The sequence below is a fragment of the Brevibacillus sp. HB2.2 genome, assembly GCF_013284275.1.
GTDB lineage: Bacteria > Bacillota > Bacilli > Brevibacillales > Brevibacillaceae > Brevibacillus > Brevibacillus brevis_D.
This window is the reverse complement of sequence record NZ_JABSUV010000001.1, coordinates 230686-327465: the sequence shown is the minus strand read 5'-3', so window position 1 is coordinate 327465 and position 96780 is coordinate 230686. Positions and strand designations below refer to the sequence as shown.

General features: G+C 47.6%; 75 protein-coding genes and 2 pseudogenes (1 of these 77 only partly in view). 60 read left to right on the top strand and 17 right to left on the bottom strand.

Annotation, left to right across the window (positions count from 1 at the left end; genetic code table 11):
* Positions 1–36: 36 nt before the first annotated feature.
* Positions 37–1653, bottom strand: coding sequence for a multicopper oxidase family protein (locus tag HP401_RS01215; RefSeq protein ID WP_173603794.1), 1617 nt, complete (start codon positions 1651–1653; stop codon positions 37–39).
* A 190-nt stretch (positions 1654–1843) separates the two neighbouring features.
* Here HP401_RS01215 and HP401_RS01210 point away from each other — a divergent pair, with 190 nt between their 5' ends.
* From HP401_RS01210 to HP401_RS01200, 4 genes and pseudogenes are all read left to right on the top strand, one after another.
* A complete protein-coding gene (locus HP401_RS01210) occupies positions 1844–2044 on the top strand; it encodes a hypothetical protein (protein WP_173603793.1) in 201 nt (66 codons plus the stop codon).
* 223 nt (positions 2045–2267) lie between these two features.
* Positions 2268–2363 (top strand): annotated as a pseudogene (locus tag HP401_RS29765) (DUF1697 domain-containing protein); the annotation flags it as partial.
* 656 nt (positions 2364–3019) lie between these two features.
* Positions 3020–5089 carry an acyltransferase family protein gene (locus HP401_RS01205; protein ID WP_173603792.1) on the top strand — a complete coding sequence of 690 codons (2070 nt, stop codon included), beginning with the start codon at positions 3020–3022 and terminating at the stop codon, positions 5087–5089.
* Between the two features lie 173 nt (positions 5090–5262).
* Complete coding sequence (locus tag HP401_RS01200) at positions 5263–6150, top strand: DMT family transporter (protein WP_172138260.1); 888 nt, start codon at positions 5263–5265, stop codon at positions 6148–6150.
* Between the two features lie 73 nt (positions 6151–6223).
* Here the strand turns inward: HP401_RS01200 and HP401_RS01195 are convergent, their stop codons facing one another.
* The 3 genes from HP401_RS01195 to HP401_RS01185 all read right to left on the bottom strand — a co-directional run bounded on the left by HP401_RS01195 (position 6224) and on the right by HP401_RS01185 (position 9170).
* A complete protein-coding gene (locus tag HP401_RS01195; protein ID WP_173603791.1) occupies positions 6224–6751 on the bottom strand; it encodes a GNAT family N-acetyltransferase in 528 nt (175 codons plus the stop codon).
* Positions 6752–6805: 54 nt separating this feature from the next.
* On the bottom strand, positions 6806–7744 hold the full coding sequence (locus tag HP401_RS01190) for an alpha/beta hydrolase (protein ID WP_173603790.1): 939 nt from the start codon (positions 7742–7744) through the stop codon (positions 6806–6808).
* Positions 7745–7859: 115 nt separating this feature from the next.
* Positions 7860–9170: a helix-turn-helix domain-containing protein gene (locus tag HP401_RS01185; RefSeq protein WP_173603789.1), complete on the bottom strand. Its 1311-nt coding sequence runs from the start codon at positions 9168–9170 to the stop codon at positions 7860–7862.
* 564 nt (positions 9171–9734) lie between these two features.
* Between HP401_RS01185 and HP401_RS01180 the strand changes: the two genes are divergently transcribed.
* The 20 genes from HP401_RS01180 to HP401_RS01085 all read left to right on the top strand — a co-directional run bounded on the left by HP401_RS01180 (position 9735) and on the right by HP401_RS01085 (position 35522).
* Entirely contained in the window at positions 9735–10667 is a 933-nt protein-coding gene (locus tag HP401_RS01180) for an ABC transporter permease (protein ID WP_016740472.1), read from the top strand.
* A gap of 3 nt (positions 10668–10670) precedes the next feature.
* Positions 10671–11615: an ABC transporter permease gene (locus HP401_RS01175; RefSeq protein ID WP_173603788.1), complete on the top strand. Its 945-nt coding sequence runs from the start codon at positions 10671–10673 to the stop codon at positions 11613–11615.
* Between the two features lie 28 nt (positions 11616–11643).
* A complete protein-coding gene (locus HP401_RS01170; RefSeq protein WP_064199613.1) occupies positions 11644–12663 on the top strand; it encodes an ABC transporter ATP-binding protein in 1020 nt (339 codons plus the stop codon).
* Positions 12664–13611, top strand: coding sequence for an ABC transporter ATP-binding protein (locus HP401_RS01165; RefSeq protein WP_173603787.1), 948 nt, complete (start codon positions 12664–12666; stop codon positions 13609–13611).
* A 36-nt stretch (positions 13612–13647) separates the two neighbouring features.
* Positions 13648–15276 carry a peptide ABC transporter substrate-binding protein gene (locus tag HP401_RS01160; protein ID WP_173603786.1) on the top strand — a complete coding sequence of 543 codons (1629 nt, stop codon included), beginning with the start codon at positions 13648–13650 and terminating at the stop codon, positions 15274–15276.
* An 81-nt stretch (positions 15277–15357) separates the two neighbouring features.
* Positions 15358–17160, top strand: coding sequence for a S9 family peptidase (locus HP401_RS01155; protein WP_173603785.1), 1803 nt, complete (start codon positions 15358–15360; stop codon positions 17158–17160).
* A 5-nt stretch (positions 17161–17165) separates the two neighbouring features.
* Positions 17166–19187 carry a S9 family peptidase gene (locus tag HP401_RS01150; RefSeq protein ID WP_173603784.1) on the top strand — a complete coding sequence of 674 codons (2022 nt, stop codon included), beginning with the start codon at positions 17166–17168 and terminating at the stop codon, positions 19185–19187.
* Positions 19188–19211: 24 nt separating this feature from the next.
* Positions 19212–20591 (top strand): M20/M25/M40 family metallo-hydrolase, encoded by a 1380-nt coding sequence (locus HP401_RS01145; protein WP_173603783.1) that lies wholly within the window; start codon positions 19212–19214, stop codon positions 20589–20591.
* Positions 20592–20741: 150 nt separating this feature from the next.
* Positions 20742–21713, top strand: a complete 972-nt coding sequence (gene msrA / locus HP401_RS01140) for a peptide-methionine (S)-S-oxide reductase MsrA (protein ID WP_173603782.1) — start codon at positions 20742–20744, stop codon at positions 21711–21713.
* Positions 21714–21809: 96 nt separating this feature from the next.
* Positions 21810–23387, top strand: a complete 1578-nt coding sequence (locus tag HP401_RS01135) for a glutathione ABC transporter substrate-binding protein (RefSeq protein WP_173603781.1) — start codon at positions 21810–21812, stop codon at positions 23385–23387.
* Between the two features lie 95 nt (positions 23388–23482).
* Positions 23483–24385 (top strand): M15 family metallopeptidase, encoded by a 903-nt coding sequence (locus HP401_RS01130; RefSeq protein WP_173603780.1) that lies wholly within the window; start codon positions 23483–23485, stop codon positions 24383–24385.
* An 80-nt stretch (positions 24386–24465) separates the two neighbouring features.
* The gene (locus HP401_RS01125) at positions 24466–25110 is read left to right on the top strand and encodes a TetR/AcrR family transcriptional regulator (RefSeq protein WP_173603779.1); all 645 of its coding nucleotides are present in this window, start codon (positions 24466–24468) and stop codon (positions 25108–25110) included.
* 233 nt (positions 25111–25343) lie between these two features.
* Complete coding sequence (gene accB, locus HP401_RS01120) at positions 25344–25859, top strand: acetyl-CoA carboxylase biotin carboxyl carrier protein (RefSeq protein WP_173603778.1); 516 nt, start codon at positions 25344–25346, stop codon at positions 25857–25859.
* A gap of 31 nt (positions 25860–25890) precedes the next feature.
* Entirely contained in the window at positions 25891–28014 is a 2124-nt protein-coding gene (locus HP401_RS01115; RefSeq protein ID WP_173603777.1) for a methylmalonyl-CoA mutase family protein, read from the top strand.
* On the top strand, positions 28014–30185 hold the full coding sequence (gene scpA / locus HP401_RS01110; protein ID WP_064199730.1) for a methylmalonyl-CoA mutase: 2172 nt from the start codon (positions 28014–28016) through the stop codon (positions 30183–30185). The genes HP401_RS01115 and scpA overlap by 1 nt, the downstream gene beginning before the upstream one ends.
* Positions 30182–31234 (top strand): methylmalonyl Co-A mutase-associated GTPase MeaB, encoded by a 1053-nt coding sequence (gene meaB / locus HP401_RS01105; protein WP_173603776.1) that lies wholly within the window; start codon positions 30182–30184, stop codon positions 31232–31234. Before scpA ends, meaB begins: the two co-directional genes overlap by 4 nt.
* Before the next feature lie 4 nt (positions 31235–31238).
* Positions 31239–32804 (top strand): acyl-CoA carboxylase subunit beta, encoded by a 1566-nt coding sequence (locus HP401_RS01100; RefSeq protein ID WP_173603775.1) that lies wholly within the window; start codon positions 31239–31241, stop codon positions 32802–32804.
* Positions 32805–32824: 20 nt separating this feature from the next.
* Complete coding sequence (locus tag HP401_RS01095) at positions 32825–33280, top strand: acetyl-CoA carboxylase biotin carboxyl carrier protein (protein WP_173603774.1); 456 nt, start codon at positions 32825–32827, stop codon at positions 33278–33280.
* 14 nt (positions 33281–33294) lie between these two features.
* Positions 33295–34641, top strand: coding sequence for an acetyl-CoA carboxylase biotin carboxylase subunit (accC, locus tag HP401_RS01090; protein ID WP_142496039.1), 1347 nt, complete (start codon positions 33295–33297; stop codon positions 34639–34641).
* A gap of 101 nt (positions 34642–34742) precedes the next feature.
* Positions 34743–35522 carry a TrmB family transcriptional regulator gene (locus tag HP401_RS01085; RefSeq protein ID WP_173603773.1) on the top strand — a complete coding sequence of 260 codons (780 nt, stop codon included), beginning with the start codon at positions 34743–34745 and terminating at the stop codon, positions 35520–35522.
* 168 nt (positions 35523–35690) lie between these two features.
* On the opposite strand, the gene HP401_RS01080 is transcribed toward HP401_RS01085, so the two are convergent.
* A complete protein-coding gene (locus HP401_RS01080) occupies positions 35691–36509 on the bottom strand; it encodes an alpha/beta fold hydrolase (protein ID WP_173603772.1) in 819 nt (272 codons plus the stop codon).
* Positions 36510–36623: 114 nt separating this feature from the next.
* On the opposite strand from HP401_RS01080, the gene HP401_RS01075 reads away from it, so the two are divergent.
* The 5 genes and pseudogenes from HP401_RS01075 (at position 36624) to HP401_RS01055 (ending at position 39834) form a co-directional block, all read left to right on the top strand.
* A complete protein-coding gene (locus HP401_RS01075; protein ID WP_173603771.1) occupies positions 36624–37568 on the top strand; it encodes a helix-turn-helix transcriptional regulator in 945 nt (314 codons plus the stop codon).
* Positions 37569–37578: 10 nt separating this feature from the next.
* Positions 37579–37914 carry a hypothetical protein gene (locus HP401_RS01070; protein ID WP_173603770.1) on the top strand — a complete coding sequence of 112 codons (336 nt, stop codon included), beginning with the start codon at positions 37579–37581 and terminating at the stop codon, positions 37912–37914.
* 48 nt (positions 37915–37962) lie between these two features.
* A complete protein-coding gene (locus HP401_RS29760) occupies positions 37963–38199 on the top strand; it encodes a hypothetical protein (protein ID WP_253901653.1) in 237 nt (78 codons plus the stop codon).
* Between the two features lie 40 nt (positions 38200–38239).
* A pseudogene (locus HP401_RS01060) lies at positions 38240–38613 on the top strand (hypothetical protein).
* Between the two features lie 24 nt (positions 38614–38637).
* A complete protein-coding gene (locus HP401_RS01055) occupies positions 38638–39834 on the top strand; it encodes an MFS transporter (RefSeq protein ID WP_173603769.1) in 1197 nt (398 codons plus the stop codon).
* Positions 39835–39848: 14 nt separating this feature from the next.
* On the opposite strand, the gene HP401_RS01050 is transcribed toward HP401_RS01055, so the two are convergent.
* Positions 39849–40448: a TetR/AcrR family transcriptional regulator gene (locus HP401_RS01050; RefSeq protein ID WP_173603768.1), complete on the bottom strand. Its 600-nt coding sequence runs from the start codon at positions 40446–40448 to the stop codon at positions 39849–39851.
* A gap of 183 nt (positions 40449–40631) precedes the next feature.
* On the opposite strand from HP401_RS01050, the gene cyoE reads away from it, so the two are divergent.
* From cyoE to HP401_RS01025, 5 genes are all read left to right on the top strand, one after another.
* Positions 40632–41549: a heme o synthase gene (cyoE, locus tag HP401_RS01045; RefSeq protein WP_173603767.1), complete on the top strand. Its 918-nt coding sequence runs from the start codon at positions 40632–40634 to the stop codon at positions 41547–41549.
* Between the two features lie 179 nt (positions 41550–41728).
* Entirely contained in the window at positions 41729–42004 is a 276-nt protein-coding gene (locus HP401_RS35670; RefSeq protein ID WP_173603766.1) for a heterocycloanthracin/sonorensin family bacteriocin, read from the top strand.
* 150 nt (positions 42005–42154) lie between these two features.
* On the top strand, positions 42155–44104 hold the full coding sequence (locus HP401_RS01035; protein ID WP_173603765.1) for a putative thiazole-containing bacteriocin maturation protein: 1950 nt from the start codon (positions 42155–42157) through the stop codon (positions 44102–44104).
* Positions 44094–46034, top strand: coding sequence for a TOMM precursor leader peptide-binding protein (locus tag HP401_RS01030; RefSeq protein WP_173603764.1), 1941 nt, complete (start codon positions 44094–44096; stop codon positions 46032–46034). Before HP401_RS01035 ends, HP401_RS01030 begins: the two co-directional genes overlap by 11 nt.
* A 22-nt stretch (positions 46035–46056) precedes the next feature.
* Positions 46057–47670, top strand: coding sequence for a SagB family peptide dehydrogenase (locus tag HP401_RS01025; protein ID WP_173603763.1), 1614 nt, complete (start codon positions 46057–46059; stop codon positions 47668–47670).
* Between the two features lie 152 nt (positions 47671–47822).
* On the opposite strand, the gene HP401_RS01020 is transcribed toward HP401_RS01025, so the two are convergent.
* Positions 47823–48386, bottom strand: a complete 564-nt coding sequence (locus tag HP401_RS01020) for a GNAT family N-acetyltransferase (protein WP_173603762.1) — start codon at positions 48384–48386, stop codon at positions 47823–47825.
* Positions 48387–48575: 189 nt separating this feature from the next.
* Here HP401_RS01020 and HP401_RS01015 point away from each other — a divergent pair, with 189 nt between their 5' ends.
* On the top strand, positions 48576–49088 hold the full coding sequence (locus HP401_RS01015) for a GNAT family N-acetyltransferase (protein WP_173603761.1): 513 nt from the start codon (positions 48576–48578) through the stop codon (positions 49086–49088).
* Between the two features lie 90 nt (positions 49089–49178).
* Here HP401_RS01015 and HP401_RS01010 read toward each other — a convergent pair whose 3' ends face one another.
* On the bottom strand, positions 49179–49805 hold the full coding sequence (locus HP401_RS01010) for a hypothetical protein (protein WP_254456966.1): 627 nt from the start codon (positions 49803–49805) through the stop codon (positions 49179–49181).
* 254 nt (positions 49806–50059) lie between these two features.
* Between HP401_RS01010 and HP401_RS01005 the strand changes: the two genes are divergently transcribed.
* From HP401_RS01005 to ybaK, 14 genes are all read left to right on the top strand, one after another.
* Positions 50060–50671: a DedA family protein gene (locus HP401_RS01005; RefSeq protein ID WP_173603760.1), complete on the top strand. Its 612-nt coding sequence runs from the start codon at positions 50060–50062 to the stop codon at positions 50669–50671.
* A gap of 184 nt (positions 50672–50855) precedes the next feature.
* Positions 50856–52343: an amidohydrolase family protein gene (locus HP401_RS01000; RefSeq protein WP_173603759.1), complete on the top strand. Its 1488-nt coding sequence runs from the start codon at positions 50856–50858 to the stop codon at positions 52341–52343.
* Between the two features lie 547 nt (positions 52344–52890).
* Positions 52891–53733, top strand: a complete 843-nt coding sequence (locus HP401_RS00995; protein ID WP_173603758.1) for an ABC transporter ATP-binding protein — start codon at positions 52891–52893, stop codon at positions 53731–53733.
* A complete protein-coding gene (locus HP401_RS00990; protein ID WP_020372021.1) occupies positions 53666–54421 on the top strand; it encodes an ABC transporter permease in 756 nt (251 codons plus the stop codon). The genes HP401_RS00995 and HP401_RS00990 overlap by 68 nt, the downstream gene beginning before the upstream one ends.
* Before the next feature lie 30 nt (positions 54422–54451).
* Entirely contained in the window at positions 54452–55447 is a 996-nt protein-coding gene (locus HP401_RS00985) for an aliphatic sulfonate ABC transporter substrate-binding protein (RefSeq protein ID WP_173603757.1), read from the top strand.
* A gap of 79 nt (positions 55448–55526) precedes the next feature.
* A complete protein-coding gene (gene kynA / locus HP401_RS00980; RefSeq protein ID WP_015891010.1) occupies positions 55527–56387 on the top strand; it encodes a tryptophan 2,3-dioxygenase in 861 nt (286 codons plus the stop codon).
* A 200-nt stretch (positions 56388–56587) separates the two neighbouring features.
* Complete coding sequence (locus HP401_RS00975; RefSeq protein WP_172801856.1) at positions 56588–57688, top strand: ATP-binding protein; 1101 nt, start codon at positions 56588–56590, stop codon at positions 57686–57688.
* Positions 57649–60051, top strand: a complete 2403-nt coding sequence (locus HP401_RS00970; protein ID WP_173603756.1) for a DUF5682 family protein — start codon at positions 57649–57651, stop codon at positions 60049–60051. The genes HP401_RS00975 and HP401_RS00970 overlap by 40 nt, the downstream gene beginning before the upstream one ends.
* Positions 60036–61175: a VWA domain-containing protein gene (locus HP401_RS00965; protein ID WP_016740514.1), complete on the top strand. Its 1140-nt coding sequence runs from the start codon at positions 60036–60038 to the stop codon at positions 61173–61175. The genes HP401_RS00970 and HP401_RS00965 overlap by 16 nt, the downstream gene beginning before the upstream one ends.
* A 19-nt stretch (positions 61176–61194) precedes the next feature.
* Entirely contained in the window at positions 61195–64662 is a 3468-nt protein-coding gene (locus HP401_RS00960; RefSeq protein ID WP_173603755.1) for a DUF4132 domain-containing protein, read from the top strand.
* Between the two features lie 2 nt (positions 64663–64664).
* Positions 64665–66323 (top strand): hypothetical protein, encoded by a 1659-nt coding sequence (locus HP401_RS00955; protein ID WP_173603754.1) that lies wholly within the window; start codon positions 64665–64667, stop codon positions 66321–66323.
* Positions 66324–66347: 24 nt separating this feature from the next.
* Positions 66348–66638: a hypothetical protein gene (locus tag HP401_RS00950; RefSeq protein WP_015891016.1), complete on the top strand. Its 291-nt coding sequence runs from the start codon at positions 66348–66350 to the stop codon at positions 66636–66638.
* A gap of 178 nt (positions 66639–66816) precedes the next feature.
* Entirely contained in the window at positions 66817–68394 is a 1578-nt protein-coding gene (locus tag HP401_RS00945; RefSeq protein WP_173603753.1) for a glutathione ABC transporter substrate-binding protein, read from the top strand.
* A 115-nt stretch (positions 68395–68509) separates the two neighbouring features.
* Positions 68510–68989, top strand: coding sequence for a Cys-tRNA(Pro) deacylase (gene ybaK, locus HP401_RS00940; protein WP_173603752.1), 480 nt, complete (start codon positions 68510–68512; stop codon positions 68987–68989).
* Positions 68990–69029: 40 nt separating this feature from the next.
* Here ybaK and HP401_RS00935 read toward each other — a convergent pair whose 3' ends face one another.
* Entirely contained in the window at positions 69030–69854 is an 825-nt protein-coding gene (locus HP401_RS00935; RefSeq protein ID WP_173603751.1) for a hypothetical protein, read from the bottom strand.
* 181 nt (positions 69855–70035) lie between these two features.
* On the opposite strand from HP401_RS00935, the gene HP401_RS00930 reads away from it, so the two are divergent.
* A complete protein-coding gene (locus HP401_RS00930) occupies positions 70036–71061 on the top strand; it encodes a helix-turn-helix transcriptional regulator (protein ID WP_173603750.1) in 1026 nt (341 codons plus the stop codon).
* Positions 71062–71249: 188 nt separating this feature from the next.
* Positions 71250–72041: an SDR family NAD(P)-dependent oxidoreductase gene (locus HP401_RS00925; protein ID WP_173603749.1), complete on the top strand. Its 792-nt coding sequence runs from the start codon at positions 71250–71252 to the stop codon at positions 72039–72041.
* A gap of 112 nt (positions 72042–72153) precedes the next feature.
* Here HP401_RS00925 and gltC read toward each other — a convergent pair whose 3' ends face one another.
* A complete protein-coding gene (gene gltC / locus HP401_RS00920) occupies positions 72154–73056 on the bottom strand; it encodes a glutamate biosynthesis transcriptional regulator GltC (RefSeq protein WP_015891022.1) in 903 nt (300 codons plus the stop codon).
* Positions 73057–73179: 123 nt separating this feature from the next.
* Between gltC and gltB the strand changes: the two genes are divergently transcribed.
* From gltB to HP401_RS00905, 3 genes are all read left to right on the top strand, one after another.
* A complete protein-coding gene (gene gltB / locus HP401_RS00915) occupies positions 73180–77793 on the top strand; it encodes a glutamate synthase large subunit (protein ID WP_173603748.1) in 4614 nt (1537 codons plus the stop codon).
* A 135-nt stretch (positions 77794–77928) separates the two neighbouring features.
* Positions 77929–79863 (top strand): hypothetical protein, encoded by a 1935-nt coding sequence (locus tag HP401_RS00910; RefSeq protein ID WP_173603747.1) that lies wholly within the window; start codon positions 77929–77931, stop codon positions 79861–79863.
* Positions 79864–79877: 14 nt separating this feature from the next.
* Positions 79878–80354 (top strand): YfbM family protein, encoded by a 477-nt coding sequence (locus HP401_RS00905; RefSeq protein WP_173603746.1) that lies wholly within the window; start codon positions 79878–79880, stop codon positions 80352–80354.
* 60 nt (positions 80355–80414) lie between these two features.
* On the opposite strand, the gene HP401_RS00900 is transcribed toward HP401_RS00905, so the two are convergent.
* Positions 80415–80627 carry a glycine zipper domain-containing protein gene (locus HP401_RS00900; RefSeq protein WP_142496388.1) on the bottom strand — a complete coding sequence of 71 codons (213 nt, stop codon included), beginning with the start codon at positions 80625–80627 and terminating at the stop codon, positions 80415–80417.
* Positions 80628–80811: 184 nt separating this feature from the next.
* On the opposite strand from HP401_RS00900, the gene HP401_RS00895 reads away from it, so the two are divergent.
* A complete protein-coding gene (locus HP401_RS00895) occupies positions 80812–81234 on the top strand; it encodes a VOC family protein (RefSeq protein ID WP_173603745.1) in 423 nt (140 codons plus the stop codon).
* A 75-nt stretch (positions 81235–81309) separates the two neighbouring features.
* On the opposite strand, the gene HP401_RS00890 is transcribed toward HP401_RS00895, so the two are convergent.
* The 3 genes from HP401_RS00890 to HP401_RS00880 form a co-directional block, all read right to left on the bottom strand.
* Positions 81310–82638 (bottom strand): GntP family permease, encoded by a 1329-nt coding sequence (locus HP401_RS00890; RefSeq protein ID WP_173603744.1) that lies wholly within the window; start codon positions 82636–82638, stop codon positions 81310–81312.
* A gap of 25 nt (positions 82639–82663) precedes the next feature.
* The gene (gene gntK / locus HP401_RS00885; RefSeq protein ID WP_173603743.1) at positions 82664–84205 is read right to left on the bottom strand and encodes a gluconokinase; all 1542 of its coding nucleotides are present in this window, start codon (positions 84203–84205) and stop codon (positions 82664–82666) included.
* Between the two features lie 195 nt (positions 84206–84400).
* Entirely contained in the window at positions 84401–85267 is an 867-nt protein-coding gene (locus HP401_RS00880) for a MurR/RpiR family transcriptional regulator (protein WP_173603742.1), read from the bottom strand.
* 171 nt (positions 85268–85438) lie between these two features.
* On the opposite strand from HP401_RS00880, the gene gnd reads away from it, so the two are divergent.
* Together gnd and HP401_RS00870 are read left to right on the top strand one after the other, a co-directional pair.
* Positions 85439–86335 carry a phosphogluconate dehydrogenase (NAD(+)-dependent, decarboxylating) gene (gene gnd / locus HP401_RS00875; protein WP_173603741.1) on the top strand — a complete coding sequence of 299 codons (897 nt, stop codon included), beginning with the start codon at positions 85439–85441 and terminating at the stop codon, positions 86333–86335.
* Between the two features lie 182 nt (positions 86336–86517).
* Entirely contained in the window at positions 86518–87303 is a 786-nt protein-coding gene (locus HP401_RS00870) for an enoyl-CoA hydratase/isomerase family protein (RefSeq protein ID WP_173603740.1), read from the top strand.
* Here HP401_RS00870 and HP401_RS00865 read toward each other — a convergent pair whose 3' ends face one another.
* The gene (locus HP401_RS00865; protein WP_173603739.1) at positions 87304–88008 is read right to left on the bottom strand and encodes a TioE family transcriptional regulator; all 705 of its coding nucleotides are present in this window, start codon (positions 88006–88008) and stop codon (positions 87304–87306) included. It abuts the gene before it with no gap.
* Between the two features lie 138 nt (positions 88009–88146).
* On the opposite strand from HP401_RS00865, the gene HP401_RS00860 reads away from it, so the two are divergent.
* The 3 genes from HP401_RS00860 to HP401_RS00850 all read left to right on the top strand — a co-directional run bounded on the left by HP401_RS00860 (position 88147) and on the right by HP401_RS00850 (position 95171).
* Complete coding sequence (locus tag HP401_RS00860) at positions 88147–91167, top strand: Ig-like domain-containing protein (RefSeq protein WP_173603738.1); 3021 nt, start codon at positions 88147–88149, stop codon at positions 91165–91167.
* 150 nt (positions 91168–91317) lie between these two features.
* Entirely contained in the window at positions 91318–92583 is a 1266-nt protein-coding gene (locus tag HP401_RS00855) for a class I SAM-dependent methyltransferase (protein ID WP_173603737.1), read from the top strand.
* 2 nt (positions 92584–92585) lie between these two features.
* Entirely contained in the window at positions 92586–95171 is a 2586-nt protein-coding gene (locus tag HP401_RS00850) for a metallophosphoesterase (RefSeq protein WP_173603736.1), read from the top strand.
* A 54-nt stretch (positions 95172–95225) separates the two neighbouring features.
* On the opposite strand, the gene HP401_RS00845 is transcribed toward HP401_RS00850, so the two are convergent.
* Positions 95226–96638 (bottom strand): alanine/glycine:cation symporter family protein, encoded by a 1413-nt coding sequence (locus HP401_RS00845; RefSeq protein ID WP_015891035.1) that lies wholly within the window; start codon positions 96636–96638, stop codon positions 95226–95228.
* Between the two features lie 43 nt (positions 96639–96681).
* Positions 96682–96780, bottom strand: partial view of a glutaminase gene (locus HP401_RS00840; protein ID WP_015891036.1) — the 3' portion only. 879 nt of this gene lie beyond the right edge of the window; only the last 99 of its 978 coding nucleotides appear in the window; its start codon lies off the right edge, out of view — the gene reads right to left on this strand; the stop codon is at positions 96682–96684.

Below are 96780 nucleotides of genomic sequence, written 5' to 3'. Positions count from 1 at the left end.
GCAGGAAGCCATGTAGGCTCCTGCTTTTTTCTGTGGTTATTCTGGCATGTTGCCGACAGTAGGATCGACGACGAAATCTGGCTTGAAGCCTTCATATTTTACTTCGGATACCATTCCTTGCGCAGCATGGCCCAAATCGTGGCAGTGGAACATCCAGTCTCCTGGATTGTCAGCTTCAAAAGCAACTACGTAAGATTCACCCGGCAAAATGTTCAGCGTATCTTTAACCAGAGGAGAGCCTGAGATAGGCTGACCGTTTTTGCTTAATACTTGGAAGAAATGTCCATGCAAATGCATCGGGTGGATATCTTTTGGGGATTTGTTCACCAGTGTGACTTTGACCAGATTTCCTTTTTTGACGTTGAGCGGAGGGACATTTGGGAACGTTTTACCATTGATGGTAAAGGCCATTTTTCCATCTGCCGTTTCCGTGTTCAGATCCATTTGATACGTGATGTCATATTTCTGCTCTAGTGTAAAGCTGCTTTTTGCCGCCTCACCGTATTTGGTAATGTCTATCGTCGGCATATCGCCAGCTTCGGATTTGGCTGCTTTTGATTCCGAGCCTTCGTAGACGATGGGCACGACAAGGGACTTGGCGCCTGGATTTGTGCTGCGCTCCTCTAGTAACCATTTGCCTGGATTGTTTGCGACAAATTCGAGATCATATCGTTCTCCTGGTCCGATGTTGAGGAGCTGGCCGCCTACTAGTGGCGGGTTATTGATAGGTTGCCCGTCTGTTGCTACGATTTTAAATTCATGACCTTGCAGGTTCAGCTTGTGGTTCAAGTATCCGGCATTGACCAGGCGGATTCTGACCTTCTCACCTTCTTTAACAGATAGCGGCTGGATGGCCGGGCCTGTTTTTCCGTTCACGGAAAAGATCGTATACATCAGCGGCATCATCTCAGCGTCACTCATGGGCATCTCCATACTGGCCATGTTGTGACCACCAGTGGACGAGCTATCGGAAGAAGGGGCAGTGGTGCCATGGCTCATGCCACTTCCGTGCATTTCCGCCATGCTATCGTCCTGCATCCATTCATCCAAAACGAGGGTAAAGTCCTTATCAACAGGCTCTGGCGTAGCCGGTTCCACCACAAGTGAACCGTACAACCCTTTGTCTACCTGCTTAGCACTGTTTTGATGCGAGTGGTACCAGTATGTCCCGGCAACGTCCACTTTGAATTTGTAGGTGAAGCTTTCGTTTGGTCTTACGGCATTTTGGGTAACCCCAGGGATTCCATCCATATTATTTGGGACGGGTAAGCCATGCCAGTGAATGGTGACCGGCTCGGGCAATTCGTTTTTCAACGTCACGCTGATGGTTTCCCCTTGTTTGACACGAAGCTGTGGACCTGGAACGGTTCCATTGTACGTCCATGCGTTTTTCATGGTCTTGTCATCGAGGTGGAGCATATTTTCTTTTGCCGTGAGGGTAAACGTAGTGCCTGTAAGCACCTCCATAGACGAGTCGCTGGATGTAGACATCTGTTGTGGTTGAGCTTGTGCGGATATTTCGGGTGAAGAATTCATGTTGTGTCCATTATGATCCATCGTGGTATTGTCAGTGGCAGTTGAGCATGCCGATAACAGCAAAACGCCACCTAGAACCAGTAGATAAGCCCATGGGCGTATTGTCCGTTTGTTCATGTGCACTTTTTCCTCCTTTTCGCTGTTGGTGAAAGCGTACCAAACGATTGTGTAGAAAACATGAAGACAGGATGTATGACACTTCTGTTACGCATTGAACAAAAATGGGAAAGTAAGCGTGAACAAATGCTATAATGGAGTATCGTACATAGAAGTAATCAGTAGAATCGGACAGGGATGGTGTTCACGTGTGGGTAACGTAGATTTTGCGAGCTTGCCTTGGAATGTTTTTTGGGTTGGAGTCGCTTATTTTTTGGTCACAGGAGTCTTTTTCTGTCTTGGATTTATGCGGTTGCTCTCCGAACGGGTGAAAAGTGGCGTCGCATGCATGGTGATTGCGGTTGTCAGCGGTGGTCTTTTCTTGAATTATTTGTTTACTCATCATATTTAAATTGGGATAATCAAGCGAAAATCCTCGTCGGTGCTGGTAATCGATGGGGATTTTATTTTTGTCTTGTGTTTCCTGTTTCGATTGGCGAAAATGGTAGTGATAGGGGAATGACCGTGGTTGATGTCGCTTTCCTTCGGGGGATACCGATTCCAAAGCAACCATTCCTCACCAATTGGAAGAGATGATACATACAAGCTTTTGGATTTGACATGACATCAAGCAGAAACTTATTGGCTCAAAGGTTTATCAACAAATGACAATCAGGAATGTCAATACAACTCGCAAAATTTACGAACGAATGCAGGCTGTTGATCCGTAAATCTTTTGTGACAAGTAAACACGTTGCATTTTGCATCTGACAGTGGTGGTCTGCGATGATCAACAATCGTGAAGCTGATGGGGGAAACTATACCAGCAGCTTCTTTTTTTGTTCCGCGTTTTTACCGGGAAAAAATAGGGTCAGAATGTAAACAGTTTGTAACGAGTTATCCCCCGAAACCGTCATATAATCAGGTTACACACAACTACTCAGCAAGAGTCTAACGTAAGACAAGGACCGGGTAATTTCCTTGTGAGACCATCCACTATAAGGAAGGTGTGAGGCATATATAAGGGAGTAAGCGAACCAAAAACAACGAGATAGTGAGTAGTTCATCACATCCTGAATACGGGCAACGATGATGGGAAGAATTCATTTTCCATAAAGATAATGAACGAGACCAACCCCCGCTTTCGCACGATTCCAGAAACAGGGGTTTTTGCATTCATAGAGCACGCAATTCCCGATGTGTAATGACTGCCCCCAACAACAAAGGACACTAACAGAACGGAAGGTAAAAGGGGAGAATGAAATGTTTTGCATGGCGAGCACGAAGAATCACCATAAAAATATGAAAAGGACGATGGGTACGAAAAGAAACAATAATCAGAACGAATTAATCACTCGCCAACATGCAACGATGGGAGGCCACCAGCATGCCTGAACCGATCAAAGGCTCCAGCAGTCGATACATGGCTGGGATCGACGGGCTTCGTGCGCTGGCGGTACTCGCAGTCATTATTTATCACTTGAATTACGACTGGGCACCCGGGGGATTGCTGGGTGTCGGTATTTTCTTCGTTTTATCGGGATATTTAATTACAGACTTATTAATTGCAGAATGGAATCGAAATGGCAGACTCGACATGAAAAACTTTTGGTTGCGCCGTGCCAAAAGACTGCTCCCAGCGCTGTTCCTCATGTTGTTTGTGGTGGTGGCAGGGGTAGCCATCTTGTCCCCAGCCCAGTTGGAAACCATTCGAGGAGATGTAGGAGCAGCCGTTCTGTACATGAGCAACTGGTGGCTGGTCTTTCATGACGTATCTTATTTTGAAAAATTCGGTCCGCCCTCACCGTTAGGCCATCTGTGGTCATTGGCGGTCGAAGAACAGTTCTATGTCATTTGGCCGCTGGTACTCGCGCTGGGACTACGCTTCCTGAAGCGCAGGGGGCCAATCATGATCATTACTTTGGTGCTGGCTGCACTATCTGCCATCCTCATGGCTGTATGGTATGAGCCAGGTCTTGATCCGAGTCGTGTCTATTACGGAACGGACACACGAGTATTCGGATTGTTGATCGGTGCCGCACTCGCCATGATGTGGCCGAGTCGGTTGCTTACGACGAACATTTCACAGAAAGCGCGAATTACGCTTGATCTCAGCGGTCTCTTGAGCTTAGGGATTCTTTTGTACAGCATTTGGAACACGAATCAATATGATGACTATTTGTACGAAGGCGGGCTCGTCCTTCTGTCTGTCGTCAGTGCCGTGCTGGTCGCCGTACTCGCACATCCGGCAAGCAGCTTGGCGAAATGGATGGGCTGCAAGCCACTGCGCTGGATTGGCGTTCGATCTTACGGTATTTATTTGTGGCATTACCCTGTTATCGTTTGGACGAATCCGTTTTTGGCGGAAAGGGAGTGGATGGCGATACCTGGAGCGGTTTTGCAGCTCCTCGCAAGCATTTTGCTGGCATCGTTGTCATGGAAATATCTCGAAGAGCCTATTCGGTATGGTGCATTAGGGAAAATCTGGAATTCCTCCAATAAGGCAGGGCAGAAAACAAAACGGTTAAACCGTGTTTTGGCCACTGGTTGCGCGATTGCTCTTTGTGTTACGTATTATGGGATCGCTTCGCTCACGTCAGATGCGACCGCTGGAAATGTGACGCAGCCAACTCAAACGGTCGCCGAGACAAAGGTTCCCGACAAGCCCCACGGTCCTGAGGTGCCAATCGTAGAGAAGAAGCCGGAAACGGTTCAAAAACCAGCTACTCCACCTACAAAACCGAAAAATGAGCAGAAGCCAACTAACAACGGACAAAAGCAGAAGCCTGCCGAGAAGCAGAAAGATTCGAATGCTTCCAAACAGCCTGACCAAAAACAGGAACCGATCAAAGCGATAGGCTCTGGTAAAGGGATCACTGTGATCGGTGACTCTGTCATGATTGATGTGGCTCCTTACATGGAGAAACTATTGCCAGGGATCGTCGTGGATGCCAAAATCGGAAGGCAAATGGCGCAAGCTCCTGACGTAATTGCGCAGCTCAAGGCAAAAGGCCAATTGGGAAATCGCGTGGTGATTGAATTAGGCTCGAACGGCGCATTTAGTAAAGGGCAGCTCGACAAGCTGCTGCAATCACTGGATGGCGTAGAGCAGATCATTCTCATCAATTCTCGCGTACCTAAACCGTGGGAAAGCGTCGTGAATAAGATGCTGGCGGAAACGGCTGCTGCCCATCCACATGTCGTTCTTGTAGATTGGTATACGGCAAGTGAAGGGCAAAGCTCTTACTTTTACAAAGACGGTGTTCACCCGAATAAGGAAGGCTCGCAAAAATACGCGGCACTCGTGGCGAGTGCAATCGCGCCGACGCAGCCAGAGAAGAAGCCGGAAGTGAAAGAGGAAGAGAAAGAGAAAGAGTCGGAAGTAGAAGAGACAGGGCAGATGGAAGGGGCACTGGAAGCAACCGAGGAGACCCCTATGGTAGAAATGGTACAATAAAACAAGAGAAGACCAGTGAACCAACTCGTTCACTGGTCTTTTTTATGTGAAAGGGCGTACAACCAAATATCATTTCCATCAAACAATAGCAGATCAGCTCATGGACTTTTTTCTCACTCTCCTGTACGATAGCTAACGGAAGAATAATGAATCGGGTGAAAGAAGGAACAATCATGATTCGGTCGTACTTGCTATTGCTTTTTTGTGTGACGTTGTGGGGCAGTAATTTTGTGTTCGGAAGCATGCTGGTTAAAGAGTTTCCTCCGCTGTTTTTGGCAGATGTACGCTTGCTTTTCACATCAATGTTTCTCATCATCTACGCGTGGCTGGCCAAAAAATTCGTAAAAATCACAGCGCGTGAGCTAGGACTTCTTGTATTGCTAGGCTTGATCGGGACGCTGGCGAATCAAACGGCGTATTTCAACGGACTCTTGACGACAGACGCGACAACGGCATCGTTGATTCTTTCCTTGTCACCGATCGTCACCGCAGTGCTGGCCTCTTTGTTTTTGAAGGAGCAGTTTACCTTGCGTATGAAGATTGGGTCTGGCCTGGCGCTCATGGGAACATTCTTCGTTGTCGGTATTGGTGCTGGACTCTCCGTTACCAAGGGAGTCTTACTCATTGTGATTGCCATGGTCGCATTCTCGTCTTCCATGATCATCATTCGCAAACTGACGCAAACCATCCAGCCGTTTATTGCCACGGTTTACTCGACGACGGTTGGCACGTTGTTTTTGACTCCTGCCGCGCTGTTGACAATCGAGCCCGGGACGCAGATCAGCCATGAAGTGTGGGCATGGGCGATGCTCATTTTGACCGCGATCCTCATGCAAGGAATATGTGGAATTGTCTGGAATCAGCAATTAAAGGTGGTAGGGACGGGCAAAGCAGCTATTTTTCTTAACTTGCAGCCCTTTGTAGCGATGCTGGTCGGGTTTTTACTGCTTGGCTCGCAGGTGACGTCGATTCAAGTCGGAGGCTCCTTGTTGATCGTCGTGGGTGTGATTGTTGCCAGTGTTCAAAAGAAACAAGCTGTTCAGCCATCGAAATCGGTATAGAGCTTACTTGCTCATAAAGAAAAGGACCTGATGGGAAGGTCCTTTTTTTGCATGGAAGGGAAACGAATGGACGCTATACGAATTTGTACATCAGGATATCATCTGCGTATTCATTGTTAGCCAGCTTGAATTCTTTCACTTTTCGTCCTTCTTCCACAAATCCAAGGCTTTTGTATAAAGCGATCGCTCTCAGATTGTTGGAGAACACCCCTAAGCTTACTTTTTCAATGAGCGGATGTTGCTCTGCCCAAGCTAACAACTCCTTCAATAAAACCTTGCCAATGCCCTTATTTCTGTGAGCTTTCTGGATCATCATTGTGATCAAACCTGTATGAGACAAACGCTTGCGAGCCGGAGATACGAACACGACCATGCCAGCCAATTCCCCGTTTATTTCCGCTACGAACATGGTGTCCCTGTCATTGTCGATGATGCTTTGTATCCACTCAAGCTGCTGCTCCATGGTTTTGTTGAACTCTTCGGAAACAGCAATGAAAAATTCACCTTCGCAAAACACATCACGTTGCATAGATAAAATGGCTGCCGCATCCTCGATGCGAACGAAGCGAATGGTCACTTTGTCTTCTGTATGTCTAGTCAATGATTTCATCCTTCCTACCATGTTGATGCCTACGCATTGTTTATCCAATACGACCTATATTTTGAAAGCTTTTCGTAATTGCGCCGACATCTCATCCAACGATTCTTGCGCTTGCTTAATAGTCTTATGGAATCCGATGAAGGAATGGATCAAGCCTTGTTCATTCCGATAGACGACATCGACACCGCTATCGCGTAGCTTGTCAGCATACGCTTTTCCGCCATCTCGCAACGGGTCATATTCGGCAGTAATCACCATGGCAGGAGGCAGGGCAGTGAGATCTGCACCATGGATTGGATCAAGATAGGGATTTTGCAGATCGGAAGGCGGTAGATAATGAGAGAGGAACCAATTCAGCAATTCCACATCCATCAAATAGCCACGCGCATTTTCCTGCATGGATGGGTAGGGAGTGGTGTCCACAATTCCTACGGCTGGATAAATTAATAATTGAAATACGATAGGCGGCCCCTGTCGTTCTTTCGCCATGAGACACACGACTGTGGCAAAATTACCTCCGGCACTATCTCCCCCAACCGCTATCCGCGATGGATCAATGCCAAATTGATCAGCATGAGCTGAAATATAAAGAAGAGAATCATACGCATCTTCCAATCCAGCAGGAAAAGGATGTTCAGGAGCGAGCCGATAATCAATAGAAATGACCACACATTTTGCGTTATTTGCGAAGTTGCGACATACCGAGTCTGCTGTATCAAGATTGCCAATCACAAAGCCGCCCCCATGAAAGTACACAAGTGCAGGGAAGGGGGCATGTCCTTCTGGTGTGTATATGCGAATCGGAATGGAACGACCTTCTAAGGGAAGCGAGAGATTCTCTACCTTTTTTACCTGTTCACGTTCCGCGCTTGAATCTCGATTTTGATCAGTCGCCATTCGCATTATCTGTGGTGTCAATTGGTTAAAGTCAACATCATGACGTGAGCGGTTGAAGACGTCTAATATTTGTTGAATCTGTGGATGAACGGGCATGTGGATGACCCCCTAATTGCATAATAGTTGGATAGCTTATATGCATGACCAGCAATGATCCACAAAAGAAGTTTTCTGGAAATCACAAGCTTGGGCCTTTCTCACAGAGAAACAATTATGTGGCTTGTGGCGAGGGGAGTATACGATAAATTTTCCGTGGGCGCCCTCGGTTCGTTGGCGTCTCTTCCCCAATGAGTTCGATAATGTTGTGCTCAGCCAAGTCACTTAAGATTCTTCGCGCATTGCGAGGTGTCATTCCCATCCATTCCGCGATCATCGAAGCGCTGATATATTTTTGCCCCAGCGCCTTTTGGACGGAAATGATTTTGTTAAAAGTGGTAATACTGACACCAGCTTTTTTCAGATTTTCGCTGATTTCTTTGTCCTGTGTCCAATATTCGTAGCTGATGCTGTTCGGCTGACGCAGCGGGCCTTCAATCGAACCATCATGGTCAACAAGGATCACGGCATCCTGATGGTTTTTGGCGTGACCGAGAGCAAGCTGTGCATTGCGCTCCGCAGACAATGCTGTGACACCGAAGCCGATTCCCATATTCGCGTGCGAATGGGTGAGCAGCTTAATTTTTTCCAAAAGGATCGTGGGGTGAAAATCTGGATTGTCTTCATACGATCCGCGGGTGGAAAAAATAATGAACTTGGAATTGCCGACCGCGACGAAGCTACCGGAAATCGACTCTGTGTAATCAAGTACGAGCTCTTGCAGCTTCAAATCGAGGCGCCGTAGCTCGTATGCGTTTGCAGGTTCATTCACGAGCTTTTCCATGTCGGATACCTCAATCAATTGAACTGCAATTTGGGAGCGCTTGAAGTGGAGCGTTTCACCCTCTTGCAGAATTTGCTTGAAAATCTCTCGAAATATAAAGCGCGTGAAGCCCATTCGGTATACTCTGATTCCTTGTCGTTTTAATTCTTCGGTGACGTAAAGCGTTCCTGTGACACAAGCGTCTACCTTGCCTTCCTGAATAAGGCGGGTGTGATAGGCTACCAATTCAGCTCTCTTTCTGAATTCTTTATACGGCTTTAGGTATGGATTCTCACAGTGCAGGCCCAATTCCTCTAAAGTCTCACGAAAATGCGCTTCCGAAATGGTGTCGAAGCTCACACGATCTAAAGAAAGACCATCGCGGTATACCAATTCGAGCAATACTTTGGTCAGGACACTTGAATTGACTTGCGGATAAAAGGCTTTTTTCTTGCCGATATGCGCTTTTGCCATAGAATAGGGGGCGACTCCAGAGAAGAACCAGATATCTGTTTCCATATCATTTTCGGCTACATAAGCAGGTACTTGTTCCACTCCTTGATAAACAAAGGAGGTGAGTAGGATGTGATCGGAAAACTCACGACCCACAGCTAGCATTGCATCTACTGAATCTTTTGGACCGACTATGCCAACTTTTATCATCAAAATATCCTCCAAAAAAGTTAAACTACGGGATAAACCATTCGTCAGGAAGGAGATCCATCCTTTCTACGCCATCTTAGTATGACAGTCTTTCTTATATAGATAAGATATAACCCATCAGATGGGTATGCGAGTTGTCGCGACCACGAAGCTTGAAATAGGGATGTTTTAGGGAAATTTTCCGTATTAATTGTTTTATATTTGACAACTTTCAGCAAATTCCTTTATGAATCGATGTAAAAAATAAAAAAATCAGAATTGACATTAAATAATTACGGCACTATATTGTTGAATTAAGGAATGTTTTAGGTCAATTTCCGTTAAAGAGGTTGTTCAAAAAGTTGTCTTTTGATCACGAAGTAGTCAAGAAAGCGAATTCGACATCGAATATGGCGTTCACCTCCGAAGTCCGGTGCTCATGTAGATGGCCTACACTGCGCTCCTCCTTCGTTCAGTTCTCGCCATCTTCTCGGTGCTGAAAAGTCAACTTTTTGAACTCGAACAAAAGGAGGGTACGTTGAATTTTCTTAATCTTTTTGCAAGTCTGGACTAGGGGGCGTATAGATGTCGCGTTATTTACTCAAAAGAATTTTGATGATGGTACTCACCTTGTGGATTATTGTAACGTTGACTTTTAGCTTGATGCATATGATCCCTGGTGATCCATTCGCGTCGGAGTCAGATCAGTTGCCCGAGCAAATATTGCTCAATCTGCGTGCCAAATATAATTTGGATGAACCGCTGCCGATGCAGTATTTGCTTTATCTAAAAAGTTTGGTCATGCTCGATTTAGGACCTTCTATTAAGTCGGAGACACGCGGTGTCAATGATATGATCAAAGATGGCTTCGGAGCATCTGCAATGATTGGTTTGCAGGCGATAGCGGTTGCCCTTTTTTTCGGACTTTTATTCGGAACAATTGCGGCATTAAACCGAAATACCTGGATTGATTATGCGGCAATGGTCATGGCTGTATTAGGAATTGCTGTACCCAGCTTTATCATGGCGCCGTTACTCATTAATTACTTGGCAATTAAATGGCCGTTATTCCCAGTAGCTACGCTTGCCAGCTGGAAACACTCGGTTCTGCCTTCACTCGCACTTGCTTTTGGACCTTTAGCCATCATTACACGCTATATGCGTACGAGCATGATCGACGTGATGAACCAGAATTACATACGGACCGCTGAGGCGAAAGGAATTCCGACTTTTCTGATAGTGATCAAGCACGGAATCCGCAACGCGATTTTGCCGATCGTCACGTTTATGGGACCGCTTATCGCGGGGTTGTTAACCGGAACGTTTGTTGTCGAAAAGATTTTTGCGGTACCAGGGATCGGCAAGTACTTCGTCGATGGCATTTTCAATCGAGATTATCCCGTTATTCTAGGAACGACAGTATTCTACAGTGCCATCTTGGTACTCATTATCTTCTTGATTGATCTGGCCTATATATTTATCGATCCACGAATCAAACTATCGAGCAGGGGGAGGTAGCCAATGGCGGTAGATCAATCAGTAAATGAGTTGTTTCGACCTAGAGCTCAAAAAGCAGATGGACAGATCGCCCAGATGCGACCGAGCCTGACTCATTTTCAACAAGTAGCGAGAAAGCTCGTTAGAAACAAGCTGGCCATGGTGGGTTTGACCCTGATTGTTATGCTGATAGCCATGGCGATCATTGGTCCACATCTCGTTCCGTATAGCTATTCCGATCAGAGTCTCTTGAATGCGAATCAGGAAATTTCGAGCGAGCATTGGTTCGGAACAGATGAGCTAGGGCGCGACATGTTTTCACGAACATGGTACGGAGCGCAGATTTCACTGATTATCGGAATATCGGCAGCGTTAATTGACTTGGTCATCGGAGTGACCGTCGGCGGTATTGCCGGATACATGGCCGGTCGAGGCAAAAAGGGAGACCGAATCGATACCATCATCATGCGATTGATCGAGGTCTTATACGGATTGCCATATCTGCTCGTGGTGATCATGCTGATGGTTGTCATGGAGCCTGGAATTGTTACCATTATCATCGCATTGTCCGCAACCGGTTGGGTAGGGATGGCTCGTCTCGTTCGGGGACAAATCCTGCAATTGAAAAACCAGGAGTTCATCATGGCAGCGCAAGTGCTGGGCGCCAAATTCCCTCGCATCTTGTTGCGCCACCTGATTCCGAATACCATTGGAGTCATTATCGTGAACTTGACGTTTACCATTCCGTCGGCGATATTTGCAGAATCTTTCCTCAGCTTTCTGGGATTGGGTGTGCAAGCGCCAATCGCTAGCTGGGGCACGATGACTAACGATGCACTCGGCGTCATTTTGACAGGGGATTGGTGGAGACTTTTCTTCCCGGCCTTGATGATTTCTTTGACGATGTTTGCCTTCAACGTTTTCGGTGATGGCTTGCAGGACGCATTGGACCCAAGAATTCGCGAGTAACCTCGCCACGAAGATAGGAGGATCAGACATGGCGGATCATTTGCTACAAGTAGAAAACCTCCGCGTACATTTCAAAACGTACGGTGGAGAGGTACAGGCTGTACGGGGAGTTACCTTTCATGTTGATCGTGGCGAGACGCTTGCGGTAGTGGGAGAGAGCGGTTGTGGAAAGAGCGTAACCGCCCAAGCGATCATGGGCTTGATCCCGAACCCGCCGGGAAGAATTGTGGATGGTCAGATTCGTTTTGACGGAAAAGTCATCACGGGGATGAGTAAGAAGGAATTGCTATCGGTTCGTGGAGCTGAGATCGGGATGGTCTTCCAGGACCCGATGACGGCACTGAATCCGACGATGAGGGTCGGCGCCCAAATCGTCGAGGGATTTGTTCGTACCCAGCAGGTCAGCAAAGAAGAGGCACGTAAAAAAGCAATGGAGATGCTGCGATTGGTTGGTATCCCCGATCCAGAAAAACGGGTGGATCAATACCCGCATGAGTTTTCCGGGGGAATGCGGCAACGTGTCGTTATCGCTATTGCGCTCGCCAATAATCCAAAGCTCGTCATTGCAGATGAACCGACGACAGCATTGGATGTAACGATACAAGCACAAATCTTGGACTTGCTCAAAGAATTACAGGAAAAGCAGCAGCTCTCCATTGTGATGATTACACATGATTTGGGTGTCGTAGCCGAAATCGCGCACCGGGCCGTGGTTATGTACGCAGGAATTGTGGTGGAAACAGGCAAGGTAGAGGATATTTTCGCAAATCCGAAGCATCCGTACACTTGGGGCTTGATGCGCTCTCTACCGCGGATCGATGGTGTGGAAAAGGAACGACTGGTACCGATTGAGGGAACACCGCCGGATTTATTCCACCCGCCAAAAGGGTGTCCGTTCGCTCCACGTTGTCAGTTTGCGATGGAAATATGCGAGCAGCAAATGCCGGACGCTTCCACATTCACCGAGGGTCACCAAGCTGCATGCTGGCTACATGATCCACGGGCACCGAAGCTGGAAGAACTGGTGGCAGTAGGGAGGCAGACGTAGATGAGCCAAGCGTTGGTTGAAGTTAAAAATCTAAAAAAGCATTTTGAGATCGGGAATGGGATTTCGCTAAAGGCAGTCGACGGCGTGACCTTCACGATTCATCGCGGTGAGACGCTCGGACTAGTAGGCGAGAGCGGCTGCGGTAAGTCGACATTGGGCAGAACGATGATTCGCCTCTATGAAAATACAGATGGAGAAGTTTTGTTCAAAGGCAAAAATGCACATCGCTTAAAAGGAAAAGAGGCAGAGCAGTTCCACCGCGACGTCCAAATGATTTTTCAAGACCCGCAAGCAAGTCTGAATCCGCGCATGACCGTCATGGACATTATTGCGGAGGGCCTGGATATTCACGGTTTGTCCCGTGGTGCAAGAGCGGATCGGGTCAAAGAATTGCTGGAGCTGGTTGGTTTGTCCAAGGAACATGCGAACCGATTCCCTCATGAATTCAGTGGAGGCCAAAGGCAGCGGATCGGGATTGCCCGAGCACTGGCGGTCGAGCCGGAATTTATCATCGCGGATGAACCGATTTCGGCACTTGATGTGTCAATTCAAGCGCAGGTCGTGAATCTATTGGAAGACTTGCAGCAGGACAGGGGTCTGACTTACTTGTTTATCGCCCACGATCTGTCCATGGTGAAGCATATTTCCACTCGAATCGGAGTGATGTACCTCGGCAAAATGGTAGAAATGGCAAACAGCTTCGAGCTGTACGCAAAGCCACTTCATCCATATACACAAGCGTTACTGTCCTCCATTCCGATTCCTGATCCGACAATCAAGCGGGAGCGCATCATCTTGCAGGGCGATTTGCCGAGTCCTGCCAACGCTCCAAGTGGTTGTGTTTTCCGAACAAGATGCCCAAAGGCCATGGAGCAATGCGCGGCACAGGTTCCTGAATGGCAGGAAGCCGCACCAAACCATTGGGTCGCTTGTCATCTCTATCAGTAGTTCGATTTTCTATCTTAATATATAGGGGGAAACAACGTGAAGAAATTAGCTGCTTTTGCCCTGTCGCTCTCGCTCGTCATTCCGGCTCTAGCTGGTTGCGGCGGTAGTGGCGAGTCAGCATCGACTGGAGGTACCACTGCCCCAGGCGCTGCTGCCAAACAAGAGGTTGTGTTCAATGCCAAGTCTGAGCCGCCAGATTTGAACCCACTCACGTCAACAGATACGACGTCCTTCTGGATCATGGATCACTTGGGGGAAGGTCTGTACACCAAGGATAAGGACGGCAATCCGATCTTGGGACAAGCCAAGGAAGTGAAGCTGTCAGATGACAAGCTAAAGTACACATTCATTTTGCGCGATGATGTGAAATGGACAAACGGCGAGCCAGTGACAGCCGAGGATTTTGCTTTCACGTATATGAAGCATCTTGATCCAGCAACTGCTTCGACTACGGCTTACCTCCTCTATTACATTAAAGGAGCAGAGGCATACAACAAGGGCACAGGAAAAGCAGAAGATGTAGGTATCAAGGCAGTGGATGCAAAAACGCTCGAAATCGAGCTGGTCGCACCTACCTCGTACTTTGACAAAATGCTCGCTACCCGTTACTGGCACCCAATCAACAAGAAGCAGGCAGAAGCGAATCCAAAATGGGCAGCAAATGCGGACAGCTACATCTCCAACGGTGCTTACAAGCTCGTTTCTTGGAAGCATGACTCTGAGCTAGTGGTAGAAAAGAACGAGCATTATTGGAACAAAGCGGACGTAAAAATGGAGAAGATCACCTGGAAAATGGTGAACGATGCCACGACTGCTTATCAGATGTACAAGAGTGGCGAGCTCGACTTCAACAAAGAGATGCCGTCTGACATCCTCGCGCAAGAAAAATCGAGCCCAGATTTTAAATCCGTTCCTTACTACGGTACGTACATGTACATGTTTAACGTAACGAAAGAACCGTTTACGAATAAAAAGGTTCGTAAAGCTTTCGCCATGTCGCTTGACCGTAAAGCGCTGTCCGAAATGGTAAGCCAAGGTGGAGAGACGCCAGCTTACTCCATGGTTCCGCGTGGAGCGATGCAGCCAAACGGAAAAGACTTCCGCGAAGAGGGTGGAGACTACTTCAAAGAAGATTACGAAGCGGCGAAGAAGCTGCTGGCTGAAGGTATGCAAGAAGAAGGCTGGTCCACACTGCCAGAAGTTACACTCATGTACAACACCGATGAAAGCCACAAGAAAATAGCGCAAGCGATCCAAGAAATGCTCAAGAAAAACTTGGGCGTAGAAGTGAAAATGACAAACCAAGAGTGGAAAGTATATCTGGATACAACCAAACAAAAGAACTATCAAATGGGCCGTATGGGCTGGGTAGGCCAAATCAATGATCCTTCATTTAACCTTGACTACTATTTGGGTGAAAGCCCTAACAACCGTACGGGTTGGGTGAACAAAGAGTATGATCAGTTGAATATGGCGGCAAAAGTTGAGCAAGACCCGAACAAGCGTATGGAATTGCTTCATCAGGCAGAAGCCGTTTTGATGGATGAAATGCCGTTCATGCCAGTCTACCACTACCAGCAAAACTATTTGGTGAAACCGAATCTGGAGGGTCTCACTTTCCCAGTCAACGCGTTCCCAAGCGCTCGCTGGGCAACGAAAAAATAGAAAAAAAGAGGAGCAATCTCCTCTTTTTTCTCTTTACATAATCCAACGAACATCCAGCAAAACAGGAAAGGATGATTTCTCGTGATTTTGGACTATCTGCAAGTGAAATCCGCGTATCAATTGAAGGTGGTACCGGAGCGTAGAGAGATTACCTTTTTAACGAAGCTGACAGGTATCGCGCAGTTGTGGCGCTGGAATGAAGAGTCCAACCGCTCGGAGCAAGTGACCTTTTTGCCTGATCGAGTAGTAGAAGTTACCCATTCCCCGTGTGGGACGAAAACGATTGTCGGTATGGACAACAAGGGAGACGAGCGGCAGCAATTCTTTTTGCTAACGGAAAATGGTGCAGTTGTGAAGCCGCTGACAGACGCTCCTGATTATTTTCACTATTTGGGTGGCTGGTCACCTTGTGGGCAAAAGATCGCGTGGTCCAGCAATCGTCGCAATCCGCGCAGCTTTGATATTTTTGTACAGGATGTCGAGAGTGGCGCGTATGAAGAAGTCTTCCGTTACGATGGGCGCACCGATCCAATCGGCTGGCTACCAGACGGGAGAGGACTCATTTTCAGCGTGCAGGAGACCAATATTGACAATTGCCTGTATTTGTTGAATCTGCAAACGAAGGAAGCACAAAAGCTCTCCATCTGCAGTAAACATGCGCGCTATCATTCCTTGGTACTGTCTAAAGACGGCCAAACGGGATATCTCGTAACCGACCGCGATGAAAATACGAAAGCGTTGTGCCGCTTTTCACTCCGTACAGGAGAGCTGGATAAACTGGTGCACGACCCGAAATGGGACATGGAGGCGACCCAATTATCCCCAGATGAGAAGTTTCTTGCCTTCACAATCAATGAAGGAGGCTACTCCATTCTTGCCCTCTATTCCTTGACAGAACAAAGCTGGAAGAGGGTAGAGGAAGCACCACGGGGCGTGATCTCTTCCTTGGCGTGGGTGACTGATGATCAGCTCGCCTATACATTGAAAAGTCCTACACTTCCAGGTGATATCTGGACGTACACCCTTTCGGAGCAAACCAGCAGGCGTGTGACAAACATTGGTCAATCCGATGCTCTGGAAGATAAACTCATCGAGCCGGAATTGTGCACGTTTCATTCGTTTGATGGCTTGGAAGTGCCGTATTTCCTTTATGCCAAAGAAACATCCGAACCTGCAGAGAAAAAACCAGTCGTCGTCTACGTCCATGGCGGGCCAGAGAGCCAAATTCGACCGGAGTATCATCCTGTTTTTCAATTTTTGGCGAACGAAGGCTTTACGGTGGTTGCACCGAATGTTCGCGGCAGCATGGGCTACGGTCGGGAATATGTCCAGCTTGATGATCGCCGCAAGCGGATGGATTCTGTAGCAGATTTGGCTTGGCTGGTCAAAGATTTAGGCAACCGCCCAAGCGTTGACCCGAATGCGATCGGCATCATGGGCCGCAGTTACGGAGGCTTCATGACACTGGCTGCGCTTACGCACTACCCTGACCTATGGGCCGCGGGTGTTGATATTGTGGGGATTTCCCACTTCAAAACCTTTTTGGAGAACACCGGGGAATGGAGAAGGAGATTGCGTGAGATGGAGTACGGGTTCCTCGGCGAAGACAATGACTTTTTTGAAGAAATTGCTCCTTTGAATCATTCGCAGAAGATCACGGCTCCGCTTCTTGTATTCCATGGGCGCAATGATACGCGTGTTCCTGTCAGTGAAGCAGAACAGCTCGTAGCAGACATGAGAGGCAGGGGGCAAGAAGTCGACTTGCACATCTTTGAGGATGAAGGTCACTTTACCGAAAAACTGGACAATCACATCACGTTGAATCAAAAGATTTCCCAGTTCTTTTTGGAGCAACTCGCATCCACCAATAAAATCGAGGAGTGATAAGCATGACGCAAGCAAAAAGAGGCATAACGGCTGAAGATTTGTATCAAATGCGGTACGCGAGTGATCCGCAGCTATCACCAGACGGAAAAACGCTTGCCTATGTAGAAAATCAAATCGATGAGTCCCACGCTTATCAAAATCACTTGTATTTACGAAAATTGGATGTAGATGATCCACTGCCCTTGACGTCTGGCTCCCGCGATACCTACCCGCGTTGGTCGCCTGATGGTTCAAAGATCAGCTTTGTCTCGAATCGATCAGGAAAACCACAGATTTGGCTGATCGATGCAAACGGAGGAGAGGCTAGGCAGCTCACGCGTTGCAAAAACGGCGTCAGCAATCCGACTTGGTCACCTGACGGCAAATATATTGTCTTCTCGTCGATCCTGGATGAGGGAGAAACGTTCGCAGACCTGGAAGGAGCTGAGGAGAAAGAAAAGGCCAAAGCCATTCATGTCGGGAGAATGAAATACAAATCCGATGATCTTGGTTTCATTTACGAGAAAAACAAACAGCTGGCTATTGTTCATGTAGAAACAGGCGAGGTTACTCCACTCAGCGATGGCCCGTACAATCATGCAATTGGCTCCTGGTCGCCGGATGGAAAATGGCTCGCCGTTACGGCGAATCGTTCAGAAGACCCTGATTTTCAGCACGGTGTTGACGTTTTTATCATTCCTTCTGAAGGGGGAGAATGGAAAAAGCTGACCAACAGCAAAGGGATTTTTGCCTATCCGACCTGGTCACCTGACGGTAAGAAGCTAGCATATATCGGAAGTGAATCGGACACGCATTTGTACGCAGCACAGAAGCGCATCTGGATATATGATTTTGAAAAGGGCGACTATTCTTGCATCACGGCGGATTGGGACGTTCAGGTTGGCGATTCCACCATCGGAGACATGCGCTCGCCAGGTCACCCGAATCCAGGTGCTGTGTGGACAGCAGACGGAAGAGGCATGTATTTCATCGCCAGCGAACGAGGAAATTCTGGCATTTATCACGTTACGCTGGACGGTCAAGTCACGACTGTTGTAACGGGGAATCGGAATATTTACGGCTTTTCGCTGCATGAAAACGAACAAACGGTAGTTGCTGCCATCAGTGATCCGTCTACGCCAGGGGACCTGTATCAAGTAAGTTTGAAGGACGGAGAAGAAAAACGTCTAACAGCGCTGAACGAAGAGCTATTTGCGGGCATGGAGCTCCCTGTTCCAGAAGAAATAGAGTTTGTCGCAAAGGATGGCTGGAAGCTGCACGGTTGGATGCTCAAGCCTGTCGGTTTTGAAAAAGGAAAAAAATACCCGATGGTTCTGCAAATTCATGGCGGACCTCACTCCATGTATGGAAATACGTTTTTCCACGAGTTCCAGCTGCTCGCTGCAAAAGGCTACGCCGTACTCTATACGAATCCGAGAGGGAGCTTTGGCTACGGAGAGCATTTTGTTCAGGCATGCTGCGGTGACTATGGAGGGAACGATTACCGCGATTTGATGACGGCCGTGCAATTTGCATGCGATCATTTCGATTTTGTCGATGAGGACCGATTGGGTGTCGCAGGCGGTAGCTACGGTGGCTTCATGACGAACTGGATCGTCGGTAAAACCAATCGATTCAAAGCGGGCGTAACCGATCGGAGTATTTGCAACTGGGTTAGCTTTTACGGTGTCAGTGATATCGGTTATTTCTTCACTGCGGAGGAGATTCAGGCAAATCCATTCACGAATCCGGAAAAAATGTGGCAGCATTCTCCGATCCGCTTGGTGGAGAACATCGAGACGCCTCTGCTGATCATGCACGGCGAACATGACTACCGGTGCCCAATCGAACAGGCCGAGCAGCTCTATGTAACATTGAAGCATCAAGGCAAGGCTCCGGTATCGTTTGTTCGTTTCCCGGGTGCCAGTCATGAGCTTTCCCGCAGTGGTGATCCCGAGCAACGCGTGTTAAGACTGCAATATACGACAGATTGGTTTGACAGCTATTTGGTTGCACACCAAAAAGAGAAAGTCGAAAAGCCATGAAATGCCAATAGGAGGTGCCCGTTTGTGAACAAAGAACAAGTGATAAGTATCGTGCAAGAAAATTTGCCGCATGCAATCGAGAAGCTGAAGCATTATTTGCGTTTTCCTACCGTATCCGCACAGCATCAGGCCATCCCAGAGACGGTTGAATACGTGGTCAAAATGATTCATGAGGTTGGCGGTGAGACAAAGGTACTCGACAATCTTGGCGGCAATCCAGTCGTGTATGCGTTTTTTGCAGCAGGCAGTGAGGGAGACGCCAGCAAAACCCTCCTCTTTTACGATCACTACGATGTTCAACCACCAGAACCGTTTCATGAGTGGAACACGGAGCCGTTCGACCCGACGATCATCGATGGAAAGCTGTATGCGCGTGGTGCTGCCGATAATAAAGGTGACCTCGTTGCGCGTCTGACGGCGATTCAGATTTTGCAGCAGCAGGCAGGCGGTTTGCCTTGCAACATCAAGTTCCTGATCGAAGGAGAAGAAGAGATCGGCAGCCCGAATCTGGAGCCATATCTCCAAGCGTACAAGGAGCTTTTCCAGGCGGATGCCTGCATTTGGGAATTTGGTGGAAAAGACGAAAATGAGCGAATCAGCATGGTTGCCGGGATCAAAGGAATGGCGTACCTAGAGCTGACCTGCGTTGGGGCAGAGATCGACATGCACTCCTCTGTCGGTGCGTATGTAGACAATGCAGCATGGCGCCTCGTACAGGCATTGGCGACGATGAAAAATCAGCAAAACGAGATTTTGGTCGAAGGCTTCTTCGAAGGGATCGAGGAACCGACAGCGGATGAAAAGAAAGTCGTTTCCGAATTGCCGTTCAGTGAAGAGGCGACAGCAGCGCTATACGGTTTGAAACGCCCACTCATTACCAAAGCAAACCATGTGGACCCACGCGAAGCCATGGTTTTTCACCCGACCATGACCATTTGCGGTCTGGATAGCGGCTATACAGGAGAGGGCGCGAAGACAGTACTGCCGAAAAGCGCGAAGGCCAAGCTGGATTGCCGCCTTGTCCCAGGGCAAGATCCACAGCACATCATGAATTGCATCGAGCATCATTTGGAGAAGCATGGTTTTACGGATATTACCGTCACCATGATCAACGGACAAAAAGCGTATCGCTCCGATTTCCATCATCCATTTGTTGCTCACGTACTGGATACGGCTCGCGTCATTTACGATCATGAGCCAGTGCTTTCGCCAAACGCCGCAGGCACAGGTCCGATGTATATTTTCGGTGAACAGCTGAAGCTTCCGGTTGTCAGTACAGGGGTAGGTTGGGTTGGCTGCAAAGTACATGCGCCGAACGAATCCATCCGTTTGAAGGACTTCGAGGAAGGAATTGCCCATATGGTTGTCATGCTCTCTGGATTTGCCAAAGCGCTGTCTAAGTAGCAACCAAATAGCGAAAAGGGGACCTTTCTTGTAAAAAGGTCTCCTTTTCAATTTGGCCCCCCTTGTAGCACTTCCAGAGTGGACTTTGCTTTTGTAAACCATGTACAATCGTAAAGGAAAGTGTACATATATCTACAGGAGGCGAAATGCGTGAACAGCGATACACATCCATTCGAAATCGCAACCTTTGCAGGCGGATGCTTTTGGTGCATGGTCAGTCCGTTTGACAAGATGCCAGGCATTCAAAAAGTCGTCTCCGGCTATACAGGCGGTCATGTCGAAAACCCAACCTATGAAGAGGTATGCTCTGATACGACGGGACACTATGAAGCGGTCCAAATCACCTATGATCCGTCGCTCATCTCCTACGAGGAATTGCTGCAAATGTTTTGGAGACAAATCGATCCGACTGACGCTGGTGGTCAATTCGGTGACCGGGGTCAATCGTATGCGCCAGCGATCTTCTATCATAATGAAGACCAAGAAAGGCTTGCGCAAAAATCCAAGCAAGAGTTAGATGCAAGTGGTCGTTTCCAAAAGCCCATTGCAACGCTAATTTTGCCAGCTAAGCCGTTCTATGCGGCGGAGGATTATCACCAGGAGTACTATAAGAAAAATCCGGTCCGCTACCAATACTATCGGGCGGCATCAGGCAGAGCGAAATTCACCAAGGAAGCATGGCGCGACCGTGCGAAGCAGGAAGAATTGAAAAAAATCTTGACCCCGCTTCAGTACGAGGTGACGCAAAATAACGGGACAGAACGTCCGTTTACGAATGAATTCTGGGACCACAAGGAAGAGGGCATCTACGTAGACATCGTCTCCAACGAGCCTTTGTTCAGTTCCTTGGACAAGTTCGATTCCGGCTGCGGGTGGCCATCCTTTACCAAGCCCATGCAAGAGGAAAACGTAACCGAACATGTGGATTTGACACATAATATGATTCGGACAGAGGTTCGCAGCAAAGAGGCAGATTCTCATCTCGGCCACGTTTTCGAGGACGGTCCTGGAGAAAATGGATTGCGCTACTGCATCAATTCAGCAGCATTGCGCTTCATTCCGAAGGATCGCTTGGAGGAAGAAGGCTTCGGGGAGTTTAAGCGATTATTCGAAAAAGAATAGAGTGTGGACCGCCACTCTCTGGGAAACTTGGGAGAAGGGCGGTCTTTTTGCTACACATACAACGAGGGAAACATACGAGCATGCAGGGAGGGTCCAATGTATACACAGACATCCTTACACAGACGAATTGGACTGTTACTCGCAGCAATCATGGTCTTAGCAGGCTGTTCTTTCGGTCAGGAGCCGCCGCACAACAATCAAATCGCACCGACTCCCCAAAACGTTGCCGAGGGTGGGACGTTAATCATTGTACGTATGTCGGATGCCACAAATCTCGATCCTCATTTTATCTTGACGATCAATGAGGCGAGTGTTATCCAAGGAAAAGTGTATGAAGGGCTCGTCAAACGAGATCGGAACATGAACATTCAGCCACAGCTAGCAACGGTATGGAAGCAAATCGACGATCTTACTTGGGAGTTTACTCTCCGACAAGGCGTTGTTTTTCACGATGGGACTCCCTTTCAAGCACAGGCGGTTAAGAAAACATTTGATCGTGTATTAGATCCGGCCGTGGCTTCTCCTCGAGCAGCCATGTTCGACAAAATAAAGCAGGTAAGAGTCATCAATCCGTACAAAGTGCAAATCATTCTTCACAAACCATTTGCACCATTGCTCTCTATTTTGGCTAATCACGAGGGGAGCATCATCAGCCCTACAGCAATCGATAAATACGGGCGGGAATTATCGCAGCATCCGGTTGGTACTGGCCCTTATCGGTTTCAATCATGGGAGCATGGCAGTCAAATCACGTTGAGCAAAAATCAGTTCTACTGGGGCGAAGCTGCTACGCTTGATCATGTCGTCTTCAAGGTTGTTCCGGATGATGCGGCTCGCATCGCGATGGTGGAGAATGGTGAAGCACATATTGCAGAGTCTATCCCTGTCATGGAGCTGGATCGAATTCAAGCATCGAACCAGATGCGTGTGTACCGCAGCGATGCACTCGGGACGGAGTTTATCGGATTTAATGTAGCACGTCCACCATTGAATGATATCCGTGTGAGGAAGGCCATCAGTATGGCGATCGAGACGGGAGCGATCATTAAAGGGGTGTATAACAATGTGGGAACAAAGGCGAATTCACCGATTGGCCCGCAAGTGTTCGGTTACAGTCCAACAGTGAAAAGCTACCCGTACGACATCAACCAAGCGCGTCGGTTGCTCGCAGAGGCGGGCTATCCAGATGGTTTTCCCATTCACATGATTACCTACAACAGACGGGATCGAATCTTGGTTGCCCAAGTGATACGGTCGCAATTAAAAGGAATCGGCGTCGACGCGGAGCTAAAAGTCGTCAGCTACGATGACTTTGTTCGAACCATCGAGCAAACGAAGGAGCATGAGATTTTTGTCAGTGGCTGGGGAAATGCAACCGGGGATGCTGACTATAATCAGTACAATTTGTTTCATACATCAGGTGGCGGGGCGGGCAACAGTTTTCAATACCGCAATCCCGAGCTGGATCGTCTCATCGAGGCTGGCCGTGTCGAAACTGATCCTGGAAAAAGACTCGCCATCTACGCAAAAGCACAAGAAGTGGAGCTGCAAGATGCTTTGGTTGTTCCGATTCGCAATCTGGAGAATTTGGCTGTGATTAGTAACCATATTCAGGGCTTCTCCATCAGTCCAGCGGGTTACTTGAATCTCGATCAGGTCGTGATTTCTCAATAAAACATGTAACGAAAAGCCCATCAATTATGTCATAATAGGTACGTACTTTTTTACCTACATAATTGGATCCGCTCCAAAACGAAAGGAACGTTACAATGAGAAGTTTTCGACACCGACTTTTGCATCCGCTTGTACTCGTAACGGCATTGACATTTGTGTTGTCTGGATGTAATAGTACAGCTGCTCCACAAGAACCACAGACACCACCATCCACGGAGTCGCCAACTCCTCCAAAGAAAGAAGCAGAGAAGCCAAAGGAGGAGACCACACCTCCATCTGCTGAAACACCAAAGCAAGAACAACCGGAGCAACCCCAGAAAGCGAAGCCAACCGAAACGAAGCCAGCAGAAAAGCCGTCAGCTGGTCAGCCGCCTGAGCTGTCGTTTCCGGACATAGAGGTTGTGGGTGAGCCAGAGAGTGTTGCTGTACTGGTGAACAAACAACGCAAGCTTCCAGAGAACTATCAGCCAAATGATTTAGTGTTTCCAAATGTTCCTTACTTGCTCCCGGAAAAGAGCGAGAAACGCAAAATGCGCAAAGAAGCGGCGGGTGCGCTTGAGCAGTTATTTGCGGCAGCCCAGGCTGACGGTGTCCAGTTGGCTGGCGTATCTGCCTATCGCTCCCACGCCTACCAGAAAGCGCTGTTTAATCGCTATGTAAAAAAAGACGGCGTGGAGAAAGCACGGACTTACAGTGCCGTTCCTGGGACGAGTGAGCACGAGACGGGACTCGCGATTGACGTCTCTGGTAAGGATGGCAAATGTGCGGCAACGAGCTGCTTTGCCGGAACCAAGGAAGCGAAGTGGCTGGATGAAAACGTCGAGAAGTTTGGATTTATCATTCGCTACCCAGAGGGAAAAGACGCGATTACGGGCTATATTTATGAGCCGTGGCATTTGCGTTATGTAGGTGGCGAGATCGCGCAAGAAATCAGAGAAAAAGGAATTACGCTCGAAGAATATTCAGGTGCCGTACCTGTTTCCACACCATCGAATTAAAGAAGCAACGCCGATCTCGTACCGAAGAGAATCGGCGTTTTTGCTATGTAGTTATGCTATAATGTTCTCGGGTGAAGATAATGGTCGAAAAATCAATCAGAGAACGTATTATTGAAACATCCATGCGCTTGTTTGAAGCAAATGGCTACCACAAAGTGACTGTGGATCAAATTGTGAAAGAAAGCGGCACGTCAAAGGGAGGATTTTATCACAACTTCAAATCAAAAGATGAACTCCTCTACATCATTCATGATCAATTTATTACGTATGTGCTGGAAAAAGCGGAGGAAGCTTACGAGAAGTGGGATACCCCAACAGAACGTCTGCAAGCCATCGTAAAATCCTTCGTCATGATGATTGATCTCTACCGCTCGCAGGTTACGATTTTTTATCAGGAAAGCTTGTTTTTAGCTCCAGAGTACTACACAGATATTGAAACGAAACGGGATCGCTATAAACAAATCATGTTCACCGTCATTTCGGACGGGATCGAATCAGGAGAGTTCCGCCCGGAGCTGCCAGTGCCGATTGTGTCCATGGCTATTTTTGGCATGGTGAACTGGATTTACAAATGGTATCAAAAGTCAGGGACGTACTCGATCGAGCAAATCGCGGATATTTATGCAGATATGGTTCTTCATTCTGTTTTGAAATCAGAATCAATGGAAAACCCGGCCTTTCAACGTTTTTTCCTGCAATCTCAAGAAAATCCCTTCCATCCATAATAGGGGTGCTAACAAGGATCATGCGGCTACACTCGAGCTTTTCGATAGGAGACAGGGGCATAGTCGCTTGATGGTCCCTTATAAAATCCTTCGATCAGACCAACTAGTTGGTCTGTACTAGTATTCTGACATTTGCTATAATATCGACAAGACCAACTGGTCGGTCTTTCGCAATCATCATAGTCGGTTCGTGAGGTTGTTCCAGTCAGATTCGGAATAGGGGAGGAATAGTCGTGCTTACCATTTACGAATTACGAGAACTTGTGAAGCTATTAGAGCAGACAGACATAGAATCTTTTGAGGTAAATGAAGAAGATTCTTCGTTGCGTATCAAACGAAGAAATGGGAATCCAGTCACAGTTGTGCATCAGCCCCCCGTACAAACCAAAAGTGCGCCAATCGTGACGGCGGCACCCGCTGTCCTTTTGCCTAAAAAAGAAGCGATTGAGCGCCCGGTCATAACAAGCCCAGTGGAAACACCTCAGAAATCGGCAGAAGTGACAGAAAACTTGTACAAAATCACTTCACCTATGGTCGGAACCTTTTATGCTGCACCTGCCGTTGACGCCGCACCATACGTATCCGTAAATGATCGAGTAGAGCCAACGACTATTGTCTGTATTGTCGAAGCCATGAAGCTGTTTAACGAGATTGAAGCAGAAGTAAAAGGAGAGATTGTCCAAGTCTTGGTGGAAAACGGTCAGTTGGTCGAGCATGGACAGCCGTTGTTCCTGGTGAAGCAAGCGTAATGGTGCAGCTTTTAAGGGGAGGACTAGAAGAGTGAGCAAACATACATGGTTCAAGGAATTCACCGTTCCCACGTACGACCAATGGCGGGAAGCAGCAGAGAAATCGCTAAAGGGCGCATCTTTTGATGCAAAGCTACTGACTAAGTCGCATGAGGGAATTGTTCGCCAGCCCATCTATCGGTACGAAGATGTCAAAACATTGCCGCATCTGGAAGCGCTGCCAGGAGAGGCGCCTTTTCATAGAGGAAATCAGCAGCCTGGCGAGCATAAGGAACACAAATGGCAGGTCTGTCAAGAAATCAGCGCAACGAGTGCCAAAACATTTAATCAGGCAGCCGCAGACGACTTAGCGCGCGGACAAACGATGCTGCATCTGATAGTGGATCAAGCGACTTTGGCTGGACTTGATCCTGACGAAGCATTGCCAGATACGATTGGTCACAAAGGCGTATCTGTTTTTTGCCGGGAGGATTTCGAGCAGGCATTTCAAGGGGTGAAGCTTTCAGAGGTTCCTCTTTACATGAACACAGGGGCGCTTGGCTTGCCGGTTTTATCGCTCATTTTGGCACATGTTGAAGCGACAGGCCAACAAGTTTCTGAACTTCGCGGATGCATCGGGCAAGACCCTGTAGCCGTTCTGCTCACAGAGGGCAAGCTCCCTTGTTCCTTGCAGACAGCTTATAACACGATGGCAAGCGTAACGAAATGGGCAAAAGATCAAGCGCCCGCGCTGAAAACGATCTTGGTTCAAAGCAATCCTTATCAGGACGGCGGCGGAAACGCAGTAACCGAACTGGCTTTTTCACTGGCCACAGGGGTGGACTATTTGCAAGCGATGCTTGAGCGAGGGCTATCCATAGAGGATAGCGCAGCACGGATGCAGTTCTCATATTCGATCGGCTCAGACGTCTTCATGGAAATCGCGAAGCTGCGTGCGGCAAGAATGCTCTGGTCAAACATCGTGGCGGCCTACGGCGGATCAACGGAAGCGCAAAAGATGACAATTCACGCCAGAACCTCTGCTTGGACGAAGACGATTTACGATCCGTATGTCAACATGCTGCGTTCCACGACAGAAGCGTTCTCAGCCGTTATTGGCGGAGCAGACAGTCTGCATGTATCCGCATTTGACGAAGCGATCCGCCCAGCCAATGAGTTTTCGAGAAGGATCGCCAGAAACACGCAAATCATTTTGCAGGAAGAAGCGCATCTGGCAAAAGTGATCGACCCTGCGGGAGGTTCTTGGTACGTAGAATGGCTCACAGACGCATTAGCGAAAAAGGCATGGGAGCTGTTCCAGCAGGTAGAAGCGCAGGGTGGTATGCTGAGCGCGTTAGAAGCAGGCTTCCCACAAGGCTTGATCGCTCAGAGCGCGGATCAAAAAGCAGCGAGCATCGATACGCGTAAAAAGCGTTTGGTTGGAACCAACATGTATGCCAATACAGCTGAGCAGCCACTGAAGGCCGAGAGTCATCTGAGCATGCACGAAGAACGAGCGGAGGAAGCAAGATCCCATCGGCTGAAACAGAATGCGACTCTCGTCTCCGCAGCGCTCGATGGGTTGGGGGAACCTAACGATGAGCTCGTGGCACATGCAGTAAAAGCAGTGCTTCATGGAGCGACTGTGGGCGATATCGCCAAAGCCATGAGACGTGAAGATTCCGTGGAGACAATCATTCAGCCACTTCGTATTCACCGGGCATCCGAACGCTTTGAAGCCTTGCGGATGCAGGCAGATGATTTCTTGAAAACAACAGGCAAAAGACCGACCGTGTTCTTGGCGACGATGGGTCCTGTGTCAAAGCATAAGGCCCGGGCAGACTTCGCAGCGGAGTTTTTTGCGGTTGGCGGCTTTGACGTTTTGCGCGAGCAAGCATTCTCTACCACTGTAGAGGCGGCTGAGGCTGCGGTGGCATCAGGTGCGATGGTCACGGTCATTTGCTCGGACGATGCGAGTTATCCGGAGCAGGTTCCACCATTGGCTTATGCAATCAAGCAACGTGTACCTCAGATGACGGTTCTGGTGGCTGGCTTGCCAGAGGCGGAGCAGCTGGCTGCCTTCAAGGCGGCCGGTGTAGATGATTGCATCCACATGCGTTCCAATTGCTACGAGATGCTGCGAGAACTTCAGGAGCGGATAGGAGTGGGCTCATGATGAAGCGACCTGATTTTTCACAAATGGCTTATCAGTCCAAACGTGATGTGTCTGATTTGTTTCCCCAACTGGGTGCGAATCCACAAGGAATGGAGCAAATGTGGCAGACGCTAGAGCAGATCCCTGTAAAACCACTGTACACAATGGCAGATGTGGAGGGAATGGATCACCTCGGCTACATGCCTGGTTTGCCACCATATACACGCGGACCGTATCCGACGATGTACGTGACTCAACCATGGACGGTTCGTCAATATGCCGGCTTTTCTACAGCGGAAGAGAGCAACGCTTTTTACCGACGGAATTTGGCAGCGGGACAGAAAGGGCTATCGATTGCCTTCGACCTCGCGACGCATCGCGGCTATGACTCCGATCATCCCCGAGTAGTCGGTGATGTCGGGAAAGCAGGCGTGGCAGTTGACTCCATTCTCGATATGAAAATCTTGTTTGACGGCATCCCCCTCGATAAAATGTCCGTCTCCATGACGATGAACGGAGCGGTTTTGCCGATTATGGCGTTCTATATCGTGGCAGCAGAAGAGCAAGGGGTATCGCAGGCGGAGCTTACCGGAACGATCCAAAATGACATTTTGAAGGAATATATGGTTCGGAATACTTATATTTATCCGCCAGAAGCGTCGATGAAGATTATTTCCGATATTTTTGCTTACACCTCCAAGCACATGCCTAAATTTAACAGCATCAGTATTTCAGGCTACCACCTGCAGGAAGCGGGTGCGACTGCGGATATTGAGTTGGCCTACACGCTGGCAGATGGCTTGGAATACGTTCGTACTGGTCTTGCAGCAGGTATCGACATCGATGCGTTTGCGCCACGGCTGTCATTTTTCTGGGCGATTGGCATGAACTACTTCATGGAAGTGGCCAAAATGCGTGCAGGCCGATTGATTTGGGCCAATCTGATCAAACAGTTCCATCCGAAAAACGAAAAGTCGATGGCACTGCGGACACACTCACAAACGTCCGGGTGGAGTTTGACGGAGCAGGACCCGTATAACAACGTAGTGCGGACGTGCATCGAAGCCATGGCCGCTGCTCTGGGTCATACCCAATCTCTGCATACGAACGCACTGGATGAAGCAATTGCGTTACCGACTGATTTTTCGGCTCGAATAGCGCGGAATACGCAGTTGTTTTTGCAGGACGAAACCGAGATAACCAAGGTCGTCGATCCGTGGGCAGGCTCCTACTACGTGGAGTCCTTGACGGCGCAGCTCGTGGAAAAGGCGTGGGCGCATATCGAGGAGATCGAAGCACTTGGCGGTATGGCAAAAGCAATTGAGACCGGATTGCCGAAAATGAAAATCGAGGAAGCGGCTGCACGCCGTCAGGCACATATTGATTCAGCGAAGGAAGCCATTATTGGCGTGAACAAATACCGTCTGGACAAAGAAGACCCGCTGGAAATTCTCGAAGTTGACAACACAGCGGTTCGGGAAGCGCAAATCAGACGTTTGCAGGAGCTGCGCAGTAACCGGGATGAGGCGAGAGTGCAAGCAACTCTACAGGCCATTACGGAATGCGCGAAAACGGGCGAAGGCAATCTGTTGGAGCTGGCTATTGAAGCGGCACGAGCAAGAGCTTCTTTGGGCGAAATATCGGATGCCTATGAAAAGGTCGTGGGTAGACACAAGGCGGTCATTCGTTCCATTAGCGGCGTCTACAGTTCCGAATACGCTGATGCTGATGAGGTAGCGGCCGTGCGCAAGATGGCAGATGAATTCGAGCAGTGGGAAGGCAGACGTCCCCGTATTATGATCGCGAAAATGGGTCAAGACGGACATGACAGGGGCGCGAAAGTGATTGCCACCGCTTTTGCCGATTTGGGCTTTGATGTCGACATCGGTCCGTTGTTCCAAACACCTGAGGAAACAGCGAAGCAGGCGATAGAAAATGACGTACACGTGATCGGCTTCAGCTCGCTTGCGGCAGGTCATAAAACATTGCTACCACAACTGGTGGAAGAGCTCAAAAAGCTGGGACGCGAAGATATTGTCGTCGTCATAGGTGGTGTGATACCGGCGCAGGATTACGCCTTTTTGCGAGAGCATGGTGCCGCAGCTATCTTTGGGCCAGGAACAGTCATTCCTGTAGCAGCCCAGCACGTTCTGCAAGAGATCGTGTATCGCCTGGAGGCTGCTGGACAATGACTGGGGGCAGGGCAGACAAGAATTTCTTGAACGTTTCCTCCAAGGCACGTCTCCCACGGTTATCAGTGGATCAATACGTCACAGGCGTACGAGAGAACAACCGAACGGTTTTGGCGCAGGCAATCACGTTGGTCGAGAGCAATGCTCCTGCTCATATGGATATGGCCCAAGAGGTGATCAAGCAACTACTTCCTCATACAGGTCAATCCATACGCATAGGGATATCCGGTGTGCCAGGTGCGGGAAAGAGCACGTTCATTGAAGCATTTGGCAGTATGCTTTGTGAAAAAGGTCATCGTGTCGCTGTTTTGGCCGTTGATCCGAGCAGTACGGTTACTCGTGGGAGCATTCTCGGCGACAAGACGCGGATGGAGCTCTTGTCACGCAATTCACAGGCGTTCATCAGACCTTCTGCCACGGGCGGCACCCTAGGCGGAGTCAATCGGAAAACGCGGGAAACGATGCTAATCTGTGAAGCAGCAGGCTATGATGTGATTTTGGTCGAGACCGTCGGGGTCGGACAGAGCGAGACGACAGTCAGATCTATGGTCGATTTCTTTCTACTCCTGATGCTGACAGGGGCTGGCGATGAACTGCAAGGAATTAAAAAAGGCATTATGGAAATTGCAGATGCGCTTCTGATCAATAAAGCCGATGGGGAAAACCGGACGCGTGCCTTGATCGCCAAAGGTGAATACAACCGTGTTCTGCATTACTTGCAGCCGGCAACCACTGGCTGGGAAACGAAAGCATACATGTGTTCTTCGCTGACAGGGGAAGGCATTGAAGATATTTGGGAGGTCATCGGTCAATTTCGTGAAAGCACCATCCAATCAGGCGGGTTTGAGGCAAGACGTAAAGCGCAGCTACTCGATTGGATGCACAGTATGGCTCAGGACTACCTGCGTGCGACCTTTTTCGGCAACCAGCAAGTAGCCGAGCTGCTTCCCTTGATTGAAGGAGCCGTTGCGAGTGGCGAGATTTCACCGACGAGCGCCGTACAGCAATTAGTGGCGATCTATGAGAATGCGATCATGAAAAAGGAATAGAGAGATGGTGGCCCTTATGAGTAGCAATATGTACGAAAAAATTGATGAATTGATGGAACGCAAATATAAAATCCAGCTTGGCGGCGGAGATGCTCGCATCGATGCCCAGCATAACCGCGGCAAGTTGACCGCGCGTGAGCGAATCGAGCTCCTGCTTGACCCAGACACCTTTATGGAGCTGAACCCGTTTGTTGAGCACCGTGCTACGCATTTTGGTCTCGACCAGATGGAGGCACCAGGCGAAGGTGTCGTAACGGGCTACGGAAAAATCAACGGTCGGCCTGTCTATTTGTTCGCGCAGGATTTCACGGTGTTTGGCGGTGCTCTGGGTGAGATGCACGCAATGAAAATCGCCAAGGTGATGGATTTGGCCGCGAAAAACGGCGCTCCCTTTATCGGTCTGAACGATTCTGGCGGCGCACGTATTCAAGAAGGGGTAAGCTCACTGGATGGCTATGGCACGATTTTTTACCGTAATGCCATTTACTCCGGTGTGATTCCGCAAATCTCTGTCATCCTCGGTCCGTGTGCGGGAGGAGCCGTTTACTCTCCGGCGATTACGGATTTCGTGTTCATGGTAGAGAAGACGAGCCAAATGTTTATCACAGGTCCAAAAGTGATCGAGACCGTTACAGGTGAAAAAATATCCGCGGAGGACCTAGGCGGAGCCAAAGTCCATTCGACGGTGAGCGGCAATGCCCATTTTACAGGAGAAACCGAACAGGAAGTATTGAAAGGGGTACGCAGGCTGCTCAGCTTCCTGCCACAAAACAATCGTGATCGCGCACCAGTGATAGAAGCAGAGGAAAATAATGGTTGGCAAGAGGAGCTCTTGGAGCTGGTACCTGCAGAAAGCACGAAAGTATACGATGTGCGCAAGGTCATCGAAAAAATCGTGGATCACGGTGATTTCATGGAAGTACAGCCGAACTTTGCCCGCAATATCGTGATCGGTCTGGCGCGTATCGATGGACACAGTGTCGGCATTATCGCCAACCAGCCGAAGGTCATGGCAGGCGGACTGGACATTCATTCATCGGATAAGCTGGCTCGTTTCATCCGTTTTTGTGACTGCTTCAACATTCCGCTCTTGACCTTTGAAGATGTCTCTGGCTTTTTCCCGGGAATCAATCAGGAGCATGGAGGGATTATCCGTCACGGGGCGAAAATCTTGTATGCATACTCAGAAGCAACGGTTCCCAAAATCACCGTGATTCTGCGCAAAGCTTATGGAGGCGCTTATGTGGCGCTCAACTCCAAATCCATTGGAGCAGATGTTGTGTATGCATGGCCGAATGCAGAGATTGCTGTCATGGGTCCCGAGGGGGCAGCTAACGTCATTTTTGCAAAGGAAATCGAACAAAGTGAGGACCCGGCTGCGACTCGCGCAGAGAAAATTGCCCTCTACAGAGAGAAGTTCGCCAATCCATATGTCGCGGCTAGTCTCGGCATGGTGGATGATGTCATCGACCCGCGTGAAACCCGTCAAAAGGTCGCGCAAGCCTTGGAAATGCTCAGAAACAAGCAGGAAGATCGTCCGTACAAAAAGCACGGGAACATCCCACTTTAGAAAGGAGCTCTGATCGTGCTATGAAGCTGCATGAACTGCGTGAATTCATCAAGCTGGTGAATCAGTCTTCCATTGAGGAGCTGGAATGGGAGAAGGGTAAGACACGAATCGTGATCAAGAAAAGTGCACCAATCGAAGGCGTGGCTGTCCATGCGCCTGTACAGGTGGGCGAAGTGGAGCATGGTTATCAGGAGGCAGCCGCTACTGCTGAGTCAGTTGATGTCGTTGCTGAGGCTGAGGCACCTAAGGAAGTGACACACCAAGTCATGTCTTTGGGAGTAGGACTGTTCTATGCGGAAGTGACAGTAGGGCAGACTGTTCAAGCTGGCGAAAAGGTTGGACGCTGCACGGCTGATGCTCTTCAGCTATCTGCGGATATTACGACGCCTGTTAGCGGCATCATCACGGAAATTCTCGTCGCGGATGGTCAGTTTGTCGATTACGGAAAAGCTTTGCTCGTTGTCAAAACTCAGTAGGAAGGAGTGCGCACATGTTTACGAAAGTATTGATTGCCAATCGTGGAGAAATCGCTGTCCGCGTTATCCGCGCTTGTCAGGAACTAGGGATACGTACAGTCGCTGTCTTTTCTGAGGCGGATCGGGAAGCATTGCACGTAGAATTGGCGGATGAAGCGTATTGTATCGGACCTACGGCGTCCAAGGACAGTTATTTGAACATGGCACGGATTATGACAGTCGCACTTTACACAAAGGCAGACGCTATCCATCCGGGCTATGGCTTCTTGGCGGAAAACGCTTCGTTTGCCCAGCTTTGCCAGGATTGCTCGATAACCTTTATCGGTCCCGATCCCGAAGCGATCACCAAAATGGGGGATAAATCCGTAGCAAAAGCAACGATGAGTCAAGCGAATGTTCCACTAGTTCCGGGAACAGACGGTTTGATTGATGACATCGATGAGGCATTGCAGGTGGCGGAGAAAATCGGCTATCCTGTCATTGTAAAAGCAACGGCTGGCGGCGGCGGCAGAGGAATGCGTGTCGCTTTTGACGCCGATGAGTTGTCCAAGGCGATTCGTCAGGCCCAGAAAGAAGCGGAGACGGCATTCGGCAACGCTGGCGTGTACTTGGAAAAATATGTAGAAGAGCCGCGGCATGTGGAGATTCAAATCATGGGGGATAAGCATGGCAACGCCGTGTACTTGGGAGAGCGGGATTGCTCCATTCAGCGTCGTCATCAAAAGCTGGTAGAAGAAGCGCCATCTCCGGCGCTGGACCAAACGCTGCGCGAGCAAATGGGGCAAGCTGCGGTGGCGGCAGCCAAGGCGGTTTCGTACCACGGAGCGGGTACTGTTGAATTTTTGCTAGACAAGCACGGCCAATTTTACTTCATGGAAATGAATACGCGGATTCAGGTAGAACATCCCGTAACAGAGATGATTACAGGGATTGACTTGATCAAAGAACAAATATCTGTGGCAGTAGGCAATCCGTTATCCTTCTCACAAGAAGACGTGAAAATCAACGGATGGGCAATCGAGTGCCGAATCAACGCGGAGAATCCTGCGAAAAACTTTATGCCATCACCAGGGAAGGTCGTCAACTACTTGCCGCCAGGGGGTTACGGTGTGCGCGTGGACAGTGCGGTTTATCCTGGCTACGAAATCTCTCCTTTCTATGATTCAATGGTCGCCAAGCTGATCGTTTGGGGAACAGATCGCAACGAAGCATTGGCTCGTATGAAGCGGGCGCTAGGTGAGTTTGTCATCGAAGGCGTACATACGACGGTTCCCTTCCATGAGAAGCTACTGGAGCACCCTGACTTTGTCGCAGGGAATTTCGCTACGAATTTTCTGGAAAAAAATACGCTGGATTTGTAACGAGCATGAAAGAACTGTAACAGAGAGGGATTTCTGTCACAGTTCTTTTTTCATTTATAGCAGTATTCATTTATACTACTAAAAAGAAAGGAGGTAACACCTTGATTGATGAGCTTCGAAAAATCGGATTGTCAGACCTGGAAGCCAGATGTTATTTGGTGCTTCACGAGGAACCGAAAATATCTGGATATGAAGTGGCCAAGAAAGTTTCCGTCTCGCGGACGAATGTATACGCAGCCCTTCGAGCATTGACGGAAAAGGGCATGTGCCGCATGATCGAATCGGAGCCTGTTCTCTATGATGCGGTACCGATCGAGCAGCTGATTCGTTTGTTACAATCGGAATTTGATCAAACAACCCGTGTCCTTCAAGAACAGTTGAAATCTACCCCCCGAACGTCTCCTTCCTTTTATAATTGGCAAGGTGACAAAGCGATTGAAACAGCCATAAAACGAATCATCTCAAATGCAAACAAAAGCATTGTTGTCGATATTTGGTCCGAAGATGTTCATTGGGTAGAGGAACCATTGGTAGAAGCAGAAAAACAAGGGGTTGCTGTCACGCTCATATCCATTGGTGAATGCCATGCAAAGCTAAAAAATGTTGTCGTACATAAAAGGAGTGCGGAATGGCATCAAGTGCAATCCAGAAAGTTCTCTATTCTTTGCGATGCGCATTCGGCATTGCTGGGCAGTTTTGGGCGTGGGATCAAACCCACTATACTGGAGACGGACCACCCGTCTCTCATTGAGTTGCTGCAAAACGCCTTCTACCATGACATCATCATGGGTCAGATCGAGAAGGATTTCAGCCAAGTGCTGGAAGAGAAATATGGGAGTGACTATGTACGCATTATCACCCCTTACAGGGAATACCTATAACGGGTGACATTTATTCTCATCCTAGTCTTTGCAAAAAAAGAAGACAGTGGCTTCAAGTTCGAGGACGAATCTCGTTATCAACCAAAAAGAGAATTGAGCACAAAAAGCTATTATAAATGACAGCCAACCCTTAGAGGGTTGGCTGTTTGTTATGGATGGGCTTTTATTCTATTCTGTCAACTCATCAAGAAAGCTTCTTACAGCCTGATAATATCCATCAGGGTCAGTAGAATGGATATCATGCCCGCACGCTGCAAAACTGGCAAGCTTTGTGTTTGGCCTTTGGCTCACCATGCGCTCGGCCTGATTTTCATCCAGTACAAAGCTTTTTTTACCGTGGATCAGCAAGATCGGGCAAGAAGACGCTAGCCAATCGTTCCACCATTCCCCGTTAATGTGTCGCTGAGAGATAGGCATGCCCTTTAAATCAGAACGGAATCCCCAGCCTTGTTCATCCTCAAACACGCTTTCCGAAAAATAATCGACCGCTCGAACGCCGACTTCCTCGAGCGATTTCCTTAGATCGTGTAAAGAAGGGGAGCGGTGTGGGAGTTTTTCTGCAAAGGATAAGTCGGCCTTAATTTCTACCCCGATATCTTCTACGATGACGGCGTTCACAAGCTCAGGATAACGAGTAGCAAATTGATAAGCGTTGACACCTCCTAAAGAATGCCCAACGATCGTAACAGGAGCTCCATCCAAAACGGTTTGAACAAAGGCGAGAATGTCGTTGACGTAGCCTTCACGGGAATAATCCTTATCTGGGGCATACTCACTCCAGCCGTGACCTCGTTGATCCAATCCAATCACGCGCCAATCTGTAAATCTGGAAGCAAACTCTGAAAATGTTCGTGCATCATTCATATGACCATGCAGCAGGAGCAAGACTCTTTGATTGTCTCCTCCAAAATCGAGGTAAGATAGTTTTATGTTACCTGATTGGAAAAATTTTCTCGTCATTGTTCCTTTTTCTTCTGGATGAAGCATACAGTAATCCCTCCTAATGGATAAACAGCATCATGTCCAACTCGACTTCTCCTTCACGTTAACAGATAATAGTGACAGGAAATGTCATAATAAAAACATTTGGAGAGTTATGTCATGCCAAAATCAAAAAGACTGCTGGAAATGATAATGACTGTCAACCGGAAGCGCAAGTTTACTGTGGGTGAGCTTGCTGACGAATTTGGCGTTTCAAGGCGAACAATACTCCGGGACCTGCAAGAACTGAGTGAGTTAGGGGTGCCTTTGTACTCTGAGGTGGGACCGCATGGCGGATATCATGTTTTGAAGGAAAGGATTTTGCCGCCTATTGCTTTCTCAGAGGAGGAAGCGGTCGCAATCTTTTTCGCGATCCATGCTCTTCGACACCATTCCTCTCTACCATTTGAGACAGAATCCGGCTCGACGCTGAACAAATTTTATCAGTTCATGCCACCGGATATTAGAGATCGCATTGATCAGATGAAACGCCGTGTTGATTTCGTGACACCGAAGCGGCAAGCAAGTTCTCCACATTTATCGATGTTATTGGATGCTGCTATCCAACAAAAAGTACTCCTTATCACTTATGAAACGCGTGGACAACAATCTAAGCGGGAGATGCAGCCGATTGGAATTTATACAAAAAACGGTTTATGGTACAGCCCTGCTTATTGTTATCAACATCAAGATATTCGCGTGTTCCGTTGTGACCGTATCCTTTCCGCCGAACAATCGGCATCGAAGTCGTTGGATCTTCGAGACATTCACCTGGAGAATCGGCAGATCAAAACGGTGGAGGATCAGGACACGATCCACTTATTTGCGGAATTGACGATTGAAGGTGTGCAGGTTTGTGAGTCTGAACTTTGGCTTGCAACTATGCTGCATGTGCGGCAGGATGGAAGTGGTTGGTTGGAAGGAAATGTAGCGAGAAGTGACATCTTATTTTTTGCGAAGTTTTTGATTGGATTGGGGAAAGAAGTGACTGTACAGCATTCATCGGAAATAATAGACGGAATAAAAGCGCATTTGGCAGAAATGATGAACATTTACTCACAATGAGGAGGTAGCCATGGCATTACCCAAAAAAGGTACGAGGGGTATAACGGTAGGAGAACAGCGATATCGTTGGGTCATTACCCCAGCAGCGAAGGGTCTGCTCGCGTTGACCATCCAACACAATGAAGGGATAGGTCAGTTGATTCGCGTGTATGTAAAATCAGATGTGAATGACTTTTGGGCGGAGTACCCACTTGTGCAGCATTTGGATATGAGAGTAATAAAGCCAGCTGACGTCGCAGCTATCATTGAAGAGGCGATCAAGCTGGGGTGGCAGCCTGACAAAAAAGGGACGCCTTTGAGCTTTGACTTTATCGGAAGCATGCTCGTCAAAAAAGGGGATACATAGCAATACCGGAACGGGAATTTTCTAAATAAGCAAAGGAGAAGAAGTCGGATGGAATGGACAAACGTCAGTAAGACAAAGGATCTAGAGATCGTGCGAGCAGCAGTGGATCAATTAGATATCAACGAACGGGATCAACGCGGGCGAACACCGCTGATGCTTTTTATCATAAACCGAATGAAGCCAGAAGCGACAAAACGATTGCAGACCTGCTGCTCGAAACGAAAGGCGCGGTACGTCGGGAATCGGAGGAACAAAAACGCTGGAGAATGCTCGCCATGCAATTAAAAGAGAAACTTGCAGATGAATGGGATAGGGGTTGATCATCATGTGTCGATATGGGATGTATGGTCCATACAAACAAATATACGCGTGTTTCACGTGCCGAAAAGTGTTCAAGCAAACCTCCAAGTATGAATTGTCGGAAGAAGAATGGAACAAGATCAAGCATAGCTGTCCGCAATGTGGTGAGGGAATGAAAGAGATGGGGCATGATTTCAAGGCTCCCAAGCAAACGGATGTAAAGCAGTGGAAAAAGGTTGAAATCCTCTATCAGCATGGGTTTGCCTATCATTCCTGTGGCTCGATGGTCCTGGCTACCGACCAGCCGAATTACATGAAGTGAACGAGTTTCTCGAAAAGAATAAGCGGTTCAAATCAGAGGGAGAGAAATTGCTGGATAGACTCTCGATAAGAATGTAAAAACCAAGCAGGGGGCGGAGGATCGTGGCAACCTTCTTTTTGATCATGATTTACTTGTCGTTTATCAGCTTGGGTCTTCCCGATTCGGTACTGGGGGCAGCTTGGCCGGTCATGAAAGCAGAATATGGGGCGGCATTTGGTATGGCTGGGTTGATCAACATTGTAATTGCGTCTGGTACGATCGTATCTAGCTTGATGAGCGGTGCATTACTAAAACGACTGGGGACAGGACAGATCACACTGATTAGCTGTTTAATCACGGCGGCAGCCTTGCTCGGATTTTCTTTTGCCCCATCAATAATATGGTTGATGGTATTGGCATTGCCGCTGGGACTAGGAGCTGGCTGTGTAGATACCGCATTGAATCATTATGTCGCCACGCATTATGAAGCCCATCATATGAGCTGGCTGCATTGCTTCTGGGGTGTGGGTGCTACGCTTGGCCCCATTATTATGTCTGGCTTTATGCGCGATCATGATTTATGGCGGAATGGCTACTTGACTATTTCTCTTATACAATTTGCGTTAGTCATACTTCTAGCGTTCACACTTCCTTTGTGGAAACGGATCGAAAACATACAGAAGCATGCTGTAAAAGAGTCACAGGTCCAGCCGTCTCGTGGGCAGAGCGAACAGCCGTTACGGACAAAGGGCGTTAAGCTTACTTTGCTCACTTTTCTCTTCTATTGTGGGGCTGAAGCATCGGTAGGATTATGGGGGAGCAGCTTTTTGGTAAATGAAAAAGAGCTACCTTCGTCTGTTGCGGCGATGTGGGTAGCCATGTATTACGGTGGCATTACCGTGGGGCGATTTATCACGGGCTTTGTTACTTTTAAAGTGAGCAACCGCGTCCTGATTCGCAGTGGACTTCTCGTATCATTCGCCGGGGCAGCGCTGTTGATGTTTCCATTACCGACCTTTTGCTCGCTAATCGGTTTCCTCTTGCTCGGGTTGGGCTTCGCGCCGATTTACCCCTGTATGCTGCATGATACCCCAGAACGCTTTGGAAAAGAGCAAACGAAAAAGCTGATGGGCTATCAGATGGCGGTTGCGTACACGGGTGCCACATTTTTGCCTCCGTTGCTAGGATGGCTTGCTACACAGACGACCATTTCTATTTTACCGTTTTTTACAGCCTTCTACATTGCGTTCATGCTATATGGTTCTGAGAGAGTCAATCGAATCACAAAACAACAGGCTGCCCGATCAGAAACGATCTAGCATTTTGGCAATCGCTATTTAGACGACAGCATGTTTTGCAATGCTTTTCCGTATAAAGACAGGGGCATCTGGTCGCCGCTGATGTAATAAAAGGTCGACATGCCATTCTCTAGAGCAAGAATCATCCATGCCATTTCATCCGCGGATAGAGTAGAGTCACTTTCTTTTGGTATCAAGGTCTGTATGGCCTTGGAAAGATGCTGTACCGACTCGATGATCATGTTCGACCATCGCTCTCGAACAGACTCTTCACGCATGGCATACAGCAAAAATTCCAGGTTCAGCATGTTCCACGTGCGATTTTGTTGCTGAACGGACATAAAATAAGCGTTCATGGCTTCTATAAAATGCGATAATGATGGCTGGTGATCAATTACGTGATGGATATTCGACACATGTAATTGCATCTGACCTTCCAAAATAGCGAGAAAGAGATCTTCTTTGGACTGAAAATGAGCATAAACAGCTCCTTTGGTAAATCCAGCATGGTCTGCGATTTTATCAACGGAAGCCCCGTGGAAGCCTAACCGAGCAAAGGTCTCAATGGCTGCGTCAATGAGCAATTGCCGTGTTTCCTGTTTACGCTCAGCTTGGGTTAATCTGCGTCTGTTCATTCGTCCACACTCCTTCTCTTGACAATCATACCATATAGAATTAACATTCCATATAGTATTTAAATCCTTGCTGGTATGTAAGATACAAATGGCAGTTTTGTAGGATTTAACCGTCTACTATGTCATGCTATTTTGGAGTACGATAGATATATAGATCATCTAGTAAGAGGGGACAGTGTACGAATGCAGAGGGAAGAAAGCGTTGCAACGCGGAATCGGCCTATGTCCAATATCTTGGCGCAAACGGTTAAGACGGGAATTATCAAATCGAATCTGATTCCGATGTTTGCCGGATTAACATTGGCACTATATACGTATCACTTCAGTCTAATGGATAAGCTTCCAGAAATCTTATTTGCTACAATCGGCTCTATTTTAATCATGGCAGCAGCGGGTGCTTTTAATAACGTGTATGATCGCGATATCGATTCTGTCATGGAGCGGACGAAAAACAGACCTACGGTGACAGGGGATATATCGACAAAGACGGTTTTATGGCTTGCCTCTCTGATGACGATTTTTGGCTTGGTGGCTCTCGTCCTTGCATCACCATTGGCTGCTATTATGGGTTTTCTCGGACTGTTTTTTTATGTCGTGCCTTATACGATGTGGACGAAAAGAAGAACGATTTACAATACGGAGGTAGGGAGTATTTCTGGTGCAATGCCGCCGCTCATCGGTTGGGCCGCCATTCACCCAGATGTAACGCATCCTGCTATCCTTGGTCTCTTTATCATCATGGTCATTTGGCAAATGCCTCACTTCTATGCGATCGCGATTCGCAAGCATGATGAGTACAAGGCGGCTGGGGTTCCGATGTTACCTGTGGTCAAAGGTGCAAGACGTACCTACATTCAGACAAATGTGTATTTAGTCATTTTAATTGCAAGCAGCTTTCTATTTTGGTCATTAAGCGCTGGTCTTACGTTTATGGCTCTGCTCCTGAATGTTTTATGGCTGGTTCTGAGTGTTTTTGGATACCGGAAAATGGATTCACAGAAATGGTCGAAAACGATGTTTATTTATTCGCTGATTCATATGACGGTGCTGTTCTCGACAGTGATTATTTACTCGCTGATGGGGATTATTTTCAAACTGTAAATCCGTGATCATCCAAGCTGCCTTCACTTTGAGGGCGGCTTCTTTTTTGTCAAAAAACCTTGACGGATAGCGGTTTCTTCTCATGTTCAACCAAAAATGGGCGCATGATCTTTGCACGAATACCCAACGTCACTTCATAAATCTAGAGTAGTTCCATGAAGTGGCGGAGGTGAAAACGAATGGATGAGTTCAAAAAAGAGCTAAAAAAATTGAAGGCTTCTGAAATAAAAGGAGATCGAATGCAGCGTTGGGACAAAGAAAAGATGAATGACGCGACGCTAGTTCGAAGCAGGTGTGGTGGATGTGGCAGATGCCACAGATGTAGTTGTGGTCGTTGCGGTCGTTGCTCTTGCTCCTGTAGCTGTTCCTGCTCCTGCTCCTGTTCTTGCTCCTGCTCCTGCACTTGCAGTTGCACTTGCTTCTTCCCATGCTTTATCGTGATTGACGATTTCTAATCCATACGTAAATGAAGCTCCTGCCCCAAATTGTGACTTGGCAGGGGCTTTGTTATTCCAACTGGAATGTGAGACAAAGAGTGATACATAAAATAGTTGTGACATGTCTTGTCGCAAATTGGTTTATTTCACAACGTTAGGGGGAGGAGAATGGATAAGCTGAATCCTTCGATGCGCATAAAAGTGAAGCGGGATACAGTGTATATACCCGATTCAGACGGAAGTGTGTATTTTCGCAATAACATCGGGACTTTCCGCATGAAGGGCGACATGATCGACCGGTGGGTAGATCAGTTGTTTCCCATGTTTAATGGTGTGCATACGTTGGAGCAATTGACCGACGATTTGCCGGAAGAATATCAGCAACAAATTTTTCAAGTGGCCGGTACACTTTTAGAAAATGGATTCCTTCAAGATGTAAGCCTCGAGAAACCACATGAATTATCACCAGAGGTCATGTCGAGGTATGCCGCGCAGATTGAATATTTGGATCAGTTAGGCGGATCAGGAGGGTATCGGTTTCAAAAATATCGAACAGAAAAAGTATTGGTGATCGGGGCAGGCTCCTTTCTCCTTTCTGCCATCCATGCATTGCTGGAATCGGGATGCGTTCAATTCCATTACGCCATCACGAATGAGACTGCGACCAATCGTGAGCGTCTAGAGGCGATTATAGAACATTCGCGTAGGAAGGACCCACACGTGAAGCTGGATGAACTCAAGCTGACGTCGTGGGAGGGGGCCGACTGGTCAGCGACCATCGAGCCTTTCACTGGTATTTTGTACACGTCAGCAACCGTAAACAAGGGCGAAGTGAGTATGATCCAGCTCGCGTGCAGAGAGCGGGAGAAGGTGTTTGTTCCGGCGTTATTTGTCCAGCAAAAAGGAATGGTAGGGCCGCTGATTCATCCACAGTCAGAGGCTTGCTTTGAATCGGCTTTGCGTCGTTTACATCGGCAGGCTTTGTGTGCGGACCCCGAACAACATCCATATTCAATGACAGCAGCAGCTATGCTGGCGAACATCGCTGTTTTTGATTGGTTTAAATACGTTTCAGGTGTCAATGAAGCAGAGGAAGCAACTAAAATTTATTTGTTAAATCTGGAGACGATGGAGGGAAGCTGGCAGTCCTACATGCCTCACCCCATGCAAAAAGAAGAGATGAGCATGGAGGTATTAGTTGAGAGAGAGCTTGAATTGCGGATATCCAAAGAGGCAGAACAGAAAGAAAGTCTATTGTCTCTGTTTCCGTCATGGACCTCCCCAGATAACGGGATTTTTCACAGCTGGGAAGAGGGGGAGCTTACGCAGCTACCATTGACACAGTGTAGGGTGACAGCAGTCGACCCTGTGGCAGATGGTCCTGCGGAGCTATTGTCAACTGTTGTATGCGCAGGATATACCCATGACGAGGCGCGTAGAGAAGCAGGATTGGTTGGGGCCGAGATGTATGTGGGAAGAATGGTGAACCACCTAATCGCTCAAAATTCAGCTTATCAAGCCGATCTGGAGAGCAATATCGGAATTGGAGCAGGAGAAACGGCAGCAGAAGGTTTATGTCGGGCGTTACAGCATTGTTTGACACTCACGTATGTGTCAGAAATGAAAGGACGACAACCTACGGCTAGACCTGTGCATGTTGACTCGATTGTGGATGAACAGTCCCAGTTTTATGTACGGTCTTTCACTACATTAGGTGAGAAACTGAGGGTTGCAAAAGGTCATGAGGTATGCGGATTTCCGGTTTATTGGGTGGAAACGCGCAAGGGATGGTACGGGAGTATTGGCTTGTTAGAGCGAGAAGCATTGCGAAAAGCACTGATGTATGCCTTGCAACAGATTCAAACGCCAACCAATCAAGTGTCCAAGTATGTTCTGACCGCGCAATCTGTCGGCTTGACGGGTGAAGCCATCGAACTTGCACGCAGTAGCGTTCAGGAAGAATCGGAAAAAGAGGTCTGGAAACAAGCTGTCGAGGTACTGGCTCTTCATCAACTTTCTCCTCGAATCATGAATGCCGCGATAGAGCCATTCCTGGAAGAAGACCTTGGTGGCGTATTTGCCTTGCTGCTCTCGAGGAGGTGCTCCGATGAGTGCTGACATTCTTGTCATTGGAGACGGAATACTGGCAGAGCTGGTTTCAGAACATTTAAAGAACGACTATCGGGTCTGGAACAGTGAAAACATGGCGTCTGTGACTAGTGGAGCAGATTTGGCTCTCCTGTTGCACGATACGTATCATCCTGCTTTGCATGTACAGGCAGAAAAACTTTTTCGCCAAACAAATATCCCATGGCTGCGTGGGTTTGTTTCATTCGGGGAGGCCATTGTAGGTCCGTTGGTTCATCCAGATCAAACAGGGTGCTCCCAGTGTGCAGATATGCGTCGATTGATGGCGGGACGCGATCGCAAAGAGATGTGGAAGGTACAAAATATGCTGAGGGAGAAAGGCGGCATACCCCGTGATCCATGGTCATCTCGTTCGGGATTGTTACAAGTGGCATACCATGTCAGTGCGGAGGTTGAACGTATAGTTGAGGGCAGGCAAGCCCAGTTATCTGAGCATATCCAGTTTATTGATTTGCAAACATTGACCAGCACGCGCCACTTCTTCTTGCCCAATCCTGTATGTCCGGTATGCAGTCGGCTGCCTGAGGATTCTGAAGAACGGGCGAAAATACGCTTGAAGCCTATTGTAAAGCAAAGTCCGGACAGCTACCGGACAAAATCTATAGCCTCTTTGAAAAAAGCTCTCTCCACCGAATATTTGGATTCCCGTACTGGGTTTTTGAATGGAAAAGTACGAGATCTTGTCTCGGTGTTCGCAGATGTAAGTGTCAATCTGCCGTTATTTTCACATGACGAGGGTACGGCTGGCAGGTCTGTTTCATATGCGGATAGTGAGATAACGGCGATTTTAGAAGGAATGGAAAGATATTGCGGGCTTATGCCGCGTGGCAAGAAGACGATGGTGCGTGACTGCTATGCAAACCTAGCGCCGCATGCCCTTGACCCGACAACAGCGGGGACCCATTCAGAAGAGCAGTATGCTCTGCCAAATTTTCCGTTTCAGCCATTTGATCCGAAGCGAGAGATGAACTGGGTATGGGGTTATTCCTTTAAAGAAGAGCGACCCATTCTTGTACCTGAGCTCATGGCCTACTACAGTATGGGATTTGGGGAGGGTGTTGTATTTGAGACCTCCAATGGCTGTGCGTTAGGTGGCAGTTTGGAGGAGGCGATCTTCTACGGCATCCTCGAAGTGGTGGAGCGAGATGCTTTCTTGTTGACCTGGTATGCCCAATTGCCATTGCCGCGCCTCGATCCAGCTACGGTCAATGATCGGGAATTGCTTCTTCTCATTGATCGGATGCAGACTGTTACCAATTACGATTTGTACTTGTTCGATGCGACTATGGAAAATGGGATTCCCGCTGTATGGACGATTGCGAAAAACCGCGGAGCGGAAGGCCTGCATCTCGTTTGTGCAGCAGGTGCGCATCCAGACCCTATCCGCGCTGTGAAAAGCTCCATTTACGAAACGGCAGCCATGCTCATGACTTTGACAGACAAGTACGAAGCGAATCGTGACAAATACTTGCGTATGCTTCAAGATTCGTCCCTCGTGAAAAAGATGGACGATCATGCAATGCTTTACAGCTTGCCAGAAGCAGCGGAGCGCTTATCCTTTCTCATGGATGATTCACGTCCGATGGTCTCTTTCGCTGAACGCTTTCCTGGAAGAAACCAAAATCATGATCTAACAGACGATTTGCGGGAGTTGCTCGGTGTGTTCCAAAAGTTAGATCTCGATGTCATTGTGGTAGATCAAACGACACCAGAGGTAGGGCGCCATGGCTTATCTTGCGTGCGTGTATTGATTCCTGGCATGCTCCCGATGACTTTTGGCCAGCATCTTACGCGAATAACAGGATTGAAACGAGTATTGGAGGTCCCTGTGAAGCTGGGGTATGTGAAACAACCGCTGCGTGTAGACGAGTTGAATCCTTTTCCCCATCCGTTTCCATAACATGCATCTGGGAGTGAGCCGGATGAATCTCGAAAATTTCTTGTACCGCCTTCATTTTGATACAGAAAACGCCAGACCAAGTGATCTCGAAGTGGATTGGGGGGATGCGCCACTGCCATACAAGCTGTACAGGGGGCAACCTGTCATTTCGCTGCCAGAAGATGTGTCTCTATCGCTCATAGATCAAACGGTTTCACAAGAGATGACTCTTTCCCAATTGGGTGCATGGTTATGGTATAGCTACGGACTGATACAAATCAGCCAATCGTTGTTGGTAACCACGACTTCGGCAGATGCAGAATCTGAGTCGTTTTTGCCGCTTGTAATGAAGCGAAGGCCGGTTCCGTCTGGAGGAGGGCTCTATCCAAGTGAGCTGTACGTATATTTGAAGCTGTCGAGTATTCCTCCAGGTCTATACCACTACGATGTGGCTCATCACAGACTCGTACAATTGCGCGAAGGGAATTTTGATCATGTCCTTAACCGAGCACTTGGTGGCAGTTGTCCAGTACATGCATGCTTTGGAGTAGCGTTCGTCTCCATCTATTTTTGGAAAAACTTTTTTAAGTATGATGAGTTTTCCTATCGATTGCAGGGCCTCGATGCTGGTGTACTGCTTGGACAATTGCAGGAAATGGCAAACCAGCTCGGTGTTACGACTGCGGTACACTACCAGTTCCTGGATAAAGCGATGAATGCACTGCTAGGATTGTCTGCCGATCAAGAGAGTGTTTACGCGGTACTCCCTTTATCACTCCAAACAGAAGAGGGGAGGCATTCGAATTCGCTGGCACAATGGACAGAACGAGAAAAGGGGGTGCTGGCAAGCGAGCTAACCAGAGAACTTCCTGAGCAAAAGCATGTGCAAGTGATACGCTCAAAAAGAATGAGACAATATCCTGCACTCCTGCAAATGAATGAAGCTGCTATGCAGGCATCTACCCATGCATTTCGACGATATTCGGATCAGGCGGAAAGCAAACGGCCTCGTCGGTCCGATGAGCGAATCCTTCTCCCGCGTTTGCAGAAACCAAGTTATGATCTGGCGGAATATTGCAGGGAGCGTTTTTCACCGGAAATGGACTTTATCAGGAGGAAAACAGACCAGAATCAGGTAGCGCGTATCATGGAAATGACGATGAGTGCGCTATCGTATGGCAATGATTTGGGGGCAAATCAAGAAGCAGCGTGGAGAAGGCTTTCACTCTTTGTCAGCATTCATCAGGTAGAAGGGATGAAAGATGGGGCATACGCTTACGAACCACTGGAGCACGCTCTTTATCCAATTGTCTATGGAGATTTACGAGCACGTCTACAAGAGGGAATGACCCTGGACAACGTGAATCTGTATCAAGTGCCGCTCTGCTTTCATGTAGTAGGAAAACGTGATCATCTGATGAATCAACTAGGGTTTAGAGGGTATCGCATCCAACAGATGGAGGCAGGAATCGTCGTGCATCACTTGCTTTTAGCAGCGTTCACGTGTGGAATGGGCGGTCATCCATTACTCGGATTTGACGTGGAAAATTGCGATGATCTTTACAACCTAGCGTCCGAAGAGAAAACCTGCTTGATTCAAATTCCGGTCGGGTACTATCGCCCCCGCGCCAGATTTCAAACTGGACTTCATGGATAAAAAAGTGGAAGACCCGAGTCGCGACGACCCGGGTCTTGTCCTGGAAGTAGAGAGGGTATCGAGCTCATCTCGTTGTAACGTAAGAGTCTCTTTATCCACCTTCAACTATCGAACGGTCATTCCACGATCAGCAGCAACAGTCAGCCACAGGCCTACATTGGGAATTGCTCCCGGGCTTTTTCGATGGGGAAATGTACAGATGCGACTTCTAATCGCCAATCATTCGAGCGCATAAAACTTCCTGGAGGGTATTCAAAGACGCATTCTGATTGCAGAGTGAAACCGAGCTTACGGCAAATGGCATTGGAGGCAGGGTTGTCCACAGAGGGATAGGCATGAATAAACTTGTGTCTTCGTTCTTGTTTGATGCGGGTAATCAGTAAAGCTAAAGCTGCAGAGGCGATTCCTTTCCCTTGAAAGGGTGGGAGGACGCTCCAGCCTACTTCGTATACGTTTTCTCCTTGCCAAATGCGGTCCCAATAGCCGATGCTTCCGACCGGGGTGTGATTTGGGAGAAGTACGATGCTGAACATCCTGCTCGTTAGCTGTCTCCCCTTATTGACGTATCGCTCGTGTCGAGCTAGGAGCTGCTCTTCCGTCTCCGGGCCTCCGAGCTGCTCCATCATGACTGGTGCATTCAAAAGGCGTAGCAAAGAAAGATCGTCATCCGCCCAGGGTTGAATGCGGACAAGCTCAGTGTTTAGCGGTGTGGACATTCTCTCACTCCTTATCAACTAGATGGAAAATCATGCTATAATGGTGGTGCCCGAGTGATTCTTATTATCGGAGTATGGAAAGAGTAGCTGAGGTGTAGGAATAGACCCTTTCTGAAAAACATCTGGAGTGTAAATCCAACGTAAATATCGCCACGGACAATATAGGAAAGAGAAAGGGGTACTTGTTCCATGAATGAAAAAAGCATTCATACACAACGGCTCAAATTGATTCCATTTACATATAGAATAGCAACGAATATTTTGCAAGAAAATTACGAAGAGTTATTGGATATGGGGCTTACATTAGGCAAAGGCTGGCCAGATGAGGATGCGATGGAAACGATCCCCAAAATCATCCAAGCACTCGAACGCACAGGGGGACCGACAGGATTTGAATCGTGGATGATCCTTACAAAAGAATACATGAAGATCATCGGTGATGTAGGATTCAAAGGAGTCCCGAATGCGCAGGGAGAAGTGGACATCGGCTATGGAATTATTGAAGCCGAGCGAAAAAAAGGCTACGCGTATGAGGCAGCAGAAGGTTTAGCGAATTGGGCGTTATTGCAGCCAGATGTGAAAAAGATTACGGCGAAATGCCTGCTAGATAACATAGATTCCGCAAAATTATTAGTCAAAATGGGCTTTACAGAAATAAAGAGGGACGACACGATGATTTACTGGTCTAGGCAGAAAGAATAGTACGCTAGAACAGAATCAGAGTTTTACACGAAAAAGGACGCACACATGGCAGTCCTTTTTTTCATGGAGAACATCAATTGCTGGAATTTTCTATGGGAACGTAGTAGGTATGCTTCGTGCCATCGATATAGGGAGCTTGCTCGATTCAGACTGGATCTCAATCTCATCTGGGTTGAGGACCAGCCTTGGAAGAAATTTCGTCTGCATCTTTACGATTTCCTTTTTGCGTTCCTTATCTTCAGGTCCAACGAGGATGTGTACGTAAGAGTTTAACTGAAAATAGTCTGGCGTTAGATCACTTGGCAGTTCGTCTGTTCGGAAATATTCTTCTTGCTCAATCGTTCTCCCGGGCTTTACGTTTTTTTCCTTGATGTCCGGGGTACAGGCAGGTTCGTCTTCTGGGTAGGGAAGCTCCCAAGCGTCTCCAGAGGAAAACGCTTCTAGTCGATTTGTTACACCATAGCAATGACCAGTCGTGTATGTGATTGGTTTCCGCGAAGTATTCGTGACAATTGTATTTACGTGGTACATTGGTGAGTCGTATTTTGGATTGTCGATTTCGGTAACGGTCACTTGAAACCGAAGTCCTTCTTTCTTGAATGGTTTGTCAATGAAAAACATGCCGGTTCCTTGTGCTTGGGCCGCGTTTACGTTCACGGCGCCAGCCGTCATAACTAGTAAAAGACATACGAGTGAATGGACAATCTTGCGAAACACACAGTTCACCTCCTCACGTTTCGTTTTTGAAAAATGTGCATGGAGGCACCCTCTCAATATTCCATATATTAACTATCCTTGCAATGTTTTTTGTTCCGGAAAATTTTCTATGAAAATTTTCAAAGGAAAGGTAACCCCAGACTTCCTTCTTTCGTATTGAAAGGAAGGAAAAGATGATCGCTTTTCATTGAACTATGCAACGCGTGTCTCTATACTGGAGAGATAAGCATTGGTAAATAATTGTGAGGGATAGCATGCAGAACTGGATGACCCAAATTATTGAACAATATAGTTACTTTGGCATCTTACTGATGATGGCACTGGAAAACATCTTCCCACCCATACCTTCAGAGGTGATCTTGACGTTCGGTGGATTTATGACGTCGCAATCCTCCTTAACGGTTTTTGGCGTAATCTTGTCAGCTACAATCGGTTCGGTGATCGGGGCAATCATTCTCTATGGAATCGGTTATTATCTGGACGTCAAAAAAATAGAGAAGATCGTAGAGAGATGGGGATATCTTCTGCGCATTAAAACGGCAGATATCCATAAAGCGAATAAATGGTTTGACCGATACGGGTACTGGACGGTCTTTTTTTGCCGCATGGTCCCATTAATCAGAAGCCTGATTTCCATTCCAGCTGGTATGACCAAAATGAATTTCCCGCTGTTCTTGTTGTTTACAACACTTGGTACGTTTATTTGGAACATCATCCTCGTGATGGCTGGTCACTTATTGGGAGAGTCATGGGAAGACATTCTGTACTACTTTGATCTCTATTCCAATGTCGTTTATGTTGTACTCGCCTTTGCGGGGATCGTGTTTCTCATCTTATTCCTCCGCAAACGAAAAGTGGACGCCTAAAACCGAAAAACCATCTTTCCTTCGAGGGAAGGTGGTTTTTCCATTTGGAACCAAGAGGTAAACATATTATAAAAAGTCGTAATTTTCTTGCAAATACAAAGCGCCGTAATTGCGCTAAGGTGTAGGGAGGGGGAGTAGGTGACATGGGCACCGCCCTCATTCTTGAGGCTGGGAGAGATGCAACTTGATCGATTTGCTACTCGTAAACGGCGTAGTCATTACCATGGACAAAGACCGTCGGGTACTACAGGACGGGGCAATCGCCATTGACAAAGGAAGAATTTTGGAGGTAGGCGACACTCCACTTCTAAAAGACAAGTATCCCGCGCAAAAGGTAGTCGACTGCAAGCATCATTGTATACTGCCAGGCTTCATTGATGCACATGGTCATGGCGGACATTCCTTGTTCAAAACGATTGCAACGGACAATATCAACGACTGGATGCCAATCATGACTAACACTTACAAGCACTACGTCACAGACGATTTCTGGTACTACGAGGGAAAGCTGTCCGCACTGGAGCGGCTTAAAGCCGGGATTACGACAGGTGTTAGCGTCCTGGGCTCGATGCCCCGCTCTGATGATCCGATCTTTGCCTTGAATCACGCCAAAGCGTACAACGAGGTTGGCGTCCGCGAAATCGTAGCGACAGGTCCATGCAACCCACCGTGGCCACATCCCTTTAGCCGCTGGGTCGATGGACAAAAAGTAACGAAGGAGGTCACTTATGAGCAGGTTCTCGCTGGAGCAGAAGCAGTGATCGAAGCCCTGAATCACGCGAATAACGATAAAACCAGAGCATACATAACGCCATTTGTCATCGTGACCTCTGTCAATCCGTCCTATCCGACACCAGCTGACCAATTGTTTGGCTTAACCGATTTCGACCGGTACCAAGCGCGAAAAATCAGGGAGATTGCGAAAAGGTACGACACGCGCATCCACTCCGATGCTTTTGGAGGCATGATTCACCTCGCGATCCAAGACAAAGAGTACGCGCTGCTCGGTCCAGACGTACACTTACAGCATTGTCGGGGGATTTCGTTTGACGAGGCGAAAATTTTGGCCGAAACAGGAACGAATGTGAGCGCTTCTCCTGGTTTTGGTCAAATCAACGCACGTACCCCGATTACGGAATTGCTGGAGATGGGAGCGACTGTTGCAATCACGACAGACGGTACTTCACCGATGACTCCTTTTGACATGTTTCAGGCCATGCGCAGAATGCAGCTGCTGCAACAAGCTGCGCTACGTGATTACTATTACCTCCCGCCGGGCAAGCTGCTGGAAATGGTAACAATTGATGCGGCGCGCTGTGTCGGCTGGGATGACGAGCTGGGGTCTCTTGAGGCTGGTAAAAAAGCGGACATCATTACCGTAAATATGTATCAGGCCCACTTGAATCCAGAGAACATGCACGTCCATCGTGTCGTCTATCAGGCAGTCGGTGGAGATGTGAACCACGTCATTGTCGACGGTGAGCTGATTATGGACGAGCGCCGTGTTTTGACTGTGGATGAAAAGCAAATCCTCAAGGAAGCGAATGAAGAGGCGAATCGCACAATTGAGCGGGCAGGTCTGGAAATCTACATGCAGCCAAGCAAGTATTTCTGGGGGCATGCGCGAGCTTATTTGGATGAGAGAAGGTTTGACCCGACGAAGCTAGGGTAAGTAATTGAATGAGGTCTAATTCTCGTATTTATAGAAGCGATACTGGGTGTACTCTCAGTAACGCTTCTTCCAGTTTTACTCAGGAATAGACCAGGGTTTGTGACGCCTTGTGGAGAAGTGGTATTTTGAACGGTAAGATGAAAAACTCCAGCCTAATTATTCGAGGTGAGCTTTATGAAAAGGAAGATCGCTATTTCTCTGATTTCAACAGTGATTGCATCTATTGCTGTTATCACATTTTTATTTTTTCAAACCAGTAACGACTATTATAAGTTTTCGGAAGGCGCCTCTCCCGAACAAATCGAAGCATTAAAGAAAAATAACATCGACTTTCTTATAAAACCAGACAGTTCCATATGGGTCAACCGATTGGATGAAATGGACGTAGTACAATGCTGCACCTAAAGTGTCGCCCTTGCATTGAATAGGAGAAGGTGCCCGCCGCCTTCCCTTTTTTATTATGATTATAGTTGACAAAAACGATAGGATTAATCATTATTTATTCATAATCCCCATCGACTAAGTTGGAATAAAAAGAGGTGCAGCCATGTATCTGACTATTGATAATGTTACGAAACATTTCGTGAATGAGCAGAAACAAAAAGTAAAGGTGCTGGATGATATCAATCTGGAAGTGGAAAAGGGCAGCTTCGTTTCCATTGTCGGCCCCTCTGGCTGTGGAAAATCGACGCTGCTCTACTTGATAGCGGGATTGGATCAACCGGACAACGGTGACATCCACGTTGCTGGCAACAAAGTGAATAAGCCCGGACCTGACAGAGTTGTCGTTTTTCAAGAAGCGGGATTATTTCCATGGCTGACCGTTTTGGAAAATGTTACATACGGGCTCAAGTTGAAGAAAATGTCAGCAGCGAAAGCCAACGAAAAGGCGCTGGAAGTGCTCAAGATGGTCCATTTAAGCAAGTATGTTCATTCTTATCCCCATCAGCTCTCAGGAGGGATGAAGCAACGCGTAGCCATCGCTCGGGCACTTGTCATGGAACCCGACATTTTGCTGATGGATGAACCGTTCTCGGCGCTGGATGAACAGACGCGGATGGTTCTTCATAAGGAGCTGCTTGAGATTTGGCGAACGACCAAAGTCACGATTTTTTTCGTCACCCATAATATCCGGGAGGCCGTTTTGCTTGCGGAGAGGATCGTCGTTTTTGCCACACGCCCCGGAAAAATTAAGGAAATCATTGTGGTTCCTGCCATGCGCGATGGGGTCATGCCGGACAGTGTGACAGTAAGTACCGAGCAGAAGGTGCTGTCGATTCTGCAAGAAGAGATAGAAAAGGTGCTGAAGGAGGAAATGGGCAATGACTACAGCTTTAAGACGGGTCATCTTCATCGCTATGATAGCGGCGATATGGGAAGTCACATCTAAATTATCGGGGCTGCCATCGTTCATGTTTCCCAGCTTGACCCAGGTTTTCGAAACACTCGTAAATGGCTTGATAAGCGGGCAAATTACCGCCGCGATTGGAAAAAGCATGGGACGAATCCTGTTGGGCTTTCTCATTGCCATTATCATCGGACTGATATTGGGTTACTTCATTTGGAGGTACAAACTCGTAGAAGATACGCTTGGCTTTGTCGTGACTGCGCTTCAATCTATCCCAAGTATTGTCTGGTTTCCGCTTGCGATTATCTGGTTTGGCTTAAATGACTTCTCCATCCTGTTCATCGTGACGATCGGGGCGACTTGGACCATGACGGTAAACGCGACCAGCGGTTTCAAAAATGTCCCGCCGCTATATCAGCGGGTAGCCAAGACTTACGGTTCGACTGGCTTTCACTTTGTACGAACAGTCATTCTTCCCGCATCTGTACCACAGATCATCTCTGGGCTTCGGATCGCTTGGGCGTTTTCGTGGCGGGCACTCATGGCTGGTGAGTTGCTCGGGGGTGGCGGTGGTCTTGGGCAATTACTCGAGATGGGCCGTTCACTTGGACAAATGGATTTGGTGATATCTGTCATGATCATTATTGCGATCATCGGAACCATCGTCGATAATGTTGTCTTTTCACGGATCGAACGCAACGTTCAGATGAAGTGGGGAGTCCATTCATAAAAGAAAAATGGCTAAGGAGTGTGTCGTCACATGCTAAAAAAAATGTTTAGTACCGTTGTCGCATCCCTATTATTAATGGGGATTGCTAGCGGGTGCTCTACAGGCGGAGCCGAATCCTCAGAGAAGGAAGTCAAGATCGGATATTTCCCAAATCTGACCCATAGCGCAACGATCATTGCATTGGAGAAAGGCTATTTCAAGGAAGCTTTCGGTGCGGATGTAAAGATTCAAACGAAAACGGTCGCCAATGGCGGATTGTTTATGGAAGCAATGGCAACAAAGGCGATTGACGTAGGGACAGTCGGACCTGGACCGCTGTTGAACTTTTATGTCAAGCATCCCGGGTATCGTTTGATTTCAGGTGCGGTCAATGGCGGAGCTGTGCTCGTCATGAATGGTTCAACCAATATTACGGAACTAAAGGATTTAAAAGGCAAAAGAATCACGATTCCGGTAATCGGCAGCACACAGGATGTCATGCTCAGAAAAGCACTGAATGAAGTTGGCCTGAAACCGACCACGAATGGTGGAGACGTGGAACTATATGCGGCGGCTCCGGCAGATACGGCAGCCTTATTCGTGCAAAAGTCTGTTGACGGTGCAGCAACGCAGGAACCGTGGGGATATGTCCTGGAAAATCAGGCAGGAGGAAAACTGCTTTTGGACTGGGATCAATTCGCTTGGGGGAAAGAATCAACCAATACTGTGGTAGCAGCCAGCGATGAATTTTTGAAACGAGAAGGATTGGCAACCGCCTACCTGCAAGCACATAAAAAGGCAGTCAAATTCATTCAGGAAAATCCCGAAGAAAGCCAAGACTTGATCATCAAGCATTTGAAAAATCTGACTGGCAAAGAGTTGAGCAAAAAAGAAGTGCAGGCAGCTTTTTCTCGTTTGGAAGTTACAACAGCGGTTAATGAAAAGGTCATTCAAGAAATGGCAGATATCAGCAAGGAAGCCGGATATATTTCCAGTAATAAAATCGATGGCTTGATCGATTTGAAGTATTTGGAAGAGGCGAAATAAATCGGGTGAGAAGACGGAATATTCAGCAGGAGGAAAGAGGGGTGGAAAGGAATTAGATGGGAAAGGAGGTCGTGCCACGATGAGACCACATGAACAAGGAAATAATCAACCGATCGACACCTCATTAGAGACACAGATTCATACTGATTTCCAAAAGGAGATGACGTACGGCGATTATTTACAGCTCGATCAAATCTTATCGAGTCAACAGCTTCAATCTACCCATCATGATGAAATGCTATTTATTATCATTCATCAGGTGAGTGAGCTATGGATGAAACAAATTTTGCACGAACTGTCAGCAGCAAATGAATGCATCTGCAATCATGATCTGGAGTCTGCTTTCAAAATGTTCGCGCGAGTCTCGCGTATCCAGCAGCAATTGATTAAATCGTGGGATGTCCTTTCTACATTGACGCCAGCTGACTATCTCCAGTTCCGTGACAAGCTGGGTCATTCGTCAGGATTTCAATCCTATCAAAACCGACTGATCGAATTTACGCTAGGTTATAAGAACCAGCATGTCCTTGCGGTGTATGCGCATCAACCAGAGCTTCACGCCCAGATGAGTGTGGCCTTGCAGCAGCCTAGCATTTATGATGCGGCGATCAGGGAGATGGCTGTTCGGGGCTTGCCGATTGATCCGGAATGCTTGAATCGCGATTGGTCGCAACCATATCAACCAAATCAGAGTGTAGAGCAAGCCTGGCTGACCGTGTATCGAAATGTGAACCAGTATTGGGATTTGTACGAGTTGGCAGAAAAGCTGGTGGATATCGCCAGTCAGCAACAGCAATGGCGCTTTAACCATATGACGACAGTCGAACGTATCATAGGCCAAAAGACGGGAACGGGTGGGTCATCAGGCGTCATGTACTTACGCAGAGCGCTCGATCACCGTTTTTTCCCGGAGCTTTGGAGCTTGCGGACACAGTTGTAAAAAACTCTTCAAAAAACAGCGAGAAAAGCGTCTTGGGGACCCAGGGCGCTTTTTGACATGTAGTACTCAATTCACATCTTTTCACATATCTTTCCTAATAATGGGTACAAATACCCTTCTTTTCCTGACAAACATATGTTTTCATTTTTTATAGTATACCTTATTTTTCAAGTACAACCAGAAATGGAGTGGGCATTTGGATGGAAACAATGAAGCCACCTATGGAAGTGTTATATGCGAAACAGCTGAATGCACTGCGATCCCAGGATACAGGGACAAAACCTCCCAATTGGCTGATGTCGCCCAGAGCTGTGCGCGACTTTATTTTAGGAACGGATGAACCCCTTTCTTATGAGGGCGAAAGTATACCGATTACGAAGAAGTTCTATGGAGACGATGTACTTATTGAGCGTGCAATCGTCACGTTGGCAGGCAATCGCGGCTTAATGCTTGTCGGAGAACCTGGAACGGCAAAAACGATGCTCTCTGAGCTGCTGTCTGCGGCTATCTCTGGTACGAGCACGAATACGATCCAAGGCACCGCGGGAACGACAGAGGATATGATCAAATACTCCTGGAACTACGCGATGCTGCTGGACAAAGGTCCTTCGTTGCAAGCGCTGGTTCCTTCTCCTTTATACACCGGAATGAGCAAGGGAATCATTACCCGTTTTGAGGAGATTACCCGTTGTCCGTTTGAGGTTCAAGACGTGTTGATTAGTATTTTGAGCGACAAGGTGATGAACATTCCCGAGCTGTCAGACGGCATCCTGTTTGCCAAGCCCGGTTTTAATATCATTGCAACAGCAAACTTGCGGGACAAAGGCGTCAATGAAATGAGTAGCGCCCTCAAACGCCGTTTTAACTTCGAGACAATCGCGCCGATTAATCATGTGAAAATGGAAGCCCAAATTATCGAATCCCAAGCAAAAGTGATTCTGGAGCAAAGTGGAGTAAACATCGAAATCGATCGCGATGTGGTTGAGATATTGGCGACTACCTTCATGGAACTGCGGATGGGCGAGACCAAGGAAGGATTCAAAATCGATTCCCCTCAATCCGTGATGAGCACAGCCGAAGCCGTATCCGTCTATGTTCAAAGTGCAATGACGTCCCATTACTATGATGGCAGGTCAATTTCCATGGATCGACTGGTGCAGAACATGCTGGGAGCCGTCGTCAAGGAAAACCAAAAGGACGCAAATATCCTGAAAACCTACTTTACCAAAGTGGTCAAAGAACGGGCAAAGGAAGAGGGTCTATGGGGAACGTATTACAACGAGAAGAAATGGATCAAATAAAAGATCAGGACCGCTTCATAAAATCATTCGTCGAAGATGAGGTCTACAACCTCAGCAAACAGGTCGTCTATTTCCCGGTTCGTCATCATAGTCCTGCATGCGCGTTTCATTTGAAAAAAACGATCGAAGAGTATCAACCGGAAATCATTTTGATTGAAGGCCCGGATCATAGCAATCATATCATTCCGATCTTAACGGATGAACGGACGAAGCCCCCTGTGAGCATTTATTATGCGTACGTCTCAGGGGAGCAAAAATACGTCTGTTACTTTCCGTTTCTTCTGTATTCGCCGGAGTATGTGGCCTTGGTTGAAGCAAAACGCCGGCAGATTCCCGCTGCTTTCATTGATCTAAGCTACGGAAGCCGCCTGGAGAGCTTGGAAGACGGCCATGATTTGAAAAAGAAGAATGAAAAACTGTCTTATCACGATGAGCGCATGCTGGCAGGCTCGGAGTTTATTCAGCGATTGTGCCAGACGATGAAATGTCGAAACTTCGATGAGCTGTGGGAAAAGGTTTTTGAGATTGATGGGATTCGCAAACAGACGAAGGATTTCGTCAAGGATGTCTTTGCCTACTGCTACCTGTCACGCAAATGCTATGATGACGCTACTTTGGAAGCGGAAGGCGATTTGATTCGCGAGGCGCACATGCGTCAAAAAATTGCAGAGGCAAAGAAAAAGCATGGGAGAATTCTCGTGGTAACCGGGGGCTTTCATACATACGGACTCATCGAGGAACGCAAGACATCCTATAAGATACAAAAGGTGCAGGAAGAAAAAATATATCCGATGGTGTACACGTACCAGGAAGCAGATCAGTTGAATGGGCACGCAAGCGGGATGCCGTACGTCCATTATTATGAGAGTGTGTGGAAGGCACTGGAGAAGAAGGAGCCTGCTCCCTTCTCGAACAGCGCGTTAACGTACCTTCCGCAACTGCTAAAAAAACTGCGTGGCAAGGGAGAAACGACGTCTACAGCGGATGCGATCGAAGCATATAGCCTCATGAACGGTTTGGCTGTCATGCGGGAAAAGGCTGAGGGCGGTGCCTATGAGTTGCTCGATTCCGTTCTCTCTGCTTTTACAAAAGGCGAGCGCTCGATAGCAACCTCTCAGCCGATCGAGACATTGAGAGAGCTGCTGACCGGAGACGGAATCGGTGAAGTGGCTCCTAATTCACTGGATGTGCCCATCGTTCGCGATTGCAAAGACAGATGTAAATCGTTAAAGCTCGCGATCACGACGACAGCCCGCAATCAAAAGGTGCTAGAGCTGTATGCCAAGAAGTCGCATCGTGAAGCCAGCCAGTTTTTTCACTGCATGCAGTTCTTGGGCACAGAATTTTGCACCAAAGAAGCCGGACCTGACTGGATGAACAACCGAAATGTCAATCTCGTCCGAGAAACATGGCGCTACAGCTATTCCTCCTTCGTAGAAGCCCGTCTGATCGAGAGCTCGGTCTACGGTGGGACGGTGAAGGAGGCAGCTGCCCATAAGCTAGCCGATATGGTAAAAGAACTGCCGCAGCATCAGAGCTATGAGCTGGCAAAATGGCTTTTGATGGCGGTCGTTATGGGGTTGGAAGAGCTGTCGGAAAGGCTCTTTGAATCTGTAGTAGAGTCCGTTAGGCAGGATGGACATTTTCTCTCGCTATGCAAAACATTAAAGACACTCACCATTCTTTTGGAGCAAAAACGGTTGTTCGGTCTTAGCGAAACAGAACGGTTGGAGAACTTGGTGGAAGAAGTATATTACCAAGCTGTGACCAAAATCGTCGAGCAGGGAAACCCGAACCCCAACGAACTGGATGAGTTGGCTGATCAGCTTAAATTCCTCTACATGCTGAGTGAGAAGAGACAGGCGGATGGTTCCCGAGAGATTTTCAGTGATCAACTGCGGGAATTGCTGCGTAACGACAAGCTCCCTGCGAAGCTAGAGGGGGTAGTGGTCGCGATCTTGTGCAATCTCGAAGTGATCGACCGCGTAGAAATCTCCAGACGTGCTCGTGCCTATATGTTCGGCTCGCCTGAGCAAATGCTGCATACCGCCGCGTATTTACATGGCGTTTTTATCGTGGCTCGTGACTATCTCTTTCACCAAGAAGAAATCCTCCGCGATTTGCATCAGATGATAACATCCTTGGCCTACGACGACTTTTTGCAGGTAGTGCCTGAACTGCGATTGGCGTTTACATATTTTAGCCCAATGGAAATTAGTATGCTCTCGGAAAAAGTGGCAGCTCTCTTCCAAACGACGGTGGAACAAGTCACGAATCCAGTCATCGATGAGCGTACCTTGCGTGATGCCCGCATGCTCGATCAAGCGATCAAGGAGGAGTTTGCCAAATGGAACCTGATTTGAGCCGCGAAGCCTTGAACCGCTGGCGGTTGTTATTGGGCTCGCATGCCGAGGAATCATTGGAAGGCAGCGGGGTCTATCAATCATCCGAGTTTTCCTATCAGGAATTGGACTCGATTCTTGAATTTTTATACAACCGTGAATATGGAGAAGAGCAAGGTTATCGAAAAGAAGGCGGCCGAGGAGAATCGGCATTGACGGTGCCCTCCTGGCTGAACAAAATCCGCAAGCTGTTTCCCAAGAAGACGGTAGAAATCCTCGAGCGGCAAGCTCTGGATCGCTATAACATGACAGAGCTGTTGACAGACAAAAAAGTGTTGGAAAGCATGGAGCCCAACATGACCCTCTTAAAAAACATCCTCCAATTTAAAGGCAGGATGAAAGGAGAGGTCGTAAAAAGTGCAAAGGAAATTGTACGAAAGGTCGTAGACGATATACGGCGTCAGCTTGAAAATGAAGTGCAGACCAGCATCGTCGGCAAGCGCAATCGCCACAAACGCGGTTATACGAAGTCGATGAAAAATCTGGATGTCCATAAAACGATTCGTAAAAATTTGAAGAACTACGATCGCAAAAAAAGCCGTTTTATCATCGATGAGCTGTATTTCCACAGCAATATCCAGCATCACAACAAATGGAACATCGTCATTGTTGTGGATGAGAGCGGCAGTATGATGGACTCTGTGATTTACAGCTCCGTTATGGCAAGTATTTTTTACAAGCTCGCTGCATTGAAGACGAATTTGGTTATTTTTGATACGAAGGTCGTTGATTTGAGCGATAGACTGGATGATCCGGTCGATGTGCTGATGAGTGTGCAGCTTGGTGGGGGGACTCATATTGCACAGGCGCTCAAATACGGAAGAACACTGCTCGAAAATCCATCGAAGACGATATTTATCCTCGTCAGCGATTTGGAGGAAGGTTATCCGATCAAGGAAATGTATCGCCAAAGCAAAGAGATTATCGACGCAGGCTGCAAGTTTTTAGTGTTGACGGCTTTGGATTTCAATGGCAACGCTACGTACAACCAGCATGCTGCCAGGGTATTGAGCGATATGGGAGCAAACGTTGCCGCGATCACGCCTGATGAACTCGCACAGTGGATTGGTAAAGTGATCAAATAGAGAGAAGGAGGAGTAAGGAATGGTATTAAGAAAGACAGATCTGAATCCGGTTACGAAGAAATTTGTGGAGGAGTTTATCAGTGCAAGTGATCGAAACAAGCATTTGTACGATCAAATCGCTGATTACGTTGCAGGTGACACAGACGAATGCCCGGCAATCGCAGAGGACCCGCGGTTTTACAGCTATACGGTTCGATCCGAATTTGACAAGCTGAAAAAACGCGGCGAGGAGCTGGCCTTCTATCGAGCAGCTGTGCTAATCTACAAGGCTAGCAACCGTTTTTACGATAAGAAAAATGTGATGGATGAGTGCTTCCTGGATCAGATCGAGCTTCAGGGTATGAAGGACATCAGTGATGATGATATCCGAGCAAAAGATCAGAAAGCATTGGAGGCCATGAGAAAAACGGTCGAGCATTTCGGACATACGTTGTTTGCCGAATTTTTGTCAAAAGCCGCGGAGGATTATCGCGCAAGTATAAGCCGTGATTACTCCTCGACATTTGATCGGGCTGAATTTTTGCTATTTATTTCGTATGCGTACTCGATTTCTCCGAGCTTATTGGAAGAAGCAAAAGAAAAGCTGATGCCGATCTATTATCACCTGATTACAGGTGATACGCGCGAATATATAAAAGAGCTGCATACGATTGCCAAAGAAGTCTTGACCATGCAGTTTTCGAGCAACAATTTACTGACCAACGAGTCGTTGTACCCTTCATATGTCAAAGAGAAAAAAGCTGCATTGCGAGAAAAGTATTATCCAGAAGAGCAAGTCAAGGAAGGCTCCCTTTTGAATCAGAAGCATTTGAATCGGTATATGGAGCTGGTCATCAGCTTGCTGTATTACGGCATTCACGTGAAAGGCGGGATCAGTGCGTTCCTGAACAAGGAAGAGGAAATCGATCGGGAGCTGCACGATACTTTGCAAATCCTTTTCGGCGTGTGCCCGCTTGATGTCCTGTCCCAAGATAAGAGACTGGTTGACCTCGTACACATGGATGAGCCTTACGATCTACTGCTGGGCCTGCGCGAGCATTTGCTATCCCCTCCGACCAATTGGGAACAAGTGAAGCAACTGGTGTTGGAAGACGTAACGAGATCAAGACGAGCGCTTGAGCTTGCTTCGATCCCGATGGTCAAGGGATTCTTACACAAAACCCTGGCGGCAGAAGGCGTGGATCTTTCCGATTTCCAGCCATCCTTGGAAGGGATTATTCAGGACGCGCTGCGACGTGCGAAGGGCTCGACAAAGCTGGCAAGCTATTTGGATGAAAAAGCTGCCCTAGAGGATGTGCTCGAGCATGTGCATCTGGAGGACGTACAACTCGTCAGACAGCAGATGATCCTCCTGAGCTTCTTGCCTGTGGATCATCCGTTTATTGCACGTCTGATTCCGTTCATGTGCCAATACAAAGACAAGTCCAATCGCAGAGTAGGCCATATGTGCTTCACTCATGCGTTCCAGGATCGATTGACCGCCTTCATCGATCATTATCGGAAGGACGAAGCTGTAGATATCCAGACACTTTTCTATCAGATTTTGTCGATCAAGGAGTCGCACTATTATTACACAGACGTCAAAGAAGAGGTGTATCGTTCGTTAGTCGTAGCGAATCCGGAAATGACTCTGGCTCAATTTGACAAGCTGGAAACGGAGCTTCGCGTTTTTGTGACGCAAACTCTATTAGCCGCAAAGGAGACGCTATCAGAGGAATTGCGCAACCAAGCGATTCTGCTCGGGTTGGGTGACAGCTCGAAGAAAGTGAGCGGCCTCGCTGGTGCTGCGTTTCTTCAGGCCAAAGACAAGGAGCTTTATTTGCACGTCTATCAAACCGAGAAAAAAGCAAAGGTCAAGGAAATGGCGCTGGATGCGATTCGCTCCCTGGACAATAACAAGGAGATTTTCCAGGAGCTACTGACAAATGAAAAAAGTAGCAAATTTAAAACGCTGCTGCAAACATTTATTGACGCTGAGGAGCAGGGGCCAGATGCGAGCTTGACTCATTTGGGCAACCTGACCGACAAGCGAAAACTCACAAGGATCAAATGGATGCCACTGGAGCGCATGCCAGTCCTTCGTGACCAAGACGGCAACGAGCTGGGGCAAGAAGTAATGGAGTACATGCTAACCGCCTCAATCGATTTCCCGACTGCGCCAAACCAGCTGGTGCTTGACTTGAAACCGTCTCTGCAAGCGGCATCTGTTGCTGACTTTACCACAGAAGTTTTGCGCACTTGGCTCGATAACGGAGCAGTCGCCAAAGAAAAATGGGTCATGCCGCTCTGCGTTGCTTTTGGAGATCGACGTATTGTCGATACGATTGGTCAGTGGATCAAAGAGTGGACAGATCACTCCCGCGGGGCTTTGGCTGCAGATGGCGTGCGTGCCCTGTCGTTCTCGAATGATTTAACTGCTCTGCGTCTAATCGACCAGATTAAACGTACGATCAAAAACAGGCAAGTCAAATCGGCAGCAGAAGAGGCGCTGTCCATGGCGGCTGCAAATCAGAACATTTCCGCGATGGAACTGGAAGACCGACTGGTCACGACGCTTGGCTTCGATGCGTCCGGCAAGCAAGTGTTTGACTACGGCGACCGCACCTTCACGGTTAAAGTTAGCAACGAGCTGGAGCTGGAGGTCACGAACGACAGCACAGGAAAAGCGGTCAAAAATCTGCCTGCACCGTCCGCGAAAGACGATCAGGAGAAGGCAGAACAAGCGCGATTGACTTTTGCTCAGTTGAAAAAAGACCTGAAAAATATGGTGAAAGTACAATCTCTTCGTCTGGAGGAGTCCCTGTCCAAATCGCGTTATTGGTCAACGGCAGCATGGAAACGTCTCTTTGTGGAAAACGTGTTGATGCAAAAATTCGCAATCGGGCTCATCTGGGGTGTATACGAGGACGGAAAGCTCGTAGATACGTTCCGCTATATGGATGATGGGACATTTAACACCGTGGATGAGGATGAATATGAGTTGGCAGATGAGCAGCTCATTGGCTTGATTCACCCACTGGAGCTGGACGAAGAGATGTTAAACGGCTGGCGTACGCAGCTAGAAGATTACGAAATAACGCAACCGTTCGAGCAGTTAAGTCGTGAAGCGTTCCTGCCTACGGAAGAAGAAATAAAAGCAAATGAAATGCTCCGTCTGCCTGTTGAATCGTATTCACCAACCGCTTTTGCGAAAATGATGGAGAAATTCGGCTGGGTCAAAGGAACGCCGCTCGATGCCGGTTATTATTATGAGTTCTACAAGCTGTATGACGGTATGGTGGCTGAGTTGAAGATCAGCGGGGCAAGCATTTCGTATTGGGAAGGAATGGAGGATGTGAAGCTGGAGACGTTGGCTTTCTTCCCGAATAAAGATGCCGAGTACAAGCATTTTTACTTCAAACCAGTGGATCGGCTGAAGCTCACGGATATTCCAACACGCATTTTCAGCGAAACTGTCTATGATGTCATGCGTGCAGCAGGAAAATAACGATGGCAGATTTCACATCAGAATTTCATCGGTTTATCGCGCTGTGCAACGAAGAGTATCTAATCAAATACGCGAATAAAGGGATTTACAACCGTTCCATTAAGGAAATGGAAAAAGGGATGTCCGTTTCCTACGAGTTCGGGGACGATTACGTCGAGTGTGCGCTGTCAGATGACAGCGTATGCCGACTTCATGCAGATATTGAGCGTTTTTCCTGCTCATGTCCATCTGACAAGATATGCAAGCATGTCATCATCGCCATCGTCTACTATGCCCAAAACCATTTGCAAGTAGGAGCAGAGACCGAGGAAGAGCAGGAGACCTACAAGCCTGACTTTAGCTGGCTCTTGCAATTGCAGCCGTCTCACATTAGTAAGGCTTTTACCCCAGCGCAGCTGGAAGAAGTGCTGTTTCGTCTCGACTATTTCGAGGAGATGGAAGTCGTTGAAACATCGTTTTTAACGATGACATTGCACACACAAGATATTTCCGTATCTTTTGACAGTGAATCGGAGATCGGGAAGAGCATGTGCACCTGCAAGGCAAAAGGCAATTGCTTGCACAAGCTGGAGGTCATTTTGCGCTATCGGGCTATGCACCAGCTACAGGATCGTGAGCAGTTACAAGCATCTGTAACCGATGTCAGCTATGAAACGGATGTCGTAACGGAAGCAAAAGCCCTGATCGCAGAGATTCTTGGCATCGGCTTGGCAAAACTATCCCAGACGATTTGTACACGACTGGAGCTGCTTGCTATCGCTGCGCATAACGGCAATCTTCCACGTGTGGAAAAGGACATTCGCGGCATTCATGGGGAGTTGAACTTATTTTTTCAGCGCCATGTCAAGTTTTCAACGGAAGCGCTGCTCGACCGACTTTCCCGGGTGTATCTCAGTTTGCTCGCTCTAGAGAAGACCGATCACACCGAAGCGAAAAAGCAGCTACTCGGCAGCTTTAAAAGTAAGTACCATATGGTTCCGCAGTTAAGTCTATATGCATTGGGAGCAAATCCATGGGAGACGCGGTCAGGGTACAAGGGGATTACCTATTACTTTTACTCGCTTTCTGATCAACGCATCTACACGTATACAGAAGCGCGCCCCGTGTATTATGAAGGCATATCCTTTTCTTTTAAGGACAGCTATAAAGGCAAGGTACCCTGGGGCGGGTTGATCTCGATGGAGGAGCTCTCTCATTCACAGGTCATCCTGACGCAGGCGAAGACGAATCGGGAGCAGCGCTTGTCTTCCAGTGAAGAGACGCAGCTAACCATCGTTCCCAGAGACAATATCGAAGAGCTCGATCTCGGCAAGGTGCTCGTTCGCGACTGGTCAAGTGGTTGGAAGGACGCGGCAGGCGATATGTTTGAGACTGCGTTGGACTCGGTTTTTCTATTGAAAGCGAACAAGTTCAACCAGGTCGATTTCGATCAGAAGACGCAGCAGTTGATTCTGACGATCGAAGACGAGCAAAGTCATTCCCTCCAATTGAGCATCTCTTATCAGGGGGAATTCGCCCGCAATATACGTCATCTCGAACAAAACAAACGGCTACTAGAGTTGCGCGATGTGTATTTGCTTGTGCAAGAACTAGGAGATGGGCTTTATCCGATCAGCATCATGCAGGGCAAATCGCTGACGAGCTTTAAGTTAGACCTATAACGGTGAGGGAGTGGACGTAAAATCATGGAGGAGTTATATTCCTTTACCGAAAAGCTGACGGATTGGCAGGAACGCTTGTTGCTCAAAGGAATTCATAAACTTGACAGGCAAGATTTGCAAGAGCTGAAAAAACTGCAAGAGCTCGCGACCGAATACGATATGAGCTTTCTCGGCTCATTGATCGAAGACCTGCATGTAGAGGGCAATCGCTATTTGCAGGAAGTAAAAACGGATGCGGAGTTGCTAACGCAGCAGTATTTGTATGTGGTGCAGTACATCAATATGATGAAAAAGCCTTTGACGCGATCATTGTAATAGAGTCCAGTGAAGAAAGAGAGATTCTTGAGGAGTCTCTCTTTTTTTGTTTATTTATCAAGTTGTAAAGAAACTGAAAATAAAGGTAAACAAAGTGAAAAAGTAATGACTGAATATTGTCTAAAATAAAACATGTTTGAATGCTAAAACATTTGCAACAAGAATTGGGGGAACACAGATGAAAAAGAAGAGCTTTTATCACACGCTGATTGCCATGACAATCGCGGTATCTGCGGCTATGGCTGGGTGTTCGTCAGGGCAGGATACGGCGACTAGCGTCGGACAAGCAGGGGGTACTACGGAAGCTGGCAAAACAGGAGGAACCCTCGTCATCGCACGTCTGTCCGATGCGAACAACCTCGACCCGCATTTCCTGTCCCAAATCCCTTCAGCAGCAATCATTCATCACAAAGTATACGAAGGGCTTGTCCGCATGGATAAAGAAAGCAAATACGTACCATCCCTCGCTAGTGAGTGGAAGCAGCTCGATGACTTGACGTGGGAGTTCAAGCTACGTCAAGGCGTGACGTTCCATGATGGCGCACCTTTCAATGCGGAAGCGGTTAAAGCAACGATCGCTCGCGTTCAAGACCCTGCCGTTGGCTCCAGTCGGATTAACATGTTTGAAGCAATCAAAGAAGTGAAGGTAGTAGATGAGTACACGGTACAATTTATTTTGAATTACCCGTACGCACCGATCTTGTCTGTTTTGGCGAGTGCAGAGGGAAGCATTATCAGCCCGAAAGCCATTGAACAATATGGAAAAGAATTGAGCAAGCATCCAACCGGTACGGGCCCGTACAAATTTGAAAAATGGACGCCGGGTCAAGAAGTGGTTCTCGTGAGAAACGATAGCTACTATGGCGGTAAACCAAATTTGGATAAAGTCGTTTTCAAAACCGTACCAGAAGACACAACTCGCCTTGCCATGGTTGAGACAGGAGAAGTTCAAGTGGCAGAAAACCTGCCTGTGACGGACATCGATCGCGTACAAAATTCTCCATCGATGCAATTGGGGCGTTATCCTGGTTTCTCTGTCGATCACATCGGATTGAATACAAAGAAAAAGCCGTTTGATGATGTGCGTGTCCGCCAAGCCATTGCCCACGCAATCGACAAGAAAACCATTATTGAAGGTGTTTACAACAATGTGGGTACACCAGCTCACTCCTCGATTACACCAGCGATGGTTGGGTACAGCCCGAATGTAAAAGACATTCCGTATGACGTCGAGAAAGCGAAGCAATTGCTCGCAGAGGCTGGATATCCAAACGGCTTCAAAGCAAAAATCGCGTTGAATGATAACAAAGCACGGATTAGCGTCGCCGAGGTTTTGCAGCAACAGCTGAAGCCAATCGGGATTGACCTGCAACTGGATGTGATGGAATTCGGGGCTTATATCGATGCAGCTTCCAAAGGGGAGACTGACCTGTTCATGAGTGGATGGGGAAATGCTACGGGCGATGCCGATTACAACCAATCGAACCTATATCACTCGAAAGCACATGGCGCACCTGGTAACCATTCCTTCTACAACAATCCGGAAGTAGACAAGCTGATTGACGAAGGACGCCGAGAAACAGACGCAGAAAAACGGAAGCAACTCTATGAAAAAGCACAACAAATCGAAATGAACGAAGCACCGCTTATTCCGTTCCGATTCTCCGAGACCTTGGCGGCGATTCAAAAGAATGTACAAGGGGTATGGATTAGCCCGGCAGGTCATATCGAGATTGACGAAGTAACGATTCAATAAGACGAGGCGCCGCTGACATGCTTGTGTCAGTGGCGTTTTTTGGTTGAAAAGTAGAACGGCATCCCCTAAGATAGATTATATTTTGTTGACCAGCGTGTAGCGGAGGTGGAATGGCGTGAAGCAAGGAAAAACGAATGCAATGCGGATATTGGATAAAGAAAAAATCGCATACACCATGCTGACGTATGCAACAGATGATGGAAAAATAGACGGAATCGCTGTCGCTCAAAAGATCGGTCGCGAAGAGAACGTTGTCTATAAAACATTGATTTCGCAAGGGACGAGCAAATCGTATTATGTGTTTGTCATTCCCGTTGAAGCTGAGCTTGATCTTAAAAAAGCGGCGAAAGCAGTCGGCGAAAAGAAGATCGAGATGATTCCCGTAAAAGAAATCACCAAAGTATCTGGCTATATTCGTGGTGGATGTTCGCCAGTTGGGATGAAGAAATTGTTTCCGACGGTGATCGATCAACGAGCACAATCGTTAGAGACAATCATCGTCAGTGGTGGAAACATTGGCGTCCAGATCGAGATGGCAGTAGAGGGCTTATTACAAGCAACGAAAGGTTCCTTGGCAGATGTATCTGCAAACTAAAGCAAAAAGGCCACGGCATTAGCTGAGGCCTTTTTGCTGTTTATGAAAAAAGTCCCGTCCAAACGTGGATAGGGGTGTCACATGAGCAGCAATTCAATTCACCAGCAAGATAAGGAAGGTGGGCAAGCAGCGTTTTATCCTCAATCGCAAGCGCATTTTGATATAATCTCTGAAGTCCGCTGTCGTTTGTCGTGTCCGGTCTTTTTGTGATGATTGAAAATCGTTTCGCTTTCTCATGAAAAACGGGGTCTTCTTCGTAACCGTACAAGACATCCTCGTCCTCATCTGGCCATATATAGACTGACTGATCACACGTCGGACACACCGTTACATATTCGTCGCCCGCAGAAAAGGTGAGGAGCATGTTGGCAATGTCTTTGTCCCCACGAAACGCAGCGTCCGCAGCTAGTATGTAGCGCTTGTCTGCATCATGCTCTCCCGTCCGTGCTAGGTGAAGGATGGATTCTGTTTGCTCTGTCAGTGATAGAATGACATGGCGGTATTCACGATCGATTTCTCTGATGGTCTCTTGATCCAATAATGGTGGCTGATCTCGTAAAAACTCCGTTGGCACATCCCCATGAGGCGCATTTTCTCTACTGGCTTCGAAAATACCGCAGGTGATGAAGATATCCAACAAAATATCGGGGCTCTCTGTTTTTCGTGCGATCTCTACTAAATAGGGAACAGCAGCATATGTACATGGATAAATCGTATTTTGATGATACAGAAGCTCCCAATACAACTCTTCTTTTTCTTCGGAAAAATAGTCGTGCATAATATGCTGGATGAGCGCAGGGATGCGATCAGAAAAACCATAAGGGCCTTGTAACTTACCCCATACGGGACTTGCGAAATCTAGCATAAGAACATCACCTCTCTTGCTGAAATGTGACACTATTCCCATATCATAGTAAAACTTTCCGCATACCGCTATATTTGAATCGTAAAATGTGGAGGCGTCAAATAACGGGTACGATCACCTTCATGTATACTTAGGGATAAGCGGAACGAATCGGTAAGCAATTAAAGGAGATCCATACGTAATGAAATCAGACCGAATAAAATTTCCGGCGGGATTTTGGGCGGGATTACAACGACTAGGGATTGCCCCACATGACCTAGCTCGGAAAGCGTGCCTTCCGCTCACCATTCTTACAGAACCAGCCGTAGTCACCACTGCCCAATATTTCAGAATCTGGCAAGCGTATTCCGATCTCGTTGGTGATATTGCTACGGGAATCATCAAGCTTTCAACGAGCTTTGAAACGGCACTCTATCCACCGACTGTTTTAGCGACCTACCATGCTCGTGACTATCGCGACGCGCTTAATCGAATGGCCCGGTACAAACAACTGTGCCCTCCGGAAAGGTTGCGTATAACAGAGGAGGGAGAGCGCTGTACAATCGAATTGGAATGGATGCACAGTGAGCAGCCCGGACCACCAGTCCTGATTGGAACCACGCTCGCCTTTCTTCTAGAACTTGGACGACGGGGCACGGGCAAGCGTTTAACTGCTCAGTCCGTGGAATTTTCTCACGCGATGGGGGATGTAACTGCACTTGAGGCTTATTTCGGTTGCCCGATACGGATTGGTGCCACTAGTAACCGCTTAATCCTCCATCGACGTGATCTGGACCGACGCTTTCTCTCGTATAACAAAGAATTGTTGGAGATATTGACACCTGTATTGGACCGATCATTGGATGAACAGGGCAGTCATTCCATTGCTGAGAGGGTCAAATGGATTTTGAAGCGAAGCCTAACCGGAGGTCGCCTAGATATGCGAGCAGTTGCCAGCGAGCTGGGCATGAGCGATCGTACCTTGCAGCGTCGTCTTTCGGATGAATGCACAACGTTCAAGCAACTGTTGACACAGGCTCGGCATGAACAGGCACGAGAATACTTGGCCGACCCCAACCTCGATATAAAAGAAGTGGCTTTTTTACTTGGATATGAAGATCAGAACTCATTCTACCGGGCCTTTCGCCTTTGGGAAGGCGATACACCTACAAACTGGCGTTCCGAATACTTTCGGGCCAATCCACCCGTCATAGAATGCTTAACCTGACCCGTTCCAAGCAGGGCTCTCATTTTCCCGGTTTTCATATTTGGCGGGTTCAGCAAGAAGATTGGCGTAGTACGCTAGTTACCGAACGATCCAGACAAAGTAAGATAATCTCTATCCGGAGCACAAGGATGTTCCAAGATGAACTTCTAGTCAGCTTGCCGTGAATGACTACAAAGGAGACAAGTGTTATGGATATGGGATTACGGAACAAAACTGCTTTGGTAACAGGATCGACGAGAGGGATTGGGAAAGCAATTGCCATTGAGCTTGCCAGAGAAGGCGTCAATGTTCTTGTAAATGGACGGAATGATGAAGAGGTAGAACGAATCGTAAATGAATTAAAGGCGGAATTCCCGGCTACTTCACCTCAGAATGCTACAGCCGATATTGTGGATCGGCAGCAAAGAGAAGCTTTATTTGAGAAATATCCCAACGTTGATATTCTCGTTAACAATATGGGAATCTATGAAATCATGTCCTATGACGACATTGACGATGAGGTATGGGAAAAATATTTCCGAACCAATGTCCTAGCCGCGAATGGATTATCTAAATTTTACTTGCCTAACATGTTGAAGAACAATTTTGGACGAATCATCTTTATCGCAAGTGAAGAAGCGATTATGCCTTCAGGGCAAATGCCTCAGTATTGCATGACGAAATCGATGCTATTATCTCTGTCAAAAAGTCTATCGAAACAAACGAGAGGAACAGAAGTTACATCCAATACAATCATGCCAGGACCAACGCTTTCTGAAAATGTCTATCAAATCATTGATAGCCTGTTTCCTGATGAGCTGGCATTTTCGGAAAAAGAAAATCAATTTATGGCAGCAAACCTGCCGCAATCCGAATTACAGCGGTTTATTAAGCCTTTTGAAATTGGCAGGCTGGTAGCATTTGTATCCAGTCCTTATGCAACCGCATTTAAAGGCTCACCAATCCGTATGGACGGGGGCATGGTGCCAACTATTTTTTAAAATACCGAGATAGACGCGACCAGGAGCCAGAGGGCCAGCATATGGAAATTTCCTGTAACGGAATGAAGATACACAAAAGTCCTGATGCATCTGTTCATCAGGACTTTTTCCGTTAACTATACTTACTCAGCACATCAAAAAACTCTTTTAGAAAATGATAAAAAAGCTTTTCAGAAGGGGGAAGCTCACGGTTGTTCGGGATGATAATGCCCACTGTTCGCGTCACCAATGGCTCACTTATAGGGATTTTCACTGTCTCACGAGGAACGTTATCCGTTAACGTGAGCTCTGGCAACAAAGTGACGCCCAAGCCTGCCGCTACCAACCCTTTAATGGCATCGATATCTTCTCCTTCAAAAGCAACTTTAGGAGAAAAGCCCATTTGTGAGCAAGCATTGACTGCGATATTGCGCAGGATGAAACCGGGTGGAAACAACACAAAAGTATCTTCCTGCAACTGACTGAGACGCAAGCTTGATTGTTTGGACAGCGGGTGCTTCGCGGGCAGCAACGCGACAATATTTTCAGCGAAGAAGATGTAGCTGCGCACATTTTTCTCATGAGTGGGAACAGGCCCAAGAAAAGCCAAGTCGATTTCACCATGGATGACCGAGTCGATCAGCCCCTGATAAGAGCCTTGTTTCAATTGAAAGCCGATGTCCGGATATCGGGCTCGAAAACCGGAGATGACCGTCGGAAGGGGATTGGCGGCAAGGCTACTCGTAAAACCAACACGAATCGTACCTCGAGACGGGTCAAGGAACTCCTCGATCTTTTCTTTCGCTTTCTCGATTTCGTTCATCGCCATTTCAACGTGCTGCAAAAAGATTTTCCCGACTGCCGTCAGCTTGATATTGCGACCTTCACGGAGGAACAGTGACACACCGAGCTCCTCCTCCAGATTGGCGATTTGCCGACTGAGGGCAGACTGAGCGACGTGCAAATGATGGGAGGCTTCGGTGAAGTGCTCCCGTTTGGCAACCTCGATAAAGTATTGAATCTGTCGTAGCTCCATGAATACCCCACCTTACCCATTTATCTCGATTTGAGATAGATTTTGCATAAATTATATATTGTTTGTATCGTTTCACTCAATCTAAAATGTACATACCAGAGAGAGCAAGGAGAGTGGAGATACATGACGACACAAGGAATGCCTGCTAAGCAAGGACTGTACGATCCGATTTTCGAACATGACGCTTGCGGAATTGGTTTTATTGCCAATTTGAAATCCAAATCGACGCATGATATGGTCCGAAAGGGTCTGAAAATTCTGTGCCAACTGGAACACCGCGGCGGTCAAGGCAGTGATCCGGAAACGGGAGACGGTGCAGGAATCTTAACGCAAATTCCACACGGCTTTTTCAAAAAGACCTGTAAAGAGCTGAATATCACGCTGCCGGCGCCAGGCAAATACGGTGTAGGTATGCTGTTTCTTCCGATGGATGAACCGAAACGGCAAAAGTATGAAGAGCAGCTGGAGGAGATTGTCACAGCAGAGGGACAAAAGCTGCTCGGCTGGAGAACCGTTCCTGTCGATGCGACGAAAATTGGCAAGACGGCTGTAGCGAGTCAGCCTTATGTCCGCCAAGTATTCATCGGAGCCAGCTCGAATATACAGGACCAAATGGCATTTGAACGGAAGCTGTACGTCATTCGCAAGCAGGTGGAACGGACAACAGGTGCTGATTTTTACGCCGCTTCCATGTCTTCGCGTACGATTGTTTATAAAGGATTGCTCACACCAGGACAACTGGATGCTTTTTACCTTGATTTGCAAGATAATTCTTACACTTCCACCTTCTCAGTCGTTCACTCCCGTTTCAGTACGAACACATTCCCTACCTGGGAGAGGGCGCACCCGAATCGTTATTTGATTCACAACGGGGAAATCAACACCTTGCAAGGAAACATGAACTGGATGATGGCTCGTGAGAAAATGTTCCAGTCCGATGTGTTTGGTGCTGATTTGGCAAAAGTGGTGCCAGTCATTGATATGGCGGGTAGTGATTCGGCGATTTTGGATAACTGCGTGGAGTTTTTCTCGCTGGCAGGTCGCTCCTTGCCGCATGTCGCAATGATGATGATTCCTGAACCGTGGGATCAGGATGAGCAAATCGACGAAAATAAGAAAGCTTTTTACGAGTATCACAGCTGCCTCATGGAGCCGTGGGATGGTCCAACAGCTATTTCTTTTACGGATGGCAGAATCATAGGCGCGATTCTCGACCGAAATGGCTTGCGACCGGCGAGATACTATGTAACGTCCGATGATACCATCATTTTCTCCTCGGAGGTTGGCGTTCTCGAAGTACCAGATGAAACGATTGTTCAGAAAGGCCGGCTGAGTCCGGGACGGATGTTGCTGGTCGATCTCGAGGAAGGCAGAATCGTTTCTGACCAGGAAATCAAGCAAAAAATCGCAAGCGAACAGCCATACCAGGAGTGGGTGAAAAACAACCTACATGCTATCGAGAATTTGCCGGCAGGTGGTCGCATGGAGGAGCTGCAAGGAGACAGCTTGCTTGCGCATCAAAAAGCATTTGGCTATACACAGGAGGAAGTCGATAAGGTACTTGCCCCGATGGTGGCTGAGCAGAAAGACCCCATTGGTTCGATGGGCGTAGACACACCACTCGCGGTACTCTCTGATCGCGCACAGCTCTTGTACCACTATTTTAAACAGTCTTTCGCCCAAGTCACGAATCCGCCGATCGATGCGCTGCGGGAGGCTTGCGTAACATCGACCCACACTGTGCTTGGCGCGGAAGGAAACCTGCTTGCACCGGATGCGAGCAATTGCCGCAGAATTCGTTTGTCCAATCCGTTGCTCTCCAATCAAGAGCTGGCGAAGCTTCGCGCGAACCCATACCAAGAGTTCAAGGCAAAAACATTGTCAATACTCTTCCCGGCCCAAGGGGGCGAACACGGGCTAGAGCTGGCACTTGATCAAATGTTCGCTGCGGCGGATGAAGCGATTGCTGCCGGCTACACCTTGCTGATTTTATCAGATCGCGGAATGAATCAAGAGTTGGCCGCCATTCCTGCCTTGCTGGCTGGAAGTGGACTTCACCATCATCTCGTCCGCGCAGGGACACGTACCAAAGCGAGCATCATCATAGAATCCGGTGAACCGCGTGATGTACACCAGTTTGCCATGCTGATTGGGTACGGTGCCGATGCGATCAACCCATACGTCGCCATCTCAACGGTAAGCAATCTGGCTGTATCGGCAAAGCTGAAGGAGATTACGAGCGACGAAGCAGTCGAGGTTTACCTGCAAACAGCCGTAGAAGGTGTTGTAAAAGTCATGTCCAAGATGGGCATTTCGACCATTCAGAGCTACCGTGGCGCACAAATTTTTGAAGCGGTGGGCATTCATTCTGCCGTCATCGATCGCTATTTTAGCCGTACCCCTTCACAGATTTCGGGGATTGGACTGGATGTAATTGCGCAAGAGACTTTGATTCGCCATGCAAAAGCATTTTTGCCGGAGCATTCCGAGGAAGTATTGGAGGCAGGCAGTGATTTTCAGTTCCGCCGTGACGGTGAGTTTCACTTGTTCAACCCAAAGACGGTTCATGCCCTGCAAAAAGCTTGTCGGGAAGGTAGCTATGAGCAGTACAAAATCTATGCAGAGCAAGCGACAGCCCAGCAATTCGTAGCCCTGCGGCATTTGCTCGATTTCAAGTCCAATCGGCAGCCGATTCCGCTGAGTGAGGTAGAATCTGTTGATTCCATTGTTCATCGTTTTAAAACGGGGGCGATGTCATACGGCTCTCTCAGCAAGGAAGCACATGAGACCTTAGCAATCGCTATGAACCGTTTGGGTGCGAAAAGCAACAGCGGGGAAGGCGGCGAAGATTCGGCGCGTTACATTATGGATGAAAACGGAGATTTGCGACGCAGTGCCATCAAGCAGGTCGCATCCGGACGCTTTGGCGTATCCAGTCATTACTTGGTCAATGCCTCTGAGATCCAGATCAAGATGGCACAGGGGGCAAAGCCGGGCGAAGGCGGTCAATTGCCAGGAAGCAAGGTCTACCCATGGATTGCTGAAGTACGCGGATCGACACCAGGAGTTGGACTCATTTCGCCGCCTCCTCATCACGATATTTACTCGATTGAGGATTTGGCACAGCTGATTTTTGACTTGAAAAATGCAAATCCACGAGCACGAATCAGCGTGAAGCTCGTTTCCAAGGCGGGAGTCGGAACGATTGCGGCTGGTGTGGCGAAAGGTCTTGCAGATGTCATTGTGGTCAGTGGACACGATGGCGGCACAGGCGCTTCCCCAAAATCAAGCATCAAACACGCAGGATTGCCATGGGAACTCGGTCTTGCTGAGACACATCAGACGCTCTTGCTCAACCGGTTGCGCGACCGTGTGGTTCTGGAAACAGATGGCAAACTAATGACGGGACGCGATGTCGTCATTGCAGCTTTACTCGGAGCGGAAGAATTCGGCTTCGCTACAGCTCCACTTGTTTCCATTGGTTGTGTCATGGCTCGTGTATGCCACCTCGATACATGCCCAGTGGGTGTGGCGACACAAAATCCCGAGCTTCGCAAACGGTTTAAAGGCGATCCGCAGCACGCAGTGAATTTCATGCGTCTCGTTGCCCGTGAAGTTCGTGAGATCATGGCAGAGCTGGGCTATCACTCCATCGAGTCGATGGTCGGTCAGAGCCATGTCCTGAAGATGGGCGACAAGGCAAAAGAACATTGGAAAGCCAAGCACATTGATTTGTCTGCGCTCTTGTTCCAACCGGATGTCTCCGAGGATGTGGGCCGCTATCATCAGCGCAACCAAGATCACAAGCTGGAAGAAACGCTGGATCGTCAAAAGCTGCTCAAGCTGTGCAAGCCAGCATTGAATAAACAGCAGCAGGTAGAGGCAAAGCTCGCCATCACCAATACGAATCGCGTGGTCGGTACGATCTTGGGCAGCGAGGTAACCAAACGCTTTGGCGAGCACGGTCTGCCGGAGGATAGCATCCGCCTGCATTTTACTGGTTCGGCAGGTCAAAGCTTCGGGGCATTTGTTCCACGAGGGATCACGCTTCATCTCGAAGGAGATGCAAATGACTACGTAGGAAAAGGGTTATCGGGCGGCAAAATAACGGTCGCACCATCGAAAAACAGCAAATTCGCTCCCGAGCACAACATGATTATTGGCAATGTTGCGTTCTACGGAGCTACCTCTGGGGAGGCCTATATCAACGGGATGGCTGGTGAGCGATTCTGCGTGCGCAACAGCGGAGTGACGGCAGTCGTTGAGGGAGTAGGCGACCATGGCTGCGAGTACATGACTGGAGGACGCGTTGTCGTTCTCGGCCCCGTCGGCAAAAACTTTGCAGCAGGCATGTCAGGTGGTACTGCTTACGTGCTGGCTGAGGATAAAGAGAAGTTTGCTGCGATGTGCAATCAGGAAATGGTACTCCTGGAGACACTGGAAGATCAACGGGAAATCGCACGAGTCAAACGCTTGCTGGAAAACCACGTCAACCACACAGGCAGCCGTCATGCACAAGCTTTGCTCGATGAGTGGGAACGAACCGTCCAACAGTTTGTCAAAGTCATTCCAAAAGATTACAAGCAAATCGTCGCCACGATGGAGGAGTTGGAGAAATCCGGCATGAAGCGCCAAGAGGCGATATTGGCAGCTTTTGAAATGAGCCAGAAGAAAGGCGATGCCAAAGCCCCGAAAAAGAAATTGCCCGAGCAATCCTATGTTTCAGTGGGGAAATGAGGAGTTGGCCGATGACTTATTTTGTGAGTCATCGGCCTTTCTTCGTTTTTATTCAAACAGATTGGGAAAAAAGACAGAATTTGATATGATAAGAAAAGATTAGATTCTATAAATGATTGTATGGCAGGTGATGGGATGTTTTTCCAAAATCACGAATCGCAATCAAGTTATCGGCAAACCCCTGAAAATTCTTCGCTATCGCCAACCCCAAAAAGCTCTGCACCCCATTTCTTACAGCTCGCCAAAAAAATCGGAAACAAAGCCATGATCCAATTACATCAAAAGCAAAGAAATAAGCAACCGGTCATACAAGGCAAATTTAAGGATATTGAACCAACCGATTACACAAAAGATGAGTATGCTAACAATCCAAAAAACGAAGGTAAATTTACTGCTGTTCGAGCAGATAAAGACCTCCCTACCTTTTTGGGCGTATTGAAAGATACATATGGGGAGGACAACGTAAACAAAAACTTCTTTTCCAAGACAGAAGTATTAGGAGATACATGTGATCGTCCTCATTCCGTTACTGCTATCGTAAAAAAAGGCACATCGAGAAAGGATCGCAAAAGCGATTCGGTTGTAAGTGCGATTGGCAATCTGGGTACAGAAGAGCGATTGATACGAGATGGAAAAAATGCTGCAGCCAAAACCGCATACGATGGGGGGCACTTGGTCGGTTATCAGATTGTACGAGGAATCGAAGCGAACCAAGCTTGGAATATAGCCCCGCAGGATGTGAAAAACAACGAGCATTCCTATAACAATACGATTGAAAAAATGCTTCGTGGAGCGGCAAAAAATACGGAGTATACATACTCTGTTGAGGTGAAATACGATCAATGGAACTTTCGTGTGGATCAAGAACAATTGGTTAAGCTAGGTGCTTTGAAGCAAGTCGATTCAACGAAGCCATGGGAAATTCAGCTACCAGTCAGGATTCCGTTTAAATGGGATGCAACGGCGGAAATGAGCAAGAAAGATGAAGAAAATTGGAAATTTGCCAGTCCAACAGAGGGAGAGTCTTCTTTCGAACAGTTTTCTCAAACAATGGATGAAGGGAATTTGGATTTTACGAGAAAAAGCCACACAGCAAGATTTAATCTCGCATTTTCCGATAAGGACGGAAATGAGGAGCTTTATGACATTGATTCCAACAACTTCGAGGCGACGAAAGTGAAAGGGATTCGCTATTCTATGCATCAATCATTACCTACAGACTTTTTGAAAAATCAAAAACCGGTAGAATGGAAGGGAGACGAAGCGAATGCAGTAGCTCATTTTGGTGAGGTGAAAAAGGGGCAAGCTTCGTCCACCAATGTTTTGGAAATCATACCAGCCAAACTGAAACGAAACAAAATTCTTATCGATGAGATTGAAGAAATTGGTGATGTAGAAAAGCCAGAAAAAATGAGATTAATTCCAGAAGGCATTTCCCTGTTAGACGAACGAGACGAGAAAAAATGTCTATTTATTTATCAATTAAATAAAAACAAAATTCGAAATGAATACGAGATACTTAAGGAAATAGAGGCGGATTATTACCCATATTTTGATGTACAACAAGAAGAAGAGGAAAGCTTTGAGAAAGAAAAAGAGAACTTCGATACCATAGCAAGTGAGTTCGCCATGTTGGTGGAACAATTAGACAATAAGAAAGAGGATGAGATAGAGAGTGCTCAACAAAACATGGCCCAGTATAACAAAATACTAGAGGCACAGACCCTAACCCTAACATGGATAAAAAACCACCGAATCGGAAGGAATTTATACAAGGACACAGTAAATGAGTTCTATCCTTTATATAAAGAGAAAATATTTCGTAGCTTACAAGTAGTGTATTCGATAACTGGGTATGATTTTGGCATCGAATATTATCATAATGACAAAAAAACAGACAGTAAAATCAAAACGAACAGAAATGGGAAAAGAACATTGGAGGCAAGGGAAGATAAGCGCAAAAAAAGAAAAGCTGATAAGGAACAACAAGAAGAAATGAAAAAGATGACCGAAGAAGCGAGAGGCAAGTATTTGCGAAAATCAGTAGAAGATTATTTAAATAAGAAGTAAGGGGGAGAAAAAGAATGGGTATGTGTGGAAATTACATGATAGCAAATGACGAGATGATCGATTCATGGATTGCAGGGACGATCGATTTATATGAGGTAGAGCTGAAAGAAGAGGATATGCTGGATATAGATAAAACGTGGCAAGCCATTCCCTATACGTTGTGCGGAGAATTAATGGATGGAGAGCCTCCATTTTGTTATGTGGTACCTTTATTAACGGACCAAGCAGTTGAATTCGGGGAGTTTGGCGCATTCTATTTACATAGTGAACAGGTAAAAGCAGCGTATGAGGCCATTGCCAATATGTCCGAGTCAGCTCTAAAAGAGAAGTACCATTTTCCTACCTTGGTGGAAAATGATGTGTACCCACTTCATGAGGGAGATGAAGCGGAAGGATTTTTCGCGTACATGTTTCATCATTTTCAATCTATTCAAGCATTTTTTAAGCGAGCAGCTGAGCAAGAAAAAGGCCTTATTTTCTACATCAGCTAATGGAACGAGGTGCAGGTTTGTCCCTGCACCTCGTCTTGAGAAACATAGAAGAAGCTTGCTTTATTCTGTTCGGTCTCTATTGGCATCATTATTCGTAGCACCAAACGTGTCATTGGCGTCAGCCGACACATTTTCCCCCATTTTGTTGCCAACTGCACCCCCGGCAACGGCACCTGCAATGGTACCAAGCGGACCTAAAATAGAACCTACAGCAGCACCTACTGCCGCACCGCCAACTGTTCCTACAGCTTCACCAGCTCCACTGCCTGCCATGTTCGCTTCGTCGTTGCCAACAGCATCGTTGTGATTGCGTTCGTTGTTCGTAGCCAAGATTGTCACTCCCTCGATTAGTGTTGGGAAGCTCTGCTATATCAAACGTGCAGCCCCAAGGCATAGTGTGTCCCCAACCTATCTTTTCATTCCAAAAAAAACCTTTAAGCAGGAGGAACGCAAGATCATGATTCAATCCATCGTCCATATCGCGCTCGTGGTCAAAGATTATGATGAAGCCATTGAGTTTTATACCAAGAAGCTCCATTTTACGTTAGTGGAAGATACGTATCAGCCAGAACAGGATAAGCGGTGGGTTGTCGTATCTCCGCCTGGTTCTGTTGGCACTACGATCTTGCTTGCAAAAGCATCCAAACCTGAGCAAGAGCCATTTATCGGGAATCAGGCTGGCGGGAGAGTTTTTCTCTTTTTAAACACAGACGATTTTTGGAGAGATTATCATGAGATGCTTACAAGAGGAATCCAATTTGTGAGAGAGCCAAAAGAGCAGCCGTATGGAATGGTCGCTGTCTTTCAGGATTTATATGGCAACCTGTGGGATTTGCTTCAGCTGAATGAAGACCATCCGATTGCCAAACGAATGAAGTAGCAGGTTACCCAGCCAGAGAAAAAACAGGTCTTACCTCCAGTGATATGGATGGAAAGACCTGTTTTTCATTTTGTGTTACACGATATAGGACAATCCCATGATCAAAATAATTGCCACAACAGAAAGAATAGTCTCCATCACTGTCCACGTTTTCAGTGTATCTTGCACAGACAGATTGAAGTATTCCTTGATCAGCCAGAAGCCGGAATCATTTACGTGAGACAGGATCAGGGAGCCAGAACCTGTTGCCAGTACCAAAAGCTCTGGGCTTGTTCCAGGGATTTGCAGCGCGATAGGACCTACGATACCGGCTGCCGTCATCATGGAGACGGTCGCAGAGCCAGTTGCCACACGGATCAGGGCCGCGATCAGCCAGCCCAGGAAAATAGGGGAGATCGCAGATGCCGTAGCAAGCTCGGCAATATAGTCACCCACACCGCTGTTCAGTAGAACTTTGTTAAATGCGCCACCTGCGCCGATGACGAGCAAGATTGTCGCGGTTGGAGCCAAGCAATCATTTGTGAATTTGAGAATATCGTCTTTGGTAAAACCACGGTTGAACCCGAGTGTCCAGAAGGAAACAATCACGGCAATCAACAGAGACGTAATCGGACTTCCGATAAAATCTGCCCATTGGCGAATCGTATGTTCTTTTGGCAGAGTCACATCCGCAACCGTTGCAGACAACATCAACAGCACAGGGAGCAAGACGGTGAAGACGGTGATCCCAAAGCTAGGCAAATCACGCTCGGATTTTGGCTCCGCCAACTGGGAAGCGAGCTCTGGAGAGATGCTGGCCTTGACTCTTTTGCTAATCCAGCTACCGTAGATCGGTCCTGCAATGATCGCGGAAGGCAGTGCGACAATGAGGGAGAGCAGAATCGTTTTACCGACATCTGCTTGGAACAGATCGACAGCGGCCATAGCAGCAGGGTGAGGCGGCACAATCCCGTGAACGATGGAAAGGCCGGCTACGAGCGGAATTCCGATTTTGACAAGGGAGACCCCTGTTTGTCTGGCAATCGTAAACACGAGCGGAATCAAGAGTACAAAACCAACCTGAAAAAATACCGGAACCCCTACGATAAACGCCACGAACATCATGGCCCAGTGTACGTTTTTCTCACCGAAGCGGTTGATGAGCGTACGGGCAATGCGCTCGGCACCGCCAGATTCGGCCATCATTTTGCCAAGCATAGTTCCCAAGGCTAGCACGATCGCGATAAAACCGAGAGTGCCACCCATCCCATCCTTGATGGAGTCCACAACCTTTACAAGCGGCATGCCGGATGCGATTCCCACAAAACCTGCGGCCAATAACAGTGCGATAAACGGGTTCAGTTTAAAGCGGGTAATGAGAACGAGCAGGAAGACGATGGACAGCAGTGTAATGACGAGTGGCATGATGAAACCTCCCTAGTTGTTGTCTCTAGTTGTTCAACCGCTTTTGGAATTCGGCTATTAGCTTGTATTCTTCTAGCAGGTTGTAATAAACACGCTCGTATATATAGAAAAGCTCCAAATAGACACTAGATCGTTCCAAATCAGGATCATGGCGATGCGAAATGTGAATCATTTTTTTCACATCTTGCAAATGATCCATCGCACCCAATGCATGCATCGCCAGAAGAGCGGCACCAAAGCTCGAGCTTTCATGACTCTCCGGAATCAGCACTTCATACCCGAACATATCGGACATTATCTGCCGCCATTCCCGTGAGCGGGCGAATCCACCCGATGCTCGGATTTCCTTGGCTCCACCTGCCAGATCGCGCAGGGCGATACCAATGCTGTAGACGCTAAACAAGATTCCTTCGAGAACAGCTCGGATAAAATGCTCGCGCTTATGATGCAGGCCGATACCGAAGAAGGAGCCTCTTGCTTGTGCGTTCCAGTACGGAGCTCGTTCGCCCGACAAAAAGGGGAGAAAGAGCAACCCGTCTGCACCAGCTCGAACATGCTCAGCAGCTTGGATCATGACATCGTAGGGATCAACGCAGAGCTGTTTGGCTTTTTCCACTTCAGGCCAACTGAATTCGTCACGGAACCAGCGAAGCATGATCCCACCGTTGTTCGAGGGTCCACCTATCACCCAATGGTTTTCCGTCAGCACGTAGCAGAACGTCCGTCCTTTTGGATCCGTGATCGGCTCTGGAACAACCGTTCTTACTGCGCCACTCGTGCCAATCGTGATGGCTACTTGTCCGGGGTCAATGGCCCCGATGCCAAGGTTTGCCAAAACCCCATCGCTGGCACCGACGACAAAGGGGGTATCTGGATCGATCCCAATCTCTTCCGCATAACGAATCTTCATTCCTCGCAGGATATGAGTAGTCGGCACAGGCTCACTGAGATGTTGCTTGGAAATGCCTGCGACTCGCAGCGCCTCCTCATCCCAGTCGAGCTTTCTCAGATTAAACAGCCCCGTAGCAGAAGCAATGGAGTAATCGACGATGTACTCACCAAACAGCCGATAAATGACATACTCCTTGATCGAAATAAACTTGGCTGCCCGCCGAAACATATCTGGCAAGTTCTCTCGTAGCCACATGATTTTGGGCAGTGGAGACATGGGATGGATGGGCGTGCCCGTCGCTAAGTAAATCTGATGACCGACACCGTCGGCTTTTAGTCGATCTGCCTGTGCCACGCTTCGATTATCAGCCCAGATAATGCTGTTCGTCAGGGGATTGCCACTCGGGTCAACAGCGATCAGACTGTGCATGGCAGTAGAGAACCCAATACCACCGATCTCGCTTTTAGCAATGCCTGCAAGCTCCAGTGCTTGCTTTAATGCCTGAATAACAGCAGCAAAAATCGTCTCTGGCTCTTGCTCAGCCCAAGACGGCTGGGGAACGAGTAGCTGATAATCGATATTACCCGTACCGCGGATGGCACCGGAAGGAGTGAAAACAATTGCTTTGGTACTGGTCGTACCGATATCAAGCCCGATAAAGTAGGTTTGCGTCATAGAAGTCACCCCTAATTGAATGCGCTTTCAACGTGTTGTCATGGAGATAACGCGATTATATCGAAATTTTTTTCATTTGTTAAGAATAAAGAAAAAAATTATTTCATAATTGAACACTTCACATGATGCTTGTATGATTTGCATTTTTCTTCTCTAAGTTGCAAGAGTGGGCAAGCAAAAGAAAAAACGCCTGATTTACAGGCGTTTGAGTGAAATAGCTTCGCGAATGTGCTGGATATTGGCGATCGTATCCTCCTGGCGCCGTAAGGATACGGCTACATAGAGCAGATCAATTAAGCTGAGCTGAGCAAGCCTAGACGACAGAGCTTCTGTACGAAATACCGTTTCGCGTGAAGTCGTGTACAAGCACATGTCTGCCAGGCGCACAAGAGGAGATTTTCCATAGCTCGTGATGCCGATTGTTTTTGCTCCGGCTTCCTTGGCAACCTGAAGGGCTGCCAGTATATCTTTATTGGACCCAGAGTGGGAGATGCCTACGACGACAGCACCCTCGTTAAGCAGAGAGGCAGACATCACTTGATAGTGTGCATCAGAATGATAGAGACAAGGGATGCCTGTCCGCATAAATTTGTGGTACGCATCCTGGGCGATGACGGCTGAGCCTCCCGAGCCATAAAACTCGATGCGGCTTGCGTTTTCCAAACAGGACACGATTTTCATTAGCTCATCTTTATTGATAATTTGCTGCGTATCCCGAATCGTCTCGATATTTGCTGTGAAAATTTTTTCAGCAATCGCACTGACGTCATCGTCGTCGAGATTGATTTCTTGGTGAATCGTTTGCTTCGGATTCGTGACTTCACTCGCCAAGGCGATTTTGAATGCTTGGTAGCCACGAAATCCAAGCCTGCGACACAGACGAAATACGGTAGCATCTGCACACTGGCATTGATCGGCTAGCTCCGTGATCGAGAAGTGAATAATTTCACTGGCATGCTCCAAAATATAGTCGGCGATTTGTTGTTCTTTCCCGCTTAATTGTGTATAGATGGCGCGTAATTGCGTGAGCACACGAGGAGCATGCGGGGTGGAAGCGTTCATCAATAGGTACCTCCTAACGTTCCATTGTGAATCTGTACTGATAGTATAAGGAAAATCAGACTCTTTTTCATAGGTTCGAAAAAATTTTCTTCATTTTTGATGAAAGATGAAAATTTTTGTCTTATAATACGTGGTAACGGATATGATCCAAAAAGGAGTGACGTACACGATATGAAACTTGCGATCCTCGGATTAGGAAAAATGGGGCACAATCTCACGCTTAATTTGCTCTCGCATCAGCATGAGGTCGTAGCCTATGATGTAGATTCTACACGTGCAGAAGAGTTGAGTCATGAAGGAGCGATACCAGCATTTTCGGTGGAGGACGCTGTGGCAAAGCTACCGACACCTCGCGTAGTATGGATGATGGTACCAGCAGGGGAGATTGTGGATCAATTAGTCGATCACCTCTCTACCTTGCTATCTGCAGGAGATATCGTCATTGACGGTGGCAACTCCCATTACAAGCAATCGCTAGATCGCTATGCACGCTTGAAAGAAAAAGGTATTCACTTCATGGATGCAGGAACGAGCGGAGGGATGGAGGGAGCGCGCCACGGAGCATGCATGATGATTGGTGGAGATCGGGAAGCATTCACTCATATCGAGCCAATGATTCGCGACATTAACGTTGAAAACGGATATTTGTATGCTGGGGAAGCGGGCAGCGGCCACTTCTTGAAAATGATTCATAACGGAATCGAATACGGTATGATGCAGGCGATTGGGGAAGGTTTTGAGGTACTTGCGAAAAGCCAGTATAACTTCGATTTTGCCGAGGTCGCACGCGTATGGGCAAATGGTTCCGTCATTCGAGGCTGGCTGATGGACTTGACAGAGCGAGCTTTTCGAAAAGACGCCAAGCTTGATGAAATCCGTGGGGTCATGCATTCTTCCGGGGAAGGAAAATGGACGCTGGAAACTGCGCTGGATTTACAGGCAGCTACACCCGTGATTGCGATGTCCTTGCTGATGCGTTACCGTTCGTTGGACGAGGATACATTCCACGGAAAAGTGGTCGCAGCCTTGCGCAATGAATTTGGCGGACATGCTGTAGAAAAGAAATAAGAAAGGGGATGACCGTAATGGTGCTTCGGTGGTTGAAGCTCCGGGGTCATCCTTTTTTTGTATATGGAAGAAGAAGGAGTTTTCATTTAGATAGCAAAGTATGCGTGTATCACCCAGAAGTTTGTCAGGTCGAAAAATGCTTGATTATTCTGTAGCTTCTAAAACGATGGGAGGATGGAAAGATGAGCGTTGAAGAGGTTGTTTTATACAAAAATGAGAAAGGAATCGTGACTCTAACGCTAAACAGACCTGAGGCATTGAATGCATTGAACCGAGATGTGCTTAATCAGCTCTCGACCATCTTGGGCCGGATCAAAAACGATACCAGTGTGAAAGCGGTTATCCTTACAGGAGCGGGAGAAAAAGCATTTTCTGCCGGAGCCGACATCTCGTACCTGCATCAGGCGACTCCGATGGAAGTAAGGGATTTTGCTCAGTTGGCCGTTTCGGTGACTAGTCAAATCGAATCGTTGGGAAAAGTAGTCGTTGCTGCGATTAACGGCTATGCGTTAGGCGGGGGCCTTGAAATCGCTGAATCGTGCACGCTGCGTATTGCGGTTCAACATGCCAAAATGGGACATCCAGAGGTGCGAATTGGTGCAGTAGCGGGCTTTGGTGGAACAACTAGACTCCCCAGGCTAATAGGAAAAGGTCGTGCCGCGGAGTTGCTTCTTACAGGAGCCGCAATAAATGCGGATGAAGCACACCGCATAGGACTGGTAAATCGGGTCGTTTCGCGTGAGCGGCTACTGGCTGAAACACAGGAGGTTCTCCAAGAAATTTTGTCTCAGTCTCCGCTGGCAGTGAAACTAACGTGGGACGCGATTCATCGAGGAAGCAACCTGACAGTAGAGGAGTCCGCACTTCTTGGCGCAGATTACTTCGGACTCGTGGCATCCACCGAAGACTTTCGGGAAGGAACCAAAGCATTCTTAGACAAGACACCACCGCGTTTTACAGGAAGATAATCACACGAGCTCCAGTACTTCACATAATTCAACCAACCGCCTAACCCCGAACATCTGATGGCGATTGCGATCATGAATGCTTTTGATCGCATCTGCCGTCACTTTTTTCGCCTGCTCTATACTTTGATTTTCGACGGCTTGTACAATTTCTTTCATGTTCGTTAAAAAATACACCGTATTGCGCAATGTGCGGATAAGCAAAATCTTCCGTATATCCATGGGAGTGAATAGGCGGTAGCCATTCTCAGGATCTCGTGGCAGTACGAGCAAGCCTTCTTTTTCCCAGTGGCGAATCGCAGACGTGGTGACTCCTGTGTAAGCAGCGACTTCACCAATCGTCATGCGGTTTCGCCACTTTTTGTTTAAAGGCAAGGAGACGTCGAGATTTTCCAAAAGTTCGAGTGTTTGGTCTGCGGCGACCTTCTCTTGTTGGAGACTGGCCTGTTCTTTATTCACGAGCCAAAAGGCAGCATCCATATTCGCTTTTTGAATCGATCGAAGGACTTCACAGGTGATTGCGACTCCGAAGCCGGGGAACATGGCGCGCAGGCAACGAAAATAGGCAAGATGAATCTCTGTATACAGTCGATAACCATTGTCTGCACGATCAGGAGCAGGAACGACTCCCCATGCTTCATAATGGCGCAAAGCACTCGTGCTAATATGTAGCTCCCGAGCGATCTCAATCGGCTTGTAATAAGGCATCTGACGCACCTCCCGCTGGTTTGTTATCGCGGATTTCACTATACCAAGAACAGCATTTTGAAGCAAATAATCCTATGATAAAATAGGTAATATTTCTTAATGAAATCATCCGATGAGAAGACAAAAGGAGGAAGGTTTGTGAAGGTTGAGTCAGGAAAAATCTGGAGATTCATAATTTCTGGATCATTCAGGCTGCTGTATAGCAGCGTGGCAATATTATTCATCATGTTTATGGGCTTTACCCTATCTGCTAGTGCTCTTACGATGCCATCGATACAAAATGCGACTGTCGCTGCGAGTGTATCACCCATTCTGCTAGAATTACCGCAAAGTAAGATGTACAGAGAAGGTGAGGTTCTTACTTTTGCGGTAGCGTACCCAGAGAATGTAACAGTCTCTGGGACTCCAACTTTGCCATTGCTGATCGGCTCGACTCCTGTGAGTGCCCATTATGTAAGTGGTTCAGGCAGCAGCAAGTTGTTTTTTGCGTATACGATTGCTGATGATCTGGAGGATTACGATGGAATTTCAATCGGAGCATCTCTTGAATTAAACGGTGGTTCCATAACTGATTCGTCGAACAATGCTGTTCCGATTACATTCGAAACGGTTTCGGGAACAGGGATCAATGTTGACTCCAGAATCCCAACTCTCCTAACTGTGGAGGTGCCTCCGCCTGGAATATACGGAATTGGAGATAAGCTATCTTTTAAACTGAAATACAGTGAGTCTGTGAATGTAAGCCTCATGAATAAGGTCCATCTTGATTTGATTGTTGGAGCGCAATCCAAGCAAGCCATGTACGAATCGGGTTCAGGAAGCGACACACTGGTCTTTACATATGTTGTGCAACCAGGTGACAGGGATATGGATGGGATCAACCTTCAGCCTGTGATTGTGCTAGATGGGGGTACCATTCAAGATTTTGCGGGCAACCCATCCAGTTTGATGTTATCGAATATAGGGAACACAGTGGGACTCCTCGTAAATACTGCTTCTCTACAAATTACAGGTGTTGGGGTTCCTAGCGCCGGGTTGTACGGAAATCAACAGAGCCTGGACTTTGTGGTGAAGACAAATGGACCTGTAACGGTAAACACGGGAACTGGAACACCCGTGATCCAACTCATGATTGGTTCAGATGTTAAAGAGGCACAGTATTTCTCAGGCTCTGGCACATCCGAATTGATTTTCCGTTATGTCTTGCACAATGGAGACGAAGACAAAAACGGTATCGCTATTCATTACAATCAGATTTTACTGAATGGAGGTACGATTCAAGATACAGCAGGCAATGCACTGGCGCTCGTTTTGCAAGGAATCGGGGATACATCCGCGATCCTTGTTGATGCGAATCCACCTGCTATTCCCGGCCTGAATCCGTTACCTTTCATCCACAAGACCAACCAGATTACGATAAGTGGATCGGCTGAGCCAAAGAGTACGGTAACAGTCATCGTCGATAATAAGGCTGCAGGTACTGTGACAGTAAATGACAATGGAGGTTGGAGTACGATTGTTACACTTGCAAATGGCACGCATCAAATCAAGGCTCGTGCCACTGACGGTGCAGGGAACAATAGTACAGATAGCATAACCTATACCTTCACAGTAGATGGCGATGCTCCAAACAAGCCAGTTATTACGGTGAGCCATGACAAATGGACCAACCAAGACGTAGATGTGAAGCTGACCGGAGAAGGTGGTGCAAAAGTCGAGTATAAGCTGAATGCGGGTGGATGGGTACCGTATACAACCCCCTTCACAATAACCGATGAAGGTATCACAACCATTCGGGCAAAGCAAACCGATGCAGCCAATAACAGCAGCGAGGAAGAAATGACTGAGGCTCGCATCGACAAAACAAATCCAGTGATTACGTTAAAAGGCGATACGGCCATGAGAATATACAGGGGAACAGCCTTTCAAGACCCCGGGGCTACGGTGAACGACTTGGTCCCTGGCTTGTCAGCCGATGTCTCCGGAAATGTCGATTCGAATCGAGTGGGCACCTATACCCTTCAGTACGATGCCATCGATCCGGCTGGAAACAGAGCAATTCAGGTCATACGTACCGTTCATGTTGTTGAACGACCAGTTACACCACCACCGCCTACTTATTTTCCAGTCACGGATATCAATCTGGACGAGGAAAAGCTGATTCTCGAAGTGGGAAAAGAAGTCACGCTAAAGGCGACGATCACCCCATCCTATGCAACGAATCAGGAAGTGAAATGGAAGAGCAGTGACCCTAAGGTAGCCGAAGTGGATGATATGGGGCACATAACCGCGAAAAGAGAAGGAAAGACCACTATTACCGTAACGTCTGTAGATGGAAACAAAGAGGCGATAACGGAAGTGACGGTAAAAGAAGAAGCAGACGATTCCTTCCGATTGGAAATCATCGATAAGAAATACTGGTTAAGACCGTACTCCAGCGTTCGCATCAAGGTGTATGCTGTCCAAGATGGCAAACGTACAGATATTACGGAGGATAAAGAAACAACATACGACAGTGACAACGATTTGGTTGAAGTCAAATCTGGACGCATAAAAGCGGGGAAAACAGAGGGAGAATCTGTGATTACCGTTCGTTATCGGGGAAAAGAGCTGGAGATTCCCGTCACGATTTCCAACCTGTATATCCGTTCACTTACAGCGAATATTCAAAAGGCTGTCTTAGAGGTCGATGAAGAAAGGGAACTGGAAGTGACCGCTCTCTTGAGCAACAAACAAAACGATGAGGTAACGAAATTCGTCCAATGGTCTTCAAGGAATCCTCAGGTTGCAGACGTAACGAAGGACGGTGTACTGCTTGCCAAAAAGCCTGGAACGGCTGTCCTTACAGGGAAATACGCAAACAAAGAGGTAAGGTTGAATATCTTGGTCATGGAAGAAAAAGTACCTGATTGGTTAGAATCAAATCGCGGCTCGTTTTATCTAGAGCCGGAAGAAAGCAAGTCTATCACCGTACATGCTGTGTATGGAAAGGGTTTTAAAGAAGAAGTCACCTCAGATGCCGAGTGGACATCCGAAGACCCAGAAATAGCAACGGTAGATGATAAGGGGAACATCACCGCCATGGCTGAGGGGAATACGATTGTCACGACCAGGTATCAAGGGAAAAACATTCAGATCAAGGTTGTCGTTCGAAAATAAGGGGTGAACAGAGCCAGTTATACCTATGAGGGGGATAACTGGCTCTCACTTTTTGGAAGGTCGTAATACTTTTACCTTGTTCAGCATCGGATGGAAAGGCGAATATTGTCAGTAGATATTCATTCTTCATTTCCAGAGGGGAGACAACGTATGGCCATTGTTCAGCTACGATCAGAGAACCCGGATTTTTCGTACATGATCAAGAAAAATCCGAATTCCGGAATGAGTTTACGATCCATTCGAAAAGGCATCGCTTACGGATGGTTTTCCAATACGGATACATACAACGTTTACTTTAAAGATGCAGAAAATGAGGTTTCCTACAAACAATCCGAACAGGAGCATTTTGAATATTTGAATGTCTCCCGCTACAATACACCCTTGTTCCCGTTAAATGCGATCAATGAATTTTTTTCTGCAGCGATGAAGCAACACAACGAGCAAAATGCAGAAGGGTATGAGCATGTTTTTTTCATCAACATGATTCACATCGAACGCTTGCTGTATCTGACTTTTTTTGAGAAGCACCTGAAGGACTTCACCTTTGAACTCAAGCATCACGCCGATAAAAGCTACGCTCTGACTATCACAACGAGAACGAGTCTGCATCAGCTTCTCCACGTCGTAAGTGTGCTCTGTCTATTCTTGAGTATGTTTGGAAAAGAGTACATCGATATATCCGATAACATCCTGGATAAATACATCAAAAGCATCCATGTCATCGACGCACCTTTTTACATACGTAGCCTGTTCGCACGCAACTTCCTGACAACCAGAGAGCGTTATCGCAAGTACAAGACCGAGATTGAGAAGACGAGCCGCTACCCCATTCAATTGGAGTATGGCAGCACCGGTTTGCAGAGAAGAAACTACATCGCGAGTAAGCTTCCTTTTACCAAATCCATTGTAGATATCGGTTGCGGAGAAGGCTTTTATGCGATTCCGTTTGCTACAAAGCTGCCGCAGTATTACTATGCCATCGATATCGATGAACAATCGCTGGAATTAGTCAGACGCAGGGCCGAGGAAAAAGAAATCTCGAATCTCATTTTGTTCCCCTCCCTCGATCAGTTTTTACAGGATTACAACGGTGAGCAGGTAGATGTCATTTTGACTGAGGTCATTGAGCATATGAGCAAAGAGGAAGCGAGATCGCTCATCCAGCAAATTTGCAGTCGATTGGATTTTGACCAGCTTATCATTACAACACCCAATTCAGACTTTAATCAGTTCTATGAGCTGGAAGGCTATCGCCACGACGATCATAAATGGGAGATGGGACAAGAAGAGTTCCAGGCATGGATGACCGAGATCATGGAAGAAGCAGGGGTGCAGGGGCAATTTGTGTCCATTGGTGACGGCGTGAACGACATTCACACCACACAAGGCGTCATTGTCCAGAGAAAGGGGGCGTAACGATGCTGTTACAGACACAGGTTCACACGATTTTTATGCTCGTTGGTCCCACTGAATGTGGGAAAACGACTTTTGCCAAGGAAGTACTCATGCCAAGGCTTTCGTTTGAAGATGAACAAAAAAACGTAAAAGCAAATGTCCAATACATTTCCTCAGACAGCATTCGCCAGGAACTGCTAGGCTATGATTACGACAAGTATGATCAGGTGATGCTGGAGGCCAGCGAGCAGGCGTTTCAGCTTCTGTTTGAAAAGCTGCGCTTGGTGACCGCATTTCCGATCAACGCCGAATTCGTGGTAGTCGATACAACAGGGCTAGCAGAAGACTTCCGCTCGAAAGTCCGCGACATTGCAGCAGAGAACAATTACCGATTGGAAGTGATTCTCTTTGATTATCGCAATCGAGAAGATTACTATGCATCCGAACGGTCGAAAAAACTGATTACCAACCATATTCTCCGGTTGAAGCAAGAGGTGCTCCGGGCATTATCCAAAGAAGGGTACCACAGCATTCACCGGATACGGCACAAAGATTTTTACACACTGGCAGATGAGGTGGCAAATCCTCGTTATGAGGTCGTGATCGAAAATAAGGATGCCTATCTGGCTACGATCCTTCCTAAAGATCAAACATACATCATCATCGGAGACATTCACGAATGCGTCCACGAACTAAAAGGTCTCCTGCAAACCTACGGATTCAAGCTCGAGGACAATCGTCTCATCTCGACGGACAAGGTGCAGCATACCAAAATCATCGTAGCAGGGGACTGGATCGACAAAGGAGCGCAAACGAGGGAGATCATCGAGTTTCTATACACAAATCAAGAGCATTTCTTGTTCGTTCTCGGGAACCACGAAAATTTTGTCTACAAGTACCTACGAAAAGAACTAAAAGGGGTAGACCCACAGCTACTGGATACGTATTTTGATTCCACACACGCTTTGGAAAAAGACGCCGAATTAACAGAGAAGTTCAATCACCTGTATACGCTGGCTCAGCCGTTTTATCGATCGAACGCATTAACTGGGCCGTCCTATTATGTCACACATGCACCCTGCAAAAGGAAGTATATCGGAAAGCTTGATGCGAATTCGATGCGGCGCCAACGCAATTATCGGATAGACCGAACATCATCATTGGAAGAGCAGCTTGCTTTTTTGACAGTTGAAGCGGTCAGTAACCATCCGTACCATATTTTTGGGCATATCGCGGCACAAAAAACGTTTCGCCTGAAAAACAAGCTCCATCTCGATACCGGATGTGTACACGGAAATGCTTTAACGTCAGTCGTGATCGCACACAAGCCGTTTTTCAAATCGTTTCAGTCTGAGCATCGGGTGATGACTGAGGAGCTACCGATCTTGTTCCATGCAGAAAAACAAGTATCCATGGGAGACTTGGAAGAGGAGGAACTCCGTCGCCTCCGTTACTGCTCGCAAAATAAGGTCAATTTTATTTCTGGAACGATGCCTCCCGCGGATAAGGATACGGCGACGCAGGAATTGGAGTCGTTGAAGGCGGGCCTGGATTATTTCGCGAATCGAGGCGTTCATCAAGTCGTGTTGCAGCCGAAATACATGGGCTCGCGATGCAATCTCTATCTCCATCTTGATCGCGACAAATGCTTTTCAATCAGCAGAAACGGTTATGCCATCAATCAGGTTGATTTGACACCGATTTATGACAAGCTGCATGCAAGGTTCCGCGCATACATGGAGCAAAATGAAATCGCGATGCTCATCCTGGATGGCGAATTGTTGCCGTGGAGTGCAATAGGGAAGGGCTTGATCGAAAAGCAGTTCAAACCGATCGAATCCGCGTTGCGGAGTGAATTTACATTTTTGCAGGAAAATGGCTTTGAAGAGGCGCTGCACCAACTCATTCACAACTATGACGAGAGCGGATTCGAAAAAGACCAGTTCCACCTATCCAAGAGTGCACTCACGGAAAAATTCGGTTCGAGCTTGTATCAAAACTATAAGTATGTGCGAGAAATCAAAGAGAGCTACATTCCTGTAGATAAGCATTTGGAGGCCTATCACATTTACCAAAAACAGTTGGAGCTCTATGCAGGAGAAGGGGAGCTAGCCTACAAGCCTTTTACGATTCTAAAGACCGTCTATTTGAATGGGGACGAGCAATTGCCCGACTGGAAAACATCCGATATGTATCGTTTCGTCAATGAAGATCATTTCCTCACGATCGATTTGTCCGAGCCGAATGCGTATGAAGAAGCAGCTCGTTATTTTTCCACGATTACACTGGAAAACAAAATGGAAGGCATCGTGATCAAGCCAGAGTTCAACAATCAGAAGGTCGCTCCTGCCATGAAGGTACGCAATCCGGAGTACTTGTCGATTATTTATGGCTACGACTACCGATTCCCACACAAGTACCGCAAGCTTTTCAATCAGAAAAACATTTCGCAAAAGCTCAAGACTTCGATGCAGGAGCACAAGCTGGGTGAGCGGATGCTCGGTTTTACATTTGACGACATTTCTCCAGAAAATACGGAGTATCAAAAAGTAGTCGCAACGATGCTCTTTGAAGTGGCGAAGGAAAAAGAGATCGATCCGCGATTGTAAATGAAAAACGAGAAGCTGCTGTCTGAGCAAGCTTCTCGTTTTTGGTTTGCAGAATTATTTGTTGGAGGATGGAGCAGCATCCCAGGCTTCAATATTATCGACGCCTTCAATACTGTCCTTGTAGAACACAGGATTTTTTCCTGCTTTTTTCTGTTCCAAATAATCATGTAGCGCAGCATAGGCGACTTTTGACAACATGGCGATCGCAATCAGGTTGACAATGACCATTAAGCCCATGAACAAATCGGCCAAATCCCATACGAGCTGTACCTTTGCTACTGATCCGAACAGCACCATGGCGAGTACACTTAACCGATATAGCATCAGCCATGCTTTGCTTGTCTTTAAAAACTCGATGTTAGTCTCGCCGTAATAGTAGTTACCGATCAATGTACTGAAGGCGAACAGGAATACCATAATGGCAAGGAAGCCAGAAGCCCAAGAACCGATATGAATGCTCAGTGCTGCTTGGGACAGCTCAATGCCACTCAGTCCTTGTTGTGTGTACGCGCCGGACAGCAAAATGATGAAAGCTGTGCTTGTACAGATCACGAGGGTATCGAATAGAACACCGAATGCTTGAATCAGACCTTGCTTCACTGGATGGCTTGTCGTTGCCGTTGCCGCAGCATTCGGCGCACTACCCATACCAGCTTCGTTCGAGAACAATCCTCGCTTGATACCATGCATGAGCGCTGCACCGAGAGAACCGCCTGCGATTTGTTCGAAGCCAAACGCGTTTTTCACAATCAACGCGATCATTGCAGGCATCTCGGAGATGTTCATGATCACAATGAAGAGTGCCATCCCGATGTACAATACAGCCAATACAATGACGATGTACTCAGACATTTTCGCAATGCGTTTTACACCACCGAAAATGATAGCTGCGAATGCGAGCGTCATGAGGATACCTATTATCAAACGATCTGTCCCAAACGAATTTTCAAAAGCAATCGTGATCGTGTTGGATTGCACGGCATTAAATACGAGACCAAACGAAAGAGTGATGAGGACAGCAAAGAGGGCGCCCATCCAACGTTTGTTCAGCCCTTTTTCCATGTAATAAGCCGGACCGCCACGAAAACCGTTCTTATCCTTGATTTTATAAATCTGAGCGAGCGTACTCTCAACAAAGCTGGATGCAGAACCGATAATGGCAATGACCCACATCCAGAAGACGGCGCCAGGACCACCTAATGCAATGGCAATGGCAATTCCCGTAATGTTCCCTGTGCCGACACGTGCGGCCATACTAATAGCGAAAGCTTGAAAAGGGGAGATGCCACCATCGTCTTTCGCTCTTCCTTCTTTAATGGAACGGATCATTTCCGGCAACATGCGTACTTGCAAAAATTTGCCCCGGAAGGTAAAGAACAAGCCTAACGCGATTAGCATGACAATGATAATATAGGACCACAAAAAATCGTTTATGGAAGCTGTTACGTCGAGTAGAAATTGTTGCATCGTGTCACCTCGGATTTTGTTATGAATGTTTCCTTAGTATTCTCTAAAAAATCGTTACATCCCATTCCTGAGCAATATGTTTTAATAAAGAAACGCCCGCCACACTGTTTCCGCAACCGTCAATAGAAGGTCCAAAAATACC

Bases quoted from the DNA above. Each gene is read 5' to 3' on its own strand.
- HP401_RS01070 (WP_173603770.1), top strand. From the start codon at position 37,579: ATGGCATTACCCAAAAAAGGTACGAGGGGTATAACGGTAGGAGAACAG.
- HP401_RS00960 (WP_173603755.1), top strand. From the start codon at position 61,195: ATGGTATTAAGAAAGACAGATCTGAATCCGGTTACGAAGAAATTTGTG.
- HP401_RS35670 (WP_173603766.1), top strand. From the start codon at position 41,729: ATGGATGAGTTCAAAAAAGAGCTAAAAAAATTGAAGGCTTCTGAAATA.
- gnd (WP_173603741.1), top strand. From the start codon at position 85,439: ATGAAACTTGCGATCCTCGGATTAGGAAAAATGGGGCACAATCTCACG.
- HP401_RS01200 (WP_172138260.1), top strand. From the start codon at position 5,263: ATGATTCGGTCGTACTTGCTATTGCTTTTTTGTGTGACGTTGTGGGGC.
- HP401_RS01025 (WP_173603763.1), top strand. From the start codon at position 46,057: ATGAATCTCGAAAATTTCTTGTACCGCCTTCATTTTGATACAGAAAAC.
- HP401_RS00855 (WP_173603737.1), top strand. From the start codon at position 91,318: ATGGCCATTGTTCAGCTACGATCAGAGAACCCGGATTTTTCGTACATG.
- HP401_RS01075 (WP_173603771.1), top strand. From the start codon at position 36,624: ATGCCAAAATCAAAAAGACTGCTGGAAATGATAATGACTGTCAACCGG.
- cyoE (WP_173603767.1), top strand. From the start codon at position 40,632: ATGCAGAGGGAAGAAAGCGTTGCAACGCGGAATCGGCCTATGTCCAAT.
- accC (WP_142496039.1), top strand. From the start codon at position 33,295: ATGTTTACGAAAGTATTGATTGCCAATCGTGGAGAAATCGCTGTCCGC.
- HP401_RS00965 (WP_016740514.1), top strand. From the start codon at position 60,036: ATGGAACCTGATTTGAGCCGCGAAGCCTTGAACCGCTGGCGGTTGTTA.
- HP401_RS01165 (WP_173603787.1), top strand. From the start codon at position 12,664: ATGAGCCAAGCGTTGGTTGAAGTTAAAAATCTAAAAAAGCATTTTGAG.
- HP401_RS00895 (WP_173603745.1), top strand. From the start codon at position 80,812: ATGATTCAATCCATCGTCCATATCGCGCTCGTGGTCAAAGATTATGAT.
- gltC (WP_015891022.1), bottom strand. From the start codon at position 73,056: ATGGAGCTACGACAGATTCAATACTTTATCGAGGTTGCCAAACGGGAG.
- HP401_RS00990 (WP_020372021.1), top strand. From the start codon at position 53,666: ATGACTACAGCTTTAAGACGGGTCATCTTCATCGCTATGATAGCGGCG.
- HP401_RS01020 (WP_173603762.1), bottom strand. From the start codon at position 48,386: ATGTCCACACCGCTAAACACTGAGCTTGTCCGCATTCAACCCTGGGCG.
- HP401_RS00930 (WP_173603750.1), top strand. From the start codon at position 70,036: ATGAAATCAGACCGAATAAAATTTCCGGCGGGATTTTGGGCGGGATTA.
- HP401_RS00975 (WP_172801856.1), top strand. From the start codon at position 56,588: ATGGAAACAATGAAGCCACCTATGGAAGTGTTATATGCGAAACAGCTG.
- HP401_RS01170 (WP_064199613.1), top strand. From the start codon at position 11,644: ATGGCGGATCATTTGCTACAAGTAGAAAACCTCCGCGTACATTTCAAA.
- HP401_RS01205 (WP_173603792.1), top strand. From the start codon at position 3,020: ATGCCTGAACCGATCAAAGGCTCCAGCAGTCGATACATGGCTGGGATC.
- HP401_RS00845 (WP_015891035.1), bottom strand. From the start codon at position 96,638: ATGCAACAATTTCTACTCGACGTAACAGCTTCCATAAACGATTTTTTG.
- HP401_RS00970 (WP_173603756.1), top strand. From the start codon at position 57,649: ATGGGGAACGTATTACAACGAGAAGAAATGGATCAAATAAAAGATCAG.
- HP401_RS00910 (WP_173603747.1), top strand. From the start codon at position 77,929: ATGTTTTTCCAAAATCACGAATCGCAATCAAGTTATCGGCAAACCCCT.
- HP401_RS00900 (WP_142496388.1), bottom strand. From the start codon at position 80,627: ATGGCAGGCAGTGGAGCTGGTGAAGCTGTAGGAACAGTTGGCGGTGCG.
- gntK (WP_173603743.1), bottom strand. From the start codon at position 84,205: ATGACGCAAACCTACTTTATCGGGCTTGATATCGGTACGACCAGTACC.
- HP401_RS01125 (WP_173603779.1), top strand. From the start codon at position 24,466: ATGGTCGAAAAATCAATCAGAGAACGTATTATTGAAACATCCATGCGC.
- HP401_RS00865 (WP_173603739.1), bottom strand. From the start codon at position 88,008: ATGCCTTATTACAAGCCGATTGAGATCGCTCGGGAGCTACATATTAGC.
- HP401_RS01190 (WP_173603790.1), bottom strand. From the start codon at position 7,744: ATGCCCGTTCATCCACAGATTCAACAAATATTAGACGTCTTCAACCGC.
- HP401_RS00905 (WP_173603746.1), top strand. From the start codon at position 79,878: ATGGGTATGTGTGGAAATTACATGATAGCAAATGACGAGATGATCGAT.
- meaB (WP_173603776.1), top strand. From the start codon at position 30,182: ATGACTGGGGGCAGGGCAGACAAGAATTTCTTGAACGTTTCCTCCAAG.
- HP401_RS00870 (WP_173603740.1), top strand. From the start codon at position 86,518: ATGAGCGTTGAAGAGGTTGTTTTATACAAAAATGAGAAAGGAATCGTG.
- HP401_RS01215 (WP_173603794.1), bottom strand. From the start codon at position 1,653: ATGAACAAACGGACAATACGCCCATGGGCTTATCTACTGGTTCTAGGT.
- scpA (WP_064199730.1), top strand. From the start codon at position 28,014: ATGAAGCGACCTGATTTTTCACAAATGGCTTATCAGTCCAAACGTGAT.
- HP401_RS00850 (WP_173603736.1), top strand. From the start codon at position 92,586: ATGCTGTTACAGACACAGGTTCACACGATTTTTATGCTCGTTGGTCCC.
- kynA (WP_015891010.1), top strand. From the start codon at position 55,527: ATGAGACCACATGAACAAGGAAATAATCAACCGATCGACACCTCATTA.
- HP401_RS01100 (WP_173603775.1), top strand. From the start codon at position 31,239: ATGGTGGCCCTTATGAGTAGCAATATGTACGAAAAAATTGATGAATTG.
- HP401_RS01150 (WP_173603784.1), top strand. From the start codon at position 17,166: ATGACGCAAGCAAAAAGAGGCATAACGGCTGAAGATTTGTATCAAATG.
- HP401_RS01180 (WP_016740472.1), top strand. From the start codon at position 9,735: ATGTCGCGTTATTTACTCAAAAGAATTTTGATGATGGTACTCACCTTG.
- HP401_RS01185 (WP_173603789.1), bottom strand. From the start codon at position 9,170: ATGATAAAAGTTGGCATAGTCGGTCCAAAAGATTCAGTAGATGCAATG.
- HP401_RS01005 (WP_173603760.1), top strand. From the start codon at position 50,060: ATGCAGAACTGGATGACCCAAATTATTGAACAATATAGTTACTTTGGC.
- HP401_RS01095 (WP_173603774.1), top strand. From the start codon at position 32,825: ATGAAGCTGCATGAACTGCGTGAATTCATCAAGCTGGTGAATCAGTCT.
- HP401_RS01080 (WP_173603772.1), bottom strand. From the start codon at position 36,509: ATGCTTCATCCAGAAGAAAAAGGAACAATGACGAGAAAATTTTTCCAA.
- HP401_RS00890 (WP_173603744.1), bottom strand. From the start codon at position 82,638: ATGCCACTCGTCATTACACTGCTGTCCATCGTCTTCCTGCTCGTTCTC.
- HP401_RS00950 (WP_015891016.1), top strand. From the start codon at position 66,348: ATGGAGGAGTTATATTCCTTTACCGAAAAGCTGACGGATTGGCAGGAA.
- HP401_RS01050 (WP_173603768.1), bottom strand. From the start codon at position 40,448: ATGAACAGACGCAGATTAACCCAAGCTGAGCGTAAACAGGAAACACGG.
- HP401_RS01135 (WP_173603781.1), top strand. From the start codon at position 21,810: ATGTATACACAGACATCCTTACACAGACGAATTGGACTGTTACTCGCA.
- HP401_RS00935 (WP_173603751.1), bottom strand. From the start codon at position 69,854: ATGCTAGATTTCGCAAGTCCCGTATGGGGTAAGTTACAAGGCCCTTAT.
- HP401_RS01030 (WP_173603764.1), top strand. From the start codon at position 44,094: ATGAGTGCTGACATTCTTGTCATTGGAGACGGAATACTGGCAGAGCTG.
- gltB (WP_173603748.1), top strand. From the start codon at position 73,180: ATGACGACACAAGGAATGCCTGCTAAGCAAGGACTGTACGATCCGATT.
- HP401_RS00995 (WP_173603758.1), top strand. From the start codon at position 52,891: ATGTATCTGACTATTGATAATGTTACGAAACATTTCGTGAATGAGCAG.
- HP401_RS29760 (WP_253901653.1), top strand. From the start codon at position 37,963: ATGGAATGGACAAACGTCAGTAAGACAAAGGATCTAGAGATCGTGCGA.
- HP401_RS01015 (WP_173603761.1), top strand. From the start codon at position 48,576: ATGAATGAAAAAAGCATTCATACACAACGGCTCAAATTGATTCCATTT.
- HP401_RS00985 (WP_173603757.1), top strand. From the start codon at position 54,452: ATGCTAAAAAAAATGTTTAGTACCGTTGTCGCATCCCTATTATTAATG.
- HP401_RS01035 (WP_173603765.1), top strand. From the start codon at position 42,155: ATGGATAAGCTGAATCCTTCGATGCGCATAAAAGTGAAGCGGGATACA.
- HP401_RS00945 (WP_173603753.1), top strand. From the start codon at position 66,817: ATGAAAAAGAAGAGCTTTTATCACACGCTGATTGCCATGACAATCGCG.
- HP401_RS00880 (WP_173603742.1), bottom strand. From the start codon at position 85,267: ATGAACGCTTCCACCCCGCATGCTCCTCGTGTGCTCACGCAATTACGC.
- HP401_RS01130 (WP_173603780.1), top strand. From the start codon at position 23,483: ATGAGAAGTTTTCGACACCGACTTTTGCATCCGCTTGTACTCGTAACG.
- HP401_RS01175 (WP_173603788.1), top strand. From the start codon at position 10,671: ATGGCGGTAGATCAATCAGTAAATGAGTTGTTTCGACCTAGAGCTCAA.
- HP401_RS00955 (WP_173603754.1), top strand. From the start codon at position 64,665: ATGGCAGATTTCACATCAGAATTTCATCGGTTTATCGCGCTGTGCAAC.
- HP401_RS00925 (WP_173603749.1), top strand. From the start codon at position 71,250: ATGGATATGGGATTACGGAACAAAACTGCTTTGGTAACAGGATCGACG.